Below are 87,807 nucleotides of genomic sequence, written 5' to 3'. Positions count from 1 at the left end.
GCCTCGGTGATTTTGCGGGTCGTGGCAGCCAGCATAGGGCAAAACGCCACCGTCGGCATGCTGTCCACATAATCGACCAGAGCAAGGAGATCACGGCCGACTTTCGGCACCGCGCGCTGCGCCACCATGCCGAGGGTATCTTCATGGCCGAGACGATTTTCGGGCAGACCCTCACGCTCTCGACCGGGCGCATCCTCCCGACCCGCTGGGTCGGCGAGCAGCATGTGAAGGAAGACCTTGGCTTCATCCCGAGCTTCGCAGATTGGGTGAAGGCCATCCGGCCCGAGCCTTGGATGGGCCGGGCCGCGCGGATCGAGGCACTGGTCGATCCGCATCTTGCGTCTCCCGTGGTCGAGGTCAGCTGAGATGACCGACCCGGCCTATCAGCGCCTCGGCCTGCCGGCGACGGCGTCGCCCTATACGGTCCTGCGGGCAGCTGTCCGGGCGCTGCACCCCGACACGCGCGCGGTTCGCGGCTTCCGGGCCGCGCGCAAGCGCTTCTACTGGCAGATGCTCTGCGCGCATGTCGCGCGACAGGCGGCGGGCGACAGTTCCACAGGCTGATCGCCCCCAACCACCCCTTCATCCCAATCGAGTGCCCGGCCTCTCGGCCGGGTCTTCCCCATTCAGGAGGTCCCCATGGCGGATTACTTCACCCACTTTTCATGCCTGCTCGATGTTGGCACACCCGACAAGGCTGCCCGTGCGCTCGCGCTTTTCCAGAGCTTGCGCTCCGCGGATCAGGACGCCGACGACCCTGAGGTCGCGGGCTTTGATCTCGCGCGCCAGGACGCGCCCGAGGGCAGCACCCTCTGGATCCATGACGACGAGCACGGCGATGTCGAAGCTGTCATCCGTTTCGTTCTGCGCCTTGCAGCAGAGCTCGATCTCACCGGCCTCTGGGGGTTTCAGTATGCCCTCACCTGCTCCCGACCGCGCCTCGACGCCTTCGGCGGTGGCGCGCATGTCATCGATCTCGGTGCCCGCAAGTCCATCGGCTGGACGAGCAGCCAGGAATGGCTGGCCGCCGCGCTGAATGGGGAGTACGTCGATGCCTGAAGTGATCTGCACCACCGTCTACCAGTTCCCCGAACTCTCGGATGCCGCCAAGGAAAAGGCGCGCAGCTGGTATCGCGAGCTTGGCCCCCACGATGATTGGTGGGACGCGGTCCATGAGGATTTCGAGAGGGTCTGTGACATCCTCGGCATCCGCCTGAAGACCACGCCCGCGCGCATGATGGGCGGCGGGACGCGGGCCAAACCCTGCATCTGGTTCTCCGGGTTCTGGAGCCAAGGCGATGGGGCCTGCTTCGAAGGCTACTGGTCCCACGCCAAGGGCGCGGCAGCGCGCATCCGGGACTACGCGCCCACGGACGCGACACTGCATGGCGTCGCCGACCGCCTGCAGGCCATCCAGCGACGTAACTTCTACCAGCTCGCTGCGGAGGTCAGCCACCGCGGCCGCTACTACCACGAATACACCATGGCCGTTGACGTCACGCGGGACAGTCCGACCTGGCAGCCGCCGACTGAAGACGCGGAGGAGATCGTGACCGAGGCGCTGCGTGATCTGGCCCGCTGGCTCTACCGCCAGCTTCAGGCTGAATACGACCACCTGACATCGGACGAGGCCATCGAGGAGGGGATCATCGTCAACGAGTACACCTTCACCGAAGGAGGGCGCCGCTTCGGGTGAGACGGCACGGTTGAATACTGTCAGAAACCTGCGCACTTTTCTGACAAAGGAGCGATCATGGAGCGCATGGCCGAGAGCATTATGAAGGTCGCGACGACGTTGCCGGAGGGGGTGCCCTTGGCAGCGAAGGGGCTCCTGCACCTCGGCACGCGCGCGGCGGTCGATCAGACGCTGTCGCGTCTGGCCGCGCGCGGCGAGTTGATCCGTGCAGGACGCGGCTTCTACATGCGCCCCGTCCAGACACGCTTTGGTCCGCGCAGTCCGTCCGCTGAACAGGCGATTGAAGCGCTCGCTGTGCAGCGGGGCGAGACGATCGTGCCGAGCGGTGCTGCCGCGGCAAACGCTTTGGGCCTGACCACGCAGGTGCCGGTCAAGTCGGTTTACCTCACCTCGGGACGAAGCCGTGTGCTGAACCTTGGCCGGCAGGCAGTCGAACTGCGTCATGCGCCGCGCTGGCAGTTGGCCCTTGGGAGCAAGACCTCGGGCCAGGCCGTCCGAGCGCTGGCATGGCTCGGGCCGGATGAGGCTCCCAAGGCCCTGCAAATCCTGCGATCCAAGCTCACGGAGACGGCAAAGACCGAACTCGTGTCCGCTGCGCCGCAGTTCCCGACCTGGCTGGCACGATTGGTTGGAGAGATGGCCCATCGCTGAGGCGTACTTTCGTCTCAGGAGTGAACTGTTCAAAAGCAAAACGGGAGGCGAGATGCCTCCCGTTTCGTATTGTGCCACCCGCTTCGTGACTTCCCGATACTTCCCCCTTACGGGTTTGACCTCGGGAAACGGTGCTTGCGCGGACCTACAGAGACGCTAATCTCTGCCTCATATTTAAAGACCTTGAGGCTGATACAAGGTCCTAGGACGTTCTTGTGCTTCTGTAAATAGTTCAGCCATGCCCAAGAGTCAAGACGCGAGCACCGACCCAAGCTTACCGCATGCCGCTAAGGAACGACACATATCCAACTTCTGCGCCCAGCTGGTTGGAGACGATCTCTCGCACCGACAAGACCGATGAGCCCGAAGAAAATATGTCATCAACGATAAGAATGCGTTGCCCTTCAAGCCGCGGCGCATCTGGTAGGAGCACGAAGAAGTCGAACAATAGTCGGATGTTTGTGTCAACGTTCTTCGCCTCGCAGATCGTAGCATCGGGAAGCGCTTGCCAGGTGTTTAGTTGGCCGTTGTAAGCCGTCTTCTGGCCTTTTCGTACCTTGGGAGGGTTTGCCGCAAGTCCTTCCAACATCTCTCGGACTGTTTTCTTGCGGAAGAAGGTAGGTTGCAGAACGGGGAGCCCCAGCTTGTTCGCGACCAGATCGGTAACCTCTGAGCAAAACGGTGACGAGGATGGGATGGCCATGCAATGTGTGAAACCTGCGAGATTCGCTTGCGCCTTATCTAGGATCAGATCAGCACGTCCCATGAGCTGAGCTTTCCAGAACGGCGTGATGGTGAATCCGTACCTTCCTTTCAGCGCGTGGATGAGGGGGTTCCCATCATCTTTCCGACCGGTCTTACCGCTGCGGCTGAACATGTGGTGAAGTTCAATTCCTTGAAAGATCCTGGATGTGGGGTTTCGCGCAACCGATGTGTCGACCCCTTCCTCGTGCATGTCGTTGATACTGACAGCCTTGCCTGCAACCGAAATTCCCATAGCGCCCCCAAGGCAAGAGTCTCTTAGCCCCAGATTCACTGAGAATAATTGGAATGCTGCGAACTACACCTGCGCCGCCCAAGCCACACGGATTTCTCTACGAAATCTCATGACCATCCGCAACTAAAGGCGCTTCTGCCCGCTCGTCCATGACTCACTGACTCGTCTGCCGTCACTTGTTCCCATCGATCCACTTCGACATCAGCCCCTTGTCGCGGAAGCATTCGTCTGGAACAGCGCGTCGTTTGATCCGGGCTAGCTTCTCCGCGAAGGCCACCTGCTTGGACGTGGGCAGCCTGTCCATTTCAGATACCGGCTTCAGCTGGGCCTGCGCATCGATCCAGGCGCTCAAGGACCGGCGGTCCTGCTGAACTTCCCAGGGCAAGAGGGTCTGGTTGCGCAGGGCGAGCGAGCGCGCATAGGCGATCTGCTTGAGCGTCGCGGGCAGGGCATGCGTGGTGCTATCCATCGGGAAACTCCCTTGCTGGCTTGGCCTTCAATGTAGAACGTAAAGGGAACAAAATCAAGCCAAGCGTCTGCACTGCGTCGGTTCGAGAGGAAGAGGGGGGCTGGGAAAGATCAGGCCTGAGGGCGCCCGAGAAAGGGTGTCCGGGGCTGATCCTGTCCCTCATTCCGGAGTTTCCCAATGACCTATCTCGGCCTTGTTGCGCCTCCTCTTCCTGTTCCGTCTGCCGATCCCGCACCCGCAATCCTCGCCGTCGCCGAAGCGTTGCAGCCCGATCTCGCCCAAGGCTTCCAGATCGACGCGCTGCGTCTGCGGCTTGAGATGGAGCGCGCCTTTGGCGGCTACGATGCCGATGGCGCTTGGGACTGGAAGATTGCCTATGAGGCAGGTGAGGTGGCGCTGGTCCTCTTCCTGCGGAAATTCGGCCGTGCGCTGCTCGCCCGGGCCGGCTCGCCTTCCACGCTGCTGCCGATCCTCGCCAACGTGGCGGGCCTCTTGCCCACGCATACCCGGCGCTCGGAGGAGATGGAGCGCTTCCAGCAATTCTCGACGCCGCTGCCCATGGGGATCGCCGCTCTCTCCGCGGCGCAGATCACGCAGCGTGACCTGGTCCTCGAGCCTTCGGCCGGGACCGGCCTTCTGGCGATCCTCGCGGAAATCGCCGGCGGTAGCCTCGCGCTGAACGAGTTGGCAGACACCCGCGCCGACCTTCTGCGCCTCCTCTTTCCGGGGCGACCCGTCACCACCTTGGACTCCGCACAGATCGACGATCATCTCGACGCTGGACTTCGCCCCAACGTCATCCTGATGAACCCGCCCTTCTCGGCCGTGGCCAATGTCGATGGCCGGACGACCGAGGCGACGGCGCGCCATGTACGTTCGGCGCTCGCGCGTCTGGCACCCGGAGGGCGTCTGGTCGCTATCACCGGGGCGGGTTTCGCGCCCGACGCCTCGGCTTGGGTCGAGACGTTCAGCCGTTTGAGCGAGACGGCCCATCTGGTGTTCACCGGCGCTATCTCGGGTGCTGCTTTCGCCAAGCACGGCACCAGCTTCGAGACGCGGATCTCGGTCTTTGACAAATGCCGGGGCGGCGAGCGGGGCGGCATCACGGCCGATCTGACGCGGTCCATCTCGCCCGATGTGGCGCAACTCTTGGCCCGGATCACCGCCGAGGTCCCGCCACGCCTCGAGTTGGATGCGGGTGCGGGCGCATGCTCCCTGCCCACTTCCCCTTTCCGGGGAATTCCTACTCGTTTGTCCGGCCCTGCCGCTCGATCCCAGCGGTCAACGGCGTCGGCCAAGACGGATGCGGAAGTCCCCACGCCGGATGCCGAGGATCTCGCCTACACCCTGCGCGAGACGGTGGATGACCTTGGCTCCGCGCGTCTGTCCGATGCGATCTACGAGACGTTTCGCTTGCAGGCGATCGACATCCCCGGGGCGGAAAAGCACCCGACCAAGCTGGTGCAATCGGCGGCCATGGCTTCGGTCGCGCCCCCGAAACCTTCCTACCGCCCCAAACTCCCCGCCGCCGTCCTGCGCGATGGCCTGCTGTCTGATGCCCAAATGGAGACCGTGATCTATGCGGGTGAGGCGCATGGCGCCTATCTCGCCGGATCGTGGACCGTCGATGAGACCGGCGACATGGTCTCGGCCGCGCGGGACGATGCGGCTGGCGCTATCCGCTTCCGCCGCGGCTTCTTCCTTGGCGATGGCACGGGTGCGGGCAAGGGCCGACAGTCGGCCGGGATCCTGCTCGACAATTGGGCCCAAGGCCGTCGCAAGGCGCTCTGGATCTCGAAGAGCGACAAGCTGCTGGAGGATGCGCAACGCGACTGGTCCGCACTTGGGCAGGAGCGTCTGCTGGTGACGCCCCTCTCGCGCTTCGCGCAGGGCCGCGACATCCCGCTCTCCGAGGGCATCCTCTTCACCACCTATGCGACGCTGCGCTCGGAAGAACGCGGGGCCAAGAAATCCCGCGTCGACCAGATCGTCGACTGGCTGGGGGCGGATTTCGACGGGGTGATCCTGTTTGACGAAAGCCATGCCATGGCCAATGCCGCCGGATCGAAGGGCGAGCGCGGCGATACCGAAGCGTCGCAGCAGGGCAGGGCGGGCCTGCGCCTGCAACACAAGCTGCCAAGCGCGCGCGTGGTCTATGTGTCGGCCACGGGCGCGACGACGGTCCACAATCTCGCCTATGCGCAGCGCCTCGGGCTTTGGGGCGGCGAGGACTTTCCGTTCGCCACGCGCGGGGAGTTCGTCGAGGCCATCGAAGCGGGCGGCGTGGCTGCGATGGAGGTCCTCGCGCGCGATCTGCGATCGCTCGGCCTCTATACCGCCCGGTCGCTTTCGTATGACGGCGTTGAATACGAGATGCTCGAGCATGCGCTGACGCCTGAGCAACGCGGCATCTACGACGCATATGCCGGTGCCTTCGCCATCATCCACAACAACCTCGCAGCTGCGATGGAGGCGGCAAACATCACGGGTGAGAACGGCACTCTCAACCGCCAGGCCAAGTCCGCTGCGCGCTCCGCCTTTGAGAGCGCCAAGCAGCGCTTCTTCGGTCACCTTCTGACCTCGATGAAAACCCCCACCCTCATTTCCAGCATCGAGGTCGATCTCGCGGCTGGCCACGCTGCCGTCATCCAGATTGTCTCGACCGGCGAGGCATTGATGGAACGGCGCCTGTCGGAGATCCCGACCGACGAGTGGAACGACATCCGCGCCGATATCACTCCGCGGGAATACGTCCTGGACTACCTCGCCCATTCCTTCCCGGTGCAGCTCTATGAACCCTTCACCGACAGCGAGGGCAATCTTTCCTCCCGGCCCGTCACCCGCGATGGCCAGCCAGTGGTATGCCGCGAGGCCGCCCGCAGGCGCGATGCCCTGATCGAAAGGCTTGCGTCATTGCCGCCCGTGCCGGGGGCGCTGGATCAGATCGTCCAGCGCTTCGGTACCGATCTCGTGGCCGAGGTCACGGGCCGGTCGCGCCGCATCGTGAGGAAGGGCGAGGGGCACGCTGCGCGCCTTGTCGTGGAAAGCCGGGCAGGATCTGCCAATCTCGCGGAAACCGCCGCCTTCATGGATGACCAGAAGCGCATCCTGATCTTCTCGGATGCGGGCGGCACCGGACGCAGCTATCACGCCGACCTTGGCGCGAAGAACCAGCGCCTGCGGGTCCACTACCTTCTCGAGCCGGGCTGGAAGGCCGATGCCGCAATTCAGGGCCTCGGGCGAACGAACCGCACCAATCAGGCGCAGCCGCCGCTCTTCCGGCCCGTCGCCACGGATGTGAAAGCAGAAAAGCGGTTTCTCTCGACCATCGCGCGCCGCCTCGACACGCTCGGCGCCATCACGCGCGGCCAGCGCCAGACTGGCGGGCAGGGGCTGTTCCGGCCCGAGGACAACCTCGAGTCTCCTTACGCCCGCGACGCCCTGCGCCAGCTTTATCGCCGCATCTATCGCGGCGATGTGGCAGGCTGCTCGCTCGGGGACTTCGAGGATGCGACGGGGCTTAGCCTGACCGATGACAACGGGTTGAAGGACGACCTGCCGCCGATCACGACCTTCCTCAATCGCCTGCTCGCGCTGACGATCGATATGCAGGCCGTGCTCTTCTCGGCCTTCGAGGAATTGCTCGACCAGCGCATCGAGGGCGCCATCGCGGCTGGGGTTTACGACCTCGGGCTCGAGACGCTGCGCGCCGAGAGCTTCCGGGTGACGGATGCGAGGGTGATCTACACCCATCCCGGCTCCGGCGCAGAAACCCAACTGCTGACCATCGTGGAAAAGCGGCGCAATACGCCGACGTCCCTCGCGGATGCTCTGGACTGGCTCGATGATCCGAAGGCACGCCTTCTGGTCAACAGCCGCTCGGGCCGGGCAGCCGTGCAGGTGCCTGCCACCAGCCTGATGTTGGACGATGGCACCATCGAGCCCCGCCTTCGGCTGATCCGCCCAACGGAAGCAAGCACGGTTCCGGCCAAAATGATGGACGACACCCACTGGCTGGAGGCCGACCGCGCGGCCTTTACCGCCGCCTGGACCGCAGAATTGGCCGAGGTGCCGGAGTTCAGCGAATCCACGCTGAACATCGTGGCGGGCCTGCTGCTGCCGATCTGGAAGCAGCTCCCCCAGGACGAAACCCGCGTCTACCGGCTCCAAACCGATGACGGCCAACGCATCATCGGTCGCCGTGTCTCGCCCGCTTGGGTTGCGATCACGCTCGCAGATGACGCCCCGAAGCTCACGGCGGCGCAGGTCCATGCCCTCGTTCTTGAGGGTAAAACCGTCGTGCGCTTGGCCGAAGGGATGGAGTTGCACCGGGCGCGCGTCATGGGCGTGAACCGGATCGAGCTCTCTGGCTTCACGGAAGCGGCCAAGGACCGGCTCAAGGCTGATGGTTTCTTCTCGGAGATCATCAGCTGGAAGCTGCGCCTGTTCTGCCCAACTGACGCCAGCGGGATCGCGGTACTGGAGCGTCTGCTCGCGCGTTGTCCTGTGGCGGGACTACATCCGCGAGGAGGGTGTTGAGCAATGTATTCCGAGACTGAAGATGTGATCCGCGCTTTGGCGGAAAATGCCGAAGGCGTGTGTCGCGCCTACCTTCCCGCCGGTCGGCGGGAAGGGTCCTACTGGATCGTGGGCGATCTGCAGAACAATCCCGGCCGGTCACTCTTCGTGCGGTTGACCGGGCCTGCCTCGGGGCCCGGCGCTGCCGGCAAGTTCACCGACGGCGCCACGGGCGAGCATGGCGATCTTCTCGACATCATCTGCGAGAGGACCGGGATCTCCCGCTTTCCCGATCTTCTGGCCGAGGCCCGGGCGCATCTTGGTCGTCCGCAGCCGGTCCTCCCGGATGCGCCAGTGCCGAAGAAGGCCAAAGCCCCAGGTGGTACACCAGCGGCGGCGGCGCGGCTCATTGCAGCCTCGATGCCGATCGCAGGCACGCTTGCCGATACCTACCTCCGCTCCCGCGGCCTGACTCAAGGCGGCAGGATGACCGCCCTTCGCTTCCACCCGAAGTGCTGGCATCGGGATGAGGGCCAGACCCGGAGCATCCCCAGACCGGCGCTGATCGCCGCAGTCACCGACGGGGCAGGGGGCTTGCAGGGCGTGCATCGCACCTGGCTGGCGCCTGACGGACAGGGGAAAGCGGATGTCGAGACGCAGCGGCGTGCCATGGGTCACCTTCTCGGCAATGCCGTCAGGCTGACCCCGCATGATGACATCCTCGTGGTCGGTGAAGGCATCGAGACCATGCTGTCGCTCGTCGAAGCCGCACCCGGCCTTCCCGTCTGGGCGGCGCTCTCATCAGGTCACCTCGGGGCCGTCCTGCTGCCGGAGGGGCTACAGCGCCTCTACATCGCCATCGACCGCGATCCGGCCGGACAACGTGCGGCAGAGAGGTTGAGCGCCAGAGCCCTTGATGCCGGGATTGCCGTTCGGGTGCTGGAACCGCGGCTCGGGGATTTCAACGATGATCTCCGGGCGTACGGCGCAGAAGCGCTGCGCCAGCATCTGGCAGGGCAGATCGGGCCTGAGGATCGGCAGCGGCTGGTGGGCTGAACTGCATCGCGCAAGGGGCGGTCAAGGAGTGCGGGGCAGGGGTCACGGATTTCTGTCGTGGCTGTGGACCCTCGCCTTCGCCTCTTCCCGGGTGAATCTCATCCACCCGTCACCCGAGCGGCCTTCAAGAGATGGGCAGGCGGCCGTCAAAGGGGCCGCCCCTTCAAGGACGGGGGGCGACTGATTTCCGCCGGCGGGGACGAGCCCCGCCTTTGCATCGCGAAAGACAAATCAGCCGCCCCCGTCCTCCTCCACATGCGTTGCGGCCCCGAAAGGGGGGGTGAAGGGGCGTCCCCTCCCACGGCTTTCGCAGCCCATGAAGGCCGCGCGGGATGACGCGCGGACGAGACAGGCACGGAGGCAAGAAACCAATGACGATCCACACCCATGACGACGCGTATGAACCCGCCCACACCGCATCCCAGACCGCCCATGCGCTTGACGAGCTGCAGCTCTATGGCTACCGCCCCTTTGACGAGCCCGATCCGCGCCCGATGCCCGATGGGCAGCGCCTCGCGGTCGCCGTCGCCGACATCTTCGATGCCCTCGTCGCGACCCTGGAAGACACACGCATGGAACCCGACCTCGAACAGGTGCTCTGGGGCCAGGTCAACCTCTTCCACCGCGCCACGGCCCGGATCGAGCGGTCGCTGGATGAGAACGAGCAGGCGCAGCGCCGCCTCCAGCGCGAGCAGGACGGCTCCGAGGTGAAATCCACCGAACTCGAGCGCCTGACGGCCGAAGGCCTGACCCTGATCGAACGTCGGAACTGCATGGACATGATGCGCGATCACGCCGCGACCGAGTTTGTCCATCACACGGGCTCCACCTGGCGGCCCCGCACCGGCTCGATGGTGAACCGCCAGCACATGACCGCGGCGCTGATCGACAGCCGCGACTTCCTGGCTGCCAAGCGCCGCGCGGAGACCGAGGTGATGCTCCCCGCAGGTCCCAAGGTTGCCCTCACCGGCGGGACCGACTTCAACGATCACCGCCTGATCTGGGGCAAGCTCGATCAGGTCCGGACCAAGTATCCCGACATGGTCCTTCTGCACGGTGGAAGTCCGAAGGGCGCAGAACTCATCGCTGCCAAATGGGCCGAGGCCCGGGACGTCACCCAGGTGGCCTTCAAGCCGGACTGGACCAAACACGCCAAGGCCGCCCCCTTCAAGCGCAACGACGCCATGCTGGATGTCCTGCCCGTGGGCGTCCTCGTCTTCCCAGGCAATGGCATCCAGGAGAACCTCGCCGACAAGGCCAAGAAGCTCGGCATCCCGGTCATGAAGTTCGAGAGGGGGGCGTGAGCCCCTTGACCGTCACCGCTGGCGAACAAGAGATCAGATCGTTGAACTTTCAGATGGTTGCCGGAAGCGACTTCGACACCGCCGACTGCATATCCAGCAAGGCGGCATTTCTTCGGGCCAGAGTCTCGTGCCACTCTTGAGCCTCGCGATCCTTGAAGAACCCGGCTTCGGGCGCGAGTCGCGCAACGGCGGCCTCGACCTCGTCCAGCGACACACGGAAGAATTCCTTCCTGAAGTTCGACATGTTGATCCGGCGATCCGCGAACTCCTTGTGCAGGGCTGCTTCAAGTGCTGGTGCGGCATCGCTGTAGATCATTGCGTGAATGTCGAAGCCGAAAGGCACACTGGCGTCGCCAAGCTCGCGAATGCGGTCGTCCGGGTCGAGGCGGCGTGTCAGTCCGATCTTGACGACGTCTTCGCCAAAAGAGCCTACGTTCGAGATGATGTAGACATAGCCCGAACGTGTCATCTCGGCCATGGCGCGGGCCCGTTCGCTTGCCGCATGCGCGGCCGCGAGAGCCGCTTCCAGTTCCTCGATGCGTCGCCGATTGCCGTCACTGTCGGCTTCCTTGCGCGCTTTCTCGAGAAGCGCCTGATACTTCTCTTCTTCTCGCTCGGCAGCCTCTGCCTCGGCGAGGAGTTTCCTCTCTTCCCGTTCGGCCCGTGCTAGGTCGGAACGTTCCTCCTTCTCCTGCTTCAACTGCTCCCGGTACTCGTGGGTCAGGCGCAGTTCCTCGATCTTGAGTGCCACGTATCTGTCGTTCAACGTCAGATTTAGGGAGGTATTCTCCTTGTCGATCGCGGCAGCGGCCGACAGGACGCGCTTTTCCATCGCAACGACGTTGTTCCAGCGAACATTGGCGATGGCAGCCTCGCATTCGTTGTTGAAGGCGCGCATGGTCAACCGGGTCTGACGGTTGATCATCGTCGCACCCTTGGCCTTGCTGCCCTCGACGGACCATTCCGTCGGGCAGAGTGCCGCTTGTTTTGCGGAAATCATGGCCTTCTGGCGTTCCCTAACTTCGAGGATCCTCGCTTTGTAGGCTTCGCTGTCGGTGAACTCGAAATGCGGCTCGTAGACGCCCAGTTCTGAAAATGCCAAGCGCTCGTCGTAGATCGCGACCTGCTGTTCGAGCCGATCGAGAAGCGCCCGCTTTTCGGCATAGGTGCCGCGGATGCGCTCGATGTCTGACGTGAGCGAAGCGGCGATGCCCTGCAGACGAGCGACCTCGACCTCTTGGGAAATGATCCCCGAATACTTGGATTTGGTCGCTTTGTGGTCCGCCGCCTGTTTGGCAAGCGCCTCTTTGTGTGTCGTGGCAGCGGCTTCGGCTTCTATAGTCCTCTGCCTCAGTTTCCGCTTGGCGATCAGCCAAAGAACCAGAAGGATTGGGGTTAGTACGAACCAAACCAGAGCGACGACTGCGACCGGATCCATAATGTCCTCTTTGAATACGATGTTGCCGCAGAATGCGTGGGCGTCCTTCTCACCTCAAGATTGAATTATGCCATCGTTCCCCGGTGGGTCTGATCGCCAGATCTAAGGTGGCCTTGGGCGTAACCCTCCGTTGGGGGGCTTGGGGCATCGACTCCCTGCGCGCTTTCAGAACTTCCTGTCGGTCAAGACTCCGACCTTCTCTGTTCCGGCGATCTCTGGCCCAAGGCGTGGTACAGCTTACCTTGGTCTCCGCATTCGATAGCATAAGCGGCCAATTCCGGTGACAACGTCGGCCACAGTTGGTCGCACACTGGCCCGACATTTCGTGTGCGAGAATTCAAATGTTCCATCGGGTCTCGTCTGCGACTTGAGCGATCATGTCCACTGAGCGAGAACCTCGGCGAATTCCACCAGATTTGGGTGGGCCAAGCGATCCGAAATGGCGTCCAAATCTAAAAGGGCACTGGACGCCGTCGTCCACGGTGCCGTTGCGTCGCCTGTCCATCGGTCCCGGACTGCCTTGTCGAGCATCGTTCGAGATTTATCGGGAAGAAGATGTGGCATTTCGAAATAGATGGCACGCTGCCCCAAGCGCCTGAGCCTGTCGTCGGAGATCCGAGCGACGACCTCGTTTCGCAGGGCCCACGGCACTGCGTGGAACTGCTGCATGAGCGCTTTGTCGATATCGGGAATGAATCGGTCGTAGAGCTGCTGCTCGACATGCGGCGACACCCCATAGACCGGTTCGGCGGCGAGAGCAGCTGTATTGAGGCGCCGAACGAGGCTCTCATCTGAGTGAACACTTCGCGCCAGGTTCAGGACATCTTCCTCGACCGTCCCAGGGAAGGTCGACTCGAGCACCTCATACATGGGAAATAGCAACGGCGACGCGTTGGTCTTGACGCGACGGAGCGGTCCCTCCCGTTGCTTGAACATCTCCACTAGCTCGCAGTCGCTCGCACCGCGAATGGCGTCGACCGAGAACGTGAGGTCGAGGCAGTAACGCCGGGCAGACTGCACCGGATGTTGACCGAAGGCCGTCAGAAGCCGAAATCCTTGCCCAGCAGTCTCGGCCTCGAAGGAGACGAAGACGTCCTCTTCCTGAAGAAATTCCTGCGCCGCAGCCTTGGTCGAGAAGCGCATGAAGCTCGACCATATTTCTGGGGCGCCGTTGGCAATAACCTTCACCACCCACAGCATTGCTTCTACGTCTGCCATGGCTTCGTGGGCGCCATTGGACTTGAAGCCGCACGCGATCGCCACGTCGTGCAGTTTCATCGACCTCTGACCGTCCGCCCCATAGGCAGCGGGAAGCACATCCGGGCGAAGTTTCGATACAGCACGGACCAGCTTGAGCACGTCGCCGCGAGCATTGCCAATGCTGGTGACATAGGGTTCGAGCAGGCATTGGTAGAAGGCGTGCCGCAAGAACTCCTCATCAAAACGTATAGAGTTGTACCCGATGAAGGCCGCTGGGCTCCAACCTGTGAAGCGTCGATGGATCTCGGAGATCATCTCGAAATGGCTCCGGCGCAACGGCGATGTCAGCTCGGCATAGCTCCGCCCGGTCACGTGCAGTGCCGACGGAGTCGGAACTATATGGGGCTGTAATCGGCAAGCCGTCTCAAAGTGCTCCTCGACCTCGAGATCGTCGTTCACCCGTACTGCGCCGAATTCAATTATCTGGTCGAAATGGCGACTGAGGCCTGTCGTCTCAGTGTCGAAGAGAACTAGCGCCAACCTGGGATCACTTAAAGAAACGGAAGCGCATCGCGGACTCGCTGACGCGGAACTTTTTGGCCAGGGTAGCCACCTCGACGTCGTCGTCCAGCACGACCTGGCGGCCTCCGAGGGTAGCTTCTAGGATGTCGGTCGGCATCAAGAGTTCGCTGGCGAAGGCATTGGCTTGGATCTCGAGGAGATCCGTGCCTGCTGAGGAATTGCGGTCCCGCAGCAGTACTCTGTCAACGTGCACAGCGCCCTCGAGAATATGTCGATGCAGCACGACATGGCCGATCTCGTGGGCAAGCGTGAAGCGTTGCCTGTTGGGAGCGTGCAGCGAGTTCACCCCTACCACGACCACACCGTCGCGGATGTGAGCCATCCCCGAAAGTTCGTTGTCGAACGGTGCAAACTGGACGCGTACACCGAGCTCGCGCGCGATACGGTCCACCGGCACGGGAGCGGTCGTGATACCATACTGCTTCAGGACGTCCCGTGCAGCCTGTCGCGCGCCGTCGATACTCATCGGGTCCGTCACGACCGCGCTCCAGTAGTCGCCAACTCGATTATCTGCAGCATCGCAAGTTCATCCTCTTTGCTCGCACCGTCGCCCACAAATGCGACGTCGCGCATGCTTTCAGGCGCAATCCGTTCTGGCACAAAGTCCAGAATGCTCTGCCCGCCGAGCGCCGCCACTATCGCGAAAACATCGTGCAGCATCACTCGCTGACGCCCGGTCTCGATGTTCGCGACTGAAGCTCGGGTGAAAGCTACCCGTTTTGCGAGATCGGCCTGGGTCATACCCTTGCTTTTCCGCGCCGCGGCTACTTTCCGCCCGAACTGCATGTAAACATCCATGTCATCCATACTGGCATTTTGAATCCCATTCGCGCGGTATGTCAATGATGCACACAGAAATGTGCTTGGAGAGCACACAGCATAGCCTTAAAGTGCTTGGCATTGACAAAAGAGGGTTAACCGGTTCTTATCGTCGATGCTAGTGCCCGATTCTCAAGACCGCATTGGGCGCGGCACACGAGCGTTGCGACAGAACATAGGAAACGCCATGCGAGATGAGTTTGAGCCATCCAAGGGCATACAGCGCGTCAGACAGCTGCCTGACCCGAAGCTTTCAGCCTTGTGGGATTCCATCCAGATCGACGCTTCGGTCAAGGATCGCCTCGTGTCTCAAGCGATGCTCAATTTCACGCTGCGACCAGTCGTCGACCGGTCGATCATTCCGCTGCACGGCGTCATCCTTCTCGTGGGACCGCCGGGTACCGGAAAGACTTCGCTCGCCCGCGGCCTCGCGAACCGAACCGCCCAATCTTTCAAAAGCGACAGGTTCCGGCTCCTCGAGATCGACCCGCACTCCCTGACGAGCTCGGCCATGGGCAAGACCCAGAAGGCGGCTTCCGAACTCTTTTCTCAGTCGATTGCAGAAGCAGCAACGAATGGCCCGACCATAGTGCTGCTCGACGAGGTCGAGACGTTGGCTGCCGATCGTTCACGTATGAGCCTCGAAGCCAATCCAATCGACATCCACCGCGCCACCGACGCTGTGCTGGTCCAGCTCGATGCCCTGGCAGAATCGCACCCCAATCTTCTGTTCATCGCCACCAGCAATTTCCCGGAAGCAGTGGATGCGGCGTTCACGTCTCGCTGCGATTTGGTTATGACCATACCGTTGCCGGACAAAAATGCCTGTGGCCTCATCCTTCGCGACTGCCTCGCCGGTCTCGGCAAGACGTTCGAGCCGATCGCGAAACTTGCCGTTTCTTCCGGAGTCGACCGTGCCGCCTTGGAATGCGTCGGTCTCGATGGCCGCGCGATCCGAAAGATGGTTACCAACGCGCTGGCCAGCAGCATGAAGACTGCGATGAATCCGGAACGATTGACGCTCGATGATTTGATCGACGCCGCCAAGGCGGCAAAGCAGGAACGTTCAATAGCGGTAGTCCACAAATGAGCACGGTAGCCAGCCGCACCTTCCGCAGCACGCCACATCGGGATTCCATGGATACCTGGCTCGCGATCGTCGATCTCCTCACCCGGGGCGAAAGCGCCGGGGCCAAGGACGTCCTGCTTGAGATCAAAGGCATCGCCGCCAGCGTCATTGCCGATCAGGCGCCCAAGGACGCCCCGATCGTGGCAACCTGCGATGGGCCGCGCACACGCGTCTATTGCATTTACGACGACGATGCCATTGACGGTACCGGCGAGAACGAGGTCCCACTCGGATATGACCCTCTCAACGGCGACTGGGCGGTGTCGCTGCCATGCCAGGATTCGGATCTGCCCTGGGTCCAGACCGCTCTCAAGTCACACAGCAATCGCATCACGGCCCGCAGCATCAACGACAAGGTGGTCGAGACCGCAAAGAGTAGCAATGCCGCTCTGGTGTTCGATCCGAAAGGATTTCAGGGAGCATGAGCACGGTCAGCGTCAACACCTACACCCACTCGGTCACCTATCTGGCCGACAACATGCTCAAGAGCGTCAAGGACATTATCGTGGAGAGTGGTCTCGACCCCTCGACCTTCGTGGGCGACTGGGAGTTCCACAAGACCGGGATGCGGACGTGGTTGCAGACAGGTCATCTCGAGAAGGTCGTCCTCGAGGTTTTTGATCCCTCGACCGATGCTTTGGTCGTTCGTTGGGATATCGAAGTGGCCTATGGCTGGAGCGCAAACGGGGACGGCAGCTTCTGGACCGACACCGACCAGCTCCGCTACGCGATCAAGAAGTCGGGCGTCCATCCGAGCCGGTTGCGCTATCGCTTCATTGTCACCCGCAAAGCAGGTTTTGTCGACGTGGCCGGTTGGGTATCGGCCTCCTTCCGCAGCACCGCCGGCATGGTTCGCCAGAGCCTCGGCACAACGGTCGAGCACAATGGCCTCGGCGCATCTACATCGTACTATCGGAGAACATGATGCTGACCATCGATGAGGCATTCCGCAAGTTCAAGAGCCGTCTCGAGTTGAACGAGAAGGAGACGACCAATGCGTCGAACCGTCAGCAGGAGGTCCGGAGCTATCTCGACACCAAATTCAAGATCGACCGCAGCTTCCTGACCGGGTCCTATGCACGCTGGACCAAGACAAAGCCCCTCAAGGACGTCGACATCTTCTTCGTTATGAAGGCATCGGAGGACCATTACCTGTCGAAGGCGCCATCGGCCGTCCTGACTGATTTCCACGATGCCCTAGTGGAGAAGTACGGCGACATGGCGCGCAAGCAGAACCGGTCAATCAACGTGGATTTCGGGGTCAAGGCAGATGCCGAAGACAATACCGACTATCGCCTGATCAGTGTCGACGTCGTCCCCGCGTTCGAAAAGGGCTCCGATTTCCAGATCCCCGACGATGGTCTCGGCAAATGGATTGGTACCAATCCTAAGATCCACGCCGATAAGGCGGTTCAGGCGCATCAGGCTTATTCGAACGAGTGGAAGGGTTTGGTCCGCATGGTCAAGTATTGGAACAACAATCCCAAGCACGGCGAGAAACCTGTGAAGCCATCCTTCCTGATCGAGGTGATGGCTATGGAGTGCTTGCACGGTCCTTGGGGCGGTCAGTTCGACCGGGAGATGCAGGGATTTTTCTCTACGCTTGCCGATCGCATATTCGACGAATGGCCTGACCCGGCAGGCCTTGGTCCACCGATCAGCGATGGGATGGACCTGACCCGCAAGCAGCGCGCCCAGGCCCTCCTGCGAGCCGCCGCTCGCGAAGCCACCCTTGCCATAAACCACTCCCGTCTGGGACGGAGCGGCGAGGCGCTGCGCGCTTGGCGCGATCTATTCGGCCCCAAGTTCCCCCTTTCATAAGGAGTATTCCCATGGCCGATTGGTCTTTGCCCCGACTGCTTTCCAGCCTTCACGACGACATTCAAACACGTCTCAAGATCGTCCGTGAGAACATCCAGCATCCGGGATCCAAGGGTGATGCCAGCGAAGCAGTTTGGATCAGCCTTCTGCAGACCTATCTGCCCGAACGCTACCGTGCCGACAAAGCGTTCGTCGTCGACAGCCGCGGGCAGTTCAGCCAGCAGATGGATGTTGTCGTCTTCGACCGCCAGTACTCTCCGTTTATCTTCAAATACGAGGGCCAGATCATTGTGCCAGCTGAGAGCGTCTATGCGGTGTTCGAGGCTAAACAGTCCGCAGATAAAGCCATGGTCCAGTACGCCCAGGAGAAGGTGGCTAGCGTACGCCGCCTGCATCACACCAGCCTGCCCATTCCGCACGCCGGCGGCACCTATCCTGCAAAGCCGCCGCTTAAGATCCTGGGTGGGCTGTTGACCTTCGAGAGCGAATGGTCGCCTGCTTTCGGCGATTCCTTCAGGGATGCCCTGGCCGCAGATTCTTCCGACGGCCGCCTCGATATCGGATGCGTGGCGTCCCATGGTCATTTCTTCTACGATAAGCCGTCGTCTAAATACGTCTTCGAAGGCGAGACGAAGCCCGCCACGGCCTTTCTGTTCAAACTCATCTCTATTCTACAGTTCAGCGGGACAGTGCCAATGATCGACGTCGACGCATATGGGCGCTGGCTCACGGACTGATCGTCTGCCATGCCGTTTCCGCACCACCCGCAGACTGCTTCGAGTCCTCTGCGACATTTTATATTACATAATCAAAATTATCGGAGTGAGTACCAGGCCCCCCTCCCGGCCCCGTTCAGGCTCAGGTGGCCATCCGCGACAAGTGTGCGGAAGTGCTGTTTCAGCGTGTTGCGATTCTGGCCGGTCAGGCGCTCGGCGTCGCCGATTGTCAGGCGACCATGATCGCGCACGAGGTCGAGAAGCTGCGCGGAAACTTCCGGCAGGCTGCCCATCAACAGCCGTTCACGCTCAACTTTCGCGCGCAATCGAAGCATCTGGCGCTGTAGTGCAGACAGGAAGAAGCCGAGCCAGGGTCCCCAGTCCGGAGTGTCGGACCTGATCGTCCCCTGGGTCTGCCGCAGTGCCAGGTAATAGGCCTCTTTGCTTTGCTCGATCACGCTTTCGAGGGATGAGTATGGGACATAGGCATAGCCTGAGCGCAAAAGCAGCAAGGTGGTCAGGATCCGGCTGAGACGCCCGTTGCCGTCCTGGAACGGATGGATTTCGAGAAAGACCACGACGAAGATTCCGATCAGTAGCAGCGGATGCAGATCATGGTCCTGGGTGGCGGCGTTGTACCAGTCGATCAGTTCAGCAATGCGGCCCGGCGTGTCAAAGGGGCTGGCGGTCTCAAACACCACGCCAAGCTGCTGCCCTGCCTCGTCGAAAGCTGCGATCGAGTTTGGCGCGGTCTTCCAGGCCCCCCTGTGTCGCTGGTCTTTGCTGCTGTACCGCAGGAGGTCCCGGTGCAACTGGCGGATATGGTTCTCGGTCACATCGATGTCGCGCCACGAAGCGAAGACTGTGTCCATGACCTGAGCGTAGCCAGCGACCTCCTCTTCGTCCCGGGTCGAGAAGGTCTGGATGTCGAGATTGGAGAGCAGACGCTGAACCTCCTGATCGGAGAGCCGGCTTCCCTCGATGCGTGTCGAAGAGCCGATGCTCTCGATGGTGGCGACACGGCGTAAGGCGGACAGACGCTCGGGGGCGAGACTTCCGAGTGCGCGCCATGCGCCTTTGAACTCGTCGATCTCGGCGATGATCGAGAGAAAGGTCGGAGTGATGCGGAGCGTATGGGTCTGGATCATATCCAATCTCATACCCAATAACACCCATTTTCTGCAACCCAATTCGGAACCCAATTACACCCATTAGCAGTCGGACCAATGGTCACGCATAGGATCTGGACAGCTGTGACGACAAGGTCGCGGTCGGCCAGTGGGTTCGACTCGAACGTATCAGGCCTTGTCTCCGTTGCCGAATCCGGCAACGCGGGCAAGATGAGCTCGAGCTCTTCTTGTTAGGGACTCTCCCCTGCCGATGGGTTCCCAGGCATCAAAGGGAAGAGCGAGGCGCCGCTGCATCTCGCCTTCGACATGCTCATGCCTGAAGTTGAAGGCGGTACCGGTCGGGCTATCACGCTCTTCGTGTTTCATCATCACGACCCCGGCCGGAAGTTCACAGGAAAACCCTAGCCGTTCATTGTCATCGTTCCAACAGTGGACCACACAACCAACGGTCCGAAGGTCTCGGATGAACGATAGACACAAAATCTATAGCTCACGAGGGACGACCGGCAACAACCCTGGTCGGACGTGTTGTGCAGCGCCGACGGCTATTGCACTTCTTCGCCGATCACAGCGCCGCGCGTTGCCCTTTCGTTTCGCTTCTGGTCCAGTCGTGCGGTACGAAGTTGAGCTGAGGCAGCACCAAGATGAAGACTCCACATGGCGATTTGGACCGTTGGCCGGACCCGGCAAGTTCGAACGCTCGTCGCAGCGTCTTCGCGCAGGACCTTGTGGTCGAAGGCGATGCCACCTCCAGTGGACCGATCGAGGTGCGAGGCAACGTAATTGGCTCATTGCGGGCGCCGGAAATCACCGTGGCTGGTTCAGGTCGTGTTGAAGGTTCCATCGTCGCCCACGACCTCGTCGTGCTTGGGGCGGTCTCCGGCACGGTCTCAGCGCGAAGCGTTCAGCTCGCGCCGAGTGCGGTCGTGCAGGCCGACGTCACCCATGAGCGGATCGCCATCGAGGTCGGTGCCGAGCTGGATGGCAGGCTTCAGCGTAAGGCCTAACAGATCTCACAGCGCAAGGTCTGGCGGCAGCATTTGGCCGGCAGGCAGATAGCCCCGCCGCATCTTCTGTCGAAGGGTTTGAGATGCTGCCCTCTCCGCTTCTTCCACGGTGGCGCAAGTCTCGAGTCTTGTCCGTCCATGCGTTCCGATCCGGCCCCAGGTCCGCAAGACGGAGACGTCTCCTAACAGCGTCGCCCCAACATCGATGCAGTAGAACCGCGCCATGTTGGCCTCAGGGTCGATGCGGTGCAGATGTGCCAGAGCCATGGTGGTCCTCCCCCCCGCAGAGACTCCGCCTTGCCGCTCTCCAAGTCCAATTGCATTTCTGAATCGATCCGGGCGGTCCGATTCAGACAGCTGATGGGTCATAGCGACGGACCGGCTGGGGTTCCTTCGATAACCTCGACCCAGAGGACGCCACGCAGGGTTTCCTCCGGGACCAGCCACACGGTTCTGAACCGACCGCTGGCGGTGCGATGCCGCTCCGCGACGAGTTCCCGGTCTCCACGGTCGATACGCCACAGCCGACGATCGATTGTCGGGCTTTTGGAGCTGGGTCTAACGACGTCATCCATTCCGGCCTCCGGTCATTCGCTCATGGCTTGCGGTCATGGACAGGGGCGCCATCAGAACATATCTACCGACATCAGAAGTGGTGCTTTGCTGTCGCCACGCGAACCACGAAAGGCTTTCCTGTCGATGCATGTTCTGTCCCCCGTTCTGGCTGTTTCCGCGCTTGCGGCGATGTCTGTTCCTGTCCACGCGCTTGACGCCTGGACGGTCGGTGTCGAGCGTGGCCTTCCGACCTACGCGCTCACCAGCGAGGCGGGTGAAGTGCGGCTTGTCTGCGATCCGGATCGCGTCTTCGGGCCAACGCCCAACGGCGCGCTCGTGGTCCGCTTCGACAAAGACGCCGCACCAAACATGGTCGTTGTTCTCGCAAAGTCGGGCGAGCAGGCCCGCCTGCCGGTCAAGAACGGCATCGCCGCACAGGCATCGGTTGACGCAGCGGACTGGTCGAAAATGGTGGCAACCTTCCGCACGGGCGGCGAGTTCGCAATGGTCACCAGCGCTGACAGCCTGACCTTCAAGACAGCGCCGCTGCCCGATCTTGCCTGCGAGTAACCGCAGGCAGCTCATCGATTTTTGTTGCATGGGTGAGGTCTACCTGACGCGTCGCGCCTCGATGAGCTGCGACGCGATTGCGGCGAGGAAGGCACCAACGATCGTCGCCCGGGGCTCGATCAGCCATGGGTCATCAAGTGCCGCATGCATAGCCCGGATCGCGGAGCCTTGGGCGTAGACGGTCATCGGCTCGCCGACCGCCATGTCCGATGCTGCCATGGTGAAGATGCGCTTCGCCTCGTCGACATGCGGCGCAAGATCATCTTCCGCCAAGAGCCGCCGCAGTTCGGCCCGCGCTTCCTTGGCAAAGGCGCGCAGCATGTAGGCTGGGGTCACGTCGCCCGCGCCCGGGATCTGCTCAAGCTGCTTCTCGGCTGCCAACGGCAGCCGAAAGAGGACCACCAGCTTCTCTTTCCGGGGCTTCGCCAACCCACTGGCAGCACATTCGGGCGGCGAAGCGGGGGACTGCGGCTGACGACTCTCCCCTTCCCTCTTCCCGGCAAACTCCGGGTCGGCCAAGTGCTCCGTCGTCATGTCGGGAAGCTGGGCCTTGACGCCCTCGACATTTCCTCCCTGCTCCGGCGCACGCCGTTCTGCAAGAATGCGCGCCTGCACCTCGCGCGATGACCGCAACCGTGCGGCGGAATTCTGCAGGCCCGGTTCTTCCGCCGCCGGGGAGGGTGCGACACGTGCAGGAAGGCGGAAACGGCTCATGCAGGGATCACCTCGTCGATCCCGGTCAGCACAAGTTCCGCAACTTCAAGCTGGCGTGTGATGGCGTCCGCCACCAGCCGACCGCCGGGTGCTTTGGCGTTGGCGCGGGCCGCCGGTCCAAGGGGGCCGTGATAGCCAAGTTGTTCGAGGATCCTCGAATGCGGAACGATAACGTCGAGATGGTCGAGACTCAGGATCTCTTGCAGCACGTCCCGGTCGCGCTTTGGCAGTTGAGCCATTCCCCCTTCCCGGGTTGCCGCGTCGATGATCTTCGGCCCCGCGTCCATGACGAGGACCCTAACCGCCGGGAACCGCTCGCCCTCGGCAATCGAGGCGCGGAGGTCGTCCATCCAGAGGACGGCGCGATGGGTCATTTCCCATTCGGCGTAGACGGGGCGGGCTGGGATCAGCACCAGATCGGAGATCAGGCAGAAGTCCTCGGTGTCGGTGTGGGTGCCAGGCCGGGTGTCGATCACGACGAGATCGACGCCGCGCGCTTCCTCGGCCTCGAGGAGCGACAGAAGCCCTTCAACACTTTCCGGTGGCGAGAGGATCGCCAGACTCTCCGGCCAGTCGGGCTTTTGCGCACTCTCCCACGTGGCCAGTTCGAAACTGTCGCGCCAACGGCCGAGTTGAGCGTTCACATCACCGTCGAGCAGGGTGACGCTGCGCCCGAGGTTCAGTGCTGCAGATGCGAGAAGCATGGCGGTCGTGGTCTTGCCCGAGCCGCCCTTGGTCTGCACGATGGTAATGACTTGCATGAAATGACGCCTCCACAAATGGTACTCGATACCCCTTGCACCGACGCCCGGCGTTCTTTCATGACGCTGCGGAAGGCAGTGCACCGCGGGCAAGCCAAGACCCAGCGAAGCCATTGTAAAGGCGTCACTAATCCGACCGACGTGCGGTGCGCCGTTTAGGCATAAGGTTGCAGAAACGTCAAATGGCATGTGCTGGAAGTTGTAACACACCGCCGAAGCCTTCATGTTTCCTAAGGATTCCCGCAGCCGTGATGCTGCGGCGCGGCGTCCGAGCACTCCTTCGGCCTAGCCGCAATCGAGGCTATCTGCCTTCCGGCCCGTATGACGGTTTGCATGTCTGCATGCCTGCATAGGTGACAGGCCGCATGCCTGCGTTGGAACCTGTCCGCACGGCTGATCCGAAGGCAGGGTGACATCAGGCCTCTGTCTAGGGACGATCCCGAATATGACCCGCCAACCGGATGCATGCCGGACAATCTGCCTGCTTGCCTGTCGGCCTGCTTGCCAGTTCGCCTAGTGACGGGTTGACGCTACGCCGATCCAGCCTGTGGCTTCATGCCCAAAGCCATTCATCGTCGGCCATCTTCCGCAATGGGCAGGCCTTGAAGCATCTTGAGGCCCCTTCCCCGGCCCCCCTTCTCTTCCCGGGCAGCCCTTCCTTCAGACTGTCGTGCCCGTCCCAACAGCCCTCATGGAGGGACCGGACACTTCTGCAAAGCCCAAGGTTTCAAGGCGCTCGACCACTTTGGTCTCGCGTTGCACGGAGGCCTGACGGCCGGGGCGCAGGGACGCAGTCGGCGGGCAAGCCGCCGACCCCTGACGCCATATTGAGTCCTCACCGGCTGTCCGGTTTCCGCACGCGGGCCCCTCTTCAGAGGAGCGGAAACCGGCCGGTGAGGACGGTTGGCAGGAACGGTGGTGTGTGGTACATGATGCGCAATGACTGCAAAACACATGTAATGATGCAATGCCACGCTCACGCCTGACCTCTACTGAGACTGCAGCCATCACGGCGCGGCTCCTCGCTGGCGAGAGCGTCGCGGCCGTGGCGAGGTCGATGGGCCGTTCCCGCCAGGCGCTGTCACGGATCAAGGGCAGCCTTGACCGGAAGGAAGTGCGGCGGCTTTCGGTGAAGCTGAACATCCGCATCACGGAAGACGAGCATGCAGCCTTTCAGGCGGTTGCCGAAGCAAACGGTCTGACGGTTTCCGAGGCAGTCAGGCATCTGGTCAGACAGGCAAGCGATCGTCTGGCCATCCAGGCAGACGAGCTTGATGCCATCGCTGCAGCCAGGCGGGAATTGTCCGCTGTCGGCAACAACCTCAACCAGATCGCCCGACTGGGGGCGGTCGGTCGTCTGACCTGGAATGCCCGTGATGCCGCCCTGGTGCGCAAGGTCGGAGCGCGGGTCGATGACCTTGTCGAAGAGGTGGTCCACCTCCTCTCGGCGCTGAGGGCCAAGCAGGGACTTGGTGATCAAACCTCTCCTTTCGTTCTTGCCACTGATACTTCTGCCGAGGCGCCGAAATGACCCGGTCGCCTTCCGTCGAGGATCTGGTTCTCGGTCATGTTCTCGACGACCGTCGTCGTGGGCGGGGTGGTGGCGACGGCTCATCGTCCCGTCTCGGCACGCGCAAGGAACGCCAGACCCGGGCGCTTCTGCGAAACGCTGGTGGGCCCCGTGGCTGGCAGTCGGTCGTCAAACGCATCGCCGGCGGCAGCGCCCGCACCCCACAGGAGCTGAAGCGCCTTCTCGACTATGTGGCCCGGGAAGAGGGGGTGCAGAGCACTTGGTGCAACCTGGCGGGCTATGAGCGTGATTTCGATCCTGCCCGAACGGAGCGGACGGCCGATATCTGGTCTTCGACCTGGACAGGTGCGCCGCGTCGGGGGCATGCCGATCACATCGTCCTGAGTTTTCCGCGGGGGGTGGACGCCGAACGTGCTGAGGTCATCGCCCGGGAATGGGGGCAAGCTGTGTTCGGGTCCGGTGAGTATGGGGATGTCTGGCGATACGTTGCTGCCCTGCACAAGGACACTGACCATCTGCATGCGCATTTCGTGGTCGATAAGCATGGCATCGAGGAAGGCCGATTCCTATCGATCTGTCGTCATGCCGCGCTGAACTTCGATGTGATGCGCGAGCTTCACGCCGAGATCAGTCAGTCGCATGGGCTGAACATCCTCGCCTCGTCGCGCCTTTCCCGCGGCATTGTCGAGAACCCGCCGCGCCAATCCGAGCTGCGTGCATCGCGAGAGGGCGGGAAGGCCACGCCACCTCCCCCGCCGCCGCTGTCTGACGGGGAGCGGAGCCGACGGCTCGCCGCGATGCAGGGCTTCGCCCGTGAATACAAGACCCTTGGCGACCTCGCCGACCTTGCCGCCGCAACCGGCACCGAGGCAAGTGCCGCTTCCTACCTTTCCCGGCTGGCCCGGGCGCTTGGCGCGTCTGCCGCCGCTCTCAGACAAGGAGTTCCCCTGATGCCCGATCACTCGCTTCATGCCGAAGGCGACCCCGCCACACGGGTTGAGGCAGCGCGCAACGAGATGATCGCTTCGGCCACAGAGGCCTGGGAGGCAATTCGCGCCATGGAACCCTCTGCCGAGCGGGTCGACCTGGAGCGCAGCTTTGCCGAGCAGGCCCGCGCCTCGCTGAAACTCGCACCCGACAGCATCCTCCTCGCAGAGCATGCCCAAGTTGCCGACCGGAACACCGATCCCTATCACAACCCGACCCTCGCCTCGCTTGAGCGGTTGGACCAAGGCCAGACCGAGGGGGTTTCCCTCGACGAAGGTCTTCGCGCGACCCTTGCACATGTTCGCGACGAGATCGGCGAACGGCTGACGGCGCTGTTCTCGATCCGGGAAGATGAGCTTCGCATAGCCGGCACGTCCGTCGAGGAAATGGTCGCCCGCTTCAGTTTGGCCGAGCGCAGTGAGGGCCAGCGGGCGAGCTGGATTACTGAGCAGCCGAACACAATGCAAAAGGTGTTCTGGATGGAAACGGAGCGCGCTTTGGGACAGGAGGTTCAGGCGGAAGTCGCGGCTTTCAACCTAGCGCCGGAGTTGACCGAGGCCGTTGCGCGCGACCAGTTGCTGAACGCCGATCGCCATATGAGGCTCTCCGAGGTGCCCGCGCTGGAAGCCATCGTCGACCGCCTGCACGACACCCTGAAACCCGAGGATCTCGACCGCGTCCGGTCCGGCGACCTCGCCCCGCTCAACGAGCAGGTCCGAGATCCAGCACTCCGGGCGGCCGTCGCGCATGAACTGAAGAACGAAGGAGACCTCGGTCAATCGGGCGAGGTCGGACCCTGGGCAGATCTGGCACGGGCGCAGCATCGCGCTGCCGAACTGGGGCAGCGCGATCGTGCTGTCGAGCGCGACACCGGCCACGAACTCTGAGGACAGACCCATGCTTTCGAATCTCGACACCGCCTGGCGGTATCCGCTGGCGCTGCTCCTTGGACTGCTGACGGGTCTCTACATCGGCGGCATGCTGGCGACGATCTATGTGATCACAGCCTTCCGGGAGAGCCTCGATACGCTTAGCCCAACAGGCCCCTGGTTCTTGCGCTACGAATGGGCCGACCTCGCCGCGCGGCCTTCAGTCCTGCAGGGCGCATTGATCATCACCGGTGCTGTGACGGTCGCGCTGACGCTCGTCGGATTAGCTGGGGTACATCGCGGCCGCCTCAACCAGTATGACGACGCGCATTTCCAGTCGCGTCGCGAGTTGAAGCGAAACCACATGGTCGGAACCCTCGATCAGAACGGTTTCATCTTCGGCAAGCTCGGCCTTCCGAAGTCCGACGCGCCCTTCGTGATGGCGCCGCCAGACCGCTTCCCGCATGCGATGATGATCGCCCCCACGGGCCGGGGGAAAGGAGTCGGCTTCGTCATCCCGAACCTCCTCCATTTCTCAGGCTCGGCGATCATCCTCGACGTGAAAGGTGAGAACTTCGCCAAGACCTCCATCCACCGCAAGCATGGGCTGAAGAACGGCATTTGGTACTTCTCGCCCTTCGATGAGGACCGGAGCTCGCACCGGTTCAACCCGCTTGCCCGGATCGCCGCCCTGCCCTCCGCTGAGCGTCAGTACACCGCGCTGAACTCGATGGCCGACCTCTTCCTCATCCCGGAAGGCGAAAGCGCCCAGAGCTTCTTCAATGCCGGCAAGCGGCTCTTCATCGCCTCGTGCCTCTACGCCATCGAACAGCGCCGCCCGACTTTGGGCTTTGCCGGTGAGATCATGGCCGGGGGTGGCGACAAGAAGAAGAGCTATACGGCCATTGCCGAGACCACGAACATCCCGATCATCTCCCGCACCTTCCTAGAGATGGCCGACGTCCCGGAGAAGACCCTCGGCGCCTATGTGTCCGTCATCCAAGGCTCCGGTCTCGAGCTTTGGAACGACCCCGCGGTCGACCGCGTGACCTCCGCCAGCGACTTCGACTTCTCGACCTTCCGCCGCGATCCCCAAAGCCTCTACATCGTCGTCCAGCCCGAGCACCTGAAAACTCTCGCCCCCCTCGTCCGTCTGCTCTTCGCGGATGCCATCGCCTCCCTCCAGCGCCGTGAGCCTGGTCAGGACGAACCCCATGCGGTCATGTTCCTGATGGACGAATTCGACCAGCTGGGCCGACAGCCCCTTGTTCTTTCTTCTATCAAGACCATACGCAGCTTCGGCGGGCGCTTCTTCATCATCTCCCAGACCATTCCCGGCCTTGATGACATCTATGGCGAAACCGGGCGGCGCTCTCTGCAAGGTGGGGCCGGGGTGCAGATCTACATGACGCCACAAGATGATCGGACCGCCGAGGTGCTCTCGAATGCCTTGGGGCGCTCCACCATAACGGCAGTGACCGAGAGCCAGTCGCGGGTTCGCGCCCTGGAGGACAGTGCCAATGTCAGCAGGCGGTCGGAAGAGCGGCCGTTGATTTCGGCAAACGAAGTGCTGCGGTTTCCGCTGAATCAGGTGCTGGTGCTGCCCGAGGGGCAGTATCCGATCCGGGCGCGGCACATCCGGTACTTCGAGGATCGGCACTTTGCCCCGATTGATCGAGCGCGGAAAGGTAAGGGATTGCCGAGTATACCGGGAAGCGGAGCGGTTGGCAGGCAAATCGCCGTTGGAAAACTGTCGGGGTTGGCTGCGTCCGCCGGACAGGCAGATGCCGAGGTCTTCGGGGAGGCGGCGCGGGTGTTTCGGGCAATTGCGGAGAGCGCCAAGCACACACGGAAAGTGCCGACTCGGGTCTAACCGATGCTTGGTCGCTGAACCTCACCTCATGCTCCTACAGGCAAACTTCGGCCTATTTCGGTCCGCCGACCCTGTTTACGTGCTTCTATCGGATTTCCCTAACCAGTCATTCTTTCCTGCCGCAGCAATTCCTAGTCGAACCAAAAGCGACGGTGTGGTGAGCGGGAGTTCTTCGCCACATGGCGCGGGCATCACCTAGCCGGACCAAGAAGATCCGCAGCGGCACGTCTATGCAGACCTGCCGTTGCAAAGTGATCTTCGCGAAGGGATCTTTGAACAAAGCTTCGGCATCTCTGTCCCCAACCGAAACGGCCGCTAATGTCGGAGAATATCCAGCACCGGGCATTCGGGACGATCCCCGCCGCTGCAAAGCGCGGCGGTGCGGGACAGGAGAGCTTCGATCCTTTGCAGGTCGGCGATCTTTGCCCTGACATCCGTCAGATGTGCCTCGGTTTTTTCTTTGACCTCGGCGCAGGACTGCAGCGCGCCATCGCCAAGGCCAAGCAATCCGCGAATGTCGTCTAGCGAAAACCCCAGCTCGCGGGCGCGCATGACGAAGCGCAGGCGCTGCACATCCGTGGCCTCATAGGTCCGATGACCTGCATCCGTCCGGGCGGGTGGTGGCAGGATGCCCGCCGTCTCGTAATAGCGGATCGTCTCCAGATTGCAGCCGGTCGCGCGGGCCAGATCGGCCCGGCGCAATACCCCTGCCTTGAGGCTTTCTTTGCGGGTCGCAGCTTCGTGAACGACAGTCATGGTGATTTCCCTTGCACCTGTAGTCACTACAGACCGTAGGCAGGTTGCAACGGGATGACAAGGAACCCTGCGATGAGTGACATTCACGATGCCGAAACCGCGCCGCGAAGCGCCGATCACAAGGGCCTGTTTGCCACACTTGGGCTGGCGGGGGCGTTTCTGGCCTCGGCCTGCTGCATCGTGCCGCTGGTGCTGGTGACGCTGGGAATATCCAGTGCATGGATCGGAAATCTGACAGCCCTTGAACCCTACAAGCCGCTGACCTCGGGCATCGCCATTGTCTTTATCGGGCTGGGGTTCTGGCACGTTTATTTTCGGACAAAACCCGTATGCGTGGAGGGGTCGTACTGCGCCCGCCCGCAATCGTCGCGCCTCACCAAAACGGTGCTTTGGGCGGCAACAGTGCTGGTCCTGCTGTCCGTGACGCTCAACTGGTGGGCACCTCTGCTTTACTGAAACCAAAAGGAAACCTTATGAAACGTTTTGCAATTCTGGCTCTCGGCGCGGCGATGCTCGGCCTGCCCGCCACAGCGTCATTCGTCTTCGCCCAATCGGCTCCGGCGACCGCATCCACACTGACCGAGGTCACTTTCGATGTGCCGGACATGACTTGCGGACTCTGCCCGGTGACGGTCAAGGCCGCGATGAGCGGGGTCGAAGGGGTGCAATCGGTCGAGGTGGACTTTGACAGCCGCAGCGCGATGGTGATCTTCGATCCGGCCCTGACCAATGCGGCAACGATTGCGGAAGCCTCGGCACAGGCGGGCTATCCGGCCAATGTGAAGGGCTAAAGCCAATGCGCGACGACATTCAGGGCGGGGTGTTGGCGACGCTGATCGCCGCCCCGCTGGTGGTTGTCTGTTGCGGTGGTGGCGGCATCGCCCTGGCCGCGATCATCGGTGCGGTTGGCGGATGGATCAGCGGCGCTGGCGGCCTGGTAGCAGTCATGATGGCAGCCGTTGCGGCACTGACTTGGCGCAGCCGTCGGCGCGCGCAGTTGGGAAGCTGCGAGCCGGGCGTTTCGGAAAGGCAGCACGGGCCATGAGCGGCGATCCATCCGAACGCCGTCTACTGATCACCGGCATTGTCGGCACCGTCATCGCCGCGCTGTGCTGCTTCACGCCGGTTCTGGCCGTGCTCCTCGGTTTTGTCGGCCTGTCAGCCCTGCTGGGTTGGCTTGATGTCGTGCTCTTGCCTGCCCTCGCCGTCTTCATCGGCCTTACGATTTATGCCCTCTGGCGACGCCAGCGGAACGCCAGAAACTCCTAAAGGAATACAATCATGAACGATTGCTGCACCATTCCCCGTCCAGACCAAAATTCTTTCGACATGGCTGTAATCGGGGCGGGATCGGCGGGGTTTTCCGCCTCGATCACGGCGGCCGGGGCGGGCAAGCGTGTAGCGCTGATCGGACACGGGCTGATCGGCGGCACCTGTGTGAACGTGGGCTGCGTGCCGTCAAAGGCCTTGATCCGTGCGGCGGAAGCGATCCACGGCGCGAAGGCGGCGAAACGGTTTCCGGGACTATCCGGGGCTGCACAGGTCGATGATTGGGCGGCGCTGATGGCCGGGAAGGACGCCTTGGTTTCTAGTCTGCGTCAAAAGAAATATGCCGATCTGCTGCCCGGCTATGAGGGGATTACCTACATTGACGAAGGGGCGGCCCGGCTTGTCCCCGGTGGCGTGCAGGTCGGCGCGCGCCTGATCCGTGCGCCCAAAGTCATCATAGCCACGGGTGGCCGCCCCGCCCTGCCGCCCATTCCGGGAATCAGGCAAGTGCCCACGCTGGACAGCACGTCCCTTCTTGCGCTGGAAACGCTGCCGGAAAGCCTAGTCTTCCTTGGCGGTGGCTATATCGGTGCGGAACTGGCACAGATGATGGCGCGGATGGGCGTCAAGGTTACCATGGTCTGCCGCTCGCGCCTTCTGCCGCAGGCCGAACCCGAAGTGTCGGAAGCTTTGACAGAGGTGTTCCGGGGCGAAGGCATCACAATGCACTGCGGCGTGACCTATGATACTTGCAATCGGGATGGCAAGCGCGCCGTGCTGTGCATCGAAGAACGCGGCAAGCGACTGGAACTGACAGCAGATCATCTGGTGCTGACCACCGGACGCAGCCCCAATACCGAAGGCCTGGGGCTTTCCGAAATGGGGATCGAGACCGACCGGCGAGGGGCAATCGTGGTGGGCGACGACATGCAGACCACCCGCCCCGGCATTTATGCCGCAGGGGATGTGACCAACCGTGACCAGTTTGTCTATATGGCCGCCTATGGAGCAAAGCTGGCCGCAAGGAATGCCATGGGCGGTGCAGAGTGCTATGACAATAGAGCGATGCCTTGGGTGGTGTTCACTGATCCGCAGGTGGCGGGCGTAGGGTTGACTGTGGAACAGGCCGTTGCAGCCGGCTATGACGTGAAAACCAGCGTTCTGACGCTCGACAACGTGCCTCGAGCGCTCGCGGCCCGTGACACGCGCGGTGTCATCAAACTGGTGGCGGATGCAAAGACCGATAGACTTTTGGGCGGTGTGATCGCCGCGCCTGAAGGTTCCGACAGCGCCCAGACGCTGGCCATGGCCCTGAAGTTCGGGATGACCACCAAGGCACTCGGGGAGACCATTTTCCCTTATCTGACCACGGTCGAAGGCCTGAGGCTCGCGGCTCAGACCTTCGATAAGGACGTGGCGATGCTTTCGTGCTGTGCGGGATGAAGCCGTGCCCGCCGCCCGTGAGGTGGCGGACATTGCAGCCGACAGCTCCCAGCCCAGATCCCGGCCCAGTTCGCGCTGCCTTTCCAATTCAAGCTGACGCCGCCGCTTGCGCTCTTCGTCGAACTCATGCTGCTGCTTTTGACGCGGTTTTAACGTGCTGCGCCCAGCGGCTTGATTGAAGCGGTCGCAGATCGCCTCTGCCTCGTGGGCATCTGCTATTGTTGCATGTTGCAACTGAAACGCCTCACCTGCATCAGGCCGCTTACCGCCCTTCGCGACCCTCACAGGCACAGTATCTCCGCCACCCCACGCCGCCCAGCCTGCCGCGAAAGTTGCACCACCAGATCCACACTTCCCTCGCAGTACCGCTTCACCTCCTCGAACCCCATGCCCAGCCCGGCGGCCATGACCATGATCGCCAACCGATCTATGGCTTTCCGGGCGGTGTCGGCATGGATGGTTGTGAACGAACCACCGTGGCCGGTGTTGATCGCTTCCAGGAAGGTCCGGCTTTCCTCACCCCGCAACTCACCAAGAATGATCCGGTCTGGACGCATCCGAAGCGAGGCTTCCAGTAGCCGCGCAGGCGTCCGTTCGCCTTGGGCACTGCGATCAGCCTTAAGCGATACCGCGTTCTCCTGACGGGGGAACAGCTCATAGGCATCCTCGATGGTCAGGATCCTCTCGCCCGGGTCCACCATCGACAACAAAGACCGAGCAAATGTCGTCTTGCCGGTCGAGGTGCCGCCAGAGTTCAGGATGTTCATGCGCTCCTCGACGCAAAGCCGCATGGCCTCGACGACCTGCCCCGCCTCAGCAAGCTTCATTGCCTCCCCTGCCCTTGCCCGACGCTTGGCGTCGAGATCGACAAGACCACCGTGTAAGAGGCGCGGCTCGATCAGCTGATCGGCCGAAACCTTGAATGGCCGGAACGTGATAGCCATCCCGCCTTCCACTATGGGCGGCGCCACAACCTGCGCCCGGATCGCCATATCGCCCAAGACGATCTTTCCCGAAACGGTCGGCTTCTTGTCGGAGAACTGCACACCAACGGCAGAAGCTATTGCCTGCCCAAGGTTGTTAGACAGGACCCGATCGATGGACAGATGCGCGACCCGCTCCATGTGCGTCGCGCCCTTTCGCTCGATCCAGACTTTTCCATCCGGGTTGATCGCCACCTCGACCAGATCGTCCCGTAAGAACAGCGGCGCAATTGGCGTCAGGTAGGACCCGAGGAAGCTCGGCCGATCATCCATCACCAGATTTCCAGATCGCGGTCGACCATGACCGTGATCGCGGCCCCAGGGGCGACGGTGATGATCGGCGGCAGGCTCGTATAGGCCTCGACCGCGGAGCCCATGGCAGTACCCAGGTCCTCGCCCATGCTCTCAGCCGTGTCGGAACTGATCTCGTCAGTGTATTTCGCGGCGGCGACAGCGGGAGCGGCCCCGAGAAGGGAAATGAGCGCAGCCGACCCGAACCTGGCACCGAAGCGCGTGTTGACCTTGCCGGTAATGCCGGAGCGACCCTGGGCGTCCCCACCGAAAGCCTCCATCTGCACGGACTGCCCATCCGGAGTGACGAGCCGCGTCCAGGCGACAAGAATGCGGCCTTGGCCGATGGCCACGTCCGAGGAATAATCTCCGAAGAGGCGCGCGCCGGCGGGGATCAGGATCTGGGCCTGATCGAAGGACCAGACCGGCCGGGTCACGATCGCTGTGATCTGGCCAGGTAGGCTCGAGTCGACCGCATTCTCAAGCGTTGCTTCAATCATCGTGCCCTGCAGGACGGTGTTTGACGGATTGGCGATCACCTGGCTCACTTCCGTGGTGGTGGCTTCGCGCCCCGACTGTACGAAATCCCGACCTGTCGCATCTCGACCCTCGGCTGGGGCCTCGGGCATCCCCATACGGGCATCCCCTGCCCCACCCTTTTGACCATCGTCGAAGACGACCGAAGGTGACGCCACGCGGGCCGCAAGCTGCGCCTCGCGCTCGGCACGCTTGGCCGCCAACTCAGCCTCTCGTTGGGCTTCCGCGGCACCCGCAGTGTCGGCGCTTGCCTTCAGGACGGCGATCTCCTGATCGAACTGCCGTCGCATGTCCTCCATCAGAGCAATGTTCTGCGACTGTGCCTCTTCTAGGGCGAGCGCCAGTTCCTTGGCTGTCTGGTCCTTCTCGGCATCGGCCTTGTCGGCAAGATCACCCAACTCGCGCTGCAGCCGTTCAACCTCGGACTGGAGTGTGGCGTTCCGCGCTTCGAGGTCTTCGCGCTGTGAGGCCAGTTCCCCTTCGATGTCTGAGAACCCATCACCTGAGGGCTTAGCTTCCGGTCCCGGCTCAATCGCTCCGAAGGGCGAGCCGCCCGCCTGATCCTGGAATTCCTCGACGGCTGAGGTTTCCACATCGGGGATTGTGCGGCTGGAAGGCCAGACCGTCCAGAGCGCGGCAAGGCTGGCTCCGGCCAAGAGTGCGCCCATGCCAAGTCGCTGCTGCCGGGTCATTTTCGGCTTGGGTCGCTCGACCTTGTATTCCGGCTCGGCGCCCGTCTTCGGATCGGTCATCTCGGGATCAGCCATGTCAGAATTCCCATCCCTGAAGCTTGGCGAGCAGGGCCAGATCGGTGGTCACGCCGCCATCTACCCGCTCGATGCAAAGAACCTGCGTGCCGATCCGGATCGAATAGGCGGAGCGCAGGCCGGAGACGCGGACGATGCTGCCTCGCGTGCCGGAGTTCAGCGTCACTTCGCGGCCCGTCGCATCCACACCGAAGATCGACGGCCGGAGGCCTGGGGCGAAGGCGAAGTACGTCGCTTGCCCATCGTTCCAGATATGGACGGGTTTCAGGGTCTCATCGCCCGACCAGGCATAGCCGATGTCGCGCGACCCTGCGGACACGGTGCCACGGGTCGCCCGGCTTGTGCCCGTCTCGGGATAGCGCAGGACCAGCCGATAGGTCGGGTTACGAGACCTGCCCTCGCCGATCGACAGCGAGATCGTGCGCCGCCCGGTATAGATCGTCATGTTGGTCTCGGCCCCGGCGATCAGGGGTTTCACGGAAACCGTAGTGCGGTTCGAGAGCACCTCGACCTCGAAGGCCTCGCTGTCGCCAAGAAGGACCGAGTCGATCCGCTCGCCAGCACCCAGTTCGATGGCGGTGTTCACACGCAAATGCGTGTCGAGCCGGATGACATCGACGGGGTTGTAGAGGACCGACCGGACACGGGCATCCGCGCCCATCGAGGCGGGGGCGATTTCGGCAGAAGCGGCACTCGCGATGCCGAGGGCGCAGGCGAAGGCAAGTCCCGGAAGGAGAAAAGAACGGCTCATGGATTCGTTTCCAGGGTTTCGGCGTCGACGCGGTAGGCCGAGACGGTAAAGCCTAGCGGGTTTTCCCAGACGTGGGCGAGGGAGCGCTCGGTCTTCGGCTCGAATGCAAACTCGACCGTGGCAACGAAAGGCTGGGTCACCGGCTCCTGCTTCGTCTTGCGCAGGGTTTTCAGGAAACGGATCTGGGCGACGTTCGGCGAAAGGAACGTGATCCGGCGCACGGTCACCGTGACTTCTGCGCCTGGCCCATAGACATCGGGCGGATAGGCCGTGTTGCCGCCGCCTTTCGACCAGAGAAGCCGCAGGCTTTCCTCGGCGCCCCCTGTTGAGCGGCGCTGCACGCTCTCAAGCCGGGCCTGAATGCCCGCAAGGAAATAGCCCTCGCGGTCGGAGACGTAAGCCACGAGGAGGCTTTGTTTCAGTGCCTCTTGATCCTCGATGCCGGTCGGGGCGACCCTCAGGATGTTTTCGGCGTCCCCGGTCTGTCGATCGACGAGGACGGTGAAGACCTGGGTTTCCCGCAAGGGCAGGACGAGCACCAGCGCGGTTGCAAGAATCAGGCTCAGTCCGCCCGCGGTACTCGCGACAATCCAGGCACGCCGGGCCGAGAGGCGGGGCTCCAGAACGAGATCGACATCAAATCCATGCGCCTCCATGGGCGGTCCTCCACTTCTCGAATTCTGGAACATCAGCTCTTGTCCGGTGTCCGGCTCGCAAGCCGCATCGCGGTCTGAACAGCGGACCGCCCGATCTGTCCGGCGGTATTGCCGTTGAGGCGAGCGTCCGAGGGACGCCGACCACCGGCATCCAATCCAGCCGCTCCTCGGCCTGCGCCGATCCCGGACGCGATGCCGGTGCGGCCGTAACCCTTGACGCTGTCGGCGGTGCGGAAGGTCGAGGCCGCGACGCTGCCGAGACCGGTCGCGGTCGACGCGAGGGACTGTGCGATCGTGGGCACCATGGCCATGAGGCCGGTTCCGAGCATCATGACGACGACGAAGCTCAGGACATCGCCGATGGTTTCCACCGAGGCGAGAGAGGCCGGGGTGAGGTCCGCCGCGATGTAGATCGTGAACGCCGCCATTCCGGACGTAAGCATCGGGTAGAGTGCGAAGCCGAGGGCGAGGTTCACCCATCGGTCAAAGAGCGGGGCGGTGACCTTGAAGAGCGTGCAGGCAATTGCGACCGGCGCGAAGATGACGAGGACGCCGATCATGATCTTCGCGGCCGAGATCACGATGATCGACACGGTCGCCATAAGGGCTGCCACAAGAAACATCAGGAGGCCCGCGAGGGCGCCGGTGATGTAGCTGCCGTTCTGGCTGATCGCCTGACCCACATCGAGGGCTTGCAGATAGAGGGCATCCAGACCCTCGTAGAGATTGCCCGACCCATCCCCAAACGCGTTCATCACGACCGCGCCGATTTCACTCGGGGCGTTGGTCAGAACGCCATAAACCGAATTGAAGTTGGCCCAGGACGACAAGAACGCCGAAGCAACCGTGATCCGAACCATGAGGCCGAGCCCGTTGCGCAGCGTCATCGGCACGGCTTGTGCCATCAGGTTGATCCCGATCAGAGCCACCACCAGGACCGACCCGACCCGGAAGACCGGCACAATCTCGGCTGCCACAGCATCAAATGCCGTAGCGCCAACCGCTGTTGCGGCGGCATCGACCTGGGTCAGAATGTCGGCGATGATGGCCATGGATCACTTGGCCCGGCAGCTTTGCTCAAGCTCGCGAAACCGCGCCTCGGTTGCACGCCGATCTTCATCGCGGATACGTTCCAGCGCCGGACGGTCTGCATCGGTCAGTTCTTCCGTCGACTTGCCTAAGGCGGCCGTTACGAAGGCGTCGAAGCTGAAGCCGTCGAAGAGGCAAGCGCAGGAACCTTCTTCAAGCCGCCGCGACATCGCTACGCGAAAATAGGCCTGCCGAGCCACTGCGCGGAACTTCCAATCGGTGATCCCCTCGGGCAGGTCGATCACCTCTTCGCAGGAAGGCCTGTCAGCGGCAGCAAAGATGCCGGTACCGCGCCTCTGCATCTCGGTCAGGAGGTCCAGCGCGGTCTCCGCATCCTGCGCGCCTACCGCTTCCTGGGTTTCTTCGATCAGCTGAACGTCACTGAAAGTGGCGATGTCTTGCGCAGCAGCGAAGCTGGTAAAGCAGACCATGACAACAACCGCCGCGACGTGGTGAGAAGCCCGCCGCATCATTCGGCCCCCGAATAGTCGAAGAAGCTCTTTTCCTTGGCCTGCTCTGCGGCCCAGTTCACACCCGTCTGCCCGGCGGCCAGCCCCGCAGCTGCGTTCAACCGCCACATCTGGCCGAGCATGTAGTTGGTCTCGGCCGCCATCCGGGTGTTGAGGTCGATGCTTTCCTTCAGGCCCTCCTGATTGGCGATTTCAGACACCAAACCGTCGATCCGCGCGAGGCTTTGGGCGGCTTCCTCGTAGGAAAGCTGCGCCACGCCCATGGCCGTGGCACTCGTCGCTGCGGTCGTCGCGATGAGCTTGTCCTGCGGGTTCTCCGATGACGACAGCCCGGCCAGGGTTTCCGAGGTCAGCCCGGCCCCTTCCAGCGTGTCGCGCATATATTCGGCGGCCATCTTGTCGCCCATGGTCACGTCGCCATCGAGCAAGCTGTCCAGAAGCCCATCGAAATCCCCGATGGTCAGCGCATCCTGGAAACCGGAGAGATCGGTGATCTTGGCCGCCCGTGAGCGCAGGTCCTCCACCGAATTGTAAAGGCTCGCGATCTCGTTCAGGCCCGAGATCGACCCGAGGATGCCTTCGAGGTTGGTCAGCTGCTCGAGACCGGTCTCGACCTGCTTCTTCAGCTCTTCGATCTGCGCGATCTGGTTGTCAGCATCGCGGAGTGCGGCCTGCAGCTGCTCGATGTTCTTGGCGAGGTTGGTGCCGTCGATGACGGGCACACCTTGCGCCAAAAGAGGTGACGCCAGAAGCGTTGCACAGACGGCGAGCGCGAGACGCGCCCTTGTTCGAAGGACGGCAGGTCTCACGGAGTGTACTCCCAGAAGGTGGTGTATTGCAGGGATTGCGCGGCATCCGAGAGCCCACGCGCGGCTTCAACCTTGACGGCACCCGCGCGCAGCCGCAGCGTCAGGGCCATGAGGCGCGCGCGCTCGGCGAGCATGTAGGTGTTCTGGTCGACCGCTTCTTTCGGGGTCTGGGGCTTGGCCTCTTCCAAGAACCCCTTGATCCGGGCCATGGCCGCCTCGATCTGCCCCGACTGCTGGCCGGAATAGCCGATGAAGGCCGAGGACATGTTGCCCCATTCCGCACTTGCGCCTTCCACGCCCGCCAGCGTGCCCGTCACGTCCGCGCCGGTGATCACTAAGAGATAGGCGTCGTAGTAGCCAGAAATCCGGCGGACGTAGGCTCGGGTTTCCTCGAAGGGTGGGATGCCGCCGTATTTCTGGACGTTGCCGGGTCCGGCATTGTAGGCCGCAAGCGCGAAGTCGATCCGACCGAAGCTGTTGAGCTGTGTCGCGAGATAGCGTGCGCCACCATCGAGGTTCTGCAGCGGATCGGTCGGATCGACGCCGAGATCAGCGGCGGTGCCGGGCATCAACTGGCAAAAGCCCATGGCCCCGACCGGGCTAATCGCCGCGTTGGAGAACCCACTTTCCTGTTTCACCAGCGACTGGAAGAGAATGCGCCAAGTTGTGGGCGTGAGCCCGACCTTCACGACACCGGGATGCGTTTCATAGCGCGCCGCTGTGGCGATGATCATCGCCTCGACCGTCTCGGCATCCCCGAAGAGCCGCTGGCTTTCCGGGCTTGTCTCCTCAAGGGGATAGACCTCGTCGGCAGGGGGGAAGGTGCCGGATCCTATCTCGAAGCCGCTGAGGTCGGTCACGCCGGTCGTATCCGCGAGGAAACGTTCATAGGCAGCCAGCTGGTCGTCTTCGATCTCGCTGAGTTCCGTGCGCGTGGCGAGTTTCTCCCCCTGTTTCACGGCATCCTCGGCTTGTTCGACAAGACGCGAGATGAAGTTCGACAGTCGCGAGCCGTCGATGATTGGCACGCCTTGGGCCATGAGGCCCATAGGCACCGTGGTGCCGAGGAGAAGCCCGAGAAGGAGAGGGGCACGACGCATGAGGTGGCTCAGTCCGCGCAAGGCGCGTCGGGGGCGTTCATGGTCGAGACGACGACCGTCGTGCCGTCACTTTGCTCGTGCGCTGCGAAGTATTTGCCCTCGGCCCGGAACTGACCGTGGCAGGGGGAGACGGCCCCCGTCTCGACACCGGCGCAGGCGGAAAGAAGGGTGAACCCGAGAAGGGAAAGGGGGATCAGGCGGTTGCGTCGTGTCACGTCATGTCCTTCCAGAAATCGGGAGTATCCCGCCAGCCATAGGGGGCGCGGTCTTCGCCGGATCGGCCACCGCCAAGCACGGCGAGCGCAGGTCCAAGGGCGGCGAGGTCCATGTTCACGAAGACCGAGTCTCCGGCCGAGCGCAGGAGGGCGAGGCGCAGGCCACCCGTCGGCGTGCAGAGGAACTCGGCCTCTTTCTCGTTCAGCCGCAGGATCCGGTAATCTTCGGGGTTGGCGCGCGGGTTCGGGTAGAGAAGCTGGGTCACCACACTCTCTGCGATGATCTGCCCAACCTTGACCCGGGTCAGATGCGTCGGTGTCTGGGTCAGCATCATCACCACGGCGTTCTTTTTCCGCATCGTGACGAGCCAGTCATGCAGGCGCTTTTCGAAGATCGGATCGTCAAGCATCTTCCAGGCCTCATCGATGACGATGAGGGTCGGACGGCGATCCTCGATGACCCGTTCGATGCGACGGAAGAGATAGGCAAGAAGTGCCGAGCGTTCGGTCCCGAGATCAAGGATCTCCGACATGTCGATGCCGACCACATCCTCGGAGAGGCTGATCTGGGATGTGGCACCGGGCCCAAAGAGCCAGCCATGTCGGCCTCCCTGCCCCCATTCCCGGACCCGGCCCACAAGATCGCCCTCGTCGTCTGTTGAAGCGACGAGGGTGGCGAGGCCATCGAATGTCCGGAGCCGGGGATCGGCCGAAACGATCTGACGGACGGCGGCGTTCAGGCTGACGGTTTGGGCGGTCTCGAAGGGGCGCGACCCTGCAAGGATGTCACCGAGCCAGTCGGTGAGCCAGGCCGCCCCGCGCTCGTCGGTCTCGGTCTGGAACGGATTGAGGCCGGTCGCCTCGCCGATCCGGATCGCGGAATAGCTGCCACCCAAAGCACGCACGGCCATCTCGAGACCCCGGTCCTTGTCGATGACGAGGATGCGCGCATGAACCCGCCGCGCCTGTGCCATCAGAAAGGCAGTGCCGAGGGTCTTCCCCGACCCTGTGCGACCTAGAACGAGGGTATGACCGGCGCTCGGCTCGGCACCCCGCTCACCCTTGTCGTGGAAATTGAAGCGATAGAGGCTTGAGGTCACCGTCGGCAGCGCCGTGATCGTCTCGCCCCAGGGCGACTGCATTTTGGACCGACCTTCCGTCACCCGGTGCAGTGCCGCGAGATGAGCGAAGTTCTGGGCTGACAGAAGTGCCGTGCGCGGGCGATAGGCCCAGTTGCCTGGGGCTTGGGCAAACCAAGCCGCGCGGGCTGCAAAGCTTTCGCGGACGAGGGTTGCCCCACAGTCCTGTCCGGCGCGCCAGACCTCGGAGGCAGCCTCTTCCAGCTGTTCCGGGGTCTCGGCCGTGACCATGACCGTCAGGTGGTGTTTGCCGAAGACCTGTCGGCCCGAGGCGACATTGTCTGCGGCCTCGTAAAGTTCCTGACGCAGAGTTTCGGCGGCATCCTCAGAGGCACGCATCTGGCGTGCCGTGCGCTTGATGCGCTCTTCGATTTCGTTGTTGCGCGCGGGGGTGAAGCTGTTGGTGATGACGATGTCGTAGGGCAGTTCCAGCGCGTCGAGCATCCGCGCCCAGGTGCGGGCCGGATAGGATTTCACGCCGAAAATCGTCCCGAAACGCATCCCTTCGCCGGTTTCGATTTCCACCCGTTTGCCAGCAAAGATCATCTGCGATGACGCGACAGCCTCGGCAAGAAATTGGCCGCGCATCGGAAGCACCTTGGCCATCGGCTGCCCAAGAAGGACGCCAAGGAGACCCAGCCATTCCCCGGAGGAAACGGTCAGCCGCCGGAAGCCCAGACCCTGGCAGGCCCCGGCCAAAAGACCCATCGCTTCATTCAGGCGCTCGATCCTCTGGCCGAGGTCGCCTGTGAAGGCTGCCTTGAAGAGTGCGCCGATCAAAGGGACACGTTTTAGTGCTGTGGGGCGAAGGATGAGCGAGACCACCAGCACCCGGCGTTTCAGGGTGCGGGCACGGAGATGTCCTTGCCAGCGGGCGTCAACCATGGAGGCAAACGCGGCTCCAGTGCCCTCGCCATCAAAGGGTTTCAGCTGGGGTGCGTCCGGCAGGGTCAGCTTGGAGACATGGAACCCGAAGCCTTCGCCCAGCTGCCCGATCAGACGCGCAAGCGAAGTGGTCGCGAGCGAGAGGTCCCCTTCTTCCGACGTGAAACTGTCCTGCCCCTCGACCACGGCAGAGGCGATCAGGTCACCCTGCCGGGTCAGGATCAGATTGTCCGCAGGTGCGGAGAGCCAGGGCAAGTGCCGGGCGAGGGTCTCGGCTGCGAGATCCTCATGCCGCAAGACCGATCGAAGCGCCAGGGTGGCCGGGAAGAGGGATTTGAGGTCAGCTGACATGGCGGTCTCCGCCAAAAGCTGACTTGCCTCGGGTGCGCGGGGTCCGGGAGAAGACCACCGCGACTGTCTCGAAGAGGTTCGGGTTGCGGTCTGCCACGAACCACAGAACCGGATAGCCGACGACCCCAATCAGCAGGAACCGCCAGTCGTTCGCGCCCACGAAGGGAATGACCGATCCCAGCATCAGGCTCACGAAATAGCCGATGGGCAGGCCGAAGATCTTCGGCGGCCGGGTGAGGCCGAGAAACAGGGGCGCGTCATGCATGGGGAACATCCGGGGGCTCGGCCGGGCCGGGTGTGCGATGCCACCCGGCCTGTCGCCTGTCCCGCCTCAGGGGGCCGCAAAGCCGTCGATGATGGTCGCGGCCGAGAAGACGAGAACCACGCCGAAGAAGATCGCAAGGAAGAGGGGCCAGTTCAGGCGGCCGGTGAACATCATGTAGCCGGCAGCCACCACGGCAAGGATGGCGATCAGCCGCCCGATCGGGCCGGTCAGTGCATCGACCACGGTCTGCAACATGTTTTCGAGGGGATCGAGGTTCTGTGCGAGAGCTGGCTCTGCGAGGATTGCCGCGAAGGGCAGCGACAGCAAAAGGGTGTGCAAAGCCAGGCGCGGCAATCGCGCGCCAAAAAGACTGCGGAACATGGGGATTACTCCGAACTGAGGGTTGCGTTGGTCAGCCGCAGAACCTTGGCCACATGGCCCTCGGTTTCGGCATAAGGGGGAATGCCGCCATAGTCGCGGACCGCTTCGGGGCCGGCGTTGTAGGCAGCCAGAGCAAGATCGGCGGCGCCGAAGTCTTCAAGCTGGGCGAGAAGATAGCGGGCCGAGCCGTGCAGGTTGTCTTCCGGATCGTGGGGGTCGACGCCGAGGAGATCGGCGGTTCCGGGCATCAGTTGCCCAAGCCCGATGGCACCGACCGATGAGCGCGCATCCGGATTGAATGCGGATTCCACTGCGATGTTTGCCCGAAAGAGCGCAAGCCATTCCGTCCCGGAGAGACCGGCCGCTTTCAGCGCCGGATGGCGGAGGTAGTCGTCGCCGACGTCGAGTACGAGATCCTCGATTTCGGCTGTGCCACGCGGACCCCTGTCCTCCGGGGACGTGCCATAGGACGCAAGCACAACGAGACCTTCGTCAGTTGCGTCGGTCTCAGCATTATTTGTGAACTCGGCGTCGTTCAGATCGCCGCGCTTGGGAAGCTCTTTGCCAAAATCGAGAACGCTGGCCCGAACCCGCAGGTCCTCTGTCCCTGCCCCAAGGTCGATGACCTCGGCCTGGGCACCTTGTGCGGCAATGAGCCAAAGCGCCAGCCCTGAGCCGAGGGTCAGATCAGGGAATGGGCTCCACCGCTGTGTCATGGGTCCAGGTCGCCTTTTCGCCCTTCTTCAAAGGAACGGGGACCGTGGTCAGACCCAACTCGACCGCGAAGGAGATCAGACCGGTGACGGTCTTGAACTCCCGTGGTTCGAGCCCGCGCGAGATCACCAGAAGGGCCGTCTGGTCGCCAAGGCGCAACTGGATGCGCCAGGTGCCTTGCCAGACATTGAGAACCTTCTTTGCGTCCTCGACACAGAGGGCTTCGACGATGCCGCCTTCGGTCAGGGCCTCCTTAAGTCCGGCCTGCAAGATCACCGGGGTCAAGTTCCTCATGGGTTGGCACCTTCCGAAGCAACACGCTTTCGGCAGAACATAGTGCATGTTGCGCTGATGAGAAACATGTCGTCGCACAACATGGCGCTCACCTAGCGGTAGAATCCTATTGCGTCAATAGCGGTGTTTTGCAATTCATGCACATGTTTTGAAACCGCGGACCGTGCATGCCCCTTCTCCGCTCCAGACACGCTTGCCTCGCCGCCGCCGCCCTGTTCACGATGCCTGTCTGCGGCGTCGCTCAAGGTGCGACGGCGTTGGACTGCTTGCCGCCGGTCCCGCCTGCACCGGTGACCGATGCTGCCACGCGCGCGGAATATCGCGTGGAGATCGGGCAGGAGTTCACGGCCTATTTCGATGAGGCGCAGACCTATCTGCGCTGTCTGGATGCCGCGCGAGCCCAGGTGTCCGAAGAGATCAACCGCGCGATCCACGACTACCAGGCTCTTGGCGAGGACCCGGACGGATGACCGCGTGAGATCAGGTCCCCCTACCCTTCCCCTCCCGGCATCTTCACAAGGAAACTCCCATGACAAGACTACGAGCTGCGGCCGCCCTGGCAGCGACCGCCATGTCACTTTCTGTTGCGGCTCCGGCACAAGCCTACCCCGTTGATTGCGCGATCCTTCTCTGCCTCGCAGGCGGCTGGCCAGCCTCGACCGAATGCGCCCATGCCCGCACCGTCTTCATTGCCCGGATCACGCCATGGCCGGTCGAGCCACCGCTGCAAATCTGGAACTGCCCGATGCGGGCGAGTTTCCGCGGCGAGGCCAAACCGATCGAGCGCCTGTTCGACATCGCCGTTCGCGGAGAGACTGCCCCGCTCATCTCTGTCCCGAAAACGCCGTGGGCACCTCAGCTCGTCCAGGATCGGGCAGATGTCGATATCTCCGATCCGGCGTTTGACTTTGTCCGCTCGATCCGCGTGTTCGAGATCACCTACCAGCAGAGACGCAACTCTGACGGCGACTGCAACAGCTGGGGCGCCGTGTACATGGGCACCTATGGCGCTCAGGGCGACTACAGCCGTCGTCGGAGCAGCATTTCTGCGGTGCCGACCGCCTCAGACCTCACCGTGCCGGCAGACTGTCGCAGCTATTGGCACCGGTCTGTTTTCGTCGAATGGCGCGACTATGAAGGGAGCTACGGACACGAAGAGGTTCATTACTGAGAACATGAACGACCGCCCTCCCACGAAACGATCGAGTGACCGGATCCCCAGAAACAGAAACGACGCCAGACCATAGGCCCGACGCCGCACTGATTTCCTCGTGGTAGTGGGAATCTAGCGCGAGCTTTGGGTCCGTTCAACCGGCAAATGCCTTTGCCGGAACGAACTTTTGCACGCCTCGCGGTCTGGTGTCGCCCCAGGACGGAACGACACATCATGGAACTCACGACCGGTGCCATCCTGCGCCGCATCACCGAAACCCCACTCTCCACGTCGGCGCACAAGCTCGCGACGATCATCCTCGACGGGATCGCCTGGAAGGACGGTTACAACGGGTTGGAACGCGGAACGGCCGCGTTCACGCTGGCGCACCTCGCCGAAAAGATGGGGGTTTCCCGGCAGCATCTGACGGCGCTCCTGGTCGAGCTCGCGGCGTCCGGCTTGGCGCTGGCCCGGTGGAAGCCCAATGGCAAGTTTGCGCCCTGGCTGTTCCGGTTCGGGGGGCATATCGCAACTGGAACAGCGCCAGATGTCGTGTCATCTGCAGGCGACACATCACTATCTGGAGACTCTAAGAACAAAACTATCTTTGCAGGAAAGATCGAGATCGGCGCAGTAGCCAGCGTCTACCACACGCCTTGGGCAGAATTGATCAAGTCAGCGAAGGTGTCGCTTGCCTGCTGGAACGTCGATACGCAGATCATCTGGGAACGTTTCCTGACTTTCAACCAGTCGCGCGGCAATGCCCATGTCCCGGCTGGCTACTTGCTCGGCTTCATGCGGCGCTGGCGGACCAGTTCGTCAAGCCGGGCTCCAACGTTTTCATCGGAGCCGGAGCTGCTGGCCAAAGAAGATCCGAAAACGCTCGAGCTCCATCAGCAGATTCGGGCTGCTCCTAGTGCCAACCGACAGTTTCACGCATCGGATTTGTGCAGCCTGATTGGCCAAGCCGCCTACGATGCTCGTGTCCTAGATGTCGTCCGACAGTTCGGCTGTCCAAGGTTCACTGCAATCCTTGCCGTGCACGGACGCGCCGTTTTGGCAGGAGAAATCTCGCGATGAGATGGCTTGATGCGGAAGAGAGACCTCGGACATGCTTGCTCCAATCATTTCTGCCGGGGTTTCTCCGACCACTTTCAAACCAGGGATTGACCCATTGGCTTCACGACGGCACCACCGTTGGCAAGGTCTCCTGCCTTCGCCAGCCCGCGCCCCTTGATCAGTGCGTAGACAGCCGGAATCACGACCAACGTCAGGATGGTGGACGACACCATCCCACCGATCATCGGCACGGCGATACGGCTCATAACCTCAGACCCGGTGCCATGCGCCCAAAGGATCGGCATCAGGCCCGCCATGATCGCCACCACCGTCATCATCTTGGGCCGCACCCGTTCGACAGCGCCGACCATGATCGCGGCATCCAGATCGGCGCGGGTGAATGGGCGTCCTGCGCGGGCGACCTCGGCCCTGCGTTCCGCCAATGCATGGTCGAGGTAGATCAGCATGATTACCCCGGTTTCTGCGGCGACACCGGCCAACGCGATGAACCCGACCGCGACAGCCACCGACGTGTTAAAGCCCATCCACCACATCAGCCAGACGCCGCCAACCAGCGCGAAGGGCAGGGACAGCATCACGATCAGGGTTTCGGTCAGGCGGCGGAAGTTGAGAAACAGCAACAGGAAGATCACCGCCAGTGTGATCGGCACGACGATTGCCAGCCGAGCCTTGGCACGTTCGAGGTATTCGAACTGACCGCTCCAGCCCAGCGAATAGCCGGGCGGCAGGATCACTTCGCCAGCCACTGCCGCTTGTGCCTCGGCGACATAGCCGCCCAGATCGCGGCCCGCGATGTCCACGAAGATGTAGACGGCAAGCTGACCGTTCTCAGTGCGGATCGACGTCGCACCCCGTGTACGCTCGACAGCGGCGACCTCGCCCAGGGGCACAGTGCCACCACCCGGAAGCGCGACCTGAACCTCTTGCGCGATGGCCTCGGGATCCTGGCGCAGCGCTGCGGGATAGCGCAGTGCCACGTTGTAGCGCTCGCGTCCCTCGACGGTCTGAGTGATCGCCTCGGCCCCAAGCGCCATGGCGATAACCTCCTGCACGTCCTGGATCGACAGGCCGTAACGCGCCAGCCGTTCCCGGTCGGGCACGATGTCGAGGTAATAGCCGCCGATCACCCGTTCGGCATAGGCGCTGGTGGTGCCGGGAACATTCCGCAGCACCGCCTCGACCTGCCGCGCGACTGCCTCCATTTCTGTAAGGTCAGTGCCGAAGACTTTCACCCCCACAGGAGTGCGGATGCCGGTGGCCAGCATATCGATGCGGGCGCGGATCGGCTGGGTCCAGGCGTTCGAGACGCCGGGGAATTGCAGGGCGGCGTCCATTTCCAGCCGCAGACTTTCCATCGTGACGCCCTCGCGCCACTCATCCTTCGGCTTCAGCTGAATGATCGTCTCGAACATCTCGGTAGGGGCCGGGTCGGTTGCCGTCAGCGCACGTCCCGCCTTGCCGAAGACGGTCTCGACTTCCGGGAAGCTGCGGATGATGCGGTCCTGCATCTGAATCAACTCCGCTGCTTTGGTGACGGACAAGCCCGGCAGGGTGGTGGGCATGTACATCATCGTGCCCTCGTCCAGAGCGGGCATGAATTCGGACCCCAACTGCCGCGCGGGCCAGATTGTGGCGACCAGTGCCACCAGCGCGAGCGTGATTGTGAACACCCGCGCCCGCAGCACCCATTGGATGACGGGTCGGTAGATCGCGATCAGGGCGCGGTTCACCGGGTTGCGGTGTTCCGGCACGATCCGCCCGCGCACGAAGATCACCATCAGCGCGGGCACCAGCGTCACTGACAAGAGCGCTGCGGCCGCCATGGCGAAAGTTTTGGTTGCAGCCAAGGGGCCGAATAGGCGGCCCTCTTGCCCTTCCAGCGCGAAGATCGGCAGGAAGGAGACGGTGATAATCAGCAGGCTGAAGAACAGCGCCGGGCCAACCTCGGACGCGGCTTCGATCAGCACTTCCACCCGTGGCTTGCCGGGTTCCGCCCGTTCCAGATGCTTGTGGGCGTTTTCAATCATCACGATGGCGGCGTCGATCATCGCGCCAATGGCGATAGCGATGCCGCCAAGGCTCATGATATTGGCCCCGATGCCAAGCGCGCGCATGGCGGTGAAGGCCATCAAGAGGCCCACCGGCAGCATGATGATGGCGACCAGCGACGAGCGGACATGCAGCAGGAAGACAAATGTGACCAGCGCCACGACGATGCTTTCCTCAAGAAGTGTCGTCCGCAAGGTTTCAATGGCTGACAGGATCAAGTTGGACCGGTCATAGACGGTGACGATCTCCACCCCCTCGGGCAGGCTTCGCGCGATGGTCTCGATCTCGACCTTGGCGTTATCGATCACGTCGAGTGCATTGGCCCCCACTCGTTGTAGCACGATGCCGCTGGCGACCTCTCCCTCGCCATCAAGCTCTGCGATGCCCCGACGCTCATCGGGCACGATCTCGACCCGCGCTACGTCGCGCAGCAGAACCGGCACGCCCCCCTCAGCACGGATCGGGACCATTTCCAGATCGGCTATGCCGTCCAGATAGCCGCGCCCGCGCACCATGAACTCGAATTCCGACAGCTCGACCGTGCGCCCGCCGGTGTCCATGTTGCTGGCCGCAACTGCCTCACCGATCTCGGACAGGGTGATGCCAAGCGCCCGCATCCGCACCGGATCGACGGTGATCGAGTATTGTTTCACAAACCCGCCGACGCTGGCGACTTCCGACACGCCGTCGGCACCGCTGATGGCAAAACGCATTACCCAATCTTGCAAGGACCGCAGCTCGGCCAGGCTCAGGTTCTCGCCCTTCAGCGCGTATTGATAGACCCAGCCCACGCCCGTCGCATCTGGCCCAAGCGCGGGCGTCACTCCATCCGGCAAACGTGCTGCGGCGGCGTTGAGGTATTCCAGCACGCGCGAGCGGGCCCAGTAGGGGTCCACGCCATCTTCGAAGATGATGTAGACGAAAGAGATGCCGAAGAACGAGAACCCGCGCACCACGCGTGACTGTGGCACGGTCAGCATGGCCGAAGTGAGGGGATAGGTCACCTGATCTTCGACCACCTGCGGCGCTTGCCCAGGATATTCGGTCAGCACGATCACCTGCACATCCGACAGATCGGGGATGGCGTCGATCGGCAGTGTGCGCAGGGACCAAAGGCCCGCAGCCACGGTAAAGACGGTGGCAAAGAGCACAAGCAGCACGTTGCGGGCCGACCATTCGATAATGCGGGCGATCATGGGTTGGCCTCCGGGGTGGATCCGGGCGCTGCAAGGGCAGCCAAAGCCGCATTGAGGTTGCTTTCGGCGTCGATCAAGAAGGTGGCAGAGCTGACCACTATGTCGCCCGCGCCCACGCCGCTGACGATCTCGATCATGCCGTCGCCCTTGCGCCCCACGGTCACAGGTTCGGGCCGGAACCGCCCTTCACCCAGATCAAGGATCACCACCTGCCTGTCGCCGGTGTCGATCACAGCACCCTCTGGTACCTGCACCACGGGTGCACCGCCGAGCATGATTTCGACCTCGGCGAACATGTTGGCGCGTAGGCGCCCGTCCGGGTTCGGCAATTCAATCCGCAGCTTTCCAGTGCGGGTCATCATATCGATCTCGGGGTAAATGGTGTCGATACGGCCCGGAATCGGGCCATCCGTGAGGCCACGAAAGCTCACCCGAACCTCTGTTCCTACTGCAATCTCCATCAGCGCCGCTTCAGGCACTTCGGCGATGACCCAGACGGTCGAGGTGTCAGCGATGCGGAACAGGGTATCGCCCGCTTCCGACATCATGCCTTCGACCGCCATCCGCTCCAGCACCACGCCGCTGCGCGGGGCCATGATCGGAATACTCACTGTCGTCTGGCCCTCGGTCGCGATGCGGTCGATCACCTCTCCCGGCACGCCGAGGTTTTCCAATCGTTGCCGCGCGCCCTCCCTCAACCGCCCTTCCGACCGCACGTCGGTCAGGAACTGTGCAAGAGCGGCAGCGATCTCGGGTGAATAAAGCGTCACGAGCGGTGCGCCTTCGGCGATCGTGCTGCCCGTGGTCACATCGGCAACGGTTTCTATGAAGGCGTCGGCGCGCAACGAAATTACGCTGATCCGGCGTTCGTCCAGTTCCACGATGCCCGGCGCCCGTAATGTGGCCGCCAGAGGTGCCAACACTGCTTCGGCCGTCCGCACCCCGGTGCGCTGCAACTTGCCAGGGCTGACAGTGACCGAGCCGTCATCACTGTTTTCACCGTCATAGACGGGGATGTAATCCATCCCCATTGAGTCCTGCTTCGGCACTGGCGAGGTGTCTGGCAGGCCCATCGGGTTGCGGTAGTAGAGGATGGTCCGCTCACCTGTTTCAGCCATTGCCATTTCTGAACTGGGCTCGGGCGCAGGGCCCAGCGAGAGATCCTCGCTGGCGAGAACAGGCAGGAAGGCGCGCCCATCTGCCGTTTGCCGCTCGGATACCGACCATTCGGGCAACCCATCCGGGTGCCTCCAGTAGATCACCGGGCCGGTCGGCTCTGCTTCAGGGGCGTCAGCACCCGGCATGGCGACTGCGTCATTGCCCATCAAGACGGCAAGCTGCATCTCAGCCATGCCTATCAGGCTGGCCACGGTGATTCCCTTTTCGCCTGCGGTCAGCCCGATCCATCCGGCACTGCCTGCAACAAGGACTGCGGCAGTCAGCTTGCCAACCGCGCTCATGGCTCGGCTCGCAATTCCAGTTCTGCCTTCACGGTTTCCGGTTCACCCTGCACCTTGGCCGCCACCGAAAACCGCCATCCCCCCGCCATGGTGAGATCCGTGCTGAACAGGTAAGTGCCCGGGCCTTCGGCCGGCAATGCGGTGACAGCGGAGGTCATCGCCTCCATCCCGTCGGGGGCCATGTCCATGCGCGTGGCATAAATGACCGCGCCCTCGACCGGCTGGCCGGTGCGAAGATCGGTCAGACGAAGTTCAATCGTTACCCCAGAACCGACACGATGGTCGGTCGAGACGATCTCGAAACGGTAGTCGTCTGCACCTGCCCAGAGGGCAGATACGCCGATGAGAAGTGCCAGAACGGAGCCGCAAATGCGGCGGAACATGTTTGTCATGAGGAAGACCCTTTGATTGCAGCGACAGCGCACCCGCGAAGCCAATTGGCGCAGGTGCAAACGGCATCATCCGCGCGCTGACGCACGCGGCGGGGTCAAATGCGGGGAGGTCGTCTCAAGCCATCCGGCGGAAGCCCGGATGGTGGATGCAGGTCAGGAAGCATCAGGACTGCAGCAGATGCCTCCTCGGTAACAGAAAGCCCGGGGACTTGTACCAGGGCGAGCAATGTCATCCCGCCACGCGCCATCATTTCGCAGGCGACGCTGCATGCCTGGTCATCAGGGCAATCGCCTTCGCAGCACGGATCGGCTGCTGCCGCGATCTCCGCTGCAAGTCCGGCCGATACCTCACTGACTGTGGCCGCGAACAGGGACACAGCCAAAAGCACTGCTAAAAAGGGTCGGACCATCCACGACATCCAGAATGCATGACATGAGAAGAAAAATTCGGCAACGCACATCCGGTTGAACGGAGTACCGTTGATGCTCGAGCGGCCCGGGGCGGCGTTTTCGGAAAAGGCGGTGCTGGCTTAAATGGCGAGTGTTGCGGGTGCGGTTATTGCGTCGCCTCTATCTCCGGATGCCGATGATCGGTCGCGCAAAGCGAATGGTCGCCCAGAACTTCGATAACGCGGCAATCGGCGATCTTGCCGCCTGCACATTGCACGACCATTCGTTCAAGTTCGGCCTTCAGCGCTGTCAATCGCGCAAGGCGGCTTTCAACCTCTGCCAGCTGAGCCTTCGCGATGGCATCGGCAGCAGCGCAGGACTGATCCGGTCGGTCCGACAGGCTCAGCAGGTCGCGGATCGCTTCGAGCGTGAAGCCCAGATCGCGGGCGTGCCGGATGAAGGCCAGACGCTCCATCGCTTTGCGGCTGTAGAGTCTCTGGTTGCCCGCGCTGCGCTCGGCTTCGGGAAGCAGGCCGATCTGCTCGTAATAGCGGATCGTCGGTACCTTCACCCCGGCGGCCTCGCCCAACTTTCCGATAGTCAGCATCAGATTCCCCTTGAAGCTATAGTTGCTAGAGACATTAGGTTGCTGATTCGATGAAAGCAACTGCCCGCTCAGCGGCAGGAGGAATGACGATGTCGGAAGCTGCACGCGAAACATCCTGTGACTGGACGGTGACGGGCATGGACTGCGGGTCCTGCGCGACCAAGATCAAGGATGCGGTGACGCGCCTGCCGGGGGTAAGCGGCGTCGAGGTTGGCATCATGTCGGAACGCCTGCGCTTGACGCTGGATGAGGGACAAACCGGGCGGGACAAGATCGAGAAGACCGTCCGTGCGCTTGGCTATGAGATTGCGCCGCGCGCCGCCGGTGCGAAGAAGGACTTCGTTTTGCCGGGGGCTCAATCCGCACCTGAGCAGAGCGACATGCATCAAGATCATGATCACTCCGCCCACGCTCCCGCTGGCCACGATCATTCTGGTCACGACCAAGGCCCTAAGGCGGCCAGCACCAAGCGCGACGATAGCGGTCACGGCAGCCCCGGCCACGTTCATGACGACCCCGCCGACCGGGGCAAGCGCTGGTATCAGACCGCCAAGGGCAAGCTGGTCATCTTTACCGCCCTGCTGCTGGGTGCCGCCTGGGTCATCGAGTATCTTGCCCCCGAGATCGGTAAGTGGGCCTTCGTTGCCGCTTGCTTGATCGGCGTGGCCCCGGTAGCGCAGCGCGCCTTTGCGGCGCTGCGGATGGGACAGCCCTTCACCATCGAAAGCCTGATGACGATTGCCGCCGTCGGCGCGCTGTTCATCAACGCAGCGGAAGAGGCGGCACTGGTGGTGTTTCTGTTCGCCGTGGGCGAGGTGTTGGAAGGCGTGGCCGCCGGCAAGGCGCGAGACGGGATCCGGGCGCTGGCCAATCTTGTGCCGAAGACGGCGCAACTCGTTACAGGTGACAGCACGCGCGAGGTTCCAGCCGCAAGCCTGTCTGTGGGCCAGACAGTCCTTGTCCGCCCCGGTGACCGGATTCCGGCCGATGGCGAGATCGTGGATGGCACTTCGGGCGTGGACGAAAGCCCGGTCACCGGGGAAAGCGTGCCCAAGACGCGCGGCCCCGGGGACGCGGTTTTTGCAGGCGCAATCAACACCGAGGCGGCCCTGCGGGTCAAAGTGACCAAAGGTCGCGAGGACAACACCATCGCCCGCATCATCCGTCTGGTTGAAGAGGCCGAAGAGGCGCGTGCCCCGACCGAACGCTTCATCGATCGGTTCAGCCGCTGGTACATGCCGGCCATTGTCGCGGTTGCCGCGCTGGTGATCGTGGTGCCGCCGCTGGCATTTGGTCAGCCTTGGGACACGTGGATTTACCGGGGCCTTGCGCTTCTCCTGATCGGGTGCCCCTGCGCGTTGGTCATCTCGGTGCCTGCCTCCATTGCTTCGGCGCTGTCCACCGGCGCGCGCCGCGGGCTCTTGATGAAGGGCGGTGCCGTGATCGAAGCGGCGGCGAAGGTGGATGTTGTGACCTTCGACAAGACCGGGACGCTGACGCATGGTCGCCCGCAGGTGACGGATCTGGTGCCGTTCGGGACGACCACCGAAGCTGAACTTCTGGCCGTGGCGGCAGGCGTCGAGACCGGCTCGAGCCACCCGCTGGCGATTGCGATCCTGAACAAGGCCAAGGACGCTGGCGTTTCTGCGCTGCCCTCGCAAGACGCAAAGGCGCTGATGGGCAAGGGCGTTGTTGCAACCGTGGGCGGCGCTGCGGCCTATGTGGCCTCGCCCCGCTACGCGATGGAGCATGGCGGGCTGGATGGCCTTGGCCTTCGGCAGGCGACGATTTTTGAGGAGGACGGCAAGACCGCGGTCGCCGTGTTTCGCGAAAAGGCCCCGCTCGGACTGATCGCCATGCGGGACGAGCCGCGTGCGGATGCGAAAGACGCGGTGCGCCAGTTGACGGCCATGGGGGTGACTGCGGTCATCCTGACCGGCGACAACCCGCGCACGGCCGCTGCCATCGGCGGAGGCCTCGGCCTGAAGTTCGAGGCAGACATGATGCCGGAGGACAAGCTTGCCTACATCCGCGAGATCGGAAGTAAAGGTGGCGTGATGATGATCGGCGACGGCATCAACGACGCCCCCGCGCTCAAACAGGCAAGCGTTGGCGTGGCGATGGGATCGGGCACTGATGTGGCGCTGGAAACGGCCGATGCGGCCATTCTTCGTGACCGGGTGACCGACATTCCCGCCACGATCCGTCTGTCGCGCGCAGCAATGGCCAACATCCGCCAGAATGTGACCATAGCGCTCGGGCTGAAAGCCGTCTTCCTCGTGACCTCGGTCTTTGGTCTGACCGGCCTCTGGATCGCGATCCTCGCCGACACGGGTGCAACCGTGCTTGTGACGCTAAACGCCCTGCGTCTGCTGCGGTTTAACCCGGAACGCGAGGGCTGAGCAGATGATCTCCGGTTTTGGCTGGGCCGCGCTGGCCCTTCTTTTCGGCTATCTGGCGCTGTTCTTCTGGGGCAGCGCCATGGCAGCACAAGCGGCGGGGCGTCCGATCTGGCTGTTCGCGCGCGCCACCGGGCGCGATCGGCTGGCGGCAATCGGTTTCCGCGCGGCCTTTGCGTTGGCGTTTTTCGGGCCGCTCTTCTGGCTCGCCGTGGCCGGGTTCCACAAGGTCGACCTGCTCTGGACTGAGGGTCGCGCCGTCCTCCTTGGCCTGATCGGGGTCTTTGTCGCAGGGCTCGGCGCGATGGTGGCTTTTGCCGCGCAGATGTCGATGGGATCATCCTGGCGCGTCGGCGTGGTCGGCGGCGAAACCGGCGATCTGGTCTCCAGCGGGCTTTACCGTTTCAGCCGCAACCCAACCTTTGTGGGGCAAGCGGCACTGTTGGCAGGTGTTGCGATGGCGGTTCCCTCTCTGCCGACAGTCCTCGCCCCAGTCCTGTTTCTCTGGTCGGCCAGCACGCAAGTGCGGTCCGAAGAGGCCGCCCTGCGGATGGCAATCGGGCCGGACTATGATCGTTACGCCGCGTCGGTCCCACGCTGGATCGGCATCAAGAGCAAGGCCGTAGAATGACCAGGGTGATGCTGATTTCGCTGATTGCTGCCGCAGTGGTGGCAGACCAGTTGACCAAGGCCGCAGCGCTGTCGCTTCTGTCGCAGGGGACTGCGGTCCCGGTCCTGCCGGGCTTCAATCTTTCCCTTGGGTTCAATACCGGCGCGAGCTTTGGCATGATGGGCGGGTTCATGGCGGGTAAGCCCCTTCTGATGGCGGCGCTGACGGGCGCGCTGACCATCGCTTTCGCCGTCATGGCATTCCGGGCGAAACATGTTTTGGAAAGGGCAGGCTTTGCAATGGTTGTGGGCGGGGCGCTTGGCAACATCATCGACCGGCTTCGGCAGGGCGCCGTGACTGATTTCCTTGATTTCTATTGGCGTGACTGGCACTGGCCCACGTTCAACGTTGCGGATATCTGCATCACCTTGGGCGCGGTCCTGATCCTTTTCGCCTCGCTTCCCCTTCGCCGCCGCAAGGAGCCGGTTCTTGACCAAAGCTGACCCAGAAACCCTGTCGCGCGACGACCTTGCCGTGACTGCGGCCTTCCTGATCGCGCTGGCGGCCACGCTTGGCGCGCTCTTCATCGGTGAGGTGCTGGGCCAGATGCCCTGCACGCTCTGCTGGTATCAACGCATCGCCATGTTCCCCTTGGTGCCGATCCTTGGCCTGTCGCTCTGGCGGGGCGACGGGATGGCGCGCCCCTTCGGCTTGCCGTTGACCCTCGCCGGGCTCGCACTTGCGGCATGGCATTCGGGCCTGTACGCAGGGATCCTGCCCGCGCCGATCGTGCCCTGCACTGAAAATGGCCCATCCTGCACCGGTGAGGCGCAGATGATCCTTGGCCTGCCGATCCCCTATCTCTCAGCGGTCGCCTTTGCGGCGATCCTTGCCTGCCTCCTCTTTCCGAAAGGACACCGCCCATGAACCGCCGCACCCTTATCCTTGGAGCCTCCGCACTTGGTGTTGCTGCTTTCGCGGGTGGCGCCTTCGTGCTGAAGCAGCGCCGCGACACCGAGGCAGAAGCGGCGGCCGCCGCCACGCCAACCGAGGATCAGGCACTGTTGATCCGTGACTACTCCCCCAGCTTCGGCCCCGCCGATGCCCCCGTCACACTGGTTGAATTCTTCGATCCCTCCTGCGAGGCCTGCCGTGCATACCACCCCGTGGTGCAGGAAATCCGGCGGCAGTTCCCGACGCAGGTCCGCGTCGTGCTGCGCTACACCGTTTTCCACGAAGGCTCGGACGAGGCTGTGCGCATCCTCGAGGCTGCGCGGATGCAAGACAAGTTCGAGCCTGTCCTCGATGCACTTCTTGAGCAGCAGCCTGGCTGGGCTGTTCATGGCTCGCCTGAGATGGATGTGGCATGGGAGATTGCCGGGGCTGCGGGCCTTGATCTCGAAAAGGCCGAGACCGACCAGTTCTTCCCGGGAATCACTGGTATCCTGAATCAGGATGCGGCCGACGTGGAAGCCTTGGCTATCCGCCAAACGCCAACCTTCTTCCTTAATGGCAAACGGCTGGAGAATTTCAGCGCCGACAGCCTCATCGCCGATGTGCGGTTCGCGGTCGAGAATAGCTGACGGCCTTTAGGACCGGTTGGCGAAGGCCGAAAACAGGGCCAGCGTCCGCTCGCTGACATGGTGCTCGATGCCTTCCGCATCGCGTTCCGCTGTCTCGGGGTCAAGGCCGAGGCTGATGAGAAAGCGCAAGACGATCTCGTGCCGACGCCGGCATTCTTTGGCCAGCGCGCGGCCCGCGTCTGTCAGAAAGACCGACCGATACTTCGCGCGGGTGATCAGCCCCTCGCGCGCGAGACGGTCCAGGGTCTTGCTCACGGTCGGCACCTTCACGCCAAGCCGGGCGGCGATGTCCACCGGGCGCGCCTCGCCCTGATCGTGGATCAGTTCGGCGATCAGTTCGACGTAGTCCTCGGCCAGTTCATTGCGCCGGGCTTCGCGCACACCTTGAAACGCCCCGGCGCGCAGGTCCGCGGGCCGGTCATCCGACGTGGCATGGGTTTCAGGATCTAACTCTGTCATCCGTGCAGTGTCGCACGGGATGGATTGACAAGTAAAGGCGCGGGGCAGAATGTTAGCATTGTCTAACTTTATGTGCCACGTCTTGTAGGGATCGTGGTCAAGCCGGGAGTGCCAAGAGCCATGACGACCAATGCCTGGCGGCAGGAAAGCGAGACCCCCTCCCTTTCCGAAGTCTTCCGCACCATCGCGGTCGGAAACGGTGGCACCAGCCGGTTCCGCCGGTTCCTCGCCTTCATAGGCCCCGGCTACCTGGTGGCGGTGGGCTATATGGACCCCGGCAACTGGGCGACCTCGCTCGCGGGTGGCGCGGCGTTCGGTTACACGCTCTTGTTCGTCGCGCTTCTGTCGAACATCATGGCGATCCTGCTGCAGTCTCTCTGCGCGCGGCTGGCGGTAGCCTCGGGCCGCGATCTGGCGCAGGCCTGCCGCGATGCCTTTCCGAAATGGATGTCTGTACCACTCTGGATCTTTGCCGAACTGGCGATCATCGCAACCGACCTGGCCGAGGTTATCGGAACCGCCATCGGCCTGAATCTGCTATTCGGGATTCCGCTGGAGATCGGCATCTTTATCACCGCCGCCGATGTGTTCTTGATCCTGTGGCTGCAGAACAAGGGCTTTCGCTGGATAGAGGCGCTGATCATCTCGCTGATGGCGCTGATCGCCGCCTGTTTCGTCGTGCTGATCGCGCAGGCCGATCCGGTCTGGGGCGAAGTCATCGCAGGCTTTGCCCCAAGCCGCGAGATATTCAACAACCCGACGATGCTTTACCTCGCGCTCGGCATCATAGGGGCGACGGTCATGCCGCATAACCTTTACCTGCATTCGGGCATCGTTCAGACCCGCGCCTTTGGACTGGATCTGCCGGCAAAGCGTGAGGCGCTGCGGTTGGCTACTTGGGACAGCACCATCGCCCTGATGTTCGCGCTGACGATCAATGCATCGATCCTGATCCTGGCCGCTGCTGCCTTCTACACGGTGGGGCAAAACGACGTAGCCGAAATTGACAAGGCGCATCTGTTGCTGGAGCCCTTGCTCGGTTCGTCGCTCGCGCCGGTCCTGTTCGGCGTAGCGCTTTTGTGCGCCGGTCTGAACTCCACTGTCACCGCCACAATGGCCGGACAGATCGTGATGGAAGGCTTCATCAACCTGCGCATCGCCCCTTGGGCGCGACGCCTGATCACCCGGGGCCTTGCGATCATCCCGGCGATCTTCGTGATTCTGCTCTACGGCAGCGGCGGCGTAGGCGAACTGCTGATCCTGAGCCAGGTCGTGCTGTCATTCCAGCTTCCCTTCGCCATCGTGCCCTTGGTGATGTTCACCGCCAGCCGCGCCAAGATGGGCGAACTGGTCGCCCCCCGCTGGCTGACCGGCCTTTGCTGGCTGATCGCCGCCGTGATCATCGTGCTGAACGTGAACCTGTTGTCGACCGTGCTAGTGGGCTGAGGACACTTGACCTAGCGAAAGCAAGCAAACATCAGCCCGCCTTCCGCCCAGCTTTCGGGCGACGTCAGCCTGATGCGTTCAGAAAGCCATAGACCTAGATCAGCAGCACCTGAGTGCCAACCTGCGCCAAATCATAGAGTTCAATGACATGCTCATTGTAGAGGCCGATGCACCCGTTCGATGATCTACGACCTATCTTCCGGGTATCATGGGTGCCGTGGATCAAATAGGCAGGCCAGGACAGATACATTCCGCGGACACCAAGCGGGTTGTCCTTGGATCCGCCTTCGACCATCTTCGGCCAGTCCGGGTTGCGCTCCAACATCGAAGCCGTCGGACGCCACGGTGGGTTCACGGCCTTGCGGACAATTTCGGTCCGCCCGAGCCGTGTCAGTTCCTCGGACAAAGGGACTGAAGAGGGATAGAGCCGGTAGATCGACTGATCCTCTGACCAATAATGCAGCGCGCGTGACTTGGTGTCCGCCAGAATCGCACCGCCCTTAGTATTCTCAAAATAGTCCCGCCACTGAGGCATCCGGAAGCTGGACACGTTGTTCCGCACGCTGCCGGATACAGGAGCCTGAAACTCGGTCGTGCCGTCCTGCGCCAAGGCTGGTAGGGCCGCAAGACCTGCCATCCCGACTGCTCCGCCCAACAAAGCCCGTCGCCCGATCCGTTCTTCGGCCATGGATCACTCCTTCACCTACGTTTCGGAATGGGCAGTATCGTCGTCTTGCCGACGGGACAAATCAAAGAGCCGTCAACAGCGCACGGTTTGGGCCGAAAGCGCGACAAGCTCTGCGCCGTTCATCTTGCGAGGCTTCGGATCGGCCCCACGAAGTCGACCAACAGGTCGACACTTTGACATTGCCGTGATCCAGAAACGCATACCTTGCACCTCAAGTAGCTAGAGCAATTAGCCCTCGCGTCTAAAGACGGGGGCTTTCGCAGGATTGATCACTTCAGACGCACATCCCCGTTACGGCGGAAATCTGATTCAAGGTCTGCCCAGCTTGGGCATGGCCCTGGCCGCTGGCGCCGTACTTGTCTTGGCCTTGCCACCATATTCGATCCTGCCCTTTGCGCTGATCGCCTTCGCAGTGCTGGTAATTATGTTGCGTGGCACGTCGTGGCCTGTCGCGTTTCGACTGGGATATCTGTTTGGATTGGGCCAATTCATACCCGGGCTTTTCTGGATCACCGAAAGTTTTCAGGTCGAGGCGGACCGGTTCGGATGGTTGGCCTTGCCTGCCGTCCTCGGTCTTGCGGCGCTGCTGGCAGTGTTTCCGGCTGTGGCTTGTGCCCTTGCCTCCCGAATGGCGCGCGCCGGATTGCCGCTGGCTCTTTCGCTCGCGACAAGCTGGACCGGCCTTGAATGGCTCCGGGGGCACGTTCTGACGGGGTTTCCTTGGAACCTTGCCGCCTACACGCTGGCCGACTGGTTGCCCATCGCACAAGTGGCCGCTCTGGTCGGCAGCTATGGGCTGGGGTTCCTCTTGGTGCTTTGTTCAGCACTGGTCGGGCTGGCTTTCCGCGCGCCCGCTCGCAGGTTGCAGGTCATCCGTTTCGCCAGCGCCACCACAATTGCGGTCACCGTGGCCGGTTTCGGCGTTGCGCGCCTTGCTTTGTCAGTTCCCCCGTCAGAGCGCGGCGCAAAAATCCGCGTCGTGCAACCGAACATCGCGCAAAGCGCCAAATGGGACGAAGGATCCCGGAAGGCCAACATTCTCCGACTTCTCTCGCTTTCTGCACACCCCGGCGACTACGATATCCTGCTTTGGCCAGAAACTGCATGGCCAGGGTTTCTCGCCGAGGACACTGGGGCCCGCGTCATGCTTGGGTGGCTCTTGCCGAACACTGCCGTCCTGTTGGCTGGCAGTCCTGAGCGGGAGGTCACCGCTGACGGGACGGTGTACCGAAACGCTGTGCTCGCCATTGCGCCGGACGGTTCCGTCCTGACGCGCTACGCAAAGCATCACCTTGTTCCCTTTGGCGAATACGTGCCGTGGCGGAGTGTCCTGCCATTTCAGCGATTGGTCGAATCTCTAGGTGATTTCCTCCCCGGTCCGGGTCCCCGCACCCTTGCATTTGGCCCACATCCCTATGCGGGCATCGCGATCTGCTACGAGATCATCTTTCCCGGGCATGTGGTCGATGATGCCATCCGACCGGACTGGATTTTCAACGCGACCAATGACGCCTGGTTCGGTGCGTCCATTGGTCCAAAGCAACATCTGGCCTCGGCTCGGATGCGGGCCATCGAGGAGGGACTTCCTCTTGTGCGGGCCGCAAATACGGGCATCTCGGCAGTGATAGACGCCTACGGAAAGACACTTGCGATGCTGGACATCGAGACTTCTGGCGTAATCGACATGCGCTTGCCGAGGCCCCTGCAACCGACGCTCTACGCCCGTCTTGGCGACTGGTCCGTACTCCTCCTTATCCTTTGCTTTTGGGGAGGCTTCGCCTTCTGGAGTTGGCGGAACAAGAGTATCCTGAAAGGAGAGTTTTCATGATCGGACCAGTTTTCGGGATCGTCGGATTGCTTTGGGGCTACTACGTCGCCCGAAAACGCGGCGGCAAGACACTTGACCGCCTGCAGTACGGCGCAGGCTTCGGCATCGTTTTCGGGCTGTTCGGCACCCTCCTCGGCATTGCCCTCGCCAGATTTCTTGGGGCGGCCTGATCGGCGAAACCTCGCCGGTGCTGCACTCTTCACCTTTTTGTCGGTTGAACCTCTAGTTGCTCGAGGTTTTAGATCGCACGCTGTTCTCATCATCTGGACTGTTCATGCGTCTTCGTTCTCTTCAGATCATACTTTGGGTCGCCGCGACGGCGGCGGTCCTCGCTTTCGCGGCGGTGCGGTGGTGGCCGGCAACGGACGACACCCAAGCAGCAGCTTCTGTCTTCACGCCCGCCTTCGCGCTTGCTGACAGCGAAGGTCGCATCCGCACGACGGACGAATTCCGTGGAAAATTCCTATTGGTGTTCTTCGGCTTCACAAGCTGCCCGGATGTCTGTCCGACTACGCTATCCGAAGTCGCGCAAGTCATGGATGACCTTGGATCTGACGCAGGATCGGTGCAGCCAGTTTTCATCTCGATCGATCCAGAACGGGACAGACGGCTTGGGCTGGCTGATTACACCAAAGCCTTCCATCCAGCGATCCTCGGCTTGGCCGGCAGCGAGGCCGAAACGCAGGCTGCGGCCGCAAGCTTCAAGATCTTCTATGAGCGGGAGGCCGATACCGCTTCGCAAGACGGGTACACGATGGCGCACAGTCCCGGCCTCTATCTCATCGGCCCGGATGGCGCGTGGCTGCGTCAATTCACCTACGGCACACCGGCGGCCGAAATCCTTTCCGACCTTCAATCGAGACTTTGACCCATGAATCACTTTCTTCTTGCTGCAGCCCTGACCCTCTCTGCACCTGCCGCGATGGCCTGCGAGACTGTAGCCATCGGCGATCTGACGGTTGAGCACGCCTGGTCCAAGGCGACCATCGGCGCGGGGCGTCCCGGCGTCTTCTATGTGGAGATCACGAACACCGGATCGACCGACGACGCGCTGGTTGGCATCGCGACGCCTGCAGCTGGTATGCCGATGCTGCATGAGACTGTCGTTCAGGACGGCATCGCATCAATGCCGCATGCGATGTCCATCCCTGTGCCGGCCGGCCAGAGCGTGCAGCTTTCGCCTGGCGGATACCACGGCATGCTGATGGGTCTGACGACAGCCCTGAAGGAAGGCGACAGCTTTCCGGTCACCCTCACCTTTGAAAAGGCCGGAGAGGTCACGGTGAATGTCGATGTCCTTTCGTTGCGCGCGGAGGGTCCGGATTGCGCCGACGCAGGGCAATAATCCTCGGCGCTGGAGGGGCCATCGGAGCCGTCGCCTTCATGCTGGGCGTCGGGGCTTATCGCACGCGCAATAGGCCAGCTCTCAGCGAGGTCCTGCCCTTGCCCATCGGCGAGATGTCCTGGGCATTGACCGACCACCGGGATCAGTCCGTTCGACCCACAGACTGGGCCGGTCACCCGGTCATGGTGTTCTTCGGCTTCACCTGGTGCCCCGACGTCTGCCCGACCACATTGGGCGACATATCGCTCTGGCTCGAGGATCTGGGAGCCGACGCGAACCGTTTGATCGTGGCGCTGATTTCGGTCGATCCGGAACGCGACACGCCCGCTGTCCTTGCGGACTACGTCAGCAACTTCGACCCGCGTATCATCGGGTTGACGGGTCCCGCCGAGGAGGTCGCGCAGGCCGCCGCAGATTTCCGCGTAACCTATCGCCGTGTCGACAAGGATGGCGGCCACTACACGATGGACCACACCGCCGGTGTGTTCCTGTTCCACCCCGATGGGCGCTTCGCCAGCATCATCGACTTTCACGAGGACCGGCGCTTCGCCGTTCCCAAAATCCGCCGAACCCTCAGTTGAAAGGTCATTCTGCCAGATGATCCGCCCCGCATTTCTGATCCTTGCTCTCGCGTCATTCGCTCCACTCCAGGCAGTGGCCGATCCTCCGACGGCGCATTTGCCCATGGCGTTCGAAGCCACAATCGAACCCGGTGACACCTTGGACAGTGTCCTTGGTCACTCAGGAGTCCCCTCGACGATCCGGGCAGAAGCCGCATTGGCACTTTCGGGAGTCTATGACCTGACCGACCTGCGACCTGGTCACCGGGTCGAATGGACTGCGGCGTCCGGAGATCCATCATCGCTGACACGCCTGTCGCTCTTCGTGGAAGATGGTGTAGAGATCGCTCTCACCTTCGACGGGCCGATCGCGGCACGACGGCTTGACCCACCGGTTCGTGAGACGGACCGGCGGGAGACCTTGACCCTCGACGGAACCCTTTACGACGCCTTGATGGCGCGAAATGCACCGGAACGCTTCGCAGTTGACCTTACTGCACTTCTTGCGGGCCAGGTCGATTTCAGGCGCGACCTCAAGGGTGGAGAGACCTTCGCGTTGGTCTGGCAGGAAGATCAGCTTCCCGATGGCACCATCGCGGGAGAGCCGCGCCTGAGTTACGCTCGGCTGGAGCTTAATGATCGCGTCCTCGAACTCGTTGCGACCGAAGCCGCCGGCCCGGTCATCGTCTTTGAAGATGGCGAAGCCGTGCAGCGTTCAGCGGCACCCATCCTTGGTGCACGACTGTCGTCCGTCTTTGGGCGCCGGAACCATCCCGTGTTGGGTGGGGTTCGCATGCATACCGGGATTGATTACGCGGCACCCGTGGGAACCGAAGTCTCGGCGACTGGCGCCGGGCGGGTGACCTTTGCGGGTACGATCCGTGGCTATGGCACCACGATCGACATCGATCACGGCGGCGGGGTCGTCACGCGCTATGCACATCTTTCCGAAATTGCCGAAGGCGTTCGCGAGGGGATGCGTGTCAAGGCTGGAGACGAGATTGGCGCGGTCGGGGCGACAGGTCTCGTGAGCGGCCCCAACCTTCACTACGAAGTCCGTGTCGACGGCAGACCGGTCGACCCTAAGGACCAGGACGCCTTGCCGGAACAGGAGATCGCTTCGGCAGATGATCTCAATGCGCTCGCCACTTGGCGCAGCGAAACTGGCTTCATCCCATTGACAGACGGAGAACGTGGATGACGGAATTTCGTATCGGCCGTCGCGAGGTGATCCTTGCAGCAACAGCCTTTGCCGTAACCCCTGCCGCCAAAGCCCAGGCAGAGGAAGAACCACCAATCCATGTCGTCAAGGGGCGTGGCTGCGAGTGCTGTGAAGCATGGGTCGACTATCTGCGGGAGCAAGGCTTCACGGTTACGGATGAGGTGTCGATGGGAACGTTGCTGATCCGCTTCAAGATGGACCAGGGCATTCCAGCAAAGGCATTTTCCTGCCACACGGGGACCGTTGACGGCTATGCTCTCGAAGGCCATGTCCCGGCTGCGGACATCCGAAGGCTCCTGGACGAGCGTCCTGATGCAGTTGGTCTTGCCGTGCCCGGCATGCCTTACGGCTCCCCCGGCATGGGATCAGAAGACAGTCGGGACGCCTATGACGTCCTGCTGGTTGGCCGGGATGGAAGTCTCGAGATCTTCACGAGCTATCAGGCAGCCTGATCTGTCCATCTTCGAACCCAACGGGCTAGGCAGGGATTTAATCAAGGGAATGGCGACCGATCAAAGCAGATCCGATATCTGACGGACAGCCTCGTCGCTTCCCCAGTCGAAGGGGCCCTGAAGCCGCCCGATTTCACGCGTCTCGCGGTCGATCAGAAGCGTCGTCGGCAGTCCGATGAAGGCCAAAGCCAGTTGAACCCGCAGCGGTTCCGCCCAGTAGAGCGGTAGGTTTACAAGCCCGATCTCATCATAGAAACCTCGGCCCCTTTCGATCCCGCCCTCGTCGATGCAAAGGGGTAGCACCGCAAAATCCGGGCCTCCAAGCAGCCCTTCCAAACGGTCGAGTGCCGGCATCTCTTCCCGGCAGGGCGGGCACCACGTCGCCCAGATGTTCAGAAGGATCACACGCCCGGCAAAGTCCCCAAGAACCCTGGTGGTTCCTGCTTCATCCTGGATAGGCGGGGAAAGCAGAGGCTGCGGGTCCTTTCGCAGCCGGAAAGGCGGCCGCGCCTGGGCGGGCCCCGCAATGAAGCCCGCTACAAGACCGACAAGGAGAGGTCGACGACCCATCTGAACAGGCATTGGCTTTTCCCTTCGCGGAAGGTCGGACCCGCAGGCAATCTGCGGGCCCGGATCGTCGTCAGGCCGAAACCGCGAACTCAGTCATCATGCCTGTCGAGAGATGCGGCATGTGATGGCAATGCAGCATCCACCGCGCCGCTTCACCCGCATCCACCGCGACCGTCACCATCCCCATCGGCGGCACATGAACGGTGTCACGAACAGCACCCGCGATCCGGGTCTGGCCCACGCCGACCACCTGGAAAGCGTGGCCATGCAGGTGCATGGGATGTGCCATCATTGACATGTTGTGGAACATGATCTCGACACGCTCGCCGGTTTTCGCGGTCACCGGGGAATGTTTGCCCCAGGTCTGCCCGTTGATGGTCCAGACATAGGGCATCATCGAACCGCCCAGCATCAACATCGGCTGCGACGATGCCGCGCGCTCTGGCAGTGGGGTGACGGCGCGCAGGACCGCTTCCTGCGTCAGATCGGCGCTGAAGGCAGGATGGTCGGCGTCGGACATGTCGGCGACCTTCGTCACCGTGGCCCCCGGCGTCGCAAGGACGAGACCCGTCCGCTCTCTTGCACCCTCGCGCAAGGCGAGGACCGGGAATGCCCCGCCTTCGGCCGGAACATCAAGCTCGATGTCGAGCCGTTGACCCATCGCGATTCCGAATCGGCTGCCAGGAAGAGGCTGCACCGGCTCGCCGTCCACGGCGACCAGCCGCCCGGTTAGCGCGCCGGTGTCGATCCAGAACACCGTCGCGGCGGCCGCGTTGATCACCCGAACAAGGACCTTGCTGCCTTTGTCCACTTGGACGACTTCGGGGTAGTCCAGCGTCCGGTCATTGGCAAGGTAGGCATCAAAGTTGTAGTCGTTCAGGTCCATAGCCATGCCGTCCATGCCCGGCATGGACATCATGTCTCCCTGACCCACTGCGCCCATGTTCATGCCAGAGTGGTCCATTCCTCCTTGCGCCATCTGGCCATGGTCCATGCCGGCCATTGACGCGCCACCCGTAATCTCTGCCAGCACCTCCGCAGGCGGCTTGAACGAAAAGTCGTGCAGGAACAGCGTCACGTCCTGCCGATCGGCCGCAACGTCCTCGGGTCGCCGCACGATCAAAGGCGCGGCCAGCAGCAGCATCTCATGCGCGGGGATATGCGCATGCATCCAGTGCGTGCCCGGGCGCGCGGCAAAGTCATAGGCGCGGCTTTCGCCGGGTTGCAGCGTGGCCATGGGCATGTCCGGCACGCCGTCTTGCGCGTTCGGCGGGATCTGTCCGTGCCAGTGGATGATGGTCGGCTCGGTCAGGGTATTCGTCAGCTCGACGGCAAATGCCTGACCCGGGTCGAGGACCAATCCAGACCGGCCGTTGCCGTCCACCAGCCCCCAGACGGTGGCGGCCCTGCCCCGGACATCGAGCGTCCGGGTCGTCGCCGTCAGCGACATACGGGCTGATTGGGCTCGAGCGCGGGCAGGCAGGATAAGTGAGGCGGCAGTAGCCGCAGAAGCGGCCAGAAAGCCGCGGCGAGAGAGCGTAATCATGCGAATTCTCCTGTATCGCAACGTGAAAAGACTGAAGGCCCCGACAAAGCGGAACCATAGTGTCAGATCAACGTGCGTTTCGGAGGTGGGCCAGGTGGCGGGAGCGCCAGCGATGCGGCCAGCAGGTCGTTGTTCAGGTTGATTTTAACCGAACGCGCGATGGCGACGACGCCCGGGCTTAGTGCGGGAAGAGCTGCGGCTGCAAAAAGACAATGTTGCTGGCAAAGCAGACGTTGTGCATCGTCAATCGGGCTGCCTGCGGATGACATATGCGCGACATGGCCAGCCATCGCCATCATTTGCTCATGGTCTGCCTGAGACTGTTGCCGGCCATCCGCGAAGGCAAGCATCGGCAGGATCGCCGCCAGAAGATAGGCGGCGAGGATCAATGCACGCATAGGAAACGACGAACGGGTCATGCTCTCGCTTGTATCAGCGTGGTCTGGTCCCGTCATCTGACAGTTTGGTGTCTGGACCACATGGCCATAGCATCGACTGCAGCAGAATTGCCGCGTTTTCCTTCGTGTTGACTTGATAGCGCAGAGTTTACTGGCAGCCGAACGAAGGTCGCGAAAACTATCAATGATCTGACGGGACACGCCATGAAACGATTGTTCTTCGCCCTTTTCGCACCTCTGTTTCTGTCCGCCTGCGGCGCCGAACCGATTTGGGCCCCTGATGAGGCCGTGGCCGAGGCGCGCTATGAACATGTCGGCCCGACCTCGGTCACGCTCTATACCGTCCTGTCGACCCGCAGCGGCACCGGTGCGCATGCCGGGCTTTTGATCAATGGCTCAGAGCGTGTCCTCTTCGATCCGGCGGGAACCTGGCGACATCCGAAGCTTCCGGAGCGCAACGATGTCCATTTCGGGATCACGCCGAAGATGGTCGACTTCTACATCGACTACCATGCCCGCGAAACTTACGACGTTGTTGAGCAGACGATCATGGTTTCGCCAGAAGTTGCGGACCTGATCATGGCGCGTGCCAAAGCGTACGGCGCGGTGCCCAAGGCGAACTGCACAATTGCAATATCGCGCGTACTTGACGGCGTTCCCGGCTTCGAAAGCCTGCCAATGACCTGGTTTCCGAAACGGATGATGGAAGGTTTCGCAGATTTGCAGGGCGTTCAGACCCGCCGGGTTACGGACGATGACGCAGATGAGAATCACGGCGTCCTTCTGGTGCAGGCCGGGGACGCGCGTCTTCAGTAGTTTCTTGGTGATCAAGCCTATTGGGAGCCATACTACGCTCGCCACGCCCGGCCTTTGGCAGTATTTTGCAAAGACACATAAAATGGGGCATATGATGATCCTTGCGCGCCGAACTCTCCTTCTTGTCGGACCGGCCATCCTTGCCATGAGCACTGTGCCTTTGCTGGCCGAAGGGGACGAACGGATCCATGTGGTGAAGGACCCTGGCTGCCCCTGCTGCAACGCTTGGATCGGCCACCTGCGCGAAAACGGCTTCAACGTCAGCTTTGAAGAGCGCAGTGTCGAAGACCTCGCGGCCTACAAGCGGGAGCGCGGCATCCCGGAGAACCTGTCGTCCTGCCACACGGCGACCATCGGCGACTACACCATCGAAGGGCACGTTCCAGCAGCGGATATCCGCAGGCTGATGGCCGAACGCCCCTTGGCGGTAGGACTTTCCGTTCCGGGCATGCCATTCGGCTCACCGGGAATGGGACCAGAGACAGAGCGTCAGGCTTATGACGTGGTCCTGGTCGGTCAGGACGGAAGCAGTACGGTCTTCACCAGCTATCCGGCGGCGTGAGATCCCCACCCGGTACACGCCGCGCCAGACACCACAGGATCATCTTGGCAAGCCGACCTCGGATGCTTGCCAGGCTTCCAGAAGCTCATCCCGCGGCCCCGCCCCGTCAAGCGGTCTGATCGCGATGTCCAACCTGCGCGCCGCGTGATAGGCTGAGGCGGCCAAAAGACCGGGCTCTTTGCCGTAGGCGAGCCGGTAGCGTGCAATGAAACCTTCCATGCGGTCATCACCATTCCAGCCCTCCGCAAGGAGTGCTTGCACCAGAACGGTGCTTGCACGGCTGTACTTGCTCGCCGCGTCGTCGGCGGCCGGCTTCAGTCCAAGGACTACGACGACATCAGCCGGCTCGTCTGGTGAGCCAGTCAACTCCTGGACCAGTCCGGTGGCTTCCGCCGGAAGCGGAAGAACCTGCACGTCGACGCCGCCCAGATGCCCGTCAGAGGTTTCGTTTGGGTGCCCGTCCCGCTCGTCGGAAGCCAGTAGGAATCCTCGGACAGCCTCCGCAAGGTCTTGCTCAACATTCTCACCGACGACGAGAATTGCTGCGGTGAACGAATGCGCTGCCGCAATTCCAGACAGAGCGATCCAGAGTACCGCCGCGAGGGCCGGGATCGTCCTGCGAGCAGAGAAGGCGGTGCAACGGGTGCATTCCGAAGCGCGTCGTTTCGAACCACTCATTCTGATGCCCGAACAGAAGTCACGATTTCGGAAAGCTGCGCCTTTTCAACAAAACCCGGGACCAACTGATCGCCCACGACAAAGGATGGCGTCCCGTTGAATCCGAGCGCCTCAGCCAGACGCATCGAGGTTGCAATGTGCTCGTCGATCTCAGGCGCCTGCATGTCTGCCTTGAGTCTGTCCAAGTCCAAGCCGATTTCGCCGGCGACACGCAGCACCGTGTCGGCTTCTACCTTGCCACGCATGCCCATCAGAGCGTTGTGGAGCTCAGCATACTTGCCCTGCTTTCGGGATGCGAGTGCGGCGCGTGCGGCAAAGGCAGATCCCTCGCTGAGGATTGGCCATTCGCGCATCACCAATCGGATGTTGCCGTCTTCGGCCAGAAGAGCGTCGACTTCCGGCATGGCGCGCTTGCAGTAGGGGCAGTTGTAGTCAAAGAACTCGACCACCGTGATATCGCCCTCCAGATTGCCTAGAACCGGTGCGTTGGGGTCACGTTCCAATGTGTCCCGCTCGTTGGCCAATACTGCGGTTGCGGTGGCTGCCTGTGCTTCCGCTTGCCGTTCTTCGAGGGCCTGGAGCGCCTCGAGGATCAGTTCGGGGTTTTCGCGCAGGGCCTCTGCCACGAGAGCTTTGATGCGTTCATCCGAGACCTCCTGCGCGAAGGACGGTAAAGCAACTTGGAAACTGAAGACACTGGCTAGCAGCAGGGATTTCATTCGCATCGGGCGGACCTTTCATTTCGTACATTCTTTGAGAGTTGATGCTTCCTCAAGTGACTAGAGGGGCAAGTCCAAACTTGGACCAATAGCCTATTGTTCGGGCCAGGCATCATGGCGCGAGGGCCTCGGTGGCGCTGCGCTCTGCTTGCGTGGCGCGGATGCCGTCGGGCCAAGTCGATTTGATGTAATCCAGAACAGCTTCGATATCCTCGTCCGTCAGACGGTCGCCGAAAGCCGGCATGCCGGAGGTGAAGGCAACGCCCATTTCGTCAAGGACCGCTTGCCCGCCGCGTTTGATGTAGTCGCGCAGCATGATGTCGCCGTGATGCCAGGTGTGGCCGTTCGCGTCATGCGGCGGGGCGGGATAGGTCCCGTCCTCATTCGCCGACCGCCAGTCGGGATGTCCTTCTAGATCGGCGCCGTGGCACGACGCGCATTCCGCCCGATAGATGGCGCGACCTTGTTCGAGATCCGGGCTATTGTGGAAGAACGCGTGCGCTTGTGGCGCCCACAGCAGAGAGAAGGCCGCGGACGCGACGACTGCGGGCCCTCTGAATTTTCCAGCTCTTGGCTTGGTGACCTTCATGTCCGGCTCACGGTGATCGGTGTCACTCCATCCGGCGGGAGAATCCGTTCGGACAGTTGAGCCAGATCCTCCCGAATTCGGGCCCGCTGCGCAGTAGGATAGGCATCTTCGGGCGGCAGGCCGCCGTGTTGGGCAAAGAGCATGATGTCGCGCGCGATCGGTGCCGCCGCCGTTGAGCCGCCGCCGCCATGCTCCACTACAACAGTCACGGCATATCGAGGCGCATCAAAGGGTGCGAAGGCCACGAACAGCCCATGGTCCCGCCTGTTCCATGGGAGTTCGTCCTGCGATCGGACACCGGCGGCGCGCTCGGCCGCTGTGATCGAAAACACCTGGCTCGTTCCGGTCTTCCCGGCCATGGCTTTGGTCACATCCGCGATCCGTGACCCGTATGCGGTGCCGCGCTCGTGGTTCGACACCTCGAACATCCCTTGTCGCACGATCGCAAGCGCTTCTGCCGAAAGTCCAAGTGAGGCAGGCGCAGGTTCACCCGGGCTGGCCCCACCAAGCGGGCGCACGAGACGCGGGAGGACTGCCGTTCCTGAGGCCAGGCGCGCGGTCATCGTGGCTAGCTGAATTGGCGAGGTCAACGTGAAGCCCTGGCCAATGGACGCGTTGATCGTGTCGCCAATCAACCAATCCTGACCGTAGCGCTCTTGCTTCCAGGCGCGCGAGGGATTGTTGCCGTGAACCATTCCCGACAGTGGAAGGTCGTATTTCTGGCCCAGTCCAAGACGGTCATTCATCGCAAAGATGCCGTCGATCCCGATCCGTTGCGCAACTTCGTAGAAGTAGACGTCGCAGGACTGCCGCAACGCACCGACCATGTCGACCCGCCCATGGCCGCCGCTTTTCCAGCAATGGAACCTGCGACCAGAGATTTCCACGTACCCGTTGCAGGTCACGGTTTCTGCTGGATCCATGACCCCGCTTTCCAGAGCCGCGAGCGCATTCGACATCTTGATCGTGGACCCCGGCGGATAGGCCCCTTGAACGGTCTTGTCGGCAAGAGGGCGAAACTCGCTGTCGCGCAGTCCGCTGTAGTCCTTGCTCGAGATCCCCCGCACGAAGAGGTTCGGGTCGAATGCAGGGGCAGACGTGCAGCCGAGGAGATCACCGTTCGTGACATCCATTACGATTGCCGCCGCGCTTTGTCCTTCGAGGCGCACACGCATGAAGTTCTGCAAATGATGATCCAGTGTGATCTGCATGTCCGAGCCGGGGGTCGGCGGATCAAGTGCCAGCTCGCGCATGGTCCTGCCGCTGGCGTTGACCTCCACCCGCTGAGCTCCCGGCTCACCGCGCAGCGCGCGCTCGTGGATCCGCTCAAGCGCCGTCTTGCCGATCTGGTAGTCCGGCGAGCGCAAAAGCGGATCGGGCTCCCCGTCCTTGGTTGCGAGATCGCTGTCGCTAACGGGTCCCACATAGCCGACCTGATGGGCAAAGTCCGGCCCGAAGGGATAGACCCGGGACAGCACCATCTCCGGGTGGACACCCGGAAGAGCCGGGGTGTTCAAGGCGATGATTGACAACTCTTCCCAGGTGACCCTGTCCTTAACGGTCACCGGGACAAAGCCCCGAACGCGGTCAAGTTGCTCCCGAATCCGGTCGATATCCTCGCTCGTCAGACCAAGAAGCCGCTGCAGTTTCGCAAGGACGTCATCGACGTCCCGGGCCTCCTCGTTCACGAGCGTGATCCGGTAGGTGTGCTCGTTGTCCGCGACGATCTTGCCCGCGCGGTCAAAGATGCGGCCCCGGTCGGGGCGCACCAGCCGCAAATTAATCCGGTTTTCCTCGGCCAGAAGGTAATACTCCTCAGCATCGCGTACACCCAGTTGCCACATCCGGAAACCAAGCACACCGACCACCGAGGTCATCATGCCGCCCAGCAACAGCGACCGACGCGTCGTTACCCGTGCGGCCTTGGCAAGATCCCGTTCAGATCGGCGCATGCTTGGCCCTCTCGTCCTGAGACTCCGGTATGCGTCTGCCGCCGATGGTTTTCAGGTAAGCGGCAAGTCGCAGTCCCAGGACCAAGACCACCAGTCCGACGAACCAATACTGCAGGGGGTTAGGCTCGGGCGTCGCCCGGTGAAAGCTGAGGAAGTGCATGAACAGGAAGTAGGCGACATGCGCTACAGACAGCCACCAGAGCGGCAGGACACCCATTTGCAGAAACTTCCAGCCGGAAACGCCCAGGCGGCGCATTGCGACATCGCTTGAGGTTGAGGCCAGGAGGATCGCGAGGAGCAAGGCGGCGATCCCGATTGCGTTGGCCAGACCAAAGCCATGTTGAAACATGACATAGCTGAGGAGTTCGGGATTCCATTCGAAGCCGAAGAGCCGCATCAGGTCCCATTCGACCCAGCCGACAAGAATGATTCCAGCATGCGCAAGCGCCAGAAGGCAGCCGTAGATCCCCGACTCGCGGCGGTAGGTCAGCACCAACACTGCGGGTCTGAGGAGCCGGGCCAGAGGCCCCAGGCCCATCGAAAGCGCAACCAGCACCAGCGAGGCGTCGGCAAGTGCCCGGTTCCAGCGGTGCATCGGACTCCACTCGCCATGGATGGCCGCAAAAATCAGAACGAGGCCAGCAGAGAGGAGGGCCATCAGCCCGTGCCGCAGAAGCACATTCCGGCTCAGCCGTCGGAACATTGGGTCATGGACCGTGACTGTCTTCATTTCACGTCACCCCGATCAAGGCCCCGCGGTCCCTGCACGTTCCTGTTGCCAGTGCGGACAGCGCGAAACCGGCGCCACGTTGTCAACGCGGCGATGCCCATGATGAAGAGCCCGGCAGTCGCAAGCCACGGCCGGAGCGGATCAAACCAGGCAAGAAGCGCGGGTCCACCGAAGACCAGCATGAGCACCTTGTTGCAGGTTGGGCAGGCGATTCCGAGAAAGCTGGCAAGCCCACCCGTCCCGGAAGCGCGCAAGTTGCACTGAGGGACCCACATCGCCGCTGTCACACCTCCGAGGAAGGCCGTCAGAACGGTCGCTACGAACTCCCAAGGCCCGACTGGAGTCATCCGGACAAAAAGCGGGTTCGCCCATACGGCAGTGACCGTGCCGAGGACCACAAACAGGGTGGTGCCAACAGCCAGGCCGCGCAGGTTGCGGCGAAGGCTGTCATCATTCAGAAAAGTTGCCGGACTTGGGTTATTGCGCATCAAACTCGACCTCAGCAAATTCTTCACCAAAGCCCACACTGACGACCCAACGACCGGCCATCGGCAGCTTCACGTCGGCGCGCCAGACGCCTGCCTCGACCAGCTGAAGCGGCGGCGCTATGCTGTCCATGTGCATGTCTACCATCGCAAAGTTCACATCTGGCCGCATGTCGGCAGCTACGCCGGCGTCGGTATCGGGCATGAACTGGATTTCCAGCCGAACGTCACGACCACCGAGCGCATAGACTTGGACGTCCATCCGTCCGTCCGAAAGCGCTTCGGACACTTTGGCTGTCACCGATGGATCAGCGGAGATCGTGTCGCGCGGATCGAGGGTCCAGACGGTCGTCCAGATGAAGACACCGACGAAGACGGCAACGCCCAAGGCCAGAATGAGGGCAAGCGCTCTAGTTCCCATTTCCCATATCCATCTGTGAATGATCCATTCCAGCCATCGGGGTCTCGGTCGGCGTCGGTGCGGGCGCAGGAATGTCGCCCGTGCCTTCGGGGTCGAGGAGATAGGTGGCAATGGCCTCGCGGTCAGCATCGCTCAAAAAGGACGTGCCCTCAGCCACGACCTCGGCCATGCTTCCGCCGAAAGCATCCCCGTTGGGCAGAATTCCGGACTGAAGCGCGTAAGCCAGGTTCGCAACGCCCCAACCTTTTGCGAGGAGAACGTCGCTCAGAATTGGCGGTGCTTTGCTGCCCCCTGGAAGGCTGTCGTTCCCGGCAAAGCGGGCGCCATCATCGAGTCCCCCTGCCAAGGTCCGGCCCGTGTGACAGGCAGCGCAATGTGCAGCCCCCTCGACCAGTTGCCGTCCGCGGTTCCACGGGGAAGACGTGCCCATAAGTGCGTCCGTATCAGGCGTATCAAGGTAGGCCGCGCGCCAGAGCTTCAGTCCCGATCTGAAACTGAAGGGAAAGCCGACGTCGTGGGGTGGGGCTGCATCGCCAACAGCCGGGACGGTGCGGAACGCCTCCCAGAGGTCGGCAATGTCCTGATCGGTAAAACCGGCGTAGAAAGAGTAGGTGAAAACCGGGTAGTAGGGGTCGCCGTCGGGCGACACCCCTTGGCGCACCGCCTTGGCGAAATCCTGGACGGTCCAGCGCCCGATCCCGGCCTCCCTATGCGGGGTGATGTTCGGTGGCACGAAGGTGCCGAAGGGAGTGTCAAGAGGCGTACCTCCCGCGAGCGCCAATCCTTTGGCGGCCGAATTGGTATGACAGGACACGCAGCCACTTGCGCGCGCGAGATAGGCCCCACGTTCGGCATCGCCGGAAGGGAAGCTCGCGGGCTCGACCTCCCCGATCGGCCACAGTGCCAACACTCCGGCACCTATACCTGCCACGATGGCTGGGAAGACAAAGGAAAGCCGGATCAAACCTCGCATGGTCAGTTCCGGCCCGCACGAAACTGCGCATGACAGGAAGAGCAGGTCGCGCTGATCCGGTTGAAGAGGTCGTCGGCCGCCAGTGTCGTCAGATCGAGCTCCAAAACTGTCGGGTCGGATGTCCCTCGTGTCACCGCGATCTTTTCCGGAGCCGCTCCGTATCCCATCAATTCCGCGACCGTGAAGCCCTGCGCTGGTTGCGATGTTCCGGTCATGTCCATGCCCGAGTGATCCATGTCAGCCATCTCGGTAGCTGGCGAACTCGCGGGCTCGAGGCCGTTCGGGGCAGCTTCAGCCAAGGCATCAGCATAGGCCTTCAGCTCTTCGGAGAGGGCCGCGAACTCCTGCCAATCGGCCCAGATTTCCGGCTTGGCATAGGTGACGCCTTCAAGGCTGTTTTCAGGGAAGAGCGACAGCATCGTCCCGCCCGCATGACTTGCAATGACGCTGGCGCCTTCAGACACAATGAAGGTGTCGTAGGGCACGGTGCCCTGCATCATCGGTGCCAATTCGGCGATGGTGTCGCGCATTGCCGTCATTCCGTTCATTCGGTCCAGGACGACGCCCGTCGCCCCCGTATGTGCCAGCGCCACTGCCGCGACGGCGGAAGCGGCAAGCGCGATCGCGCCCGTCCATTGAGATTTCATCTGCCTGACTGCCCTTGGTTTTTTGTTGTTGTTCATTGGCTGCGCCCTGCCGGTCAGGCGGGTCGCACCTTGGGACGACTTCTGGAGTCAGGCTGAGAAAGGGTCGAACCTGAGCCAGTCTTTCAAACCGGCTCTTCTGGTCATCGAACAATCGTTCGGCCTGACTGTCAGGTCAGGGTTCGCGGGGGAGGAAGTGTGATGGCCGGACCGCCAAAACGGAGTTGCGACTGCTCAGCATCGGGCTGAAGCACAGCCGGAACGGCCTTGGGCTGTATCGATGCCAGAGCATCCGGCAAAACGAACGCTGTGCAAGTGACGCCGGGATGGCAGGCAGGCGTTACCGAAGATTGCTGTTCGGGGGTATAGGCAGCCTCGACGGTGGAGCTGGAATGATGCTCGTTGCCAGACGCTGCTTCAGCAGATTGTCCCAACACCAAGCCTATGACCAGAACGACAGTCAGAAGCCACATCGACGCGAAACGCAACAACCTGCGTACAAGCGGGTTTTGCGGGAGGGCCAATGGGGTTACTGTCGCTCTCATCTGTTCAGATCAGCTTGACTTTCGTTCCGACCGGCGTGCGATCGAACACTTCTTCGATGTGCTCGTTGTAAAGCCCGATACAGCCGTTCGACGAGCGGCGACCGATCTTGCGCGTATCGTGGGTACCATGAATCCGGTAGTACTGCCACGAGAGATACAGGGCGCGGGTGCCAAGCGGATTTGTTGGATCGCCTCCTGGCACAAAGGCTGGCCATTCCGGGTTGCGCTCCCGCATCGAGGGTGTCGGAGCCCAGCTCGGGTTTTCCCGCTTCTCGACGACCTCGGTATATCCCCGCCGGGTCAATTCATCCGACAGCGGAACCGAAGTGGGGTAGAGAAACATCTGACCATCGCTCGTCCAGTGCTGGAGAACCTTGGCCGTGGTGTCAGAGATGATAACCCCCACCCCAAGCGAGTCGAAGTGGTACTGCCACTCATGGGTGCGGAACGCCGAGATGTTGTTTCGGACGGGCCCTTGGTTATCCTCGGTTGCGAAGGCTGCCCGACCCGTCAAGAAAGGCGCGGCAAGGGCTCCGGCAACGAAAAGTCGTCGACTGAATCGCATGGTCTGCTCCTCTTTTTGTAACCCTTGCCGGCTTCCAACGTGGGAAGGTCAAATCGCTTCCCGTCTCTCATTGGTCACAAAGAGGTGAAGCCGTGGCGCTTTCGCCGATTTTGTTGGGAAATTCTCTGCTCACTTCGATGTGAACACCTCTCCCATGCACCAAGAGCGCTATTCTGCGCCCATGCGTAAGTTTGCGAACATCTTGTGCGGTTTGTGCTTGCTCGTCGCCCTTCTCTGGGCGGCGCTTCCCGAACACGCATCCCACGGCGCGCATGCCGATCATACTCAAACCGCAGCCGTAGACCAGGACGCCCTTTGCAGCGACGGATCAGGCCATGCCTCATGCCAGCTTGTCGCAACTGCCTCCTTGTCATTTTTCGAGGTGGCACCGTATGCCAAGTCTGCGCGGTTCGTGATTACGCCGGTCTCTGCCTCAAGCCGCGCCTTTGCCCCCGGACGCCCACCTCCGCGAACCTTCCTCTGAGTGAACCCTCGTCCTTCACGTTCCTCTCAGGAGTTCGCATGATTTTCCGTCGATCCTTTCTCACCGGCGCAGCCGCTGCAGCCCTCTCGATGCCAACTGTCCTTCGCGCCCATACCGAAGAACCCTTTGTCCTGGCCGACGAATTTCAACCTCGCGAGGTCCGAGTCCGAGAGCAACATACCCCCGGTCAGATCCTGGTCTTCCCGCGAAGTTTCTTTCTCTATTATGTTTTCGATTCCGAGCGGGCCGTCAGGTACGGTGTTGGCGTCGGCAAGGCCGGTCTGGCATTCAAGGGATCGGCAATCATCGAACGCAAGGCAGAATGGCCGTCATGGCGCCCGACAAACGACATGATCCGCCGGAATCCCGATCGCTATGCCCAGTTTGCCGAGGGGGTGCCAGGCGGACCTGGCAACCCTCTAGGTGCCCGCGCCCTCTACCTTTACCGCGACGGGCGCGACACCTACTACCGGATTCATGGCACGACAGAGCCCTGGTCGATTGGACAATCAGTGTCGAACGGCTGCATCAGGATGCTGAACGACCATGTGATCCAACTCTACGAGCAGGTACCCGTCGGAACACCGGTGACAGTCCTGTGACGATCCGGCGTCGTGATCTCTTTGTAGTGGGGGGCATCATAGCATTGATCTATGGACTGAGGGCCCTGCCTTGGGACCGGCTTGGCGGACGCGGGCTTTCCTATGTCGACATTGAGAGTGTGCCGCCTTTTCGTCGACTGGAGCTAGCCGCTCAGACCTCCACGGCAAACATTGCACTCGTCGGTCTCGATGGGCCACTACCTGATGCGGGAGCACGCAGGGCGCGCATGGAGACCATGCGCACCGACCCATGCCCGGCCTTATTTGGGAACAGCGCCTCTAACTCTGAAGTTCCCATCGCCTACTTCAGCGAGTTTCGCTGCCCCTTCTGCCGTGCTCTCGAGCGAGATCTTGAAAGCCTGCTGGCCGAGGACCCAGCCACATTCCGGCTCGTGCAACACGAACTTCCGATCTTCGGGCCGCCGTCTGAACTGGCCGCAAGGGCATCCGTTGCCGCCGCACGCCAGGGCAAGCAACAGGAGCTTCGCCGCCGCTTCATGCGGACACCGATGGTTGCCGAAGAGGCCTCGGTACGGCGTGTTGCGGAGACCCTTGATCTGGATGTCGAGCAGCTCTTAATCGACATGTCCTCCGCCGGGGTTCAGGCTGAGCTCGACCGAACGCGCGCACTTGCCGATCTGTTCGGGTTCATCGGCACCCCAGGTCTGGTGATCGGACGGACCGTGCTCAGCGGTGCGGTTCCCCTTTCCCTCCTCCGACAGATTGCGGAAGGAGAGAAGGCCGAACCATTTCCGGCCTGTTGATGCGATGAACACACCAACGCATATGCTGATCGGGGCTGCTGTCTTTGCGCGGCCCGTCGTGCCGTCCACACTGGTGGCGGCCATGCTGGGCGGCCTCGCCCCTGATGTTCCAATGTTTGCGCTGGTGCTTTGGTCGACCCGCCTGGCTGGAATTCCCCAGCATGAAGTCTTCGGAAGCCTCTTCTACTCGGACTCATGGCAGGCCGTCTTTGCCGTTGATCACAGCTTTTTCGTCTGGGGCCTGCTTCTTGCTCTTGGACAATGGCGACGTTACCTCATTCTGACCGCCTTTGCAGGAGCCGGCTTTTTGCATGCGGCCACCGACTTCGTCACCCATCATGACGATGCCCGCCGCCAATTCTGGCCCGTGTCGGACTGGGTCTTCCGCAGTCCGGTCAGCTACTGGGACCCGAACTATTACGGTGGTATCATCGGCGTGGTGGAACTTGGGCTGGTTCTGTTCGCCACTGCCTTCCTCTGCTGGCGGCACCGAAAACTCTGGCAGCGCGTCGTGATCGTCATTTTGGCCGCTGTGATCGTCGTACCCGTGATAGTTACAGGTGGCTTCCACGGACTTCACGGCATGGGCTGAAAGAGCGCACCGCAGCGTGCTTCAAGTTCCCGCTCGGCATGGCTTGCATGGCCATTCAGGATTGATCGCGCCTCACCTAGCAACTTACTGAAAAGCACGCTTGGTCTTGCTAGGCGCTCAATGTCGCCTTAGTTCGATCTGTATCGCCGCAGGAGTTGTGCATTGATCGCTACAATAATGGTCGATGCCGACATGAATACGGCGCCGACTGCAGGTGTCATCAGGAAGCCGGTGCCGAACGTGATGCCAGCAGCCATTGGAATGGCAAATGCGTTGTATCCGGTCGCCCAGATCAGGTTCTGCACCATCTTCGAATACGTCGCTCGGGACAGGCCAAGAATGGCCTCCACATCCCGTGGGTCAGAACGCACCAGGACCACGTCGGCGGATTCCACGGCGACATCCGTGCCCGCACCAATGGCAATTCCAAGATCGGCTTCGACGAGCGCCGGCGCGTCGTTCACCCCGTCTCCAACCATTGCAACCTTCAGACCCCGGGCGCGAAGTTCTTTCACGTGGGCCGCCTTCTGCTCCGGGAGGACCTGTGCGAAATATTCATCGAGGCCGAGTTCTGCAGCGACCGATTTCGCGACCCCCTCCGCGTCTCCCGTCATCATGATGGACCTGACACCCCTATCCTTGAGACGTGCCACGACATCACGCGATTGCGCGCGCACGATGTCTGCCAAAGCCAGCAACGCATAGGGCTGGCCGCCGACCTCCAGCACCACGACGGTCTTGCCTGCCTCCTCCAGCAGGGCGAGGCGCGGGTCGGTCACGGGTCGGCCTTGCCGCCGAAGATGACCAGGGCTGACGATGCCGACCTCCCGCCCGTCCACACGTGCCGTAACCCCCGCACCCGTGATGCTCTGCAAGCCTTCCGGGGCCGGAAAGTCTATGCCACGGGCTTTTGCGGCGGCGACAATCCCGGTAGCGATCGGATGCTGCGACTGGCTTTCAACCGAAGCCGCAACACGCAAAGCGGTCGTCTCGTCGCCACCTTGCAGCAAAACCAGATCGCTGACGCCGAACCTGCCTTCGGTCAGGGTGCCGGTCTTGTCGAAGACCACGGCATTCAGATCCCGCGCACGCTCAAAGGCTGCACGGTCGCGGATCAGCAGTCCGTTGCGCGCCGCCAGCGACGTCGAGACGGCCACGACAAGCGGCACGGCAAGGCCGAGCGCATGCGGACACGCGATGACCATGACTGTCACCATCCGCTCAAGCGCAAAGGTGGCCCCCGCCCCGACCGCATACCAGTAACCGAACGATCCGAGGCCGACGGTGATGGCAATCCAGGTCAGGACAGTTGCGGCGCGCGAGGCCAGATCCTGTGTGCGCGAGCGGCTTTCCTGTGCTGCTTTCACCATGGCGATGACCTGCGACAGGTAGGTTGCCTCGCCCGTCGCCTTCACCTCGATGGTGACGGCACCTTCGCCATTTACCGCACCGCCGATGACAGCCTCGCCGGCAGACCGCGCGACAGGTTTCGATTCCCCGGTCAGCATGGCCTCGTTGAAGGATGATGTGCCTTCGATGATCTTTCCATCGACCGGCACCTTGGCACCGGGGCGGATCACGACCCGGTCGCCGGCGATTAAGGCCGCGACGGGCACGTCCTCCGTTCCACCGTCCGCGGTCACCCGCAGTGCGGTATCGGGCAGCAGGCGTACCAGTTCCTCCAAAGCGCGAGAAGCGCCGAGGATGGACCGCATCTCAAGCCAATGCCCCAAAAGCATGATCGTGACGAGCGTGGCCAGTTCCCAATAGAACGGCTCTCCGCCGGGCAGTCCCAGTGTGACGGCAGCCGAGTAGAAATAGGCTGTCGAGATGGCAAGCGCGACCAGCGTCATCATTCCTGGACGGCCAGCGCGGATTTCAGGACCGGCGCCCTTAAGGAAGGGCCATCCTGCCCAGAAGTAGATCACAGATGACAGGCTCAGTGCGATCCACTCTTCACCGGCAAGCAAGCGTGCCATGCCTTGCCCGACAAAATCGCGGACCATTGGGGACAGGACCAAAACCGGGATCGTGAGAGCCAACGCCAACCAGAAGCGCCTGCGGTAGTCGTCGACCATGCCAGCGTGCCCGGCCTTGTGGCTCGAATGCCCGCCAGCACCGGACCGGAGTTCGCTCTTGTTCGACTTCGCCGCGTGCCCAACTTGATGGTCGTGGTGGTTTGCGTGTCCATTCTCAGCCGTCATGGCAATAATCCCTAGACCGATGCGGCCAGACGGTCGCTGTGTGTCAGGTCGGACGGCAGGATGGCCGGGAGCGGGCCACCCTGCCGCCACTGAAGCGCCTTACAACCCGCGAGCCGCGAGCCAGGCCTTCATCTCGGCGATCTCGGCCTCCTGAGCCGCGATCACCTCTTCCGAGAGCTTTCTGATTTCCGGGTCCGTGCCATGCTTCAGCTGGATTCGCGCCATCGCGACCGCAGCTTCATGGTGCGGAATCATGCCTCGCACGAAGTCCACGTCAGCGTCCCCGGTATAAGGCACCATCATGTCCGCCATCATCTGGTCCATTGCCGCCGCGTAGGCCTGCACAGCCGGATTGTCGGCCAACTCTGCCGGAATCATGGAAGCATGGCTCATCATGCCCATATCCCCCATGCCCATGCCACCCATGTTGGAGTGATCCATGCCCTCCATGGTTTGCTGGGCAAATGCGATCCCGCCGACAACAGCAACTGCCGCAATAGACAGCGCGAGAGTACGTTTGTTCATTCAGATTTTCCTTCGATGATTATGTTTTGTCAGGCAGGCGCGTAGCCGACCTCGGTCAGCGCCGCGACCAACCGGTCGCGAGAAGCCGCTGATTTCACTTCGACCTTGTGCGAGGCCGGATCCGCGCTCACCTCGGCGGAGGGGTCTACCGCCTGGATCGCCTTGGTGACGCTGCGCGCGCAGCCGCCGCAGGTCATGTTCTCGATATGGAACTGCATGAGTGTCTCCTTTGGACAGTCGCCTCATGCACCTCGATATGGGCCTTCCCACCGTTGTAAGGTCAAGGGAACAAATCCGTGAACAGACAAATTGAAATCAGGGCTTGACCTTACCATCATGGGAAGCCCTATCTCAATCAGCGGAGTACCTCGACACTGGAGTGCCGCTATGAACATACAAACCCTTCATAACGCCACGGCGGATCTCGGCAAGATCGTGATCGACGTCGAAGGCATGACCTGCGCATCCTGTGTCGGGCGCGTTGAGCGCGCTCTTCAGGCGGTCCCCGGGGTCAAAACTGCAGCCGTCAACCTCGCGACGGAACGGGCAGAAGTCATCGGATCGGACCTGGACCGATCGGCTCTGGTCAAGGCAATCGAGGACGCGGGCTATGATGTGCCAACGCGTCCGATAGATATCGTCATCGAGGGTATGACCTGCGCCTCCTGTGTGGCACGGGTGGAGCGGGCCTTGAAGACGGTACCCGGCGTGACCGTAGCCAATGTCAATCTGGCCACGGAACGCGCCACGGTCACCGGAACGGCGGACCTTGCCGCCCTGATCGGCGCAATCGCGGATGCGGGGTACGAAGCGCGGGCAGCGGCCGAAACCGCCATCATGTCAGAAGAGTCCGCCGCGAAGAAAACGGCCGAGGAAGCCGCATTGAGGCGCGATGTGCTTTTTGCTGCGGCTCTGACGCTGCCGGTGTTTGTCCTCGAGATGGGATCACATCTGTTCTTGTGGGTCCACATGGCGGTGATGAACAGCATTGGCATGCAGAACAGCTGGTACATTCAGTTCGCCTTGACGACCGTAGTCCTTCTTGGTCCTGGCCTCAGGTTTTACCGCAAGGGGTTTCCGGCCCTGGCGCGTCTGGCGCCTGACATGAACAGCCTGGTCGCGGTCGGAACGTTGGCTGCCTTCGGCTATTCCCTGGTGGCAACCTTTGCGCCCGACGTCCTGCCCCCAGGCACCCAGAATGTCTATTTCGAGGCGGCGGCAGTCATCGTCACATTGATCCTCCTTGGTCGTCTGCTTGAAGCCCGCGCAAAGGGCCGTACATCCGAGGCGATCAAGCGGCTGGTCGGGCTTCAGGCCAAGACTGCGCGTGTCCTCCGTAACGGCGGGCTTATCGAAGTTCCGGTCGCAGAAGTCCGCCCCGGTGATGTCGTCGAGGTCCGCCCCGGCGAGCGGGTGCCGGTCGACGGCGAGGTGACGGAAGGCACAAGCTGGATCGACGAAAGCATGATCTCTGGCGAGCCCGTGCCGGTCGAGAAGGCACCGGGCAGCACAGTGACCGGCGGCACAGTAAACCAGACCGGCGCGTTCAGTTTCCGGGCGACGGCAGTGGGTGAGGCCACGATGCTGGCTCAGATCATCCGCATGGTCGAAGCCGCGCAAGGCGGAAAGCTGCCGATTCAGGCGCTGGTCGACCGCGTGACGATGTGGTTCGTTCCCGTGGTTATGGCGCTTGCCGTGCTGACCTTCGCCGTCTGGCTGATCTTCGGGCCTGATCCGGCCCTGACCTTCGGCCTGGTCAACGCCGTCGCCGTCCTCATCATTGCCTGCCCCTGCGCCATGGGTCTGGCCACGCCAACGTCGATCATGGTCGGCACCGGGCGTGGTGCCGAAATGGGCGTGCTCTTCCGCAAGGGTGAGGCCCTCCAAGCCTTGCAGAGCGTCAAGGTGGTCGCGTTCGACAAGACCGGTACCCTGACCGAGGGCAAGCCGCGCCTGACCGACATGGCGCTGGCGCCGGGCTTCGACCGGGCCGCAGTGCTGGCAGTGGTGGCGGCTGTCGAAGCGAAGTCCGAGCATCCGATCGCCCGCGCCATCGTCGCCGCGGCCGAAGCCGAGGGCCTGATCCTTCCCGAGGTCACTGCCTTCGATTCCGTCACCGGTTTCGGTGTGACGGCGGCGGCGGGCGGACAGCGGGTCGACGTCGGCGCCGACCGCTACATGGTCAAGCTCGGCCTCGATGTCTCGGGCTTCGGCGATACCGCGACCCGGCTCGGCGACGAGGGCAAGTCACCGCTCTATGCCGCCATCGACGGCAAGCTTGCCGCGATCATCGCCGTTGCGGACCCAATCAAGGAAACCACGCCGCAGGCGATCCAGGCATTGCACCTGCTGGGGCTGAAGGTTGCCATGATCACCGGCGACAATGGCCGCACGGCGAACGCCATCGCCCGCCAGCTTGGCATCGACGAAGTTGTGGCCGAGGTGCTGCCCGACGGCAAGGTCGCTGCTGTGAAACGTCTGAAGGCACTGGGCGCGCTGGCGTATGTCGGCGACGGGATCAACGATGCGCCCGCCCTGGCCGAAGCGGATGTGGGCCTTGCCGTCGGCACCGGCACCGACATTGCCATCGAGGCGGCGGACGTCGTACTGATGTCGGGCAGGCTGACTGCGGTTTCGGATGCCATCGCGCTGTCCAAGGCAACCATACGCAACATCCGCCAGAACCTGTTCTGGGCCTTCATCTACAACGCCCTACTGATCCCGGTTGCGGCAGGCGCGCTCTGGCCCGCCTTCGGAATCCTGCTGTCGCCGATCTTCGCCGCCGCCGCGATGGCGCTATCGTCGGTCTTCGTCCTTGGCAACGCTCTGCGACTGCGGCGCTTTGCACCTTCAATCGCCGTGTAAGGAGGCCCTGAGTTGAACATCGGTGAAGCTTCAAAATCTTCGGGCGTTTCTGCCAAAATGATCCGCTACTATGAGTCGATCGGTCTCATTCCGGCAGCAGGAAGGACGGTTGCAGGATATCGCGTCTATACGATGACCGATGTTCAGCTTCTGCGCTTCATCCGAAGGGCGCGGGATCTGGGCTTCTCCGTCGAGAAGATCGAGGAGTTGCTGGCGCTCTGGCAGGATCGTTCACGGCAGAGCGCCGATGTGAAACAGATTGCGCTTGAGCAGATCGCCGGTCTTGAAGTTCGAATTCGTGAAATGCAGGCAATGATGGACACGCTTCGTCATCTGGCAGATGCGTGCTGCGGCGATCACCGCCCGGACTGTCCGATCCTAGCAGACCTCGTGAATGGCCCCGATCAAGGCAGTAATGGGGGCGAGGATGAACGAACTCCCGCGTCCCGCTCCGAAAAGGCTGCCGGGCTTCAAGCGCATTGACATTCTACGGCCTGCGCATGATCGTGATCATGTTTGGTGTTCATGGGATGCAGAGTCCCCGAACTCAATCGGGAATGAGGAAGGGTGGACCCAATAGCGGCACCCGACGCCTCAGCCGCCCCCGCGACTGTATGCGGTAGTGGCCCTTCGATATGCCACTGGGCAACTGCCCGGGAAGGCGAAGGGTTGCAGTGACCGTGAGCCAGGAGACCGGCCAGACAGGAGGCTTAACCCCAATCCCGTCGGGTGTGACGGGCGGAGAAACATCATGTTTGCCACCACTCTTTCCACCGCGTCCGTACAGCACGCAGGTCTGGTTCGGCCCATCCTGACCAGTGCTGTCCTTGGTACGTTTCTCATCTTTGCGGCAGGTTTTGCCTCTTCAGATGCGCTGCATTCCGCAACACATGATACCCGCCACGCCACTGGCTTTCCCTGCCACTGACAGATCGAGTTCGCTGACATGACGAGGTCCCTGCTGTCCGGCGGGGTGATTGCGGGTGCTATTACAGGTCTCGCGGTTGCCTTTCTGCAGTTTTTTCTGATCCAGCCACTCATCATCGAAGCCGAGCGATACGAGACCGGCGAACTTGTCCTGATGGGGGTGGCGCAAGATGACCCCTCGGGATCGAGTGGCGATCCTGTCCTGCCTGCGCACGATGCCGACGACGCTGACGAAGAGGTTGGTATCGTCGTGCGAAACGGCCTGACGGTCCTGACTTTGGTCTTGACCTGGTCAGGCTTTGGCCTGGTCGCGGGAGCTGCTCTTGCAACACACCGTGCCCTGTGGGGTCCACACAGCATTTCTGCACCCGCGCTCGCCCTTTCCGGCTTCGCTGCTTTCGCCCTGTCACCCAGCTTGGGACTGCCACCGGAGTTGCCAGGCATGCTGGCCGCTGATCTGTCGGACAGGCAAATGTGGTGGGTCATGTCGGCGGCGGCGACGGTGGCGGGGCTTTTCCTCGCCAGTGGGGTCAAGTCCTGGCCTGGGCGTCTCGCAGGGCTTGCCTTGATGGTGGCCCCCCACCTTCTCGGGGCACCGCAGCCACCTGCTTCCGTCCCGGTCATTCCTCCGGATTTGGCCGCGCTCTACAGTGCCCGGGTACTCGGCCTGAGCCTGATCGGTTGGCTTGCTCTCGCATCCCTTCTCTTCAGATTGATGCCGGAAGACGGGCGGGAGCAACCTACTGCTGTCGCAGAAGCTGTTGATACCCGTTGACAGAGCAGTCGGAACGACGCATGCGCTCCAGTCTTGCGGTGATCCGATCATCGTCCTTCACATCCTGAACCGCACGATGCATGTTGAGGACAACTTTTTTCCGGACGGCTGACACCCCACGCCTGTGAAGGGCTGTCAATTCGCAGCGCGCCACATCCGATACCGCCCCTGCCCCGTCACCTCGCGGATTAGACCCCGCGTCTCCATCCAGGCGAGGTTGCGCTGGACGGCGGCGCGGCTGGCGCCGGTCAGCACCTCAGCCATTGGGGCGGATACAAGAGGCCATTCGGTCAGCACCGCGCGCAAGGCTGGGGGTGTCCTGCCCGAGAGCGTGGCCATCTCGGTTTCGGACCGCGCTGACCAAGCCTCGATGTCGTCGAGGTGCCGCATCGCGGTCCGGCTTGCCGACTCCATCCCGTCGAACCATCGCACCAGTCGGTCAGCGGCTGTACCACCGGCGCGCAGCCCCCCTGCCCCGCCCATGGCGAGAGGGACAAATATCGCTCCCCTGCCCTCGCTGGTCGCAATCCGCGCGGCCGTTACAGCCGCTTCCACACGGTCTCCGTGCTGCCCGAGACCCGCCAAACTCCAAAGGTGGAACCCCATGCAGGCGCGGCTGATCGGGTGGAGATCAGCAGCTTGCGCCATCACGTCCAGCCAACCCCCCGCACGATCCGCGAAGGACTCCGCCTCATTCGCCAAGTTTTCAGGGTCACGGCGATCCACAAAAGCGGCCAGGTCCACCTCCGGCCTTGGCCCTCCCGTCAGGCGTCGCACCGCCCATCCGACGCGTGCCAAGGCGGCCGTGTCGTCTTGAACTCCAGACAGGCGCAGGGCGATCCAGAGCGCCAGTCGATCCGGCCCGATGCGGTCGCCTGCGAACCAGCTTAGGTCGGCTGCTTCGATCAGGGCGAGCCTGTGGCGCCAGCCCTCAGGCCCACGCTTCAATCGTTCGTCCAGAGCGCCAATCCGCCCCGCGACGCGGGCGAGCCGCGCGGCATGACCCGCCTCGGCCTTCCGCCAGTCATCAAGAACCGCCGTCGCGCGGGGTTCGGCTCTGGGGCCGGGCGGCAGATCGTCGGGCTCGTCTTCGATCGGACCGGGCAGGAACCACTGTCGCTTTTCCTTCACGATTTCACTGCATGGTTATGACGAGTTTTCACGATGGTAGCGCCGGAATCGGCGCAATTTTCTGCTTTGTGATTTCAATTTCAATTCGGACTTCAATAGGTTTCGAAGGGCACGGTGGCATGACAGCGCTCAGCAAAGATCGGCCATTGGAACGGGCAGCTTACCGCGCTTCTGACGAGGTCTGGTCAAAGGGGTCATCCTCAATTTGTGTGGTGCAGAGGGAGCATTCGGGCCCTGAGCAAGTTCGGGCCGGCTCGCCCATACATCG

Annotated in this window: 96 protein-coding genes and 1 riboswitch; of the genes, 48 read left to right on the top strand and 48 right to left on the bottom strand. The window is 62.4% G+C overall.

What is annotated here, in order from left to right:
- From N5I32_RS20300 to N5I32_RS20280, 5 genes are all read left to right on the top strand, one after another.
- Positions 1–365, top strand: a 365-nt coding sequence (locus tag N5I32_RS20300; protein ID WP_261497746.1) for a DUF6915 family protein, incomplete at its 5' end; no start/stop codon positions are given.
- 1 nt (position 366) lies between these two features.
- Positions 367–564, top strand: coding sequence for a hypothetical protein (locus tag N5I32_RS20295; protein WP_261497745.1), 198 nt, complete (start codon positions 367–369; stop codon positions 562–564).
- 75 nt (positions 565–639) lie between these two features.
- Positions 640–1,059: a hypothetical protein gene (locus N5I32_RS20290; protein ID WP_261497744.1), complete on the top strand. Its 420-nt coding sequence runs from the start codon at positions 640–642 to the stop codon at positions 1,057–1,059.
- On the top strand, positions 1,052–1,696 hold the full coding sequence (locus N5I32_RS20285; protein WP_100196018.1) for a DUF8835 domain-containing pootine: 645 nt from the start codon (positions 1,052–1,054) through the stop codon (positions 1,694–1,696). Before N5I32_RS20290 ends, N5I32_RS20285 begins: the two co-directional genes overlap by 8 nt.
- A gap of 57 nt (positions 1,697–1,753) precedes the next feature.
- Complete coding sequence (locus N5I32_RS20280; RefSeq protein WP_261497743.1) at positions 1,754–2,347, top strand: DUF6088 family protein; 594 nt, start codon at positions 1,754–1,756, stop codon at positions 2,345–2,347.
- Between the two features lie 274 nt (positions 2,348–2,621).
- On the opposite strand, the gene N5I32_RS20275 is transcribed toward N5I32_RS20280, so the two are convergent.
- Both N5I32_RS20275 and N5I32_RS20270 read right to left on the bottom strand, forming a co-directional pair.
- Positions 2,622–3,344, bottom strand: a complete 723-nt coding sequence (locus tag N5I32_RS20275) for a type I phosphoribosyltransferase (protein WP_261497742.1) — start codon at positions 3,342–3,344, stop codon at positions 2,622–2,624.
- A 172-nt stretch (positions 3,345–3,516) separates the two neighbouring features.
- The gene (locus N5I32_RS20270; RefSeq protein WP_105515945.1) at positions 3,517–3,813 is read right to left on the bottom strand and encodes a hypothetical protein; all 297 of its coding nucleotides are present in this window, start codon (positions 3,811–3,813) and stop codon (positions 3,517–3,519) included.
- Positions 3,814–3,990: 177 nt separating this feature from the next.
- Between N5I32_RS20270 and N5I32_RS20265 the strand changes: the two genes are divergently transcribed.
- The 3 genes from N5I32_RS20265 to N5I32_RS20255 all read left to right on the top strand — a co-directional run bounded on the left by N5I32_RS20265 (position 3,991) and on the right by N5I32_RS20255 (position 10,691).
- Positions 3,991–8,352 carry a strawberry notch family protein gene (locus N5I32_RS20265; RefSeq protein ID WP_261497741.1) on the top strand — a complete coding sequence of 1,454 codons (4,362 nt, stop codon included), beginning with the start codon at positions 3,991–3,993 and terminating at the stop codon, positions 8,350–8,352.
- A gap of 3 nt (positions 8,353–8,355) precedes the next feature.
- On the top strand, positions 8,356–9,387 hold the full coding sequence (locus tag N5I32_RS20260; protein WP_261497740.1) for a DUF7146 domain-containing protein: 1,032 nt from the start codon (positions 8,356–8,358) through the stop codon (positions 9,385–9,387).
- Between the two features lie 371 nt (positions 9,388–9,758).
- Entirely contained in the window at positions 9,759–10,691 is a 933-nt protein-coding gene (locus tag N5I32_RS20255; RefSeq protein ID WP_261497739.1) for a DUF2493 domain-containing protein, read from the top strand.
- A 49-nt stretch (positions 10,692–10,740) separates the two neighbouring features.
- On the opposite strand, the gene N5I32_RS20250 is transcribed toward N5I32_RS20255, so the two are convergent.
- From N5I32_RS20250 to N5I32_RS20235, 4 genes are all read right to left on the bottom strand, one after another.
- Complete coding sequence (locus N5I32_RS20250; protein WP_261497738.1) at positions 10,741–12,129, bottom strand: SNIPE associated domain-containing protein; 1,389 nt, start codon at positions 12,127–12,129, stop codon at positions 10,741–10,743.
- A gap of 375 nt (positions 12,130–12,504) precedes the next feature.
- On the bottom strand, positions 12,505–13,869 hold the full coding sequence (locus tag N5I32_RS20245; protein WP_261497737.1) for an exonuclease domain-containing protein: 1,365 nt from the start codon (positions 13,867–13,869) through the stop codon (positions 12,505–12,507).
- A gap of 7 nt (positions 13,870–13,876) precedes the next feature.
- A complete protein-coding gene (locus N5I32_RS20240) occupies positions 13,877–14,389 on the bottom strand; it encodes an ImmA/IrrE family metallo-endopeptidase (protein ID WP_261497736.1) in 513 nt (170 codons plus the stop codon).
- Complete coding sequence (locus N5I32_RS20235) at positions 14,386–14,718, bottom strand: helix-turn-helix transcriptional regulator (RefSeq protein WP_261497735.1); 333 nt, start codon at positions 14,716–14,718, stop codon at positions 14,386–14,388. The genes N5I32_RS20240 and N5I32_RS20235 overlap by 4 nt, the downstream gene beginning before the upstream one ends.
- Before the next feature lie 199 nt (positions 14,719–14,917).
- Between N5I32_RS20235 and N5I32_RS20230 the strand changes: the two genes are divergently transcribed.
- The 5 genes from N5I32_RS20230 to N5I32_RS20210 are packed head-to-tail and all read left to right on the top strand — an operon-like array spanning position 14,918 to position 18,417.
- Positions 14,918–15,820, top strand: coding sequence for an AAA family ATPase (locus N5I32_RS20230; protein WP_261497734.1), 903 nt, complete (start codon positions 14,918–14,920; stop codon positions 15,818–15,820).
- Complete coding sequence (locus tag N5I32_RS20225; protein WP_261497733.1) at positions 15,817–16,284, top strand: CBASS system Cap8 protein; 468 nt, start codon at positions 15,817–15,819, stop codon at positions 16,282–16,284. Before N5I32_RS20230 ends, N5I32_RS20225 begins: the two co-directional genes overlap by 4 nt.
- On the top strand, positions 16,281–16,784 hold the full coding sequence (locus N5I32_RS20220; RefSeq protein WP_261497732.1) for an HORMA domain containing protein: 504 nt from the start codon (positions 16,281–16,283) through the stop codon (positions 16,782–16,784). Before N5I32_RS20225 ends, N5I32_RS20220 begins: the two co-directional genes overlap by 4 nt.
- On the top strand, positions 16,784–17,680 hold the full coding sequence (locus N5I32_RS20215; protein ID WP_261497731.1) for a CBASS oligonucleotide cyclase: 897 nt from the start codon (positions 16,784–16,786) through the stop codon (positions 17,678–17,680). Before N5I32_RS20220 ends, N5I32_RS20215 begins: the two co-directional genes overlap by 1 nt.
- Positions 17,681–17,691: 11 nt before the next feature.
- Positions 17,692–18,417 (top strand): DUF6602 domain-containing protein, encoded by a 726-nt coding sequence (locus N5I32_RS20210; RefSeq protein WP_261497730.1) that lies wholly within the window; start codon positions 17,692–17,694, stop codon positions 18,415–18,417.
- A 77-nt stretch (positions 18,418–18,494) separates the two neighbouring features.
- Here the strand turns inward: N5I32_RS20210 and N5I32_RS20205 are convergent, their stop codons facing one another.
- Positions 18,495–19,544, bottom strand: coding sequence for a Fic family protein (locus N5I32_RS20205; protein ID WP_261497729.1), 1,050 nt, complete (start codon positions 19,542–19,544; stop codon positions 18,495–18,497).
- 626 nt (positions 19,545–20,170) lie between these two features.
- On the opposite strand from N5I32_RS20205, the gene N5I32_RS20200 reads away from it, so the two are divergent.
- Complete coding sequence (locus tag N5I32_RS20200) at positions 20,171–20,533, top strand: bactofilin family protein (protein WP_261497728.1); 363 nt, start codon at positions 20,171–20,173, stop codon at positions 20,531–20,533.
- A gap of 6 nt (positions 20,534–20,539) precedes the next feature.
- Here the strand turns inward: N5I32_RS20200 and N5I32_RS20195 are convergent, their stop codons facing one another.
- Positions 20,540–20,800 carry a WGR domain-containing protein gene (locus tag N5I32_RS20195; protein ID WP_261497727.1) on the bottom strand — a complete coding sequence of 87 codons (261 nt, stop codon included), beginning with the start codon at positions 20,798–20,800 and terminating at the stop codon, positions 20,540–20,542.
- Positions 20,801–21,232: 432 nt separating this feature from the next.
- Here N5I32_RS20195 and N5I32_RS20190 point away from each other — a divergent pair, with 432 nt between their 5' ends.
- Positions 21,233–21,658 carry a hypothetical protein gene (locus tag N5I32_RS20190; RefSeq protein ID WP_261497726.1) on the top strand — a complete coding sequence of 142 codons (426 nt, stop codon included), beginning with the start codon at positions 21,233–21,235 and terminating at the stop codon, positions 21,656–21,658.
- 39 nt (positions 21,659–21,697) lie between these two features.
- Here N5I32_RS20190 and N5I32_RS20185 read toward each other — a convergent pair whose 3' ends face one another.
- Both N5I32_RS20185 and N5I32_RS20180 read right to left on the bottom strand, forming a co-directional pair.
- Positions 21,698–22,372: a hypothetical protein gene (locus tag N5I32_RS20185; RefSeq protein ID WP_261497725.1), complete on the bottom strand. Its 675-nt coding sequence runs from the start codon at positions 22,370–22,372 to the stop codon at positions 21,698–21,700.
- Positions 22,369–23,133, bottom strand: coding sequence for an AAA family ATPase (locus N5I32_RS20180; RefSeq protein ID WP_261497724.1), 765 nt, complete (start codon positions 23,131–23,133; stop codon positions 22,369–22,371). The genes N5I32_RS20185 and N5I32_RS20180 overlap by 4 nt, the downstream gene beginning before the upstream one ends.
- 1,057 nt (positions 23,134–24,190) lie before the next feature.
- Here N5I32_RS20180 and N5I32_RS20175 point away from each other — a divergent pair.
- The 3 genes from N5I32_RS20175 to N5I32_RS20165 are packed head-to-tail and all read left to right on the top strand — an operon-like array spanning position 24,191 to position 28,393.
- Positions 24,191–24,664, top strand: a complete 474-nt coding sequence (locus N5I32_RS20175) for a plasmid mobilization protein (RefSeq protein ID WP_164738210.1) — start codon at positions 24,191–24,193, stop codon at positions 24,662–24,664.
- Positions 24,661–26,538, top strand: coding sequence for a relaxase/mobilization nuclease domain-containing protein (locus tag N5I32_RS20170; RefSeq protein ID WP_261497723.1), 1,878 nt, complete (start codon positions 24,661–24,663; stop codon positions 26,536–26,538). The genes N5I32_RS20175 and N5I32_RS20170 overlap by 4 nt, the downstream gene beginning before the upstream one ends.
- 10 nt (positions 26,539–26,548) lie before the next feature.
- Entirely contained in the window at positions 26,549–28,393 is a 1,845-nt protein-coding gene (locus N5I32_RS20165) for a type IV secretory system conjugative DNA transfer family protein (RefSeq protein WP_168776809.1), read from the top strand.
- Between the two features lie 315 nt (positions 28,394–28,708).
- Here N5I32_RS20165 and N5I32_RS20160 read toward each other — a convergent pair whose 3' ends face one another.
- The gene (locus N5I32_RS20160; protein WP_126976280.1) at positions 28,709–29,149 is read right to left on the bottom strand and encodes a MerR family transcriptional regulator; all 441 of its coding nucleotides are present in this window, start codon (positions 29,147–29,149) and stop codon (positions 28,709–28,711) included.
- Positions 29,150–29,221: 72 nt separating this feature from the next.
- Between N5I32_RS20160 and N5I32_RS20155 the strand changes: the two genes are divergently transcribed.
- Genes N5I32_RS20155 through merA form a run of 5 tightly spaced genes read left to right on the top strand, consistent with a single transcriptional unit; the run spans position 29,222 to position 31,861 of the window.
- A complete protein-coding gene (locus N5I32_RS20155; protein ID WP_261497722.1) occupies positions 29,222–29,605 on the top strand; it encodes a mercuric transporter MerT family protein in 384 nt (127 codons plus the stop codon).
- A 17-nt stretch (positions 29,606–29,622) separates the two neighbouring features.
- The gene (locus N5I32_RS20150; RefSeq protein WP_126976278.1) at positions 29,623–29,940 is read left to right on the top strand and encodes a heavy-metal-associated domain-containing protein; all 318 of its coding nucleotides are present in this window, start codon (positions 29,623–29,625) and stop codon (positions 29,938–29,940) included.
- 5 nt (positions 29,941–29,945) lie between these two features.
- Positions 29,946–30,194, top strand: a complete 249-nt coding sequence (locus N5I32_RS20145; protein WP_126976277.1) for a hypothetical protein — start codon at positions 29,946–29,948, stop codon at positions 30,192–30,194.
- Complete coding sequence (merF, locus tag N5I32_RS20140; protein ID WP_126976276.1) at positions 30,191–30,418, top strand: mercury resistance system transport protein MerF; 228 nt, start codon at positions 30,191–30,193, stop codon at positions 30,416–30,418. The genes N5I32_RS20145 and merF overlap by 4 nt, the downstream gene beginning before the upstream one ends.
- Before the next feature lie 12 nt (positions 30,419–30,430).
- On the top strand, positions 30,431–31,861 hold the full coding sequence (gene merA / locus N5I32_RS20135; RefSeq protein WP_126976275.1) for a mercury(II) reductase: 1,431 nt from the start codon (positions 30,431–30,433) through the stop codon (positions 31,859–31,861).
- A 281-nt stretch (positions 31,862–32,142) separates the two neighbouring features.
- Here the strand turns inward: merA and N5I32_RS20130 are convergent, their stop codons facing one another.
- From N5I32_RS20130 to N5I32_RS20065, 14 genes are all read right to left on the bottom strand, one after another.
- Positions 32,143–33,117 carry an ATPase, T2SS/T4P/T4SS family gene (locus N5I32_RS20130; RefSeq protein ID WP_261497721.1) on the bottom strand — a complete coding sequence of 325 codons (975 nt, stop codon included), beginning with the start codon at positions 33,115–33,117 and terminating at the stop codon, positions 32,143–32,145.
- Complete coding sequence (locus N5I32_RS20125) at positions 33,117–34,439, bottom strand: TrbI/VirB10 family protein (RefSeq protein ID WP_125327842.1); 1,323 nt, start codon at positions 34,437–34,439, stop codon at positions 33,117–33,119. The genes N5I32_RS20130 and N5I32_RS20125 overlap by 1 nt, the downstream gene beginning before the upstream one ends.
- Position 34,440: 1 nt before the next feature.
- Positions 34,441–35,190 carry a TrbG/VirB9 family P-type conjugative transfer protein gene (locus N5I32_RS20120; protein ID WP_261497720.1) on the bottom strand — a complete coding sequence of 250 codons (750 nt, stop codon included), beginning with the start codon at positions 35,188–35,190 and terminating at the stop codon, positions 34,441–34,443.
- Positions 35,187–35,846: a VirB8 family type IV secretion system protein gene (locus N5I32_RS20115; RefSeq protein ID WP_261497719.1), complete on the bottom strand. Its 660-nt coding sequence runs from the start codon at positions 35,844–35,846 to the stop codon at positions 35,187–35,189. The genes N5I32_RS20120 and N5I32_RS20115 overlap by 4 nt, the downstream gene beginning before the upstream one ends.
- 32 nt (positions 35,847–35,878) lie before the next feature.
- The gene (locus N5I32_RS20110) at positions 35,879–36,898 is read right to left on the bottom strand and encodes a TrbL/VirB6 family protein (protein ID WP_261497718.1); all 1,020 of its coding nucleotides are present in this window, start codon (positions 36,896–36,898) and stop codon (positions 35,879–35,881) included.
- 3 nt (positions 36,899–36,901) lie between these two features.
- Complete coding sequence (locus tag N5I32_RS20105; protein WP_261497717.1) at positions 36,902–37,405, bottom strand: hypothetical protein; 504 nt, start codon at positions 37,403–37,405, stop codon at positions 36,902–36,904.
- Positions 37,405–38,214 (bottom strand): type IV secretion system protein, encoded by an 810-nt coding sequence (locus tag N5I32_RS20100; protein WP_261497716.1) that lies wholly within the window; start codon positions 38,212–38,214, stop codon positions 37,405–37,407. The genes N5I32_RS20105 and N5I32_RS20100 overlap by 1 nt, the downstream gene beginning before the upstream one ends.
- Positions 38,211–39,314, bottom strand: coding sequence for a lytic transglycosylase domain-containing protein (locus N5I32_RS20095; protein ID WP_261497715.1), 1,104 nt, complete (start codon positions 39,312–39,314; stop codon positions 38,211–38,213). Before N5I32_RS20095 ends, N5I32_RS20100 begins: the two co-directional genes overlap by 4 nt.
- An 8-nt stretch (positions 39,315–39,322) precedes the next feature.
- On the bottom strand, positions 39,323–39,529 hold the full coding sequence (locus N5I32_RS20090; RefSeq protein ID WP_261497714.1) for a hypothetical protein: 207 nt from the start codon (positions 39,527–39,529) through the stop codon (positions 39,323–39,325).
- Positions 39,526–41,904 carry a VirB4 family type IV secretion/conjugal transfer ATPase gene (locus N5I32_RS20085; RefSeq protein ID WP_261497713.1) on the bottom strand — a complete coding sequence of 793 codons (2,379 nt, stop codon included), beginning with the start codon at positions 41,902–41,904 and terminating at the stop codon, positions 39,526–39,528. The genes N5I32_RS20090 and N5I32_RS20085 overlap by 4 nt, the downstream gene beginning before the upstream one ends.
- Entirely contained in the window at positions 41,894–42,169 is a 276-nt protein-coding gene (locus tag N5I32_RS20080) for a VirB3 family type IV secretion system protein (RefSeq protein ID WP_028030999.1), read from the bottom strand. The genes N5I32_RS20085 and N5I32_RS20080 overlap by 11 nt, the downstream gene beginning before the upstream one ends.
- Before the next feature lie 66 nt (positions 42,170–42,235).
- On the bottom strand, positions 42,236–42,550 hold the full coding sequence (locus N5I32_RS20075) for a TrbC/VirB2 family protein (RefSeq protein ID WP_261497712.1): 315 nt from the start codon (positions 42,548–42,550) through the stop codon (positions 42,236–42,238).
- Between the two features lie 5 nt (positions 42,551–42,555).
- On the bottom strand, positions 42,556–43,266 hold the full coding sequence (locus tag N5I32_RS20070; RefSeq protein WP_261497711.1) for a lytic transglycosylase domain-containing protein: 711 nt from the start codon (positions 43,264–43,266) through the stop codon (positions 42,556–42,558).
- A complete protein-coding gene (locus N5I32_RS20065) occupies positions 43,238–43,558 on the bottom strand; it encodes a hypothetical protein (RefSeq protein WP_261497710.1) in 321 nt (106 codons plus the stop codon). Before N5I32_RS20065 ends, N5I32_RS20070 begins: the two co-directional genes overlap by 29 nt.
- A gap of 167 nt (positions 43,559–43,725) precedes the next feature.
- On the opposite strand from N5I32_RS20065, the gene N5I32_RS20060 reads away from it, so the two are divergent.
- The 3 genes from N5I32_RS20060 to N5I32_RS20050 all read left to right on the top strand — a co-directional run bounded on the left by N5I32_RS20060 (position 43,726) and on the right by N5I32_RS20050 (position 45,791).
- Positions 43,726–44,028 carry a hypothetical protein gene (locus N5I32_RS20060; RefSeq protein WP_125327829.1) on the top strand — a complete coding sequence of 101 codons (303 nt, stop codon included), beginning with the start codon at positions 43,726–43,728 and terminating at the stop codon, positions 44,026–44,028.
- 59 nt (positions 44,029–44,087) lie between these two features.
- Positions 44,088–44,729, top strand: coding sequence for a hypothetical protein (locus N5I32_RS20055; RefSeq protein WP_164517409.1), 642 nt, complete (start codon positions 44,088–44,090; stop codon positions 44,727–44,729).
- A gap of 216 nt (positions 44,730–44,945) precedes the next feature.
- Positions 44,946–45,791, top strand: a complete 846-nt coding sequence (locus N5I32_RS20050) for a hypothetical protein (protein ID WP_261497708.1) — start codon at positions 44,946–44,948, stop codon at positions 45,789–45,791.
- A 74-nt stretch (positions 45,792–45,865) separates the two neighbouring features.
- Here N5I32_RS20050 and N5I32_RS20045 read toward each other — a convergent pair whose 3' ends face one another.
- The 4 genes from N5I32_RS20045 to N5I32_RS20030 form a co-directional block, all read right to left on the bottom strand.
- Positions 45,866–49,036 (bottom strand): efflux RND transporter permease subunit, encoded by a 3,171-nt coding sequence (locus N5I32_RS20045; RefSeq protein WP_126976263.1) that lies wholly within the window; start codon positions 49,034–49,036, stop codon positions 45,866–45,868.
- On the bottom strand, positions 49,033–50,496 hold the full coding sequence (locus N5I32_RS20040) for an efflux RND transporter periplasmic adaptor subunit (protein ID WP_108437568.1): 1,464 nt from the start codon (positions 50,494–50,496) through the stop codon (positions 49,033–49,035). The genes N5I32_RS20045 and N5I32_RS20040 overlap by 4 nt, the downstream gene beginning before the upstream one ends.
- A complete protein-coding gene (locus N5I32_RS20035; protein WP_126976262.1) occupies positions 50,493–50,888 on the bottom strand; it encodes a FixH family protein in 396 nt (131 codons plus the stop codon). The genes N5I32_RS20040 and N5I32_RS20035 overlap by 4 nt, the downstream gene beginning before the upstream one ends.
- Positions 50,889–51,444: 556 nt before the next feature.
- Positions 51,445–51,885, bottom strand: coding sequence for a MerR family transcriptional regulator (locus N5I32_RS20030; protein ID WP_126976261.1), 441 nt, complete (start codon positions 51,883–51,885; stop codon positions 51,445–51,447).
- 83 nt (positions 51,886–51,968) lie between these two features.
- On the opposite strand from N5I32_RS20030, the gene N5I32_RS20025 reads away from it, so the two are divergent.
- The 5 genes from N5I32_RS20025 to N5I32_RS20005 are packed head-to-tail and all read left to right on the top strand — an operon-like array spanning position 51,969 to position 56,477.
- Entirely contained in the window at positions 51,969–54,287 is a 2,319-nt protein-coding gene (locus N5I32_RS20025) for a heavy metal translocating P-type ATPase (protein WP_261497706.1), read from the top strand.
- A 4-nt stretch (positions 54,288–54,291) separates the two neighbouring features.
- Positions 54,292–54,915, top strand: coding sequence for a methyltransferase family protein (locus tag N5I32_RS20020; protein ID WP_168776487.1), 624 nt, complete (start codon positions 54,292–54,294; stop codon positions 54,913–54,915).
- On the top strand, positions 54,912–55,397 hold the full coding sequence (lspA, locus tag N5I32_RS20015; protein WP_168776488.1) for a signal peptidase II: 486 nt from the start codon (positions 54,912–54,914) through the stop codon (positions 55,395–55,397). Before N5I32_RS20020 ends, lspA begins: the two co-directional genes overlap by 4 nt.
- Positions 55,384–55,821: a disulfide bond formation protein B gene (locus N5I32_RS20010; RefSeq protein ID WP_168776489.1), complete on the top strand. Its 438-nt coding sequence runs from the start codon at positions 55,384–55,386 to the stop codon at positions 55,819–55,821. The genes lspA and N5I32_RS20010 overlap by 14 nt, the downstream gene beginning before the upstream one ends.
- Positions 55,818–56,477: a DsbA family protein gene (locus tag N5I32_RS20005; RefSeq protein WP_168776490.1), complete on the top strand. Its 660-nt coding sequence runs from the start codon at positions 55,818–55,820 to the stop codon at positions 56,475–56,477. Before N5I32_RS20010 ends, N5I32_RS20005 begins: the two co-directional genes overlap by 4 nt.
- Positions 56,478–56,483: 6 nt before the next feature.
- Here N5I32_RS20005 and mntR read toward each other — a convergent pair whose 3' ends face one another.
- Positions 56,484–56,936 (bottom strand): manganese-binding transcriptional regulator MntR, encoded by a 453-nt coding sequence (mntR, locus tag N5I32_RS20000; protein WP_125327817.1) that lies wholly within the window; start codon positions 56,934–56,936, stop codon positions 56,484–56,486.
- Positions 56,937–57,056: 120 nt separating this feature from the next.
- Between mntR and N5I32_RS19995 the strand changes: the two genes are divergently transcribed.
- Positions 57,057–58,382 carry an Nramp family divalent metal transporter gene (locus N5I32_RS19995; protein ID WP_168776491.1) on the top strand — a complete coding sequence of 442 codons (1,326 nt, stop codon included), beginning with the start codon at positions 57,057–57,059 and terminating at the stop codon, positions 58,380–58,382.
- A 94-nt stretch (positions 58,383–58,476) separates the two neighbouring features.
- On the opposite strand, the gene N5I32_RS19990 is transcribed toward N5I32_RS19995, so the two are convergent.
- On the bottom strand, positions 58,477–59,070 hold the full coding sequence (locus N5I32_RS19990; protein ID WP_168776492.1) for a L,D-transpeptidase: 594 nt from the start codon (positions 59,068–59,070) through the stop codon (positions 58,477–58,479).
- A gap of 331 nt (positions 59,071–59,401) precedes the next feature.
- On the opposite strand from N5I32_RS19990, the gene lnt reads away from it, so the two are divergent.
- From lnt to N5I32_RS19955, 7 genes are all read left to right on the top strand, one after another.
- A complete protein-coding gene (gene lnt / locus N5I32_RS19985; protein ID WP_168776493.1) occupies positions 59,402–60,898 on the top strand; it encodes an apolipoprotein N-acyltransferase in 1,497 nt (498 codons plus the stop codon).
- Positions 60,895–61,068, top strand: coding sequence for a hypothetical protein (locus tag N5I32_RS19980; RefSeq protein WP_168776494.1), 174 nt, complete (start codon positions 60,895–60,897; stop codon positions 61,066–61,068). The genes lnt and N5I32_RS19980 overlap by 4 nt, the downstream gene beginning before the upstream one ends.
- A gap of 104 nt (positions 61,069–61,172) precedes the next feature.
- Entirely contained in the window at positions 61,173–61,766 is a 594-nt protein-coding gene (locus tag N5I32_RS19975) for an SCO family protein (protein WP_125327895.1), read from the top strand.
- A gap of 3 nt (positions 61,767–61,769) precedes the next feature.
- Positions 61,770–62,243 (top strand): copper chaperone PCu(A)C, encoded by a 474-nt coding sequence (locus tag N5I32_RS19970; RefSeq protein WP_125327813.1) that lies wholly within the window; start codon positions 61,770–61,772, stop codon positions 62,241–62,243.
- Positions 62,222–62,824, top strand: coding sequence for an SCO family protein (locus N5I32_RS19965; protein WP_168776495.1), 603 nt, complete (start codon positions 62,222–62,224; stop codon positions 62,822–62,824). Before N5I32_RS19970 ends, N5I32_RS19965 begins: the two co-directional genes overlap by 22 nt.
- A gap of 103 nt (positions 62,825–62,927) precedes the next feature.
- Positions 62,928–64,004: a M23 family metallopeptidase gene (locus N5I32_RS19960; RefSeq protein WP_261497704.1), complete on the top strand. Its 1,077-nt coding sequence runs from the start codon at positions 62,928–62,930 to the stop codon at positions 64,002–64,004.
- Positions 64,001–64,477: a DUF411 domain-containing protein gene (locus N5I32_RS19955; RefSeq protein WP_125327810.1), complete on the top strand. Its 477-nt coding sequence runs from the start codon at positions 64,001–64,003 to the stop codon at positions 64,475–64,477. The genes N5I32_RS19960 and N5I32_RS19955 overlap by 4 nt, the downstream gene beginning before the upstream one ends.
- A gap of 60 nt (positions 64,478–64,537) precedes the next feature.
- On the opposite strand, the gene N5I32_RS19950 is transcribed toward N5I32_RS19955, so the two are convergent.
- The 3 genes from N5I32_RS19950 to N5I32_RS19940 form a co-directional block, all read right to left on the bottom strand.
- Positions 64,538–65,059 (bottom strand): TlpA family protein disulfide reductase, encoded by a 522-nt coding sequence (locus N5I32_RS19950; RefSeq protein ID WP_232489270.1) that lies wholly within the window; start codon positions 65,057–65,059, stop codon positions 64,538–64,540.
- Between the two features lie 58 nt (positions 65,060–65,117).
- Complete coding sequence (locus N5I32_RS19945) at positions 65,118–66,593, bottom strand: multicopper oxidase family protein (RefSeq protein ID WP_261497703.1); 1,476 nt, start codon at positions 66,591–66,593, stop codon at positions 65,118–65,120.
- A gap of 62 nt (positions 66,594–66,655) precedes the next feature.
- Entirely contained in the window at positions 66,656–67,012 is a 357-nt protein-coding gene (locus tag N5I32_RS19940) for a hypothetical protein (RefSeq protein WP_125327808.1), read from the bottom strand.
- 183 nt (positions 67,013–67,195) lie between these two features.
- Between N5I32_RS19940 and N5I32_RS19935 the strand changes: the two genes are divergently transcribed.
- On the top strand, positions 67,196–67,807 hold the full coding sequence (locus N5I32_RS19935; protein ID WP_125327807.1) for a hypothetical protein: 612 nt from the start codon (positions 67,196–67,198) through the stop codon (positions 67,805–67,807).
- A gap of 94 nt (positions 67,808–67,901) precedes the next feature.
- Entirely contained in the window at positions 67,902–68,369 is a 468-nt protein-coding gene (locus tag N5I32_RS19930) for a DUF411 domain-containing protein (protein WP_261497702.1), read from the top strand.
- Positions 68,370–68,408: 39 nt separating this feature from the next.
- On the opposite strand, the gene N5I32_RS19925 is transcribed toward N5I32_RS19930, so the two are convergent.
- The 10 genes from N5I32_RS19925 to N5I32_RS19880 form a co-directional block, all read right to left on the bottom strand.
- On the bottom strand, positions 68,409–69,047 hold the full coding sequence (locus N5I32_RS19925) for a hypothetical protein (protein WP_261497701.1): 639 nt from the start codon (positions 69,045–69,047) through the stop codon (positions 68,409–68,411).
- Entirely contained in the window at positions 69,044–69,766 is a 723-nt protein-coding gene (locus N5I32_RS19920) for a DsbA family protein (protein WP_125327802.1), read from the bottom strand. The genes N5I32_RS19925 and N5I32_RS19920 overlap by 4 nt, the downstream gene beginning before the upstream one ends.
- Positions 69,767–69,878: 112 nt before the next feature.
- Entirely contained in the window at positions 69,879–70,355 is a 477-nt protein-coding gene (locus tag N5I32_RS19915; RefSeq protein ID WP_125327800.1) for a c-type cytochrome, read from the bottom strand.
- Entirely contained in the window at positions 70,352–72,307 is a 1,956-nt protein-coding gene (gene mrdA, locus N5I32_RS19910; protein ID WP_125327798.1) for a penicillin-binding protein 2, read from the bottom strand. The genes N5I32_RS19915 and mrdA overlap by 4 nt, the downstream gene beginning before the upstream one ends.
- On the bottom strand, positions 72,294–73,037 hold the full coding sequence (locus N5I32_RS19905) for a ferric reductase-like transmembrane domain-containing protein (RefSeq protein ID WP_232489271.1): 744 nt from the start codon (positions 73,035–73,037) through the stop codon (positions 72,294–72,296). Before N5I32_RS19905 ends, mrdA begins: the two co-directional genes overlap by 14 nt.
- On the bottom strand, positions 73,034–73,525 hold the full coding sequence (locus N5I32_RS19900) for a hypothetical protein (RefSeq protein WP_261497700.1): 492 nt from the start codon (positions 73,523–73,525) through the stop codon (positions 73,034–73,036). Before N5I32_RS19900 ends, N5I32_RS19905 begins: the two co-directional genes overlap by 4 nt.
- On the bottom strand, positions 73,515–73,943 hold the full coding sequence (locus N5I32_RS19895) for a FixH family protein (RefSeq protein ID WP_261497699.1): 429 nt from the start codon (positions 73,941–73,943) through the stop codon (positions 73,515–73,517). Before N5I32_RS19895 ends, N5I32_RS19900 begins: the two co-directional genes overlap by 11 nt.
- Positions 73,933–74,916 carry a c-type cytochrome gene (locus N5I32_RS19890; protein ID WP_261497698.1) on the bottom strand — a complete coding sequence of 328 codons (984 nt, stop codon included), beginning with the start codon at positions 74,914–74,916 and terminating at the stop codon, positions 73,933–73,935. Before N5I32_RS19890 ends, N5I32_RS19895 begins: the two co-directional genes overlap by 11 nt.
- 2 nt (positions 74,917–74,918) lie before the next feature.
- Entirely contained in the window at positions 74,919–75,599 is a 681-nt protein-coding gene (locus tag N5I32_RS19885) for a cytochrome c (protein WP_261497697.1), read from the bottom strand.
- Between the two features lie 510 nt (positions 75,600–76,109).
- Positions 76,110–76,670, bottom strand: coding sequence for a L,D-transpeptidase (locus tag N5I32_RS19880; RefSeq protein ID WP_261497696.1), 561 nt, complete (start codon positions 76,668–76,670; stop codon positions 76,110–76,112).
- Between the two features lie 522 nt (positions 76,671–77,192).
- Between N5I32_RS19880 and N5I32_RS19875 the strand changes: the two genes are divergently transcribed.
- The 3 genes from N5I32_RS19875 to N5I32_RS19865 all read left to right on the top strand — a co-directional run bounded on the left by N5I32_RS19875 (position 77,193) and on the right by N5I32_RS19865 (position 79,112).
- Positions 77,193–77,756 (top strand): L,D-transpeptidase, encoded by a 564-nt coding sequence (locus N5I32_RS19875; RefSeq protein WP_261497695.1) that lies wholly within the window; start codon positions 77,193–77,195, stop codon positions 77,754–77,756.
- Between the two features lie 227 nt (positions 77,757–77,983).
- On the top strand, positions 77,984–78,520 hold the full coding sequence (locus N5I32_RS19870; protein ID WP_261497694.1) for a DsbA family protein: 537 nt from the start codon (positions 77,984–77,986) through the stop codon (positions 78,518–78,520).
- A 4-nt stretch (positions 78,521–78,524) separates the two neighbouring features.
- Positions 78,525–79,112 carry a cobalamin biosynthesis protein CobQ gene (locus N5I32_RS19865; RefSeq protein WP_261497693.1) on the top strand — a complete coding sequence of 196 codons (588 nt, stop codon included), beginning with the start codon at positions 78,525–78,527 and terminating at the stop codon, positions 79,110–79,112.
- A 128-nt stretch (positions 79,113–79,240) separates the two neighbouring features.
- On the opposite strand, the gene N5I32_RS19860 is transcribed toward N5I32_RS19865, so the two are convergent.
- From N5I32_RS19860 to N5I32_RS19850, 3 genes are all read right to left on the bottom strand, one after another.
- The gene (locus N5I32_RS19860; protein WP_261497692.1) at positions 79,241–81,316 is read right to left on the bottom strand and encodes a copper-translocating P-type ATPase; all 2,076 of its coding nucleotides are present in this window, start codon (positions 81,314–81,316) and stop codon (positions 79,241–79,243) included.
- Between the two features lie 99 nt (positions 81,317–81,415).
- Positions 81,416–81,841, bottom strand: coding sequence for a CopM family metallochaperone (copM, locus tag N5I32_RS19855; RefSeq protein ID WP_168775673.1), 426 nt, complete (start codon positions 81,839–81,841; stop codon positions 81,416–81,418).
- A gap of 29 nt (positions 81,842–81,870) precedes the next feature.
- A complete protein-coding gene (locus N5I32_RS19850; protein ID WP_125327780.1) occupies positions 81,871–82,059 on the bottom strand; it encodes a heavy-metal-associated domain-containing protein in 189 nt (62 codons plus the stop codon).
- Positions 82,060–82,228: 169 nt separating this feature from the next.
- Between N5I32_RS19850 and N5I32_RS19845 the strand changes: the two genes are divergently transcribed.
- The 4 genes from N5I32_RS19845 to N5I32_RS19830 all read left to right on the top strand — a co-directional run bounded on the left by N5I32_RS19845 (position 82,229) and on the right by N5I32_RS19830 (position 86,408).
- Positions 82,229–84,706: a heavy metal translocating P-type ATPase gene (locus tag N5I32_RS19845; RefSeq protein WP_261497691.1), complete on the top strand. Its 2,478-nt coding sequence runs from the start codon at positions 82,229–82,231 to the stop codon at positions 84,704–84,706.
- A gap of 12 nt (positions 84,707–84,718) precedes the next feature.
- On the top strand, positions 84,719–85,189 hold the full coding sequence (gene cueR, locus N5I32_RS19840) for a Cu(I)-responsive transcriptional regulator (RefSeq protein WP_261497690.1): 471 nt from the start codon (positions 84,719–84,721) through the stop codon (positions 85,187–85,189).
- Positions 85,190–85,206: 17 nt separating this feature from the next.
- Positions 85,207–85,422: riboswitch (cobalamin riboswitch) on the top strand.
- A gap of 35 nt (positions 85,423–85,457) precedes the next feature.
- On the top strand, positions 85,458–85,634 hold the full coding sequence (locus tag N5I32_RS19835; protein ID WP_261497689.1) for a CbtB domain-containing protein: 177 nt from the start codon (positions 85,458–85,460) through the stop codon (positions 85,632–85,634).
- An 18-nt stretch (positions 85,635–85,652) separates the two neighbouring features.
- A complete protein-coding gene (locus N5I32_RS19830; RefSeq protein WP_126976235.1) occupies positions 85,653–86,408 on the top strand; it encodes a CbtA family protein in 756 nt (251 codons plus the stop codon).
- A 135-nt stretch (positions 86,409–86,543) separates the two neighbouring features.
- On the opposite strand, the gene N5I32_RS19825 is transcribed toward N5I32_RS19830, so the two are convergent.
- Positions 86,544–87,539, bottom strand: coding sequence for a hypothetical protein (locus tag N5I32_RS19825; RefSeq protein ID WP_261497688.1), 996 nt, complete (start codon positions 87,537–87,539; stop codon positions 86,544–86,546).
- Positions 87,540–87,807 lie beyond the last annotated feature (268 nt).

The organism is Albidovulum sediminis (assembly GCF_025380365.1).
GTDB lineage: Bacteria > Pseudomonadota > Alphaproteobacteria > Rhodobacterales > Rhodobacteraceae > Albidovulum > Albidovulum sediminis.
Note: the sequence above shows the minus strand (reverse complement) of the source record. Positions and strands in the feature narration are given on the sequence as shown.

Bases quoted from the DNA above. Each gene is read 5' to 3' on its own strand.
- N5I32_RS20215 (WP_261497731.1), top strand. From the start codon at position 16,784: ATGCTGACCATCGATGAGGCATTCCGCAAGTTCAAGAGCCGTCTCGAG.
- N5I32_RS19905 (WP_232489271.1), bottom strand. From the start codon at position 73,037: ATGAAGACAGTCACGGTCCATGACCCAATGTTCCGACGGCTGAGCCGG.
- N5I32_RS20230 (WP_261497734.1), top strand. From the start codon at position 14,918: ATGCGAGATGAGTTTGAGCCATCCAAGGGCATACAGCGCGTCAGACAG.
- N5I32_RS19865 (WP_261497693.1), top strand. From the start codon at position 78,525: ATGAACACACCAACGCATATGCTGATCGGGGCTGCTGTCTTTGCGCGG.
- N5I32_RS20185 (WP_261497725.1), bottom strand. From the start codon at position 22,372: ATGAGCCGTTTCCGCCTTCCTGCACGTGTCGCACCCTCCCCGGCGGCG.
- N5I32_RS20050 (WP_261497708.1), top strand. From the start codon at position 44,946: ATGGAACTCACGACCGGTGCCATCCTGCGCCGCATCACCGAAACCCCA.
- N5I32_RS19900 (WP_261497700.1), bottom strand. From the start codon at position 73,525: ATGCGCAATAACCCAAGTCCGGCAACTTTTCTGAATGATGACAGCCTT.
- N5I32_RS20280 (WP_261497743.1), top strand. From the start codon at position 1,754: ATGGAGCGCATGGCCGAGAGCATTATGAAGGTCGCGACGACGTTGCCG.
- N5I32_RS20145 (WP_126976277.1), top strand. From the start codon at position 29,946: ATGCGCGACGACATTCAGGGCGGGGTGTTGGCGACGCTGATCGCCGCC.
- mrdA (WP_125327798.1), bottom strand. From the start codon at position 72,307: ATGCGCCGATCTGAACGGGATCTTGCCAAGGCCGCACGGGTAACGACG.
- N5I32_RS20150 (WP_126976278.1), top strand. From the start codon at position 29,623: ATGAAACGTTTTGCAATTCTGGCTCTCGGCGCGGCGATGCTCGGCCTG.
- N5I32_RS20035 (WP_126976262.1), bottom strand. From the start codon at position 50,888: ATGACAAACATGTTCCGCCGCATTTGCGGCTCCGTTCTGGCACTTCTC.
- N5I32_RS20115 (WP_261497719.1), bottom strand. From the start codon at position 35,846: ATGGAGGCGCATGGATTTGATGTCGATCTCGTTCTGGAGCCCCGCCTC.
- N5I32_RS19930 (WP_261497702.1), top strand. From the start codon at position 67,902: ATGATCCTTGCGCGCCGAACTCTCCTTCTTGTCGGACCGGCCATCCTT.
- N5I32_RS20045 (WP_126976263.1), bottom strand. From the start codon at position 49,036: ATGATCGCCCGCATTATCGAATGGTCGGCCCGCAACGTGCTGCTTGTG.
- N5I32_RS20080 (WP_028030999.1), bottom strand. From the start codon at position 42,169: ATGCATGACGCGCCCCTGTTTCTCGGCCTCACCCGGCCGCCGAAGATC.
- N5I32_RS20260 (WP_261497740.1), top strand. From the start codon at position 8,356: ATGTATTCCGAGACTGAAGATGTGATCCGCGCTTTGGCGGAAAATGCC.
- N5I32_RS20265 (WP_261497741.1), top strand. From the start codon at position 3,991: ATGACCTATCTCGGCCTTGTTGCGCCTCCTCTTCCTGTTCCGTCTGCC.
- N5I32_RS20220 (WP_261497732.1), top strand. From the start codon at position 16,281: ATGAGCACGGTCAGCGTCAACACCTACACCCACTCGGTCACCTATCTG.
- merF (WP_126976276.1), top strand. From the start codon at position 30,191: ATGAGCGGCGATCCATCCGAACGCCGTCTACTGATCACCGGCATTGTC.
- N5I32_RS19885 (WP_261497697.1), bottom strand. From the start codon at position 75,599: ATGAACAACAACAAAAAACCAAGGGCAGTCAGGCAGATGAAATCTCAA.
- N5I32_RS20055 (WP_164517409.1), top strand. From the start codon at position 44,088: ATGACAAGACTACGAGCTGCGGCCGCCCTGGCAGCGACCGCCATGTCA.
- N5I32_RS19925 (WP_261497701.1), bottom strand. From the start codon at position 69,047: ATGAGTGGTTCGAAACGACGCGCTTCGGAATGCACCCGTTGCACCGCC.
- N5I32_RS20275 (WP_261497742.1), bottom strand. From the start codon at position 3,344: ATGGGAATTTCGGTTGCAGGCAAGGCTGTCAGTATCAACGACATGCAC.
- N5I32_RS20210 (WP_261497730.1), top strand. From the start codon at position 17,692: ATGGCCGATTGGTCTTTGCCCCGACTGCTTTCCAGCCTTCACGACGAC.
- N5I32_RS20075 (WP_261497712.1), bottom strand. From the start codon at position 42,550: ATGTTCCGCAGTCTTTTTGGCGCGCGATTGCCGCGCCTGGCTTTGCAC.
- N5I32_RS19970 (WP_125327813.1), top strand. From the start codon at position 61,770: ATGAATCACTTTCTTCTTGCTGCAGCCCTGACCCTCTCTGCACCTGCC.
- N5I32_RS20070 (WP_261497711.1), bottom strand. From the start codon at position 43,266: ATGACACAGCGGTGGAGCCCATTCCCTGATCTGACCCTCGGCTCAGGG.
- N5I32_RS20195 (WP_261497727.1), bottom strand. From the start codon at position 20,800: ATGGCTCTGGCACATCTGCACCGCATCGACCCTGAGGCCAACATGGCG.
- N5I32_RS19915 (WP_125327800.1), bottom strand. From the start codon at position 70,355: ATGAAGGTCACCAAGCCAAGAGCTGGAAAATTCAGAGGGCCCGCAGTC.
- N5I32_RS19845 (WP_261497691.1), top strand. From the start codon at position 82,229: ATGAACATACAAACCCTTCATAACGCCACGGCGGATCTCGGCAAGATC.
- N5I32_RS20060 (WP_125327829.1), top strand. From the start codon at position 43,726: ATGCCCCTTCTCCGCTCCAGACACGCTTGCCTCGCCGCCGCCGCCCTG.
- N5I32_RS20040 (WP_108437568.1), bottom strand. From the start codon at position 50,496: ATGAGCGCGGTTGGCAAGCTGACTGCCGCAGTCCTTGTTGCAGGCAGT.
- N5I32_RS20285 (WP_100196018.1), top strand. From the start codon at position 1,052: ATGCCTGAAGTGATCTGCACCACCGTCTACCAGTTCCCCGAACTCTCG.
- N5I32_RS20180 (WP_261497724.1), bottom strand. From the start codon at position 23,133: ATGCAAGTCATTACCATCGTGCAGACCAAGGGCGGCTCGGGCAAGACC.
- N5I32_RS20250 (WP_261497738.1), bottom strand. From the start codon at position 12,129: ATGGATCCGGTCGCAGTCGTCGCTCTGGTTTGGTTCGTACTAACCCCA.
- N5I32_RS19950 (WP_232489270.1), bottom strand. From the start codon at position 65,059: ATGCCTGTTCAGATGGGTCGTCGACCTCTCCTTGTCGGTCTTGTAGCG.
- N5I32_RS20130 (WP_261497721.1), bottom strand. From the start codon at position 33,117: ATGGATGATCGGCCGAGCTTCCTCGGGTCCTACCTGACGCCAATTGCG.
- N5I32_RS20255 (WP_261497739.1), top strand. From the start codon at position 9,759: ATGACGATCCACACCCATGACGACGCGTATGAACCCGCCCACACCGCA.
- merA (WP_126976275.1), top strand. From the start codon at position 30,431: ATGAACGATTGCTGCACCATTCCCCGTCCAGACCAAAATTCTTTCGAC.
- copM (WP_168775673.1), bottom strand. From the start codon at position 81,841: ATGAACAAACGTACTCTCGCGCTGTCTATTGCGGCAGTTGCTGTTGTC.
- N5I32_RS20095 (WP_261497715.1), bottom strand. From the start codon at position 39,314: ATGCGTCGTGCCCCTCTCCTTCTCGGGCTTCTCCTCGGCACCACGGTG.
- mntR (WP_125327817.1), bottom strand. From the start codon at position 56,936: ATGACAGAGTTAGATCCTGAAACCCATGCCACGTCGGATGACCGGCCC.
- N5I32_RS20190 (WP_261497726.1), top strand. From the start codon at position 21,233: ATGCATGTTCTGTCCCCCGTTCTGGCTGTTTCCGCGCTTGCGGCGATG.
- N5I32_RS19990 (WP_168776492.1), bottom strand. From the start codon at position 59,070: ATGGCCGAAGAACGGATCGGGCGACGGGCTTTGTTGGGCGGAGCAGTC.
- N5I32_RS20020 (WP_168776487.1), top strand. From the start codon at position 54,292: ATGATCTCCGGTTTTGGCTGGGCCGCGCTGGCCCTTCTTTTCGGCTAT.
- N5I32_RS19890 (WP_261497698.1), bottom strand. From the start codon at position 74,916: ATGCGAGGTTTGATCCGGCTTTCCTTTGTCTTCCCAGCCATCGTGGCA.
- N5I32_RS19920 (WP_125327802.1), bottom strand. From the start codon at position 69,766: ATGAAATCCCTGCTGCTAGCCAGTGTCTTCAGTTTCCAAGTTGCTTTA.
- N5I32_RS20295 (WP_261497745.1), top strand. From the start codon at position 367: ATGACCGACCCGGCCTATCAGCGCCTCGGCCTGCCGGCGACGGCGTCG.
- N5I32_RS19860 (WP_261497692.1), bottom strand. From the start codon at position 81,316: ATGACGGCTGAGAATGGACACGCAAACCACCACGACCATCAAGTTGGG.
- lspA (WP_168776488.1), top strand. From the start codon at position 54,912: ATGACCAGGGTGATGCTGATTTCGCTGATTGCTGCCGCAGTGGTGGCA.
- N5I32_RS19935 (WP_125327807.1), top strand. From the start codon at position 67,196: ATGAAACGATTGTTCTTCGCCCTTTTCGCACCTCTGTTTCTGTCCGCC.
- N5I32_RS19870 (WP_261497694.1), top strand. From the start codon at position 77,984: ATGGAGACCATGCGCACCGACCCATGCCCGGCCTTATTTGGGAACAGC.
- N5I32_RS20290 (WP_261497744.1), top strand. From the start codon at position 640: ATGGCGGATTACTTCACCCACTTTTCATGCCTGCTCGATGTTGGCACA.
- N5I32_RS19895 (WP_261497699.1), bottom strand. From the start codon at position 73,943: ATGGGAACTAGAGCGCTTGCCCTCATTCTGGCCTTGGGCGTTGCCGTC.
- N5I32_RS19835 (WP_261497689.1), top strand. From the start codon at position 85,458: ATGTTTGCCACCACTCTTTCCACCGCGTCCGTACAGCACGCAGGTCTG.
- N5I32_RS20235 (WP_261497735.1), bottom strand. From the start codon at position 14,718: ATGGATGACATGGATGTTTACATGCAGTTCGGGCGGAAAGTAGCCGCG.
- N5I32_RS19980 (WP_168776494.1), top strand. From the start codon at position 60,895: ATGATCGGACCAGTTTTCGGGATCGTCGGATTGCTTTGGGGCTACTAC.
- N5I32_RS20205 (WP_261497729.1), bottom strand. From the start codon at position 19,544: ATGATCCAGACCCATACGCTCCGCATCACTCCGACCTTTCTCTCGATC.
- N5I32_RS19995 (WP_168776491.1), top strand. From the start codon at position 57,057: ATGACGACCAATGCCTGGCGGCAGGAAAGCGAGACCCCCTCCCTTTCC.
- N5I32_RS19940 (WP_125327808.1), bottom strand. From the start codon at position 67,012: ATGACCCGTTCGTCGTTTCCTATGCGTGCATTGATCCTCGCCGCCTAT.
- N5I32_RS19875 (WP_261497695.1), top strand. From the start codon at position 77,193: ATGATTTTCCGTCGATCCTTTCTCACCGGCGCAGCCGCTGCAGCCCTC.
- N5I32_RS20165 (WP_168776809.1), top strand. From the start codon at position 26,549: ATGCTTTCGAATCTCGACACCGCCTGGCGGTATCCGCTGGCGCTGCTC.
- N5I32_RS20110 (WP_261497718.1), bottom strand. From the start codon at position 36,898: ATGGCCATCATCGCCGACATTCTGACCCAGGTCGATGCCGCCGCAACA.
- N5I32_RS19850 (WP_125327780.1), bottom strand. From the start codon at position 82,059: ATGCAGTTCCATATCGAGAACATGACCTGCGGCGGCTGCGCGCGCAGC.
- N5I32_RS20160 (WP_126976280.1), bottom strand. From the start codon at position 29,149: ATGACTGTCGTTCACGAAGCTGCGACCCGCAAAGAAAGCCTCAAGGCA.
- N5I32_RS19955 (WP_125327810.1), top strand. From the start codon at position 64,001: ATGACGGAATTTCGTATCGGCCGTCGCGAGGTGATCCTTGCAGCAACA.
- N5I32_RS19945 (WP_261497703.1), bottom strand. From the start codon at position 66,593: ATGATTACGCTCTCTCGCCGCGGCTTTCTGGCCGCTTCTGCGGCTACT.
- N5I32_RS20120 (WP_261497720.1), bottom strand. From the start codon at position 35,190: ATGAGCCGTTCTTTTCTCCTTCCGGGACTTGCCTTCGCCTGCGCCCTC.
- N5I32_RS19880 (WP_261497696.1), bottom strand. From the start codon at position 76,670: ATGCGATTCAGTCGACGACTTTTCGTTGCCGGAGCCCTTGCCGCGCCT.
- N5I32_RS20225 (WP_261497733.1), top strand. From the start codon at position 15,817: ATGAGCACGGTAGCCAGCCGCACCTTCCGCAGCACGCCACATCGGGAT.
- N5I32_RS20030 (WP_126976261.1), bottom strand. From the start codon at position 51,885: ATGCTGACTATCGGAAAGTTGGGCGAGGCCGCCGGGGTGAAGGTACCG.
- N5I32_RS20175 (WP_164738210.1), top strand. From the start codon at position 24,191: ATGGGCCGTTCCCGCCAGGCGCTGTCACGGATCAAGGGCAGCCTTGAC.
- N5I32_RS20085 (WP_261497713.1), bottom strand. From the start codon at position 41,904: ATGTCAGCTGACCTCAAATCCCTCTTCCCGGCCACCCTGGCGCTTCGA.
- N5I32_RS20155 (WP_261497722.1), top strand. From the start codon at position 29,222: ATGAGTGACATTCACGATGCCGAAACCGCGCCGCGAAGCGCCGATCAC.
- N5I32_RS20105 (WP_261497717.1), bottom strand. From the start codon at position 37,405: ATGCGGCGGGCTTCTCACCACGTCGCGGCGGTTGTTGTCATGGTCTGC.
- N5I32_RS20200 (WP_261497728.1), top strand. From the start codon at position 20,171: ATGAAGACTCCACATGGCGATTTGGACCGTTGGCCGGACCCGGCAAGT.
- lnt (WP_168776493.1), top strand. From the start codon at position 59,402: ATGGCCCTGGCCGCTGGCGCCGTACTTGTCTTGGCCTTGCCACCATAT.
- N5I32_RS19960 (WP_261497704.1), top strand. From the start codon at position 62,928: ATGGCGTTCGAAGCCACAATCGAACCCGGTGACACCTTGGACAGTGTC.
- N5I32_RS19830 (WP_126976235.1), top strand. From the start codon at position 85,653: ATGACGAGGTCCCTGCTGTCCGGCGGGGTGATTGCGGGTGCTATTACA.
- N5I32_RS20025 (WP_261497706.1), top strand. From the start codon at position 51,969: ATGACGATGTCGGAAGCTGCACGCGAAACATCCTGTGACTGGACGGTG.
- N5I32_RS20170 (WP_261497723.1), top strand. From the start codon at position 24,661: ATGACCCGGTCGCCTTCCGTCGAGGATCTGGTTCTCGGTCATGTTCTC.
- N5I32_RS20270 (WP_105515945.1), bottom strand. From the start codon at position 3,813: ATGGATAGCACCACGCATGCCCTGCCCGCGACGCTCAAGCAGATCGCC.
- N5I32_RS20005 (WP_168776490.1), top strand. From the start codon at position 55,818: ATGAACCGCCGCACCCTTATCCTTGGAGCCTCCGCACTTGGTGTTGCT.
- N5I32_RS19975 (WP_125327895.1), top strand. From the start codon at position 61,173: ATGCGTCTTCGTTCTCTTCAGATCATACTTTGGGTCGCCGCGACGGCG.
- N5I32_RS20125 (WP_125327842.1), bottom strand. From the start codon at position 34,439: ATGGCTGATCCCGAGATGACCGATCCGAAGACGGGCGCCGAGCCGGAA.
- N5I32_RS20065 (WP_261497710.1), bottom strand. From the start codon at position 43,558: ATGAGGAACTTGACCCCGGTGATCTTGCAGGCCGGACTTAAGGAGGCC.